Origin of the sequence: Pseudomonas sp. P135 (assembly GCF_020312125.1) — a bacterium.
Classification (GTDB): domain Bacteria; phylum Pseudomonadota; class Gammaproteobacteria; order Pseudomonadales; family Pseudomonadaceae; genus Aquipseudomonas; species Aquipseudomonas fragariae.
Genome location: NZ_JAGPYR010000014.1, coordinates 1 through 115,343, shown reverse-complemented (window position 1 = coordinate 115,343; position 115,343 = coordinate 1). Strand labels below are relative to the sequence as shown.

The following is a 115,343-nucleotide window of genomic DNA, read 5'->3' as shown; positions in this document are numbered from 1 at the left end:
GCCAACAAAACATGAACAGTGACTGCTCACCCGAAACAGGTTGCTCACCGTTAATTACTACGTTGTAAGCAATTATAAATCCGGTGTATGAAGGCAACATGGAGACGTACTCTCTCCAGCGCTCCGATAACCTTTTTAGAAGCAACACCCCCAGCAGAGTGCTTGGTACGCATGTTCCGACCATCTGCAAAATTGCTGATGCCAGCTCCTTCGGATTTATGATCACTATCCATAGTGAAAAACTACTGAATGTGAAACTTCCCAAGATCAAGCACAGGATCAGGTGGTGCCGGCGGGTAGTATGGATATCGCTCTGATAACGTAGTTCCAACTGCTCAGAGAAACGTGCAGCGCTGGTTTTTTTCTCGAGTTCTCGGTCAATCAGGCTAGCGTCTAACATAGAAATTCCACAGCATGCACTAGTAAGGCCTTGTTATGGCTATAAGCCACCATTCTACCTTGCTGCAGATGTCGAGCCACTGAAATCTGCCCAGTGGTGGTTTCCGAGGTCATTTTTTGTAAAAGCGGACCTGTTTGATGATCAGCTGCTGCAGGTGAGCGACACTCAGGAACGCTGCGGAATCCAGCGCCTGAAGGTTCACGGCAAGGGCGGCAAGGTGCGTTACCTGCCCTTGCACCGGTGATCTTGCCGATCCTATGCAACCTGTTACCTCAATGCCATGCATCTACACGTGCCAGGTGGCGGTTAAGTGACTACAGAGTATTTTGGCGGTTGTTTCTACAGATCAGCCCTGTTTTTTGGATGGCACTGGTGTAGCCTGAGTTTGGAAAGCTTTCAGGAACATATCTAATGTGGAAGACCGATTCTCCGGGTGCCACGCTAAGGCAAGTTCAATTGATGGCGACTCTTCGACGAGCGATCGTGCTACTACTCCTTGAGGGAATAATTGGACTGAATACTCTGGTAGTAGACAGATGCCACCGACTGAGTTGATCAGAGAGAGGGCCATCATAAGATTTTCTGAATGATAAACGTTGTGTAGCTCGACGCCGTGCAGGCTGGTGAACGCTTCAATGACATCATGAAGTACCGGGGAGAGCTCACGCGAAACTCTTATAAATGGTTCACCTAGTAGTTGATTGAGCTGAATGCTGCTCTCCGTCGCCAGAGGGTGACCCTTAGGCATTGCGACGATGAGTTTTTCACGCCTTAGTATCTGGATTTTGAGCCCAGCCGCCTGGGGTGAAGGACGGATAAACGCGGCATCGATCTGCCTTTCCTTAAGTTTTGCGATAAGGGCCGGAGAAGATAGGCTCTGCATACCTAGCTCGACATTTTCTATTTTTTCGTGAACAGCATTAAGTACATGGTTTAACAGTTCTACCTCGACTCCTAGCACGAACCCCAGTGTCAAGCGAGAAGCTTGGCTATTCGACACCTCCCGTGCGCGCTCTACAGCACGATCAGCCTGTGCCAAAGTCAAGCGAGCCTCGTCCAAGAAAACTCGGCCCGCAGCAGTCAGTTTGACGTGTCGGCTATTGCGCTCAAACAGCTCCGTATTAACGTAAGCCTCAAGGTCACGGATCTGTCGACTTAGGGAAGGTTGGACCGTGTGCAGGCGTTTGGCAGCGGCAGTGAAGCCCCCTGTCTCTGCAACAGCCACAAAATAGCGGAGATGACGCAGTTCCATGCCACACACCCATACCTGAAAAGTATCAGTCTAGAGAAACAAAGTACTGGTGAATAGCGTGGATGATTTTTAATATGGCTTTCGTCAAACGCCAAGCCAGCTTTAACCATGGAGCTATCCAATGGCCGATTTATTTGAGTCCACCAAGCCCGAGCAGCTCACTCGTTTTCTGGGGAAGCATTTCATCTATACCTACGAAAACGGTTGGCAGTATGAAATGTACCTGAAGAATGCTCGCACCATCGATTACCGTATCCACAGCGGCATGGTCGGTGGGCGATGGGTTCGTGATCAGCTAGCTCATATCGTTCGGCTCAGCGACGATGTGTGCAAAATTTCCTGGGATGAGCCTACTGGAACAACGGTAAGCGTCGCGATCAATTTCGCGGAGAAGCATTTGCACGGCATCATCTTTTTCCCGCGTTGGATAGGCTTGGATCCAGTTAAAACCGTCTGTTATCAGAACGCAAACCTTGATTTGATGCATCAATATCGCGATGCGGGACCCACCTATCCCAAACTGGTAATCGACGAATTCGCTCCAGTTACGTTTATCGAGGACCGCGGTCAGGATAATGAAAGCGTGATCGCCTGCGCGCCGTCAGATTTGCCAGATGGTTACGCTCAGCGGCGGAACTGAGAAGGAGTGAGTATGTTAATGGATCCTCAGCTGGAGAAGGTGTTGGCCGCTATGGCGAAGTCTGGTGGCCCTTCGCTTGATAATATGAGCCCTCAGCAGATGCGGCCCTTTTATGACGCGATTGGCGAAAAATTGGGGGGTAAGGGCCGCCCGATGGCGGAAGTGAATGATCTATCTGTTCCGGGTCCAGCCGGAGAAATACCTATTCGTGTATACAGGCCGTTAGGAGTGGATAGCGATCCTCAAAGCGGATTGATCTACCTTCATGGCGGCGGTTGGGTCATCGGCAGCCTTGACACCCATGACAAGGTTTGTCGCCGGCTTGCCGACACGTGTGGCTGTATTGTGGTAGCCGTAGATTATCGGCTTGCGCCGGAGCATCCTTTCCCGGCTGGCCCTCAAGACGCAATTGCTGCCAGTCGTTGGATACTTGATAACGCCGAAAAATTGGGACTTGACAGTAGTAGTATCGGTATTATCGGAGACAGCGCCGGGGGTGGCCTGTCTGCAGTGGCGTGCCTCGCCCATCGAGAAGTACCAGGCCCCCAATTACGTTGCCAAGTGCTCATCTATCCTGGCGTCGACAATAGTTTGGAAGGCGAGCAACGCTTATCTCGAATCGAACAAGCTGAAACTCCACCTCTGGGGGGACGGGCAATGAGGACAATGGTCTCCAGCTACCTACCTGACCCAAGCGCTTGCCTTGATTGGCGAGCTTCCCCGCTTCTTGCCTCAGATCATTCCAATCTACCACCTGCGCTAATAATCACCGGAGGTTTTGACCCCCTACGAGACGAAGACTTTGCCTATGCAAATCGTTTGGCCACGTCCGGTGTGGAGGTGCTGCACCGCCATTACCCAGGGCAAGTGCACGGCTTCATCGAAATGGGGGGTGTCCTCGATGTGGTTGAAGACGCCATGCAGACTATCGCATTCTGGTTTTCACGATGCTTGGGTCCACATATGAATCCTCGAGTTTGATATCTCTAATTGAGTTAGGGATGCTCAGATCTACTTCCCGTGCGTCAGCGGCAAGTACATAGGGCATATATGTTCCTACTCGTCGTCTGACTCAATTCCTCGTCAGTTCTGTAGCGTAGTGGATTATCACTGTTCTGGATGAAATTTCTCAAGCTGAGCAACGCTCAAGCAGAATTCTCTGCCTTCGATTTTTGCAGCAAAGTTCCCAGGGGCCCATGTAGGAGCAGTGTGTCCAACCCCTCCACGTCATTCAATGCTTTGATGATGTGGAGGTACTCGTAGTGGAAACCAAATTGCTCCGATTAAATCTGGTCTTTACCACTGCTTGTGTGGGTAGCTCATGGCTCCTTTCCGAGCTCAGTCTCGCACGAGCTTCAGCAAGCCGCCGTCATACCAGGAAAGAGCTAACGACCCGTTTTTGGCTAGAAAAAATACCGGAGTTTCTTTATCGAAAGGACCCCAGCTTCCAGATTTGCATTCAACGCTATAGCGTACGGCTTTTTCGATGCCAAGCTTACGAAGTTGCGGCTCCGGTTCTGTTCCACTCATCGCCGGAAGCTTATGAAAAATCGGCGCCTTGCACACATCTTCCGTCAAGTCTGTTGACGCCTTCCATGCAAGCTGGTCGTGATTGAAACTGAGATGTCGCCCCATAAAGCTGGGATCATCATCTGCCAGTGCCTGCACGCCAGAGCCTGATATCGCTACGCCTGTAACATGCCAACTGCCGTAAAGTGCGCTTTCCCCAGACTGATCGTGCTTTGGAGCATCCATATTCGCTGCGCATCCTGTCAGCGACAACATAATCAGAAAGGATGAACTGAAAGAAAGTCGGGATTTCATGAACGGGTTCCTTGGTTTTGGCGGATGCGGATATCGAATCCTTTTGCTGGGCTACTCCGACATAGACGTCAGAGCTTGGGGTGCCTTTGAGCGGATTCTACGTGACGATTTTCCTAAATTCCGGCATGAGCGGCTGCTTGGTTAGGACAGACCCAGACCAACCCAGTAACCAAACTTCGGGCACTGGTGGACTGAGATCTGGAGATGGCCGCCGAGCTGGAGCGCGCCGGTAAATTCGAGCGGGCCCGCATTCATTTAATGCGCGCCAAGCTGCTAGAGCCCGCCGCAGTCTCGGCTGCTTGATAAACGGCCACCACGCATGCAGCATCCAGGCCGTTTCTACCACGCGACGGTAAAACATTGACCTCTGGAAGTCGGAGATTATGGTCCACCTGACGTCTCTGGACTTCCCCGCTCACTACGACGGATCGAGCACTTGTCGCTTATTACCAGTATAAGAAATACGTTATCGTTAGTCTCCCTCGCAGAGGCGGCTTGTAGCTATGTTTGATCCGATCCGGTATTTCCTTCAACGTAGAGCGGCTGATCGCTTGACAAAACGTCTGTCGACAATCTCGGTGCGCACTCACCACAGCGCCGCGTCGCAACGCGGTGAGTTTCCCTTTCCAGGGACTCAGACCTACCTGGTGGCCGAGCGAGACAATCAACGACTTGGCCATGTCGATTACTCAGTCAATGCGTTGCGCGATCGGATGTATATCAACAAGGTCGAGGTCGTGCATCAGCGCCAAGGTGTAGGCTTGGGGCTGCTCTGGCACCTTTGGCAGATCCATCGACTCCCGATCGTGCCGCTGACCGAATACGAGCTGTCCTACGGCTTTTGGGATAAGGCGCGTTCGCGGTTCGGCGCTGCGGGTGCGCAACTGCTCGATCAGCTCGCCAGCCTTCAAGATCTGAATGAAGAGGCGTTGCGCTGGCAGCATCTAGTGCGGGAATCAGAGGTTGAAACCTCAATCCGCAAGTATTGGGAATGGGTGGCCAGCGAGTACGCAGCAGGTCGACCTGCAGGGCCGGGTATTCCATGAGGGACCTTACGCACACTGCCGGCGCCGGTGGCTCCGATGCGCTCGTCGTCTCCATACCTTGCAACCCCCCACTAAATCCCCTGACGCTCAGACAACAGCCGCTCATAAGTCAGACGGCTGAAGACGCCTCAAAGGGCCAGAAACAGGTGCAGCAGGCCGTGACGGCCATCAACACTGTAACCGTTGAAATTACAGACTCCACCCAGCGCGTGGAGGCCTTCGCTGGACAGATTCATGACATCACCAAGGCTCTGGAGGTCATTCGTGGCATTGCCGAGCAGACCAACCTGCTAGCCCTGAACGCTGCGATCGCGGCCGCTAGGACAGGTGAGCAAGGCCGAGATTTTGCAGTTGTGGCCGATGAAGTTCGCGCGTTGGCTCATCGTACCCAATCTTCAACAGGTGAAATTGAAGCCATGATCGATCGGATTCGTAACGGAGTCGACGAAGCGGTGCATGCCATGTAGGACTATCGTGCAAAGCACCCAGGCGTTAGCGACGGAAGCAGGGCTAGCTCTTGAACGGATCAGCGAAGGCGTTAACCAGATCAACGAGCGCAACTTGGTGATTGTCAGCGCTGCTGAGGAACAGGCTCAGGTAGCCTGTGAAGTAGACCGCAACCTAGTGAACATCCAAGATCTGTCATGCGCGACGTAAGTTCTTTGAACTGCACTCTACGAATAAAAGCACGCTTGCGGAGCAAGCCCTGCGTTATATCCAGTTGCTGTACGAAATCGAAAGCGAAGTTCGCGATCTGGAGCCGGATTTACGGCGCCGAATACGGCAAGAAAAAGCTGTACCGGTGATGAACATGCTGCACGCTTGGATGATCGCCCAGAGTGACCTGGTGCCCGAAGGCTCGGCCATCAGCAGAGCGCTCGATTACAGCCTCAAACGCTGGGCAGCGCTGTCGCGCTACCTCGATGACGGGGCTGTACCCATAGACAACAACTGGGCAGAGAACCAGATCCGACCATGGGCTCTTGGACGCAAGAACTGGCTCTTTGCGGGGTCGTTACGCAGCGGCAAACGGGCGGCAGCGATCATGAGTTTGATCCAGTCTGCGCGCCTGAATGGTCATGATCCGTATGCATATCTGAAGGATGTTCTCACACGCCTGCCGACGCAGCGGGCGAGTGAAATCGATCAGTTGCTGCCGCATAAGTGGCAACCGATTTAATCACGCAAGGCGTGATGGCCAGACGCATACGTTTGCGACGGAGTTAAGACTCAGGCACCTCGTACAAAGAAATTACGCAACTTGCATCGGTTCGCGAAAGATTGAGCACTTCATCACTTTGGTGCTGAAGGACCCGGTTTAGGAGGGGGGCACAACCCCACAGTAGATGAACCTATACGAAAATTGATGGGCGAGACATGATAAAAGCCTGTGCCAGCGGTGTACTTAAATAAGTACTTAAAGCCGTTGCTGGAGATAGATTCAGTAAAACTCAGAAAACGAAAAAAGCGGCACAAGGCCGCTTTTTCCGTGGCTTCCAGGCGTTCAGTAGGCCTTAGTGGAAGCAAATATGGCGCAGCGGACGAGATCATAATTTGTTCTCCAGCTGTCTGAAAAGCTTAGATTTCAAAGCGTAGTCTTTTGCTGATGTACTTAACTATGTACTCATTTCTTGCCGCTGTGAAGCGGCCTAGTACGTCAGTGCGAAAAGCCCAGGAAGGCCAACGTCTCCGGTTTGCGTAGCCCCCGCTTCCTACGATTTCCCGCAGCGAAACGACCAAACTCGATCAGCCGAATCTTCGAGGCATTGAGGTATAGACCGAGCTTGGCCAAGCGCTCCTGCAGTCGCACCGGAAACTGCTAAGCCTGCCATTGCGTCCTGAAACCCACCAGCCTGTCATCCGCGTAGCCCTCCTCACCTGGCAGTCCACGCAGCAGGCGTGGTCAATAGAATAAGTCAGGGTTGATTGATAGTTGTTTCTACCCAAAGCACATCCAAGGGCTAAAAGCGCCCCATTGAATATTTGCACCAAGAGCGCATTCCTCAATCCCTTGGTGTTGATCCTATGGCTTCAAGGATTGGTTTCAGGCTTGGTGAATGCGGTCTGTTTCAAGCTCGACGCAAAAGCGTATGGGGAGCACAACCGAATGCCTTGCGAAACGCATGGCTGAAATGGGAAAAATCAGAGAAACCGAAATCTAGTGCCGCCTGGGAAATACTACGCACCTGACCTCGCTCCAGGGCATCCCGACTGGCAAGCAGCCTTTCCTTCCAGATCTCCGCGACCGGAGATTTCTGATACCTGGCGAAAGCGCGCGTGACGGTCCGAGTAGAGACATGATGGGCTTGAGCAATGCGCTCAAGCGATAGGTCCGGCTCGGTCAGATACTGATGGATATAATTCATGATCCGCCCATACAGATCCAGCTCTTCGTGCGTGTTCTTCAAGTCCTGGAGTTCCAGGCTAATCACTAGCAGCTCGAGCAGCATGTTGGAGTAACGGCTGGATATTCCCGTATCTTGGAGGCTAGAAGTGGGACTCGCTGCTTGACGTAACATCTCCCGTAACGGGGTAACCCCTGGGCGACGATCATCGAGGACCACCGCGGTGCACTCTGCTATATTGGGCAATTGCTGGCTAAGCAACTGCCGGGGAATGCGCACCAGGTGGTTTTCGGCCCCCCCCAGACTGAAACGGAATGCCTGAGATGCGTCATAAAGAAACAAACTGTCCCCCACCAGCTTTGCCTTACGCTCTCCCTGTTCCAGTTCACCATAACCACGCCGAGTGAAACCCAGCCACAGATCATCGTTGGGATCATTGCGCAGGTGCTGGGCGGACCTCTCCCAATAGTGCAGGGGGGCGGACAACGTGCAGATGTCCAACGCCCCCATGCTGTGAACCTCCAGTGCACCATCAAAATCACTTTGCGCCAACGATTTGCTGTCTGCCTCCAGACAGTGATGACAGACCACTTCTTTCCAGTACTCAAAACGACGTGGCGCGGTGACCGCTAGGGTCGAGTACTGACTGGTCTGGCTCATCGCTTTCACCTCGCTGCGGTTAAACAAAACGGCGGTAGTACCGGTTGCCAGCAAGCTCAGCAATAAGCAGGCCATCCTTCTCCTCACTTGCGAATGTGGGTGTACAGACCACTGGCCAACACCTTACACGCCCGAGCTAGAGGGCTGTTTAGGGAGATCCTCCTAATACGCCAAAGCGATCCCGGTGCCATATCTTGAGACAAACAGGCTCCTCGTCGCAGCATCCCGCACCATAACTGCACATCAGAGTTCCCAGCCCTTTTTGTGGCTGTCCTTCCTAACCAAACGGTTGTCCATTCGAGCCAAGCGCATCTCATCGCCCCTAGATAACTTTTACTCCACACCGTGTTCCTCCAAACGCAAATGATGAGGTGGCCCATGCATCCACAAGAACAGCAACGACTGTCCGACTCATTCTGGTATTTGCAGCGGTGGGACATAGCACCTGAAGAGTTTGCCACTTACCTACTGGAGCTCGGGGCGCTGGTGCTGCAACGCCAAAAGATTTGTTCCAGCAAAAAACGACAACACCCACTGGGATGTTGAACCACTAACCGTCCGCCTGAGACGGCAATAACGGAGCCCCCATGGAATCTGCAATCGATAAACACCTCAAATGTCCCCGGACACTGTCCCGCCGGGTTCACGACGACTACCAGCCCCCCTTCCCGATGTTTGTCGGCCGCGCTGACGAAAGCGTTCAGCAAGTCGTGATGGCCTACCTCGGCGTGCAATTTCGCGAAGAACAGCGCACCGCCGCTCTAGAGACCATGCGCCACATTGTGTCCAGCTTCGCCCTCGCCAATGGCCCGGGGAACCACGACATGACCTACCACCTCGACAATCAGGGCTACGGAAATTTCATCGTCGTTGGCTACTGGCGTGATCCAGTTGCCTATTGCCAGTGGCTACGCTCGCCGCCGGTGGCCGACTGGTGGAGTGATGACGCGCGCCTGAACGAGGGACTGGGGTATTTCCGCGAGGTCATCGCACCGCGCGCCGAGCAGTTCGAGACGCTGTATGCCTTCAAGGAAGATTTGCCTGGCATCGGCGCCGTCATGGACGGCATCAGCGGCGAAATCGAGGAGCACGGCTACTGGGGCTCTGCACGCGACCGCTTTGCGGTCTCACAGACCGACTGGATGCAGCCGACCAGCGAATTACAAGTGCTTTCCGGCGACCCCGCCAAGGGCGGCAGGGTCGTGGTGCGTGGTCACGACAATCTGACGCTGATCCGCTCCGGACAAGACTGGGTCGAAGCTGGCGAGGAAGAACGCGCGCTGTATTTCAACGAGATGCTGCCGCCACTGCAGGACGGCATGGACTTCCTGCGCGACGAGGGGCAAGCACTGGGTTGCTACAGCAACCGCTTCGTCCGCAACATCGACCTAGACGGCAATTTGCTCGACATCGCCTATGACATCGGTCACTGGCGTTCACTCGACAAACTGGAGCGGTGGGCCGAATCCCACCCCACTCACCTACGTATTTTCACCACGTTCTTCCGCGTGATCGGAGGCCTTTCGAAGCTGCGATTGTACCACGAGGTATCGGTATCGGATGGCAGCCAGCAGTTGTTCGAGTACCTCAACTGCCATCCGCAGACTGGAATGCTGCGCGACGCGGTGCCTTAGTAACTGACACCCGACACGACCAGGAATACCGGGTCGGCCTTGATGCAGATTCCGCCCTGACACCGAGCTCTTCCCGAACAGTTTTGGTCCCTCTCCTCCAGCGCATGGGGTTGGGGACCCTTTTTGCCAGGAATTCGATCATGAAGCTGAACCACTCATTACTCGTACTGGGCATGTTGCCCTTTTTCAAAACCCAGGCCATCGAAGTGGCTCCGGGCGATTTCGAGCCGTTGCCGGCCGGCGCCAATGCCCTGCTGCTCTACTATCAACATGCCGATCGCTCGGACCAATACCAGAATGGCCACAAGGTTTCCGACAATGCCAAGCTCAGTTCGGACATAGGCATCCTGCGTTACGTCCGCGCTATTGGTCTTTCGGAGAACCTCTCCTGGGAACCCCAGTTTCTGGTGCCCTTCGGTCAGATGAACGCCTCGGGCGATATTGGCGCCCTTGGAGACACTCGCGGCATTGGCGACCCGATCATCTCTGCACCGCTAAAGTGGACATTACCCACCGCCAACAAAGATGTTTTTGCACTGGCCCCTTACTTGTATATTCCAGTGGGCAGCTACGACAAAAACGACGCCCTGAATCTCGGAGAGAACCGCTGGCGTGCCACGTTACAGGCTGCCTACATCCACCATTTCTCCCAGAAATGGGCGCTGGACACCGTGGCTGAGGCGTCTTGGGTATCAGCCAATAATGACTACGGATCGACCAGCGTAAAACTCGAAGAAGACACTCGCTACGAGTACCAGTCTGCGGTGCGCTACGCCTGGACACCGAGCACCACCTTCGCAGTCGGCGCTGGATACATCAGCGGTTCCGCGACCACCGTGGACGGCATTGATCAGCACAACGGCGTTTCCACTTCTTATGCTCGTTTCACCGTGACGCACTTTATTGGGCCAACACTGCAAATCCAAGCCCAGATCGGCAAGGACATAGAGGTCGAGCAAGGGTTCAAGGAAGATGCGCGCCTCAACCTGCGGCTCCTGAAAGTGTTCTGAGCGTAATAGGCATAACGGGCGTCCTGTTCAGCCAAGCGGGAGAGCGCAGGCGGATCTACCTTGGATCCGTCAGCAAGAGGATCTACTTGTATCCCGACGCGCCGAACACAGTATTGAACTAAAACATCCGATATCGGGCTGTCCTGCTCAACCAAGCACCTGTCCTGCCCAACCAAGCAGCAGTCAAGGCTCCAGCTTACTTTAGTTGCTCGACCCCAATTACCGCGTTGCCGTCGCCGAACCATTAATTTGCGCGGCAACCACCAAAAAAATCTTACAACCCATTTCCAAAGCGCCTTGTATAGGGGCTGTTTGGACTAATGACAGGATCCCACTATGGCAATTGTTCGCCCCACCCTTGATCAACTTCTGGACATCGCCGGTCGGCTGAATATAGAGTTGACTCCAGAACAAGCCGGTGAATATCTGGCACTCATGCAGTCAAGTTTTGAGGCGTACGACCTGGTCGACGAGTTACCCGATTTTACCCCTCCAGTGCGCTACGAGCGCGGTCCTGTTCATCGCCCTTCAAGCACGGAAAACCCGCTAAACGCCTGGTACTACAAGACCGAGGTGATGGGGGCCAGTTCAGGCAAGTTGGTCGGCAAGACCGTCGCGCTCAAAGACAATATCTCTCTAGCCGGTGTCCCCATGATGAACGGCGCCGCGCCACTGGAGGGTTTCGTACCCTCGTTTGACGCCACCGTGGTGACGCGCTTGCTGGACGCCGGAGCAACTATCCTTGGTAAAGCCACCTGTGAACACTACTGCCTCTCCGGTGGTAGCCATACCTCAGACCCAGCTCCCGTGCACCACCCTTTGCGCCATGGTTTCGCAACGGGCGGTTCGTCCTCCGGCAGCGCGGCGCTGGTGGCCACAGGCGAGGTTGATCTGGCCATTGGCGGTGACCAGGGTGGCTCTGCCCGTATTCCTGCAGCGTGGTGCGGCATTTATGGCATGAAGCCCACCTGGGGTTTAGTGCCTTACACCGGTGTCATGGCGATTGAAGCCACTTTCGATCACGTCGGCCCCATGACAAGCAACGTACGCGATAACGCACTCATGCTCGAAGTCATGGCCGGAGCGGATGGACTCGATCCACGCCAGGCTGCGCCTAAAGTCGACGGCTATAGTGACTATCTGGAGCGAGGCGTAAGCGGACTCAAGATCGGGATCCTGCTGGAAGGCTTTCAACTCGCCAACCAGGACCCACGCGTCGCAGAGAAAGTACGCGGCGCCATCGCAAAATTCAAGGCATTGGGCGCCGTCGTGGAGGAAGTATCCGTTCCCGAACACAACCTGGCGGGATCGCTGTGGAGCCCTATCGGTTGCGAAGGCCTGACAATGCAGATGATGCACGGCAATGGCGCAGGCTTTAACTGGAAGGGGCTGTACGACGTTAGGCTACTGGACAAACAGGCCGGCTGGCGCAATCAGGCGAATGCATTGTCCCCGTCGCTCAAGCTCTGCATGTTCGTCGGCCAGTTTGGTCTGGAGCGTTACAACGGCCGTTACTACGCCAAGGCGCAGAACATCGCACGCGTTGCCCGAGCCGGTTATGACAAGGCGCTGGACACCTACGACCTGCTGGTCATGCCGACGGTACCGATCATCGCCCAGCCGCTGCCTGAACCGGGTTGCTCGATCACCGAGAACGTCTCCCGGGCGCTGGAGATGCTCGGCAACACTGCCGCTCAAGACATTACGGGTCACCCGGCCATGTCGATCCCTTGTGGCCTGGTGAACGGGCTGCCAGTGGGTCTGATGTTGGTCGGCAAGCATTATGCCGAAGGCACCCTCTATCAAGCGGCAGCCGCATTCGAGGCTTCTGTCGATTGGCAGACGCTGTAAGCCTGCTCCACCGCAGACTCACAAAACGTCGCGCGTCGAAAGTTTGCTGTTTATCCGTATAGGCAGATGAGGAAACAACCGATGAGTACACCTTTATCCCAAGTATCCATTTCGACGCGTGGCGAACGGATCTTCACCAGTGAGTAATGCTGGTGGCGATTTCATCAACTTCTCAGGGGGCAAAGACATGAGCCACACACACGAACATCATCACGATCACACTGAGCCTCCGGAGGCCATCGAGCTGCGCGTCAAGGCGCTCGAATCCCTGCTGACGGAAAAGGGGTTGGTCGACTCCATGGCCATGGACGCGCTGGTGGACACCTACCAACACAAGGTCGGCCCGCGCAACGGCGCCCAAGTGATAGCGAAGGCCTGGTTCGATCCCGTGTACAAACATCGGCTGCTGGAAGGTGGCACCGCAGCCATCGCCGAGTTGGGCTTTTCCGGTGTTCAGGGCGAAGACATGGTGGTAGTGGAAAACAGCCAGGCCGTGCACAACGTGACGGTGTGCACATTGTGCTCCTGCTACCCCTGGCCGACCCTGGGTCTGCCACCAGCCTGGTACAAGTCTGCGCCTTATCGCTCACGAATAGTCATCGACCCGCGCAGCGTGCTGGCCGAGTTCGGTCTGACGATTCCCGATGACAAGGAAGTTCGCGTCTGGGACAGCAGCGCTGAGCTGCGCTATCTGGTACTACCGGAACGTCCGGCGGGCACTGACGGCTGGAGCGAGGAGCAACTGATCGAACTCGTGACTCGCGACTCCATGATCGGTACCGGCCTGCCTAAGAAGCCGGATGACGTGGTCTGAATCTGAGAAGGAGAAACCCTATGAACGGTATACACGACCTGGGCGGTATGCATGGCTTCGGCCCAGTGCTCACGGAAGAGCACGAACCCATCTTCCATCATGACTGGGAGCGTAGAGTTTTTCCGCTCTTCGCCTCACTCTTCGTCGGCGGGTACTTCAACGTCGACGAATTCCGCCACGCCATCGAACGCATGGAACCGGCCGAATACCTGCAGGCGAGCTACTACGAGCACTGGCTGCACGCCTTTGAGACCCTGCTGACGGAAAAAGGCGTCATTAGCGCCGCCGAACTGCAGGGCACGGCCAAACCGAGCCCACCGACACAGCCTGTCACGGTGTTAACACCGGACATCGTCGAGGCCGTAGTGCTCGGCGGCGCCTCCTCGCGGGCAAAAGAAGATATCCCCGGTCAGTTCCGAGTCGGTGACCGGGTGCGGACGAAGAACCTAAATCCTACCAACCACACCCGACTGCCACGCTACGCGCGCGGTAAGGTTGGCACAATCGTGATTGCACATGGAGCGTTCGCCACCCCGGACACGATGGCCCACGGGTTGGGCGAGCAGCCGCAGCAGGTCTATGCAGTGAGCTTCAGCGCTGAAGAACTGTGGGGAGTCGCGCGGCCGGACAGTGTGTGCATTGACCTCTGGGACACCTACCTGGAGGCCGTATGAACACGAGCATGCACCACGACTACAAAACCGTCGGTCTCCCTCTCGACGATAAAGGCCCGGCATTCGACAAGCCTTGGCAGGCCCAGGCTTTTTCCCTGCTGGTGCACTTGCACCAAGCCGGCCTGTTCCCCTGGAAGGACTGGGTGCAGGTGTTCAGCGAAGAGATCAAGGCTGCACCGGCGCAACCCGGAGAAAGCGTCAATGACGCCTACTACCGGCAATGGATCACGGCGATGGAAAGAATGGTCACCACACTCGGCCTGGCCGGTATGGAAGACATCGCACAGCGGGTCGAGGAATGGCGGCAGGCTTACCTAAATACCCCCCATGGACAACCGGTGGCACTGGTCAATGCAAGCTGCCCGCCGGCCCACGGGCACACCCACGAGCATCTGCCGCATCGCGAGCCCGTAGCGATCAGTCGAGCCGCCTGCTGAGGTCGAAGCAATTTCTTTGTTGTCTCTATTTTTCCCCTAACAAGCCGCCGAGGCGGCCAAGGAGTCATCGTCATGCATATCGAACCTGGTCTGGTGGAAGCCGGAAAACTCTGGCTGAGCTATGTTACCGCCGCAAGCGTCGGCACCTACACCATCAAACTCGCCGCGGACGCCATTGGCGAACGAGGTGCCGTCTCGCTGGTAGCTCGCACCACCGCCGCCACGTCGCTGGTGTTTGGCTTCTTTCAGCTACTACCGCACCAACCGGTCGGCGTTTCCGAGGTGCATCTCATAATCGGCTCGACGCTGTTCCTGTTGTTCGGCGGCGCGCCCGCGGCGGCAGGTCTCGCTCTGGGCCTGCTGATCCAGGGTTTGTTCTTCGCTCAATTCGACCTTCCGCAGTACGGCATGAACGTCACCACCCTTTTGGTACCGCTGTTGGCAGTTGCTGCCCTAGCGCGGCGTATCATTGCGCCAGATACGCCCTATGTGGACCTGAGCTATCGCCAGGCACTAGGCCTGTCCACTGTTTTCCAGTCAGGCATCGTCGCTTGGGTTGCCTTCTGGGCCTTCTACGGGAAGGGCTTCACGGCAGAGAACGCACTTTCAGTCCTTACCTTCGGCAGCGCCTACATGACCGTTGTCATCCTCGAACCGCTGCTGGATCTGGCCGTGCTCGCTGGCGCGAAAGCAGCACGCCGCCTGCGTGGCAGCGCGCTGGTCGAACGCCGTCTGTACCAGGTCGCCTGAGACGGCACGAGCCGGTCTAGGTTCAGGTGTCCCCGGGGCAAGCGAAGGTCGTAATGCCTCGGGCGACACATTGCAAGAATCGACCGAAACCTCGCAAGCAGAACTGGAGGTAGTTGATGATGGTCATCAGAAATGGCACCCGTACCGGCGGTGGTGTGTTTGGCGGACGCTTACCTTTCGGCGCTTAGCGCCGACGGCTATTAGCTGAGTAATTGCTCGCAACAAGTCCTGCGAATCATCACTAGGGCCTAGGAGCCCCAGCGTCGCTTTTACCGTGCAGGGTGGCCAAAATAAAGACATCTTCAGGCCGACAGCGCCTTCATTAAACCGCTGATACCGAGAATTTTCATGACCCGCTTCAGGTTGTAGGCGAGGACGTTCAAGCTCATCTCGGCACTTACTCCGTTCAGCTTTCGTGTCAGGAAATGCGTGGCGACCATCCATTGTTTGAGTGTCCCGAAGGGATGCTCAACCTTTCGTTTTCGGATCCGCATCATTTCCGGCGCGTTGCTCAGCCTATTCTGCATTTCCTCCAGTACGGCTTCATGCTCCCAGCGCCGAACCCGCCGTTCCGTGCTCGGTGTGCACTGCGGTTTCATTACGCAGCCCCGGCTTTTCGAACTCCAGTAACGGTGCAACGTCAGGCCTTTTTCAACGTTGGTATAGCGCCAGATCAGTGTTTCTCCAGCCGGGCAAATGTATTCGTTTTTTGCCGCGTCATAGATGAAGGCATCGTTATTAAAGCGCCCGTCTGCCTTGGCTCCAGAGGTCATCGGCTTGGGCACCTAGGCAGTGATTCCTGCATCGTGACAAGCCAAGATTTCTTCGCTTTTGAAGTAACCTCGGTCAGCCACTACCGACAGCGTCTCTGACGCCATCGCCTCGCGGGCCTGCTTGGCCATCGAGCTGAGTTGATCGCGGTCGTAACCGACGTTGGTCACCTCATGCGCAACGATCAAATGGTGCTGGGTATCGACCGCTGTCTGCACGTTGTAACCGACGATGCCCGTGCCGCGAGTCATCATGGAGCGGGCGTCTGGATCGGTCAGTGAAACCTGTTTATCCGACGATTCGTTGAGCTGAGTTTCAATGACCCGTAACTCTTTCATCTGAGCTTTGAGCTTGTCGATTTTCTCTTGCAGACGAGCAGCCTTGGGCTGAGCAATCGAGGGTTCTTGCCGATCGGCTTCGTCGAGCGCAGTCAGGTACCGATTGATACTCGATTCAATTTCTTCCATCCGCCGCTTCAGCTTGGCGCTGGTGAAATTGCGGTCGCGGTTGTTGACGGCCTTGAATTTACTGCCGTCAATGGCAACCAGATTTTCTCCGAACAGTCCCAACTGCTGGCACAGCACCACGAATTGGCGGCAGACGCCTCGGATGGCCTTGCTGTTGTCTTTTCGGAAGTTGGCGATGGTCTTGAAATCGGGCATCAAACGCCCTGTCAGCCACATCAACTCGACGTTGCGTTGGGCTTCTCGTTCAAGACGCCGGCTCGATTGAATGCGGTTGAGATAGCCGTATATGTAGATATTCGGCAAGATTGCGGGGTGGTAAGCAGGTCGGCCGGTATCGGCTGGAATGACGCCTTCAAAACGTAGATTGACCAGGTCGAGTTCGTCGACGAAAACGTCCACTACTCCCACCGGATTTGTGTCACTGACGTAGTCGTCAAGGATTTCGGGAAGCAAATTGCTTTGTCCGCGATGCTCACCCTGAATGAAACGTTTCATGGGCAATCCTGCGTTAACACTTTGGGCAATCATAGCAACGTTAGCCGGGTCTTCACGTACTCTGACGTAAGCACGATATGCTACTGAATTTGAAGTTGAAGGGCTTACCCATGGATGTAATTTCAGCGCACCGATTTTGTAAAAATCACCGAGCCCAAATTGAAGCAAGTGATCGTTGTGGCTGTTTTTACTGCTTAAGTGTGTTTTCGTCCGCAGAAATCACAGAGTGGGTCGATCTGGATACCACCGTTTTGTGTCCGAAGTGTGGGATTGACTCGGTCATCGGCTCAGCATCCAGCGCGCCGGTTAACCCAGAGTTTCTTTCGAAAATGAACGAGCACTGGTTTTAGACGATCCCATCATTCGATGGTTTTCGGTCTGTCGGGAATCTACACAGAACGTGGTTTGACCCAGCGCCTTACGATGCTGCTGATCGAATACGTTTTTACACACTCTGGACCGAAAGCTGTCGGTCGCCAACGACAGCAATCGGTCAAAACTGACAGTCGTGTCCGCAGTGTGACGAGCTAGCCCCAGTTGAGGCGGTGGGCACTCGATGCTTGGGGTCCACACGACATCTCCTATCGGGACCGACAAAGACAATAAGAGACTTGGCAAGCGCGTCTGCATTACAAACGGGAGACCTTGTTAAAGCACTGGCCTAAAGATTTATCTCCGCAGTAAACATAGGGTGATAACCGCTGATGGCTAATTCCCGCCTGGGATCTCCAGGCTCTGCACTTTGAATAATGTCATCCATCTTGCCGGCGAATAGGACAAACGACGACTCAGGGTAATGTCGCAGAAGGCGCTTCGCTTCATTACGGTACTCCTCAGGAATGAGCGGGCTCTTTGACAACTCTCGCAAAAACGCTTCTGTTTGGATCACACTTCGGGTGCGTTCACTCGGCATACTCATTTCAGCCACCCCTCTAATGCGTTTTGGTAGTCAACCGATAAATGGCCTAGGCCACTATTATGACTGAAAGGCTGACGAGGTCCTAGCCGGATAGCCGCCCGCATCCTCTGCGCGCAGCGCAATAACTCTGCAAACAAATTCTGAAGCTCAACCGGCAACTCAAAGGTCTTTTGGAGGCAGCTATGGGTCGGTTGCGGCCCTTCACCAAAGGCGGCAATCGGCCAAAAACGGATGTCGAACTTCTGGTGCCAATACTGACCGGAGCTTAGCGCTCCGTCTTCGCAAGACGGTATTTCGCCCTAAAGTCCTCTGCAGCCCTGGAAGCCAATTACTGAAGAGTCTTCACTTTTGCTCGATTCCTAACAGGAGCTGGCCGCGGGGGGTTGACCAATGAAGCGTCAACGGCACCGTTTTCGCCCTCCGTCGCAGGAGTGAGAGTTACACCCGACACTGCGACGGCAAGACCAGGCAAATTTTCTCCGGGCTTACCGGCTATCGGTACAGCCGCCCCTTCTGCTTCAAACTGCACCGTCAGCCCCCAGAAGCCGTCGTGAATATTCTGGTCGCGTAGTAACGCGACCAGAAGGTCGTGTACAGAAAACCTTCGCTCTCTACCTACCATGCTTACTCCTTATAGTACAGATGCCGTGAGGCGGCTCGACGCCTACTGCTTAACGAGGCTGGCGCATCAGCTGTCGTCGGGGAGGCACGCGGTGAGTTGAGCATCTTGAATGAATGGGCCGCTGAGTTCATGAATCGGCCATCGCCCATTAATGATTTTGGCTACGAGCAGAGACTTATCGATAACTCGTTCCGGGCCCTGCCGTAGCATCAAAGGCGACATCTCCAAAAATCTCGCCACATCGAGCTTGTCTTGAGCTGCCAAAGCATAAGGGTCGTAACCGAGTCAAAAGGCCGCCTCGACAACCGCGACCAGACTGCTGCAATAGATACCTTCGGTACTTGTCTGCATGACTGCTTCCCTGTGTTAATGCCCGAGCCCCCTCCCCTTGGCGGCTCAGCTGATTGAATCAGTCCCTCGATTCAAGACGGATCACAGGTGGTTTTCAAGGTAGGCGCAGACAATCGCTAACTGTCCCGACCGGTGACCAGATATCTCATCTTCATGTTCTATTGAGCGCTGTCAGAAGCAAGTTTTTGGGATAAGCGTCGCCGTTCTCAGGACGGGGGGCTGTACGGTGCGCGACACTATCGCTGGTAGATACAACAATACGCGTAACGCCTAGATTCCTATGCACTGCACGTTATGTCGATCGATTACGGCTAGGAGAGTACGGAGTACTCCAACCAGGATCTGCGGCCCTTGGGGCATGTTCGGTCAATGTCAAAGGGACGAAAATACCGATGCATGAAGGCCTCGGTGTTTGGCTCGCTTGGTGTGCTCTGCTTGTTCTCAAGATGGGAAATAGCAACGTCGACCATAGGCATTTTGAGTAGAAGGGGCCGACTTAGGCATACGCAGCTGTGCGCATGTCTATGCTATTTCCCTAAAAGTGCGCGTGTGCTGCCCTGCACGTACGCCCCGAAGTGTGCACTATAGTGTTCATGGCGGGAAGAGCACACAGCACCGGCGAGTCCTGACTGACTCGGTATTAGCGCGTCGGAGGCCGTCCAGATGACGGAGTTCTGTGCTGAGGGCTTCAAAGATCTCTATGTGCCACCGCCAGACTTCCACCCGGCCAGTATGATTAGACCTCCGTTTGTTGGATGACTGTCTTCAGCAGAGACGCAAGGTCCGCATCAGGGTCCAGCACTAGGAATGTCTCTGCCAATAGGGTTAAAGGGTGGATGTTGAGCCGTTCGGCTAGCGCCGCAGCCTTGTCAATAGTAGGGTTTCTCATGCCTCGCTCCAGCGTGCTCATGTAGGTCCGACTACAGATGCCGTGAAAATCTTCCTGTGTCAGCCGCCTGCGCAAGCGCGCGTTGCGGAGTGCGACGCCAAAGGCTTGTTTGATTTCCATGACCGCTCCTCGCAAAAGGAACGATGAAGCCTTTTTGAACACTATAGAGCTACAATCTATAGTGTTCATTTCGTTAGAATTGCGCTCGGCTGGGGAAACCTAGCGAAACGCCCGATCGTACCTGCTCGCTACGGTATGGGCAGCCTCTGCTGCTCGTCGGAGCGGCCCTCGTCTACTTACCACGGTGCTCTGAGTGATTTTTGTTTACGACCCCGACTACCGGGAGGTGCGTTCTTGGACCCATGGGGAAATAGAAGGCCTATGCTTCATCGTCACAATCACCTGCATGCGCACCGGCCAGCGCAACCGCGCTGCGGTGATCGAATGTGCCTACGAGCTCCGCCATTATCTATTGGTCGTGAAGGACGTGGTAATTGAACAGGTACAGATGATGTGTCCGCCCACCATCAGCGGCCGACACGAATGGGTGCTTGAGAAGCTGGAGAGTATTGTGATGTTTGAGGGCGTGGCCACGGAGGACAGCGCAGTTGTCTATCGAACTGCAGTGGCTAGCTACAAGGTAGGAGATCTGGATTTGCGGTTCAGGAAGCGATCGAGGGTGCTTTATTCGTCCAAGTCCCTGTACAGCCACATTCCTTCGTACGGACCGAATGACATTAATAAGAGAGCGGCGAACCTGTATGGCCCACTATGGCAGAAGTAGGCGCCGTACCGAAATGCTGTCCACTCTCTGCGGCGCATAGGCCCCGCTGCAGATGTTCTGGGGCAGTCCACGGCAGCAGAGGATAGAGGAACTATGACAGACATGGCACTGGCTGCCGCAGCACTACGTGCCGCGCGGCGAGTTGTGGTCTTTACCGGCGCTGGGATCTCTGCCGAAAGCGGCATTCCCACTTTTCGCGACAAGCAGTCCGGACTATGGTCCGTATACGATTCCAGGCAGTTGGAAACGGCGGATGCGTTCCGTGAGAACCCGGGGTTGGTATGGGGCTTCTATTTGTGGCGAAGACAGCAAGCCAAGAGCGCGGAGCCCAATGCCGCGCACCTGGCTCTTTCTCGCCTGGCAGCTACCGAGCGCCACCTGGCCGTGGTGACTCAGAATATTGATGACCTACACGAGCGCGCAGGTACGAAAGAGGTCATCCACCTACACGGCAGTCTCGAAGTGCCAAAATGCTTTGCATGTGCCCGGCCAGCAAAGCTGACAATGACTCAAACAACCGATCCCGCTGAGGTCCTGGAGATCGAACCACCGCGCTGCCTGCGCTGCAATGGACGGCTCAGACCAGGCATCGTTTGGTTTAAGGAGGACCTGCCACTTGGGGCGTGGAAGGCGAGCATGGCGATGGTTCGTCAATGCGACGTGCTGATCTCTGTGGGGACATCAGGGGTCGTGACCCCTGCCGCCGACATCCCAGAGATCGCGCACACAGCCGGGGCCACCGTCATACATGTAAACCTGGTGGACGTATCGCTCGGAGGTAGCCGGGAACTCATGCTGATCGGAAAAGCGTCTGAGGTATTGCCGACCTTGGTAACTTCGGCGCAATGAAAGCGCCTCGCGTAAGGCGAGGCTTTTCCTGCATTTTGGTTGCATCACGCCCCCCATCAGACCTTCTGACGCCTGGCTTAGCTACCGCCGCGTCCCAAAAAGCAAAAAAGAGGCGGCTCGGCTCTGTCATCCATGCAAAATGTCGACTGCCTCAAGCTTGACAGCATTCATGACTACACTGGATTTTGCTTTGGGACGTCTTTTGGCCCCCTGCCGGCTAGATAAGAGTTAGAGGAGCCAAACCAAAAGCCCTCTCCCCCCCCCCCGTTCAGCCAGAACTTGGATAATGCTCTCCAAAACTGGAACAGGCCGATACTCGCGGTCCGCGTCGAACGCATACAGCGGAAAGTATTCAGCGCCAGACTTCTCCCGGGAACAGCCATTGCTCCCCAGCCCCTGCAATGACGTCCCAGTTGCTCATCTGCTGTATAGCGTTGAGCCCGCGCACCCCACGGGATTGATTGTGGCGACCGGTACCCCAAAGCAGCAACAGCGCGGTGCAGCCTTAATCCTGGTGTACGGACTGAACCGTCTTAAGCTGCTGCAAGACCGCTATCGCGTGCTGCGTAGCATGGAGTTCCTTGGCGACCTCATCATTGACCTGGCCAAGTCGATCGACGCATTGGAGGCGCCGGACGCCGCGCTTCAGCTAGAGGAACGCCCGCAGCCGGTGTTGCCACACGGCTGCGGCTGCTAGGTGACCGCATGCGGCAAGAACTCAAGGCCGCAGCTGCGCCCTATTCGGCAGTGGCCAAGACCGGGCTGGAGGGTTTCAAGCGCCGCTTAGCCATCTGAGTCTCCCCGAAGGCGTGCTGTGGCGGACTGACTAACTGCCCCGGCATGGCTGTGTCTCCAATTGCAGCGACACTTGCGCACTGACTCAGCGTGCTAACAGCAAGATCAATAGCATAAGCCCGGCGAACAACAGGCAAGCGCTCGCCAGTCCCGCCCGTTTGATCAATCGGTCCAGTTTGCGATCCAGCCCATGCACGTGACGTTCGAGTGTGCCGAGTTGACCGAAAGCCGCCTCACCATTGGACTGATTGTATTGGAGTCCAGGTCGGTTGAACTGCGATAACTACGTGTGGCGATCAAGCTCCCGCCTGCCCTGGTAGAACCGATAGTGATCATCAGCAGCATCCTGACGTTATCTGCCCAATGCGAGCCTTCCAATGCTTGTTTGAATACCAAGTCGCAGGAAAATTGGATCATCACGCCATACGCAATCAGAAAGAAACCTTTGAGAAAGCGGTCGTCGCGGTAGTCGACTAAAAAGATGAAGACGGCAACAGCGCCATTAGATATGGCCATCGCGGATGCATCAATCTCGAAGAAACGGTATGTAATCCAGCTCTGAATGACATTGACCAAGAGGGCCAGGAGCGAGCCCGTTTTGGTAGATCGCCAGTGCCACAGGTTCTTTTTTGCAGACGACACCACTCTACTCCAACTTGGCCCCGCTTTGTCTAGATGCTATCGGTAAGGCACAATGTAGGCTGCAGAAGGGTTTAACTCACGTATTGAATCGCTCCGCCGAAAAACTGTCCTTAAGCTTTTACCAAAGGGTATATTATAGAATTACTGAAAACGCAGAGTCTGTTGGCACCCGGTGATGGATTAAATGGTGCATAGAGAGGATTACAGGGCTTCACCTGTTATACTTTCTCCCGCAGCGGATGTACGCGGGCGCTTACTATTTTGTTATAAGCGATGTCTAAACCAGTGCTTCAACATCGCCACATAGAATTGGCATCTGCACATAAATGCTAAAATCTGCTAAGACAAAATAACTGTCGGAGTTTTTTATGAACAGAAAGATCACACAGCTTGATGTTGAAAACGCTCTAGAGCGCCTGAAATCTCTTGGCAAAACGCCGACGCTGGAGGCTATTCGCACTGCAATGGGCAACAAGGGCTCGAAGGCAACAATCATAAAACTTTTGAAGATCATTAAGTCAAAGCCAGAATCCCCCCTGGTTGGTGACAAATTTCTTACCCCCATGCCCTCCTATCTTTCGAAAGCCGATTTTTATGAGAAACTTGATGATAAATCCAGCATGGAAGACGCTATCAATTATCTTGTTTCAGAAAAAGACGATCCGACAAGAATTATGAGCGATTTATGTGTAGTCATTCAGCGTTTAAGGCTCGAAGTCAAACAGTGCGAGACGGAGATGAATCAGATCCGCAGTTTACTCAAAAATGTCTCGGAGACGATGCAAACCGCAATCAGAGGACAGGTGTAGTTGCTCGTGCTTTGTTAAGGGCTCGGTACATACGAGCGCGTACCTTTCTATAGACGCGCCGATCAAACTCGTCAATCTGAGACTGCAGCGGCATATTTCGATGCTTGATGAAGTCTCCCAAGCGAAACTGATCTTCCCAGTTTAAAGTGTACACGGCCTCACGCCATGCGGGCCATGCGCGTACACTTGCGATGCTTTCATTCCTGAAAAAATCGTCTTTGACCAAGCCCCAAAACCTGAACGCTATGGGCACTTCCACATCGGTCACGCCAAATAACGTACCCACTGCCTTTTCCAGTTTCATTTTGATGAGCCGCAACAGGTCCGCAGAATGGTCCTTCCAAAGCCGAGCGCTAGTGAGGTCGACATATTCGACGCATAAGCGGCGTCCAATTTCCCGATGATGATAGGGAGCTCTCTCACAGCTGAGCATGGCCAGCAGACAGGCGAGTCGATCCAGGGCAGATAGTTCCGAGGGCCCTTCAAACCAGAACCTATCATTCTGCCGGCGTATCCAGCCAAAGGATTTCAGTATCCGGACGCTATCAGCTTGAGTGCAGGTCAGGCTGAGGGCAGCCCAAAATGGGTGATCGAAAAAAGATTTGACCGCTGGCGCTGCGGCGAAGATTTTTTCCAGGCGAGAATGATGAGGCTTGTGACCGTCGAGGAACCGGCGCCAACTTTTTTCATCAACCGAATGCCTGGGCAGGTGTTGGTCGGCTTCAAACCACCGTGCCAGACCCCATCCAGTGCGAGAGACGTTTATCTCGTCAGCTAGGCTTGCTGCGGTCACCATCACTCGAAAATATTCCGCCAGCGGCTTTGTGCGTCTCGCCATCTATCCTCCTGGTGCAGTTGCCTATCAAACCAGAGGATCACTCGCATTTACAATGCGCAATTTTTTGAATAAGTGTAAAGCTTTATAACTTATTGTTTTACAACATTTATACAAATTAATCCAGTTTACATTTTTGCCCGTTTGTATGCCTGTTTTTGCCCTGTAGCCTCTGTTCCACACGAAAGAGACCGGACCAATCACTGATCCGAAGCTTCGTGAAACCAGATCTAGAGGAAAAAAAATGAGGGTGTCCGTGGCACCAGGTACCGCCGTAATCGCGCTCGGAAAGCTGGCGATGATCACGGCGATAGAAGGTGAAGACTCAGTAAAAGTCAGGATTTCGGAAACAGGCCAAACTCACGTGGTGACGGTTGCGGAATTGGAAATGGTACCCGACGATCATTCGGTGATGGAGAAGGTGTCTACATACGACCCAACCGACCCTAGAGAGGCTGCACGGTTGATCCTGGCCGGGGAGCGCGCAGGCATCATCAAGGGGTATCTAGACGGAAGCCTTCAGTTGCTGGAAGCAGCTGGCAAGCTCTCGCTAAAAAAATCGGCTTTTTACAAACTCGTATCGCAGTTCAACCACAAGCTTGGAGCGCTCAGCATTGTCAAATCCTCCGCTGGGCCTAAAAAGGGTAGCCAGCGCATTTCTCCGCAAATCATCAAGATTATCGAGGAGTGCTTTAGGAACCATTTCCACGGGGCCTCCGCATCTTATTCCCATGTCTGGAAGCAAGCGCAAGCGCAGTGCCATGTGAAAGGCCTGAAGCCGCCAGGGTTGTCTACGGTGCAACGCTTCATAAAGGGACTCGATCCCAAAGTCGTGTTCCGCATGAAATATGGGGCTGATGCAACCAACCAAGTGTTTGAGTCCCGTCCGGGCTATGTCCATACTGATTACCCCCTGCATCATGCTCAGATGGATCATACCCGCGTCGACATCATCCTTTGTGACGAGCAGGATCGAACCAAGATCATTGGCAGGCCGTGGGTCTCGCTGCTGGTGGATGTCCATACCCGGGTGATTCTCGGGTTTTACCTCAGCATGTTTTCGCCAAGCCTCGTTTCGGTCCAACAAACCGTTTGCATGGCTGCCCTTCCCAAAAACAGGGATTCCCCTAATTCGCCTACCTATGGGATCAATTACCCCTACTACGGCATGCCGGAGTTCATCGGCATGGACAATGCGGCGGAGTTTCGTTCACCTATCCTGGAGGCCGCTTTGGACCTTCACGGATGTACAGCTCATTGGCGTAGGGTTTACAAGAAACACATGGGGGGAGTCATTGAAAGCCTCATCGGCACGCTGATGACCACCGAAGTGCATTTTCTACCCGGCACGACCTACTCAAACGTCAAGCAGCGCGGTGAATACAACAGCGAAGCACGCGCGGCCATGACTTTCAAGGATTTCAGATCTTGGTTTGCAGGGCAGATCCTGATTTATCACGGGACCGTCCATTCGACGCTCCGTTGCTCGCCCAAAGATGCCTGGACAAACTACTTCTCACGCGAAAGTGGGAAACTGCCGCCCGTGGCAATCAATAAACGTAATTTGTATCTTGACTTCTTGCCTGAAAAGCACAAGCCCATACGCAATAACGGAATAACTATCAATGCGGGCATCTATTATTGCCGCGACTTGATGGCACACCAGGGTCGAGGCAAGGTTGTGGTCAAGTTTGACCCTTACGACATGACCAAAATCTGGGTGAAGTTAAAAGCGGAGTACGTTCTAGCGCCCCTTGCCCGGGCCTCCCATGATTACGTCAATTTTGAATATTATCGAACCAATCGAGCATACAACAAAAAACTCCCACCGGGAACGGTCACAGATCCAGAAGCCTTACTTCAACTGATTCACAACAACAAGCTTGTGATGCAAGCCAAACGTAACACTCAGAAAAGCAAGCGTGATGCGAAAAAACAGTCAGCAGCTAAATCCCACCACCGCGAACATTTATCCAACGGCGTGCCGAAGCATATGCCAAAAGAAATTTCCTCTGTGCCCGTCGCGGCCCCAGTAATCGAGCGCGTTGATTACAGTCGACCACCTACGCTTTTTGACACCAAGGACTGATTCATGACAACACCAACCCATCTTTATCCTCACCTGCGTCAATCGTTGCAGCATTACCCCACATTGCCTGACCAAGAACGCGTCTTGTTTTGCCTGGAAGATGTATTTATTGATTACCCGGCAGCACAATCAATTATCGAGACCTCCAGTTACATGCTGAAGGTAAAGCGAAAAGTTCAAGCACCTTGCATGTTGGTGTGGGGAAGTGGTGGATTCGGAAAAACCAGCATCATCAGGCAACTGAAGGCTCACAATGCCAGTCAAGAAGAGAAGCTGGTATTCATGAGCTTGCGCCAAAATCCGAATAACTATAATTTCCGCGAATTACTGTTTGAGGCGTTTGGATTACCCATCAAAAGGAAGTTCAGCTCATATGACGCCTCCAAAGAATTCACCCTAACGGTAGAACGACAGAATATCCGCGGAATCGTAATCGATGAAATCCATGACGCGTTGACACTTACCGCTTTTCAGCAAAAGGTCAATCTGTCATTGCTCAAAAACCTTTCGGGCGATCCTTATAACCTGAGCGTGTTTGCCTTTGGGATCGACAAGGCCAGCGAGGCGCTACGTCTGGACCCCCAACTCGAACGTCGCTACATGCAGTGGCCGTTGCCCATGTGGTCCCTCAATGGTGATTTTCGCGCTTTTTTGGCTGGGTATGAACGCGTGCTTCCGTTGAAGATAGCCTCGAATCTGTGGTCAGAAGAACTGGCAACGCGGCTCTTTGCCTTGTCCGCCGGCTTGATGGACGCCGTAGCAAAGATCATCCAGGTCTGCGCGGCCGAGGCAATTCTTTCGGGTGTCGAGAAAATCACCGCCGAGATTATCGATCGCGCCCCCTTGCTCGCCGCCAAGTTCGGCGTCTCTATCCTGCTCCACTCCCCCTCTGACCGATGATGAAAAATATCAGTTTGATCAGGCGAGCGTTTGATGTAGACCAGCACCTGGTGCTGCGTACGCCTCAGGTGGAGGCTGCCATTCAACAAATGATGGCGGCGTTGCAGACCGAAGCCGACCCCGTGATCTATCTTTCCGGCTTGTCGGGTTCGGGCGTTTCTACCGTTTTGGCTGAGACATCACAACGCCTGGGCCACGCAAATGGCACAGCGTGCTTCACGTTGGCCAGACCGGAGATCAACGACCAGTATCTGCCAAGCGAGTATCTGCTGCACCATTTTGGGTTTCGGTTCGCGACTCGGCACTACCATAAGGTATTGCCCCGAGAAGTCTTTGCGCTTGGAGGCATACTGGCCCATTCGATAATGCTCATAGAAGATTATCTGGCAGGCGTAGCCAGCCTAGAGCAAAAACGCAAGCATATGCACCAATGGAGTCAGCTTACTGCGCCACCCATTTCACTACGCATCGTGCTCGCCGGCCCTTCTGATCACATCAAAGGGTCGTGGGCATCACATCGGCCAAACGGTCGAACGATTTGTATCGAAGAATGGCGCTTTAATGACTTGTTCCGGAATTACTTGAAGGACATTTCTTCGCTCGTCTACAGGACGTACGAACTCGATGTCGATTTGCCACTCTACGCGAAATCACTTTTCAAGCTCAGCCGGGGTAACACTGCGCGCCTGCTCGAATACCTCCGAGAATGCGTCAGGCGCACCATTTTGTCAGCAGAAACTGGTGTCTGCGCCAAGCTGTTCAAACTGTCCTATCGAGAAATTGTATATGCCAATGCCAAATCACTCCGTGACCTTACCGATAGCTGAAGAGTCGTTCTCATCGTGGTGCCATCGGCTGCAACCTCGCACAGCAGCGCAATGGCGTGCGATTGACGAGATTCTGAACCTGAAACCCCACCCCCTTGCGGAACTTCGGTTGCGTGATCCGGATTTCGAGTCACCGCCCGTCTTCGAATCACGCATTAAGGATGCGTTTGGCCTGAAGAAAGTGGCGTTTTTTGAGCGCTTTCGTGCTGATTGCCTTTGGCTGGTGCCGCACACTGTCGGAGATTACGCCTGTGCCGACTGCATCGCTAACGCACTCCGCCAACATGGTCGAATCGTCCTAATGAAATCGTGGCGGTACCTGTTAGCACCCATCTGTCCAAAGCATTCAAAGATCCTGACAGATTACGGCAGACGAAAATCCAGCTATCTACAGTTCTTGACCGGTCCACCAGTCCCGCTACGGTTAACCATAACTGGTTCCGCGCTCGACGCTGTGATCAAGGCAGGATTGAAGGTACAGGTGCTGATGCTAAAACTCGAGAAGCAGCTAGTCTCCAATCCTCACAGCGCAGGAACTCGAGAATTCTCAATCTTTCATGCGCGAAAGTACATCATGGAGTTTTTGCTGCACGCCGCCCACTACGGCGCGGGCCTCGCGACTCAATTCGTCACGACTCCCAGGGCCGGAGACGTCGCACTGACAGATATGCGTTTCAAGCTTCTCATGAAAGTTGGTGCACTTCAGGCCAACGCTGCAGAACGCACCTGCGCTTTGATAATGATGGGCATCATAACTGGGTATGTCACCCGCCAGGAGATTGAGGAGCTCAACAACCAGACCGAATATGTCCGAAGCTGGTGGGCGTGCAGATGGGATCCAGAATTTCTCGGAACGTCCTGCAGCCAAATTTACAAAAGTCACGACCAGACGTACTCGCGGCAGATCCGAAATGCGCTGGGCACCTTCAACCACAAACACACCAAGGCATTCGTCAGGGGGATGGCGCTTGAGCCGCTATAACAAAATTTCAAAAATCGACTTCCGTTATGTGAGATTAGGCATTGGGACGCCACCGAGTACCAGCGGCATCCTGCCCCACTATCTTAGCTTTGCCATGGACAGACAGTCAGGAAAGGTCTTCGGATTTATCCTCACACGCAACATTCCAGTTCAACGACATAGGTTAATCCTATCTTGCCGTATGCGGGAGAATGTAGCATCTCATTCACCCTGGCGCCTCTCCTTCGACGGGTGCGCGCCATGGTTTCCGGGCGTAGCAAGAATTCACACCAGCGCTACTCATACGCAGTGTTTTCACCGCTGGAATTTAAACGAAGCAGATGAAGCATTCGTTGACTTCATCATTGATCTACCATTGAAGTACTTGAGAAAAATCATCGAATGGGGTTACTTCCAACCGAGCATTGCTGATACATATTTTCAGGAAAAATTTAGCGAACACAACTTGCTCGCCCAATACCTCAAATAGCGTATTAGAAAAATCTAACAGGTTCAGACGAGGCCACTTACATCCGGTAGTCGTCGCCTTCGTTGCGATCTGCCCTTCCTGGAAACCTGGTCATTAATCACCGGAAAACCATGCCATCTCAAGGTGTTTTTTCCGTTGATTAGTGGCTAATCAGTGGAAAGCCTTTGAAATCAACAGGTTAAGAATTCCACTAATTAACGAATGCTGACAGACACATCCCAACCAACCTCGAGTCTCGCCTGAGCTAAACCGCCACTTACAAACACTTCATGTGCTGACGAACCCAGTTCTGCATCCAGTTCCTTTACCAAATTGAGAGCATGGATCTGCAGCGCTGTCGCGATACCTCGATGACCAGGTCGTACGCATTAGCATCAAGTGGGTCGAGAACCAGATCCAACCATGCGCACCTGGTGGACACTATCCTGCGATGTATTTAGGGTTACTTTTCCCACGTAACCCGACCTACGAGAGCTTTATGCCCAATACACTGAGTTTTCACCAGGTTGATGTATTCGCCAGTAAGCCCTTGGAAGGCAATGCACTCGCAGTCGTAAGCGACGCTGATGATCTGACCGCCGAACAAATGGCCGCATTCGCACGTTGGACAAACCTTAGCGAGACTACATTTCTCATGCGTCCTACCCATCCTGATAACGTAGGAGCCTTTGCCCATTGGATCGGACTAGATGCACAAGCTGATATCGAAGTTCGAGCCTTCATTAGCAACAGGTCTGCCGAAGACCCTGTTACTGGCAGCCTTAATGCCAGCCTTGCCCAATGGCTAATACCAGCCGGGCTAATGCCGAAAAGATATACCGTCAGCCAAGGTACGGCGTTGGGGCGTCACGGACGAATTCAGGTGGAACACATTGGCGAGCGCATCTGGATTGGTGGGGAAGTACAAAAATGCATTACCGGTCGAGTCTCTTTTTAACCGGTGCAGATGACTAAAAATCAGGTTGAGCCGAGGCCCCTGTGCGCCAGCAGAACAACCGCCCTCGCCCAGCCTTAAACCCCCTGAGATTGATAACTCAACTAAACAGTCATTTAGTTGAGTTATCAACCAACACCAAAAAGCACCTCCGCCCACACTTGCCTCAGGCAGAAAACACTCACCGACTGACGATCAACTCTGCTTCAACTTTTCTCAGCATAAAGGTCTCGCGCTGTATGGACTGCCCCATCGAAGACTCCTGGCGCTGCATAACAGCCTCATTATGGGCGATGGCTTCAGTTACGCCGATCCAGACGGGCCGCATGCCATTGGCTATTTCATGGCTTTCCATCCTCACGGGCTCTAACTGGTGCGCGACATCGCACAGATAGAAATGCGAGGTCATGTGCATCAGATCATACTGGGGCTTCCAATAGGGCCGGTACTCCTCGATGTAACCATAATGCTCGAGCACCTGGATTTCGCGAGCGCCCGTCTCTTCTTCAAGCTCACGCTTCAGACCAGTAACAATGTCCTCGTTTGCATCAAGGCCGCCACCGGGAAAACTGAAGTCGTTATAGCGTTCAGTAAAGAGTAAAAGGATTTTCTCATCCCTCAATACGATGCCGCGTGCCGCATGGCGTCGGAATATTCTGCCCTGTGTGGACTTCAGGTCGGGATGAATGATTTCGGTAATGAGTTGCATCGGGTCTTCATTTCAAGTGAACAGGGGAATTCGAATCATCGTACCAATAGCAAATCAACGGCTGTGATTGCCGAGGGTGCGCAGATCCTCCAGCAATTGAACGAATTCGACAACGGCTGGAGCCATTGTTTGCTCCGAACGGGTAATAAGCCCGATCTGCCGAACGACACCCGGATGATCAACTGGCACTTTGCTCAGGTCTCCCCGCCCATCGTCCGCCGACTCCGGAAGAAGCGTAATGCCCTGCCCCTGCCTGACCAACGCCAGTACCGTAGACATGTAATTGGCTTCCAGACCCGCAGATAAAGGCAGTTGCTCGTCAGCAAACACTCGCTCGACCAGATCGCGAACGCTGCTTTCCCTGCCAGTAAGAACGATCGGGAAAACAGCTATCTCGTTCAGTCTCACTGCGCAACGCTTCGCCAGTGGATGGTCTTCGGGAGCGAACAGGCACAAACGGTCTTCCAGGATGGCGTTGAACTCCAACCCATGGGTGGGCCGAGCCTGTACGCCTAATCCGAAATCCACCTCGCGCTCTAGTACAAGCGCGTCGATTCGCTGCGCGACGACATCTCGCAGCCTGACCTCAACTCCCGGAAATCGCTCGCGAAACGTCTTCAACACTGCAGGCAGTACGCCGGAACACAGCGACGGCAAGGCGGCGATGGTGATCAGGCCGCGTCGTGAGGCTGCGATATCCCGCGCGGCGCTAACAATGTTGTCCAGATCCAGCAGCAGTTTCTCCATGGGCAACAGTGCATTTTGCCCGGCGCCGGTCAGGCAGACATGGCGTGGGCTTCGTTCCAGCAAGGCAACGCCGAGCCAATCCTCCAGTTGCTGGATTTGCACGGTCAGTGCAGACGGCGACAAGTTGAGAGTGGCTGCAGCCTTGGAAAAACTGCCGGTCTGAACCACTGACAGGAAGGCGCGGATGTGCTGGATCGAATTCTTCATTTTGTTTTTCCGAACAAGATCCAGTGAATATTTCAATTCACAGAGCATAGCGTCGTTGCTATTACTCTTGCAAAACAACAATAGGGTGTCTCGTCGCTGTCGCGCACAGGGATGCCGAAGAGGATCAGCCAATGCTCGCCACACTCGGTGTGATAACCATTCTTGCCATGCTCGTCAGCATCATGAGCAAACGCATCTCTCCCCTGGTTGCATTGATCGCCCTGCCGATCATCGCCGCCCTCCTCGCTGGTTTCGGTCTGCAAACCAGTGGCTTCATCATCACCGGCATCAAGAACGTTGCGCCCGTCGTCGGGATGTTTGTATTCGCCATTCTGTTCTTCGGCATCATGACGGATGCCGGCATGCTCGATCCGATCATCGATCGCATCCTCAAACGGGTCGGCACACGGCCAACCCGCATCGTCATGGGCACCGCACTGCTGGCGCTGCTGGTGCATCTGGACGGCTCCGGCGCGGTAACCTTTCTTGTGACCATTCCCGCAATGCTGCCGCTGTACACGCGCCTTGGCATGGATAAACGCATACTGGCGTGTGTGACGGCGATGGCTGCGGGGGTCAACTTCCTGCCCTGGACGGGACCGGTGCTGCGCTCTTCCGCCGCCCTTCACGTGCCGATTTCGGATCTGTTTCAGCCGCTCATTCCGGTGCAGATCGTCGGACTGATCTTCGTCTTCACCTGCGCATTTTTCCTGGGACGGCGCGAAGAGCGACGCCTGGGCCTGGGCCCTGACAATCTTGATGTAAAACCCCACCAACGCGTGCTCAGCGACGCTGAGCGTGAACTGCGCAAACCTCGGTTGTTCTGGATCAACCTGCTGCTGACGCTGGTGGTGATGGGCGTGATGATCGCGGGGGTTGTAGACCCGGTGGTGATGTTCATGCTCGGCACCGTGATTGCCTTGTGCATCAACTACCCTGCCGTGGACACACAGCGGGCACGCATCGATGCACACGCCAAGACAGCCCTGACCATGGCCAGCATCCTGCTGGCTGCCGGGGTGTTTACAGGAATCATGCAGGGCACCGGGATGCTGAAGGCCATGGCTGAAGTGGCCGTGGGCCAGATCCCGGCCGGGCACGGCAAGCTGATTCCGGTCGTCGTAGGCTTTCTATCCATGCCCCTGAGCCTGCTTTTCGATCCGGACTCCTTCTACTTCGGCATCATGCCCGTGGTCGCCGAGGTCGGCAAAGCCCTCGGTGTCGACCCGATGCAGGTCGCACAGGCGTCGTTGCTTGGCGTGCATACCACCGGCTTCCCGGTCAGCCCGTTGACGCCAGCGACCTTTCTGCTGGTCGGCCTGTGCAAGATCGAGCTGGCCGATCACCAGCGCTTCACTATCCCTTTCCTGTTTGCGGCCTCGGTCATCATGACCCTGACCGCTATGGTCATAGGAGTTTTCTGAATGAAAACAATACGGATTGGTTCAGGGGCTGGTTATTCCGGCGACCGCATCGAGCCGGCGATCGAGCTGGCCGAGCATGGAGAACTGGATTACCTGGTATTTGAATGCCTCGCGGAACGTACCATTGCGCTGGCACAGCAGTCGCGTCTGGTGGACCCATCAGCAGGCTACGATCCATTGCTGAGCGAACGTATGCGCCGAGTCTTGCCTTTTGTGGGCAAAGGTACTGATGGCGCGCGCCGCCGCTTGCGAATCATCACCAACATGGGAGCCGCAAATCCGCTTGGCGCCGCAAGCGAAATACGCCGGATAGCGGCAGAGCTTGGCCTGAGCGGCTTGAAAGTCGCAGCGCTGACAGGCGATGACGTGCTCGCAGCCCTGCTGCAACAGCCCGATCAAACCCTCGACAATGGCCGGTCACTACGATCCCTCGGTGACAGACTCATTTCGGCCAATGCCTACCTGGGCGCGGAAGGCATCATCCAGGCCTTGCGCGCCGATGCTGACGTGATCGTTACCGGAAGGGTCGCTGATCCTTCACTGTTTCTCGCAGCGCAAATGTTCGAGTTCGGCTGGGCCGAGGACGACTGGGCTTTGCTGGGCCGCGGAACCCTGGTTGGGCATTTGCTCGAATGCGCCGGCCAGGTTAGCGGCGGCTATTTCGCGGATCCCGGTTTTAAAGACGTCCCGGACCTCGACCGCCTGGGCTTCCCGCTGGCCGAGATAGATGCGGCAGGCAACGCCGTCATCAGCAAAGTGGCGGGTTCCGGTGGCCGCATTGATACTGCCACCTGCACCGAGCAAATGTTGTACGAAGTGCATGACCCTGCCGCCTACCTGACGCCCGACGTCAGCGCGGATTTCACCCATGCTGCCTTCGAATCCATCGCAAGAAACCAAGTGCGCGTTCAGGGGGCCGACGGACACGCACGCCCCGAGACGCTGAAGGTGTCAGTGGGTTTTCTCGATGGCTGGATCGGCGAAGGACAAATGTCCTACGGCGGCCCCGGCGCACTGGCTCGCGGACAGTTGGCGAAGGACATCGTGCTCAAACGTCTGGCCCTGACAGGCGTGGCATGTGAGGACATTCGAGCCGAACTGATCGGCGTTAACGCCTTGCATGGAAGTCACCTGGGAGCGCGCGCCGAGGGCGAGCCCTGGGAGGTACGCCTTCGGGTGGCCGCGCGTTGCGTGGACAAAAACGATGCGGTACGCGTCGGAAATGAAGTGGAAACCCTCTATACCAACGGCCCGTATGGAGGCGGCGGCGCGAGCAAGTCAGTCCGCCAGGTAGTAGCCGTGGCGTCACTGTTCCTGCCAAGGGACGCAGTCAAACTGCAGGTGCATATAGAGGACATGACATGAACACCACCCAACTGCGGGACATCGCTCACACACGTACCGGTGACAAGGGTGACGTGTCCAATATCTCCGTCGTTGCCTTTCACATCGACGATTATCCACGTCTTGCTGAGCTGCTGACGGTGGAGTTGGTCACTGAACACTTTGCTGAACTGCTGGACCCAACCGGACCACCCGTACGCCGCTACGAACTGCCGCGTGTGGGTGCGCTCAACTTCGTTCTACCCGGCATCCTGCGTGGCGGAGTCACACGATCGCTGGCTCTTGATGCCCATGGCAAGGCGCTGGGGGCCGCATTGCTCGATCTGGGCCTGGAATGGCGAGCCGCGCCACCCAATGCAGCATTCCGGTCGACCACCTAGCGGCGCACTTTGGCGCACCCTGCCCGCATTGATGCAATAAATCCGTACCCGCTGAAAATTGGTTCACCCACCGGCGAACCAATCCCCTCACCCTGACGTGGACCAGGCCGGCGGACCTTTGAACATTGGCCCGCCAGGCTTGACCCATAGCCGCCGCTGGCCATCTTGCCGGGCAAAATTGACCGAACCAATTTTCATTGGCATCGCTCTTGCACCAGCCCTGTTGCCTGGAAACCCTGCCTGCGGGCAGCTCAGGGCCTCTTTTTCCGGTCTGGCGCGAGTACCACGATGCAAAGGTTCGACCCTGACATTCCCATCGACAACTCTTCGAAACTGGCGCTGGATGCGTTGCGCCAGATCGTTGCCCAACATGCAGCCTTCCCCCAGCGGGCATTGCCTACCGAGCGGGATCTGGCGGCCGATTTCGGGGTCAGCCGACGGGCAGTTCGTCGCGCCCTGTCGGTGCTGGAAGCCGAAGGCCAGGTCTGGCGCCGGCAAGGTAAAGGGACCTTTGTCGGACCTACGCCACCCAGCGCCGCCATGAGCTTCGCGCGGCTTTCCGGGCGGACCAATTTCACCGAGGTCATGGAAGCGCGCCTGCATCTGGAGCCGGCACTTGCCTCATTGGCCGCGGTACGGGCCAATGGTGAGCAGATGGCGATTCTGCGCCGCCTTGCCGAGCGCACTACTCGCCAGCAGGTCGCCGAGCAGACCGATGCCGAAGGCATCGAGCTGTGGGACAGCGCCCTGCACCGCGCCATTGCCGAAGCGGCGGGTAATCGACTGATGCTGGACATCTTCGAAATGCTCGATGCGATCCGTCTGGACCCCGCCTGGCGCGACTTGCGTCACCGGGCGCGCAATGCCGACCGCCTCGACACCTACAGCCACGATCACGACGACATCGTCAGCGCCATTGAAAGCCGCGATCCGATCAAGGCCGCCACTGCCATGCGCGGCCATCTACGTGCGCTGCAACAGGCCCTGAACACCGTTATCAACCAAGACCTGGAGGCCAGCCTATGAGCGCCACTGCCCACCTCACAGAAAACGGCGACGGCACGGTGCTCAGCATCAGCGACCTGACCGTACGCTTTGCCGGTGCGCCCGCCAATGTTGTCGACGGCGTGTCGTTTTCCGTCAAGCGTGGCAAGACCCTGGCTATCGTCGGCGAGTCCGGCTGCGGCAAGAGCGTGACCTCCATGGGCCTGATGGGCCTGTTGCCGACCACGGCCAAGGTAGGCGCCAGCGACTCGCTGCTGATCGATGAAGCCTTGCTGGGCATGTCCGAAGAGCGCTTGCTGGACGTGCGCGGTAACCGCATGGCGATGATCTTCCAGGAGCCGATGACCTCCCTCAATCCGGTCTTCACCATCGGCGAGCAGATCGCTGAAAGTGTGATGCGTCATCAGGGCCTCTCAGACAAGGCAGCCCGCCAGCGCGCTCTGGAGATGCTGGAAAAGGTCCGCGTGCCGGACGCTCGCCAGCGGCTGGACGCCTACCCGCATGAACTTTCGGGTGGCATGCGGCAACGGGCCATGATTGCCATGGCGCTGGCCAATGACCCGGCGCTGATCATCGCGGACGAACCGACGACTGCGCTGGACGTGACCATTCAGGCGCAGATTCTTTCGCTGATCGCCAACCTGCAGACCGAGACCGGCACGGCGATGATTCTGATCACCCACGATTTGGGTGTAGTCGCCGAAGTCGCCGATGAGGTCATGGTCATGTACGCCGGACGCGTCGTGGAAAGCGGCCCGGTGAAAACCCTGTTCGACGATCCGCAACATCCCTACACCATCGGCCTGATGGGCTCGATGCCCTCGATCGGCCCTCGTGAAGGCCGCCTGGCAACGATTAACGGCCGGGTGCCGACACCGGCAGAAATGCCCAGCGGTTGCCGCTTCGCCGGGCGCTGCCCGTTCGTGATCCAGCAATGCCGAGACGAACGCCCGCCGCTGCTTGAGTTGTCTCCCGGACACTTCGCCGCGTGCATCCGGGCGCCTTTGGAACAGCATGTGGGAGTCAGTGCGTGAACCTTTCCGAACGAGATATCGCCGGGCGCCCAAGCCCCGACAGCAACGTGCAGAAGCCCATTCTCGAAGGCATCGGCCTGAGCAAGCACTTTGCCGTGGAAAGCGGCCTTTTGCAGCGGAAGAAGCCGCCGGTACAGGCCGTCAATGAGGTCAACCTGTCAGTCCGCAAGGGCGAGACGCTGGCGTTGGTAGGCGAGTCCGGCTCGGGCAAATCCACCCTTGGCCGCCTGCTGCTCAACCTGCTGCAACCGACTGCGGGTGACGTGATCTACGAGGGCCGCAACCTGGCCAACCTGACACCGGAAAAGCTGCGTCAGGTACGCCGTGACCTGCAGATCATCTTCCAGGACCCGTTCGCCTCGCTGAATCCACGCATGACCGTGGAATCCATCGTTGGCGAACCAATCTGGCTACACAGTCAGGCCAGCCGTAGCGACCGTCAGGAAAGAGTCGCCGAGTTACTGCGCACCGTAGGCCTTGCTCCTGAACACGGTGGTCGGCATCCCCATGAATTCTCCGGTGGCCAACGCCAGCGCATCGGCATTGCCCGCGCACTGGCTTCCGAGCCGCGCCTGATCCTCGGTGACGAGCCGGTCTCGGCGCTGGACGTTTCGGTGCAGGCGCAAGTGGTCAACCTGCTCGAAGACCTCAAGCATCAATTCGGCCTGACCCTGGTGATTGTTGCCCATGGCCTGGCCGTGATTCGCCACATGAGCGACCGCGTGGCGGTGATGTACCTGGGTGAAATCGTCGAACTGGCGCCGGTCGACGCGCTGTTCGAAAACCCCTTGCACCCTTATACCCAGGCGTTGATGGCCGCCGTGCCGGTCAGCCACCCTGACCTGCGCCAGCCGCGTCCGTTACTCGGCGGCGATATGCCCAGCCCCAGCCGCCCGCCTTCGGGCTGCCGCTTTCATACCCGTTGCCCGCACGCCCGTGCGCTGTGCAAGGAGGCTGCGCCGGTCATGGAAACCGTCGAGGCCGAACGCCAGGTCGCCTGCCACTTCTGGCGTGAAATCGCCAACGCAGGCAGCGCCACGCTGATCCTTCCGACACCCAGCGCTGCCTACACCCAGCGCCTGAATCTGTTCAAGCACCATCAATCCCTTGCAGTGGAGAGCCAGCCATGAAAATCGCACGCGTCGTGACAGGAACATTGTTATTGCTGGCCGCCAACGTTGCCTTTGCCGAATCGACGTTGCGCATCGGCATTCAGGACGATCCCGATGTGCTGGATCCGCACCGTTCGCGCACCTACTCCGGCCGCCTGGTCTACACCGCGCTGTGCGACAAACTGGTGGACGTCAACCCGGACCTGACCTACTCGCCACAACTGGCCACCGCCTGGAACTGGAGCGAAGACGGTAAAACCCTGACCATGACGTTGCGCGAAGGCGTGACGTACCACGATGGCGAACCTTTTGATGCCGCCTCGGTGAAGTTCAACCTTGATCGCGCCCGCACCCTCCCCGACTCCCTGCGCAAAAGCGAGCTGGCCTCGGTGGACAGCGTCGAGGTGATTGACGCAAAAACTGTGGCCATCAAGCTCAAGCAAGCCGACGCCACGCTGGTTTCGCAACTGTCGGACCGTGCCGGGATGATGCTCGCGCCGAAAGCCGCGCAAGGTGAGTTCGCTTCCAACCCGGTCTGCTCCGGCCCTTACAAATTCGTGCAGCGCGTGCAGCAGGATCGAATCGTACTTGAGCGTTTTGACAACTACTGGAATAAACAGGCTTATCATTTCGACAAAGTGGTGTTCCTGCCGATTCCGGACACCTCGGTGCGCCTGGCCAACCTGCGCTCCGGCGATCTGGACATCATCGAGCGTGTTGCGCCAACCGATGTGAAAACCGTCAAGGCCGACAGCAAACTGGCGATCTACAACACACCGGGCCTTGGCTACATGCAGCTGATGTTCAACATCGGCAATGGTGAAAAAGCCAACTCGCCGATGGGCAAGGACAAGCGCGTACGCAAGGCGTTTGAGCTGTCCATCGACCGCGATGCTATTAATCAGGTGGTGTTCGAGGGTCTGTACGCACCAAGCGCTCAGCCGTTCCCGAAAAACAGCCCGTATTACGACAAGGAACTGCCGATCCCTACTCGCGATATCGAGAAAAGCAAGGCGCTGCTGGCGCAGGCCGGCGTGAAACTGCCGTTGGCGGTGGACCTGAAAGTGGCCAACAACCCCATCGCGCAACAGGTCGGGCAGATCATTCAGGCCATGGCTGAAGAAGCGGGCTTCAAGGTCAACCTGATTGCCACGGAATACGCGACGATGCTCAGCGAACAGGCGAGTGGCAACTTCCAGATCGGCATGAGCGCCTGGTCGGGTCGTCCTGATCCGGATGGCGACATCCATCAGTTCGTGACCTGCAAAGGCGGCCAGAACGACGGCAAGTACTGCAACGCCAGGCTCGACGAACTGCTCAACAAGGCGCGCACCGTGAACGACGTTGCACAACGCCAGGCGCTGTACAACGACGCGCTGCGCTTGCTGGCCGATGAAGTACCCACCGCCTACCTGTATTTCGACCCGCGAATCATTGCCATGCGTAACAACGTGACCGGTTTTGTCCCTAACCCGGACGGTCTGATTCGTCTGAACAATGTCGCGTTCAAGCCATGACTGACGGGCGCACCTGCGAGGTTCCGGTATGCTGATGTTCATCCTGCGACGCCTGCTCAGCTCGATACCGACGCTGATTCTGGTTTCGCTGTTCGTCTTCACCCTGCAGAAGCTGCTGCCGGGTGACCCGGTGCTGGCCATGGCCGGGGAAGAGCGCGATCCGGCGGTCATGGAATACCTGCGCGACAAATACCGGCTCGATGACCCGATCCCCTTGCAGTACCTGAACTGGGTCGGCAACGTGCTGACCGGCGACCTCGGCACATCGCTGCGCACCGAACAAGCGGTAACCACGCTGCTGGCGTCGAAACTGCCGGTGACTATCGAACTGGCGGTGCTGGCCCTGCTGATTGCGCTGTTGATCGGCATTCCCACCGGGATCATTTCGGCGGTGCGCAAAGGCACCGCCGTGGATTACGGGGCCAACGTGGTGGCGCTGTCGGGGATTTCCATTCCGCACTTCTGGCTGGGCATTCTGCTGATCATGGTGTTTGCGGTGAAACTGCAGTGGCTGCCCGCCTCCGGCTTTGTGCCGATGGGTGAGGACTTCGGACAAAACCTGAAGACCCTGATCCTGCCAGCGTTTGTCTTGGGTGCCGGGCTTTCGGGGATTCTCATGCGCCACACCCGCAGCGCCATGCTGGAAGTACTGCGCACTGACTACGTCCGCACCGCCCGGGCCAAGGGGTTATTCCCCCGTACAGTCATTCTCAAGCATGCGTTGCGCAACGCGCTGATGCCTATCGTCACACTCACGACGCTGCTGTTCGGCGAGTTGCTCGGCGGTGCGGTGCTGACCGAACAGGTATTCAGCATCCCGGGGTTCGGCAAAATGATCGTCGACGCCGTGTTCAACCGCGACTACGCCGTGGTGCAAGGCGTGGTGTTGTGTGTCGCGATTGGCTTCCTGATGTTGAACCTGCTGGCCGACGTGCTTTATCGCCTGATCAACCCACGTCTGAGGACTGCCTGATGACCGCTATTGCCAGCCTCCCGCACAGCGCGATCCTGCCCCGCAGTCGCTCGCCTTTTCTGAAGAAATTCCTTGCCAACAAAGGCGCGGTACTTGGCGCGGCGGTGTTGCTGCTGTTTGTCCTGGCGGCGGTTCTGGCGCCCTGGATTGCGCCGCATGATCCGCTCAAAGCCAACTTCCTCGCCGTACGCAAGGCCCCCTCATTGATCTACTGGATGGGCACCGACGAACTGGGACGCGATCTGTTCTCACGCTTGCTGTATGGCGCCCGCAGTTCACTGCTGGCCGGTGGTGTTTCGGTGGCCATCGCCATGTTCATCGGCGTGCCTCTGGGTCTGTTGGCCGGGTACTTTGGCGGCAAGCTGGACATGATCATTTCGCAGGTCATGGAAGCGCTGCTGTCCTGCCCGTTTCTGGTGCTGGCCATCGCTTTGGGCGCCTTTCTCGGCCCCAGCCTGACCAACGCGATGATCGCCATCGGCCTGTCCGCGATGCCGATCTTTGCCCGGCTGACCCGCGGCCAGGTGCTGTCGATCAAGCACGAGGATTACCTCGAAGGTGCCCGCGCCATTGGTCTGCCGGATCGCTGGATCATCCTGCGTTATGTGCTGCCCAACGTGATGTCGCCATTGGTCGTGCAGGCAACGCTGGCCATCGCCTCGGCGATTCTGGCTGAAGCCAGCCTGTCGTTCCTCGGCCTGGGCCAGCAACCGCCGTCGCCGTCCTGGGGCTCGATGCTCAATACTGCGAAGAATTTCATGGAGCAGGCTCCGTGGATGTCGATTGCGCCTGGCGTGGCGATCTACATCACGGTCCTGTGTTTCAACCTGCTGGGTGACGGCCTGCGCGATGCGCTGGACCCCAAGGGCTAAACCTTTCGTCTTCTGCCAAAGAGAAACGCTTATGTTCGATGATCTGGATTACAACCAACCGTACGCGTCGGCCCGCTCGCCGGTGATGGGCAACAACATGGTCGCCTGCTCTCAGCCATTGGCCGCTCAGGCCGGGCTGGACATGCTGCGCCGTGGCGGTAACGCGGTCGACGCCGCCATCGCCGCGGCCATGGTGCTGACTGTGGTCGAGCCCACCGGCTGCGGAATCGGCAGCGATGCCTTCGCCATCGTCTGGGACGGCAGCAAGCTGCAAGGCTTGAACGCGTCCGGCCGCGCGCCACAAGCCTGGACACCGGAATACTTCGAAGGCCAGAGCCAGATGGCGCAACGCGGCTGGCCTGCGGTCAGCGTGCCAGGTGCGGTATCGGCCTGGGTGGAACTGTCAGCGCGCTACGGCAAACTGCCCTTCGCGACCCTGGCCGAACCGGCGATTGGCTACGCCCGCGACGGCTATCAGGTCACGCCGATCATCGCCGAGTTGTGGAAACGCGGCGCGCATCTGCTCAAAGACCAACCGGGCTTTGCCGAGTGCTTCATGCCGGGTGGCAAGGCCCCTATGGCCGGAGAAAAAATCCGGCTCAAGGATCACGCCCGCACGCTGGAACTGATCGCGCAGACCAAAGGCGAAGCGTTCTATCGCGGCGAACTGGCGCAAACCATCATCGCCCATGCCAACGCCAATGGCAGCGTAATGAGCCTCGACGACCTGGCGACGCATACCGTGGACTGGATCGACACCCTGTCGGTGCCCTACGCAGGCGCTGTGGTGCATGAACTCCCGCCGAATGGCCAGGGCATTGCCACCTTGGCCGGCCTGACCATGCTCGAAGCACTGGGCGTCGGCGAACACCCGGTGGACAGCCTTGAAACGGTTCACCCGGTGCTGGAAGCAATGAAACTGGCCTTGGCCGACCTCGACGAACATGTCGCCGACAGCGAGCACATGCGCGTGCCCTCAGCCGATTTGCTGGGCAAGGCGTACCTGACAGAACGCGCGGGCCTGATCACCGATCAGGCCGCCAATCCCGGGCACGGCTCGCCAAAACCGGGCGGCACGGTGTACCTCTCGGCAGCGGACGAAAGCGGCATGATGATCTCGTTCATCCAGTCCAACTACATGGGCTTCGGTTCGGGTGTGGTGGTACCCGGTACGGGCATCAGCATGCAGAACCGTGGCGCGGGCTTCTCGCTGGATCCGCAACACGTCAATTACGTTGCGCCGCGCAAACGCCCGTTCCATACCATCATCCCCGGTTTTGTCATGAATGCCGACGGCACGCCGCTGATGTCCTTCGGTTTGATGGGCGGCCCGATGCAGGCGCAGGGTCATTTGCAGATGATGATGCGCATCCTGCGCTACAAACAGAACCCGCAAGCCGCTGCCGACGCACCGCGCTGGAGGATCGAATCCGGCCTGAAAGTCGCCGTGGAGCGTGCGTTTGACCCCGAAGTGGTGAAAGCACTGCGCGCCAAAGGTCACGACATCGATGTCGAAGAACCGAGCGGCGTGTTTGCCTTCGGCGGTGCGCAGATTATTCAGCGCACCGCGCATGGCTACGTGGGCGGGACCGATCCGAGGAAGGACGGAACGGTCGCAGCTTATTAAGCGACCGCGATATCCGCTACTGACAAGCCATCGAGCAGACGGACCTGGTCGGGAAACAGTTGCTCGATGCGCTTGGTAATCCGCGCAACTAAGGGTTACACCTTGCCTTCGACCAAGGGTCTTGCGGCGCGCCGATAGCCCAGTAGCGCGTCCAGGACGATAAAGCCCAGAAGACTCACACCCAGTACGGGCAGCGCAAAGCCAGTCAACAGTGCAACCAGGATCAACGCCCATTGCGCGCCCGGATTCAATGAGCGCCAGAGACTCAAGAGCGTTGCCTGCTGATTGCGTGCCTGAGAAAGCGATGGACGACGTCGCCACCACATCACATACCCCATGACGACCATGGCCGCCAGGCCACTGGCGAAAACCACCAGCACCAATTGATTGGCCAGACCAAACAACACGCCCATGTGCGCATCGATGCCCCAGCGGGTGAGCTTGGCGGGCAACGAGTAGTCTGAAAACCTGACGTAATCGACCACTTCCAGGGTTTGCGGGTTGATCGACACGGCATCCACTTGCGTCGGCCAACTGCGATCTATCTCGCTGACTACCCAGGCCTTGTCATTGCTCGCGGAGGGCCTGATTTCGACCTTGGCGGCATCGATATGTTCGGCACGCGCTCTGGCCAAAACACTGTCGAACAAGGCAGGATCCAGCGCGGTCGCCTGTGTCGTCGGCGCCATGTGCATATGATGCTCGGCGTGCTCGTCCATAGACATTGGCATCGCCGCCGACTTGCCCAGTGAGGTGGCCACACTGGGCGTTGACCAGCCGTAGTAGGCACGCAATACGCCAATGTTGTCGCCAGCGTACTGTGACCACGTCAAACCGGTGGCCGAGAAGAACAGCAGTCCCAGCAGCAGCCATACGCCGGTGGTTGCATGCCAGCGGCGCACGTTGCCGTGTTCACGAATCTGCCGACGACGGCGAACCGCCCACAGCACCAGACCACCAAGCGCAGCCACCCACAGCCATGACGCTGCCAGTTCGCTGTAGATCCTGCCGACATCGCCCAGCAGAAGGCCTCGATGAAACTGATCGATCCAGGTGCGCAGCGGTAATACGCCACTGGTACCGTAGACCTTCATGTCCCCGCGAATGTCGCCACTCACCGGGTCCACGAACAGCGCTCGATGCTCTGACGGGCCAAAACCCGGATCGCTGAACATGACCCGGGTGGTGTCCCCTTCCCGGGCTGCCGGGCGCACCGCTGCAATGCTCAGGCCTGGACCTGACGATGCCTGCGCGCGCTGGATCTGAGCCTGCAAGCTCATGGCGGGGCCACGGCTGTCTGTGTGCAGCGCACGTGCGTAGAGCGAATCCTCGATCTGCGGGGTCAGTGCATAGACGACGCCACTCAAGGCCGCGACCAGCATGAACGGACCGACGAATACGCCGATGTAAAAATGGAGCCTTTTCAGAAAGGCGACAAACGCCCCGGACGGCCGTGGCTCCGGGCTTGAAAATGATGCAGACATAGGGACTCACCAACATATGAACGCGCCCCGCCGGAATCGCCTTCCGGCAGGCTGTAAAGACAATATCGGTTATTCGTGCGAGCGATACTCACACGTCCACGATGGGCACTAAGGGGCCTGTGGATTGAGTCCCGGGAGGGTATACCTTGGCAGGTTGCCGAGCCAGAGGTCGGGCAACGCAAAACGAGTACGGCGGACACGGATCAGCCAGCCCAGCGCCACGAAGAAAATCATCGCCAGCGTCAGTGTTCCGGCAAACGAGCACTCTCCCGACTGCGCCTTCATGCTGCCTGACATGTCCATCTTCCTGGACGAGTCGTGCCTGGACATGTGCATCGTGTGGTGCCCGGCATGCATATCCGACATCCCATGGTCTGCATGGGAGACCGAAGCCACTGCAGTGCCGGCAAAAGCGGCCATCATCTGGCCGTGACCGATGCTGCACGCAAGACCATTGAACAGGACAACTGTGTACAGTATCCAGGCAATGGGCGAGCAATGGGTTCGGAAGACGTTCATGGCGACCAATTTAACATCTCTGGCCGGAACTAGACAGAACGGGGCGTGCAGGTCAGCGGCATTCGCAGGGCCGATAATCGAGGAGACATGGGTTATCCGAGCCCACCCTGTGTTCCCACATGCCAAGGCGCTCTGCGCGGCGCTTTACTTTGATACACCCACTAAATCTGGCAGTTGCAGTCGAGCAGGTATCGATTTTTAAACCCGTGGTTAAATACCTCTCCTGTACCCGACCCGCACAGGGGGGTGCGAACGGAAGCAAGGTATACAACGTAAATCTTTAACACCCCACAACAACCGGCACGCTTGCGCCGAACTGTCTTGACCCTATAACACGCCCACTCACACCTTGATGTTTGCCTGCGCCAAACTGGCCATTATCAGTAACGTTGCTCTCCTCCACACAGCCCTGTCATACCGCTTGGTTATATATATATCACTTGATAGCACTCGCGCAGTCGTTCCTCTGAGCTGGGATTTACGCGAACGCGCAGCCCCTCGTCAAAGAACCGGAAAAAATGCCGATATTCCCCAATGAAAATGGCCTGCGAACAACCTGACCGGGGTCAGGTTCGACCCTGCCCGGCAGCACGAAACCCGTTTTCGGTCATGAAAACTTCATTAAAAAACCCTGTAACTGCAACACGCATCATCCGCTTTAACTTTTCATGATTATCATGAGCAAGCTGAACTAATGCTGTCTATTCATGACGCGCTCGACGAAACCTGAACGCCAGATTAATAATTCTACATGGACGCTTAACGGCATTGTCGTGCGTTTGAATTTCACCCTACTCTATGATTCGACAGCCTGCCAGGCGATACAAAAAAGCAACAGCGCATGGACATTATTTTCATAGTTGAACGCCTAAGTTCACCGCACTCACGTGCACCTATGTTTGCGCACTCGTCGTGTGATTTTTTTATATTCGGCCCTGCTGCTTCACTCGGAGAGTCTCTGTAGATGAGTCAAACTTTTCTTGCCTTTTCACGGCCGTCCATTGGCGATGAAGAAATTGCTGCAGTGACGCGCGTGCTGCGTTCCGGTTGGATCACCACCGGACCGGAATGTCAGAAGCTGGAGGAAGAGTTCGCCGCGCGGGTCGGCGCGCAGCATGCAGTGGCATTGTCTTCGGCCACCGGGGCAATGCACGTTGCGCTGCTGGCGCTGGGCGTAGGGCCTGGCGATGAAGTGATTACGCCTTCGCAAACCTGGGTGTCGACAGCCAACATGATCTGCCTGCTGGGAGCCACTCCGGTGTTTGTCGATGTCGACCGTGACACCCTGATGACCAGTGCCGCGCTGATAGAGCAAGCCATCACTCCGCGGACCAAGGCGATCCTGCCAGTGCATTATGCAGGCGCGGCATTCGATCTTGACCCGCTGTATGCGCTGGCCGACCGGCACGGCATCACCGTGATCGAAGACGCTGCGCATGCTGCCGGCACTGCTTACCAAGGACGCCCGGTCGGCCAGCAGGGCACTGCGATCTTTTCGTTTCACGCGATCAAGAACATGACCTGTGCCGAAGGCGCGATGCTGGTCACCGACAATGCACGGCTGGCTGATCGGGTGCGTCAGCTTAAATTCCATGGCCTGGGTGTCGATGCCTACGATCGCCTGACCCTGGGTCGCAAACCGCAGGCCGAGGTCATGGAGCCTGGCTTCAAATACAACCTGGCCGACATCAATGCGAGCATTGCGCGGGTGCAGTTGCAGCGCCTCGACGCCATCAATGCACAGCGCCAGGCGCTCGCCAGCCATTACCTCGAACGACTGGCCAATAGCCCCGTTCTGCCTCTCGCCCTGCCCCGGTATGCCCAGCAACACGCTTGGCACCTGTTCATTCTGCGCATTGATCCCGAGCGCTGCGGGCTGGATCGCGATGCCTTCATGAAGGCCTTGCAAGCGCGAAATATCGGCACCGGCATCCACTTCATTGCGACCCACCTGCACAGCTATTACCGCAAGCGTTTCCCGGATGTACGCCTGCCCGACACTGAATGGAATTCATCAAGGCTGTGCTCCATACCCCTGTTTCCCGACATGAGCCTCGATGATGTCGAGCGGGTTGTCGGTGCCATTGAATCGACCCTGGAATCCAGCCATTGAAACCGTATCCGATCAAGTTCGTGTCGATCGTCATCCCTGTCTACAACGAACGACAAAGCCTGCCAGAGTTGTTGAGCCGTACTGAAGCGGCCTGCGAACAGCTCGACCACCGCTTCGAAATCGTGCTGGTCGACGATGGCAGCCGCGACGACTCGGCAGACATTCTCCAGCGGGCTGCCGAGCGCGCCGACAGCCCCTTTGTCGCAGTGATCCTGAATCGAAATTACGGTCAGCACGCCGCCATCATGGCCGGATTCGAGCAGTGCCAGGGCGACGTGGTCATCACCCTCGATGCCGACCTGCAGAATCCTCCCGAGGAAATCCCTCGTCTGGTAAAGCTCGCTGAACAGGGGTACGACGTGGTCGGCACGGTGCGCAGCAATCGTCAGGACTCCGCCTGGCGACGCTGGCCCTCGAAACTCATCAACCTGGCCGTGCAGCGCTCCACCGGCGTGGCCATGAACGATTACGGCTGCATGCTGCGCGCATACCGACGCACGATTGTCGACGCCATGCTCGCCTGCCGGGAGCGCAGCACGTTCATTCCGATTCTGGCGAACAGTTTTGCGCGACACACCACCGAGGTGCTGGTCGATCACGCCGAACGCGAGCACGGCGACTCCAAATACAGCCCGATGCGTCTGATCAACCTCATGTTCGACCTGATCACCTGCATGACCACCACGCCCCTGCGCCTGCTCAGCATCATCGGCTTCAGCATGGCGTTGCTCGGTGTCTCGTTCGCGGCGCTGCTGATCGTTCTGCGCCTGATCTTCGGCGCGTCATGGGCCGGGGACGGCATGTTCGTGCTGTTTGCCGTGCTGTTCGTATTCACCGGCGGGCAGTTCATCGGCATGGGACTGCTGGGTGAATACCTGGGCCGGATGTACAGCGATGTGCATGCGCGTCCGCGGTTCTTCATCGAAAAAATCGTGCGCAGCTCGTCACCGGTTGCCACCGACAGCATTGATTCCTCTGTAACTCCCTATATGAACAAGGTCGCGCCATGAGCACTAAAGCTGTCGTTTTCGCTTATCACGATATTGGCTGTGTCGGCCTGCAAGCGTTGCTGGATGCAGGCTATGAGATTGCGGCGGTGTTCACCCATGCCGACGACCCCAAAGAAAAAACCTTTTTTGGCTCCGTGGCGCAGCTGTGCGCCCGGCACGGCATTGCGGTGCATGCCCCCGAGGACCCGAATCACCCGCTATGGGTAGAGCGCATCGGCAAACTGGCGCCGGACTTCATTTTCTCCTTCTACTATCGCCAGTTACTCGGCGATTCGTTGCTGGCCTGCGCGAAAAAAGCTGCACTGAACCTGCATGGCTCGCTGCTTCCGCGTTATCGCGGACGCGCGCCGGCCAACTGGGTGCTGGTCAACGGCGAAAGCGAAACCGGCGTTACCCTGCATCAGATGGTCAAACGCGCCGATGCCGGGCCGATAGTCGCCCAGCAGCGGGTCTCGATCAGAGCCACCGATACCGCCTTGACGCTGCATGGCAAATTGCGTGACGCCGCCGCTGACCTGCTCTGCGAGACACTGCCCCTGCTGGCGGCGCAAGGGCAACTGCCAGCGACGCCCCAGGATGAATCCCGTGCGACGTATTTCGGTCGGCGCACCCCGGCCGACGGCTTGATCGACTGGTCGCTGCCAGCCACTCAGCTCTATAACCTGATCCGCGCGGTAACACAGCCCTACCCTGGCGCGTTTTGCCCGGTCGGCGACAACAAGCTGATCGTCTGGACTGCCAGCGTGGACACAAGCAGCAATGGCGAGGCGCCGGGCACGGTCATCAGTCACGAGCCGTTGCGTATCGCCTGTGGCGAGGGTTCGCTGGTCATCACCGCAGGGCAACGCGGTGACAACGGCTTGTACCTCAGTGGTGAGCAACTGGCACGCGAATTCGGGCTGGTAGCAGGCTCGCAACTGCTCGATAAGGCAAAGCGCCGGTCGGTTCGTCGTACCCGCGTGTTGATCCTCGGCGTCAACGGTTTCATCGGCAACCACCTGTCAGAGCGTCTGCTGCAGGATGACCGGTACGAAATCTACGGCATGGATATCGGCTCGGACGCTATCGAGCGCTTGCGTGCCAAGCCGAACTTTCACTTCATCGAAGGTGACATCAGCATCCACACCGAGTGGATCGAATACCACATCAAAAAGTGCGATGTTGTGCTGCCGCTGGTGGCTATCGCCACGCCGATTGAATACACGCGCAATCCACTGCGGGTCTTCGAGCTGGATTTCGAAGAGAACCTGAAGATCGTCCGCTACTGCGTCAAGTACAACAAGCGTGTGATTTTCCCGTCCACGTCCGAAGTCTATGGCATGTGCCAGGACGCAAACTTCAACGAGGACACCTCCAACCTGATCGTTGGCCCGATCAACAAGCAGCGCTGGATCTACTCGGTGTCCAAGCAACTGCTGGACCGGGTGATCTGGGCCTATGGCCAGAAAAGCCTGCAATTCACCCTGTTTCGCCCGTTCAACTGGATGGGACCGCGTCTGGACCGCCTGGATTCGGCGCGCATTGGCAGTTCGCGGGCCATCACCCAACTGATCCTGCACCTGGTCGAAGGCACGCCCATTCGCCTGGTGGACGGCGGCGCCCAGAAGCGCTGTTTCACCGATGTCGTCGACGGCATCGAAGCGCTGGCGCGGATCATCGAAAACCGCGATGGGCGCTGTAACGGACAGATCATCAACATCGGCAACCCCGACAACGAAGCCAGCATCCGTCAATTGGGTGAAGAGCTGCTTCGCCAGTTCGAAGCCCATCCGTTGCGCGGCCATTTCCCGCCTTTCGCGGGCTTTCGTGAAGTCGAAAGCCAGTCCTTCTATGGCAAGGGCTATCAGGATGTCAGCCATCGCACGCCGAGCATCGACAACGCCAAAAAGCTGATTGGCTGGACGCCGGGTATCGAGCTGAGCGAAACCATCGGCAAAACCCTGGATTTCTTCCTGCGCGAAGCCATGGCTGAAAAAGCGGATCAGTGCTGATGCAGGCAGGCCTGAGAATCGATGTCGACACTTACCGGGGCACCCGTGAGGGCGTGCCCCGGCTGCTGGACATACTCGACGAAGCGCAGGTCAAGGCGACCTTCTTTTTCAGTGTCGGCCCCGACAACATGGGGCGCCATCTGTGGCGCCTGGTAAGGCCCACGTTCTTCTGGAAGATGCTTCGCTCCAACGCGGCGAGCCTGTATGGCTGGGATATTCTGCTGGCCGGCACCGCATGGCCGGGCAAACCGATCGGCCGGGACCTCGGCCCGCTGATGCGTCGCGCGCTGGATGCCGGTCACGAAATCGGCCTGCATGCCTGGGATCATCATGGCTGGCAAGCCAATGCCGGACACTGGAGCGACAGACAGTTGACCGCCCAGATACACCGCGGCGTCGATTGCCTGAGCGACATCCTCGGCCACCCGGTGGTCTGCTCTGCGGCGGCAGGCTGGCGCGCCGACCAGCGCGTCGTGCAGGCCAAAGAGGCGTTTGGCTTTCGTTACAACAGTGACTGCCGCGGCGCCAGCCTGTTTCGCCCATTGCTGGCCGACGGCAGCCTCGGTACCGCTCAGATTCCGGTGGACTTGCCGACCTTCGATGAAGTAATCGGCCCGCACCTCAAGCCGGATGCGTTCAACGACTACATTCTCGGCCGCTTCGCTGCACGACAGCTCAATGTCTACACCCTTCATGCCGAAGTGGAAGGGATCATCATGGCCGACGGTTTCAGGCAACTGTTAAAGCGGGCCAATACCCAGGGCATCCACTTCGCGCCGTTGGGCCATCTGCTGCCCGATGCTATCGAACGGTTGCCTTCCGGGCATATCGTTCGCGGCCACCTGCCCGGCCGCGAAGGCTGGCTGGGGGTGCAGCAGTGATACACGTCAGGCATCGTCATCTTGCGCTGCTGTTATTGGCGTTCGTGCTGGCTTATCTGCTGCCGCTGGGCTTTCACGGCCTGTGGATTCCCGATGAAACCCGCTATGCGCAGATCAGCCAGGAAATGCTCTACAGCGGCAACTGGATTGCGCCGCACTTCATGGGGCTGCGTTACTTCGAAAAACCGGCGGCCGGTTACTGGCTGATTGCACTCGGGCAGCAGGTCTTTGGCGAGAACCTGTTCGGCGTGCGCATTGCCTCGGCACTGGCCAGCGGCTTGAGCGTGCTGCTGGCCTATCTGCTGGCCGGCAAGATCTGGAACGACCCGCGCAAGCAGTTCGCCAGCGCCTTGCTGTTCATGAGCTTCGGCTTTGTCGCCGGCCAGGCGGGTTACGCCAATCTTGATCCGCAATTCACCTTCTGGACCAACGTGACACTGCTGGCATTCTGGTACGCCGTGCACAGCGTCGGTCGGGCGCGTCTGGCGGCATGGGCGTTAGTCGGCGTGGCCTGCGGGATAGGGTTCATGACCAAGGGCTTTCTCGCCTGGGCACTGCCCGTCATCATCGCCCTGCCCTACATGCTGTGCCAGCGACGCCTGGCCGAGTTGCTCAGATTCGGCCCGCTCGCGGTATTGATTGCCATCGCCGTCTGCCTGCCGTGGGCACTGGCGATCCACCAGCAAGAGCCCGACTACTGGCGTTACTTCTTCTGGCACGAGCATATTCGCCGCTTTGCCGGGGACAATGCCCAGCATGCCCAGCCCTGGTGGTTCTATATGCCATTGCTGGTGGCGGCCTGTGTGCCGTGGGCACTGCTGCTGCCGCTAACACTGAAACAGGCATGGCAGGAAAAAAGCCGCCCTGACATTGCCTTTTTGCTGCTGTGGCTGCTGCTGCCACTGGCGTTTCTGAGCCTGAGCAAAGGCAAATTGCCGACCTACATACTGCCGTGCCTGCTGCCGTTGGCGCTGCTGATGGCCAACACTCTGGTCGAGCGCCTCGATCGAGGCCACAGCACAGCGTTGCGCGCGAACGGAATATTCAACGCGACCGTCACTTTTCTTGGGCTTGTGGCGTTGATCTACCTGCAACTCAAGCAGCCCGTCTACGAAAACGAACCGATGCATCTGTCACTGGCGGTCATCGTGCTTCTCGGATGGACACTCGCCAACGCCCTGCAAGGCTTGCGCCCGCTGACATTCTGGGCCACACCGGCACTGGGCAGCTGGTTGCTGATCGCATTGCTGCCCGCAGCACTGCCAAACGATGTGATCAACAACAAGACTCCCGACCCTTTCGTGGTCACGCACCAGGCCGAACTGGCGGGCTGCACGCAGTTGCTGAGCAACGATCTGGGCGCTGCCTCGGCATTGGCGTGGCGCCTGAAACGACCTGATGTCGCACTGTTCAACACCTGGGGCGAGCTGGAGTACGGCCTGGGCTACCCGGATGTGCAGGGCCGTGAGGTCCGCCTGCAGAACATCGATGCCTGGATGAAGAACGCCCGCAGCCAAGGCCGGGTCGGCGTCATCATGCGAGGCAAGAGCGATGAGGAACTGAAAGAGCTCGAAAGTCTTCCCAAGGATGGTCAGCGCTATGACGAAGGCAACCTGGCCATCCTCGTTTACGAGAAGTCCGCATCGTGACCTGGCTGATGCTGGCAAGCGCATGCCTGCTGACCTGCCTGGGCCAGATCGCGCAGAAGTACGCGGTACAAGACTGGCGTGGCGCATTTCCCGGCGTGTTTGCAGCGCTGCGCTCGCTATGGCTGGCGCTGGCCTGCCTTGGGTCGGGCCTGCTGGTCTGGCTGCTGGTGTTGCAACGCCTGGACGTTGGCATCGCGTATCCGATGCTGGGTGTTAACTTCGTGCTGATCACGCTGGCAGGTCGCTATGTGTTCAACGAGCCGGTTGACGTACAGCACTGGCTGGGTATTGCGCTGATTCTTGTCGGGGTATTTCAGCTGGGACGCCAGGCGTGACCCACCGCCGGGCAACCCTGTGCGCCATGGCCAGTGTGGCGCTGGTCAGCGCGGCGCAACTGGGCATGCGCTGGAGCATGAGCCGCCTGCCCTCGCCCGTTCAATGGCTCGAAATGCAGGAACATGCGCAGCTTGATCTCAGCGCCCTGAGGGTCGTCTGCGCCTCGATCACCGCTTACGCGCTCTCCATGCTTTTCTGGCTACTGGCCCTTCGGGTCTTGCCCCTGAGCCGTGCCTATTCGCTGCTCAGTATCAGCTACGCGCTGGTTTATACGCTCGCCGCAGCGCTGCCATTTTTCCACGAGACGTTCACGGTATCGAAAACTGTGGGTGTCAGCCTGATCGTGGCAGGTGTCTTGACCATCAACCTCCGGCGCATTCCCCGGCCATCACCTCAGGATCTTTCCCATGAAAATCAGCGTTTTCGGTAGCGGATATGTCGGCCTGGTACAAGCGACCGTGCTCGCCGAAGTCGGCCACGATGTGGTCTGCATGGACATCGATCAGGCCAAAATCGACCAGTTGCGTCAGGGCCAGGTGCATATCTACGAGCCTGGCCTGGCCAATCTGGTACGTGAAAACCTCGACCAGCAGCGTCTGTGCTTCACCACCGACGAGCAGCTGGCAGTGGAACATGCCGAGGTCCTGTTCATTGCGGTAGGCACGCCGTCCCGAGCCAATGGCTCCGCCGACCTGAGCGGCTTTTTCGCGGTGGGCGAAGCCGTCGCCCGGCATCGACGCGAACCGCTGATCATCGTCGAGAAGTCCACCGTGCCGGTCGGCAGTGGCGACGCCTTGCGCGGCCATATCGACAAGGCGCTGCGTCAGGCCGGCCGGCTGCTGCAGTTCGATATCGTCTCCAACCCGGAGTTTCTCAAGGAGGGCTCGGCGGTCAACGATTGCCGGCGCCCGGACCGTATCGTCATCGGCTGCGAAAATGAAGCGGTGCGCAACGTCATGCGCGAACTGTATGCGCCGTTCAACCGCAATCATGAGCGGATCATGTTCATGGACCTGCGCAGCGCCGAACTGACCAAGTACGCCGCCAACTGCATGCTGGCAACCAAGATCAGCTTCATCAACCAGATCGCCGAACTGGCCGAGCATCTGGGCGCGGACGTCGAGTCGGTGCGGTTGGGCATTGGCGCCGACTCACGCATCGGTTACGACTTCATCTACCCCGGTTGCGGTTACGGCGGTTCGTGTTTTGGCAAAGACATCCGTGCGTTGATTCACAGCGCCCGGGAGGCCCATTGCTCCAACGATCTGTTGTCGGTGGTCGAGGCGATCAACGAACGGCAGAAGAACAAACTGTTCGAGCGCGTCAACGCGTTCTATCAGGGCGATCTGCGCGGCAAGACCTTTGCCCTGTGGGGCCTGGCGTTCAAACCCAACACCGACGACATGCGCGATGCCCCCAGCCGCGTACTCATGGAAGCGTTGTGGGAGGCTGGTGCCAGCGTGCGGGCGTTCGACCCCGAGGCCATGCAGGAAACCCAGCGCATTTATGGCCATCGCAAGGACCTGATGCTCATGGGCACGCCAGAGTCGGCGCTCAATGAAGCCGATGCATTGATCGTCTGCACCGAATGGCAACAGTTCAAAGCTCCGGATTTCGAGTTGATCCAGCAGCGGCTGAGCGCACCAGTCATCTTCGACGGGCGCAATCTGTACGACACCGAACGACTGGCAAAACGCGGCTTCCACTACTTCCCCATCGGGCGTGGCGAGTCATGCGATCTGCCAATCCCGCAAAAACAGTGGACGGCCTGTAATCCGCTTGTCAGCAGCCAGGTTGTGTAACGGCCCTGCTCCGGTGGCCGTCAGTTGCCGACGGTCGCTGGACCCTGAGTAACGAAATAGTAGATACGCTCGCCGACCTTGACGCTGTCGACCATTCGCAAGGGTGGCTCGGGAAGCTGCAGGCTTTCCATTAGCGCCACATTGCCGTCGGCACGGGTCAGAAAGGTGCTCAATTCAGCACTGGACGTGAACGTGTCCAGCAAGCTCTGGCTGTAGAACACGCTGGCCCCTGCCAGCCGTTCGCTGGGCTGAAACAAAACAACATGCCGTCCCTGGACCTGCAGAGCATGAACCTTGTCGGTCAGCGGCAGGAACGACAACTGCCGGTCCGCTCGCGGTTCCAGCCATAGGGCTGCGCCGAGATACCCCGTCACGATCAATACAACCCCGGCAACCGTCATCGCCCGTCGGTTTCGTACCACAAACGCTGCAGATGCAGAGCCTTGCGAGCGTGCCTTGATGCGCTCGCCCAACACAAAGGCATATTCCGCCGCGATGACTGCCGCCGCCGGGGCCAGTGACATCAGATAAACCATGCGTTTACTCGAGGCCAGCGACAACAGCAGGAACTGCGCGATCAGCCACAGGCTGAAAAACAGCAGGTAACGATTGGCCAGCAGCTGTTTGCGGAAATGCCACAGCCCCAGATAGACAAACACATTCCACGGCAAAAACGCTTCAGGCAGTTTGCTCAGGTAATAATGCACGGGCTCGTAATGCCCTGCCTCTTCGAACGAACCACTGAAGCGTCCGACACTGTTGGTCCAGAGCACGTCCTTCAACGACTGCGTACCGCCCTGCCCGTATAAAAAGCACAGCCATACCAGCAAAGGCACCAAAGCCAGGGCGGTAAACATCGCCGGGCGTAGCCAGTGGACGGAAACAATGCGTTTGCTCTGCACCGACTCGCACACCAGCCAGGCGAAAATGACCACACCCGGCATCGCGAGGCCCAGCACACCCTTGCTCAGGGTTGCCAGCGCGATCCCCACTACGAAGAGCAGCCAGGCCCCTGCGGGAAATCCGTCGCTGCGCAAACGCTGACTGGCGTGAAAGAACCCCAGCAACGCCATGCTCACACCCAGCGCCAGCAACGCGTCCTCGCCCACCTGACGCGAATTGCTCCAGAAACTGGCCTGGGTCGCGAGCATGAATGCAGCCACCCACGCCACGGAGGCAGGTCGCCCGAAGCGACGCAGCATGCTGTACAGCGGCAACACGCTGAACAGCCCCGCACAGGCGGACGCGAGCCTGACCGCCCAGAGAGTCGCACCGAACGCCCCGATGGACGCAGCGTCGAGCCAGACGCTCATCGGCGGCTTTTCCAGGAACGGTTGATCGTTCAGTTTCGGGGTAACCCAGTTGCCGCTCAGGTGCATTTCCATGGCAATTCCCGCCACGCGGGGTTCTGTCGAGTTTTGTAATTGGTGATTGCCCAACGCGAGGAAAAACAGCATTGCACCCAGCAACAACAGCAACGGTGAAAGCACACGAGAAGTCATCAAGGTAGGTACCGGGTTGACGGGGGGGCAAGCAAAGAAGCGAATCGGTCTGGCGAAGTATAAGTCGCCAATTGTTGAAGAATTGTTAACCGGCGGCACACCAGACAGCCACTCAACGCTTGTTTAAAAGCTCGGCAAAAAGTCGGCCGTGAACGCCTGACCTGGCGCAGACTCCCCGTGGCCCAGAACGCATCCGACATGCAGGATGCGACCGGTGATCGGGCCCAATAAATCTCTTCGCAGGTCTACTAATCTTACAGATAAGCCAGCCTGATGCAGGTCATGCCTAAGCGTGACCTGGCCGTGTTGGTCAACCCTGTGTTAACCGCGAACTTTTAGTTCAGAAACAGTTATAGGGCAAACAAAATACTGACGGCGCAAGGGATGCGCCGACACAAGCAACAGGGAGAGTTATGAAAACAATGCCGGCTTTCACGTACGTGTTTTTCCTGGGTTTTTTCCATTCAAACGCCTTTTCTACGGAGATGAATCCTTATGAGCAGATCATCAGCATTGCGCAAGGTGAGCAGGTCTGTTTAACCCTCGACAGTGATTTAAGTTCTGTCTCACTGCAAAAGTGTGTCAACACCGATTATCAACAATGGATCTTTGTGTCATCAGGGTCCATGCTGTACCTAAAAAACAAGGCGTTAGGCGGATCAACGCAGGCCATGTGTTTGTCAGCGTCGAATCCACGTCACGTCAGCATGAAAACCTGTGCCAGCGCCGACAGCAACGACTATCAATCCTTGCGACTCTGGAGCAGAGACGGTGACCATACCAGCGTGTTATCAAATAAATACATCAAGGATTTAGGCTTTGATAACTACCTGCTCAGTGATGGAAGCGGGCAGTTGGTATTTGGCCCTGCAGAGGGAGCTTCATCACACTGGACAATCACCCAACCTCTTTACGAAGAAATCATCAGTACAGTGAATGGCCCGGACGCCTGTTTAACACTGGCGGGTGACATGACCAGTGTGGTACTGCAAAAGTGCCTGGGGAGGGACAGTCAGCAATGGACTTTTACGCCCAAGGAAAAAAGGCTTTATGTAAAAAACAAACTGCTGTCCACATCAGCGCAAGAAATGTGTTTGTTTGCGGCGAATGCCAACAGCGTAAAAATGGCCGCGTGTGCCAGCGCGGGCAGTCATGATTATCAGTCCAGGCGACTGTGGAATCGGGACGGCAACAACCCCAGTCAGCTGTCAAACAAATATATCAGTGATCTGGGAATGGCTAACTACCTACAAATCAATGCCAGCGAACAGTTGATATTGGGTGGCAAAGAACAAGGCTCGGCGAACTGGAGTATCGCCAAGCGTTATGGTTACATCAGGAACGTTGAAAAAGGGCAGGAAACGTGCCTCGCTTTGTCTGCAGATGAAGTCAGCGTCGAGTTTTCTCCCTGTAAAAGTGTGCCCGGCCAAGACTGGCGAATGTCCGTCATCGTACCGGGGTATGACAAATTGACCAATCGCGCGCTGCTGGACAGGGATACAGAAAAGTGCTTAGGGTCAACTAGTAAAATGATCAACTGCCAAGGTACCGGGTATACCTCGGAGCGTTCCTGGAGTTACAACAGGAACTTCATTCCCCTCATAGAAGGGTTTGTACTGGCCAATAAATATCGCAACGACCTTGTCGGTGATAACGAAGTTCTGGGCTTTGCAGGTAACACCATCCAGATGGTGCCGGAGTCACGGTCGAAGGCAGTGACATGGAACTTTGAATTGGCAGTACCCAAGATCCCCAGACGCCCCATCGTAGGCGATAGAAAAGTTCTCCTGCTGCACACCCGATACAGTGACAAGCCAGAAACCGACTTCGAGGCCACCAGGGAGGCCTTCTTCGGAGCGCCTGGTGATAACACATCATTTGTCAACGCGGTCTCTTTTTCCTCCGGCGATCATCTGAAGTTCATCGGGGATGCGGTGACCGGTCTAGACCTGGGCCCCAGACCTTCAGGTTGCCCGTCCACTGAACTGAGGAACAAAGCGATAGAACTCGCACGCGACAAGGGAACTGACAGGGATAATTACGATTATGTCGCCGTTGAGATTCCTTCTACTTCGTGCTCCTGGGGTGGGCTTGCTGCGATGCCGGGCTGGTGGGCCATGGGAAATAATTCGGGCCACAAGCCATGGATGTGGCAACACGAATTCGGTCATAGCCTCGGCGGACCTCATGCGACCTCGCTGGAGCGCTGCCCTTACAATAGTCGGGAAGTTGTGCAAATCGGCGCCAGTGGGTGCGCAGTCACTAATAGCGCTGACCCTTCGGATACCCTGAATGGTGGGGGGTCACGTCTTTACCCCATTCCTTATTTGTACTACGCGGGCTGGCTCACTGATGACCAATTTCCTGAAGTGATGAAAAATGGCACCTATAACATTGCACCCTTGTTCAGAGCGGCGGATCCCGAAGTGGTCAAAGGCTTACGCCTGTTTCGTAGCGATGGCAGTTATCTCACGCTGGAATTCCGCAAGCCTTCACCCGGCTTTGAAAACTGGCCAACTGACGATCCATTTGTCAATGGTGTGATTGTGAGAATCGCTCGTTTTAATGGCAACTCCGTCTCCAACACGCTCGTGGACACAACGCCATCAGGCATACATGGCATGAATGACGCTCCGTTGCGGCAAGGTGGGTCGGCAGACGACGTTTTATCCGGGAAGCGAATCAGAGTGACCCATGCCGATGACACGGGGGCTACCGTTGAAATCAACGATATTCCTGGTAGCTCTTTGGCAGAACGCTTGCTCTTTGAACGCTCTTTTAATAAGCAGATTGCAGAACAGGATGATGAGGTGGTGGAAGATTGAGGATTTGCCGAAAGGTAATCTCAATCAAAAAATGTCGACTGCATCAGTATCAACTGCACGCCATCAATCACCTGCATCATGAATAAAAACGGGGAGCGATCAACGCTCCCCGTCTGGTGCTTCAGTTCAAGTCTTATTACAGTGAATCAGACCGCAGCAACAACCTTGGCTGGCGGCTGAGTGCGACGACCCAGTACGCCTGCACCCGCAGCTACCAGACCCGAGATCACCAGCGTGATCAGCAGAATCCAGGCACCTTGCGAAACACGCTTGGCGGTCACTTCAGCCGCTTCGCGGGCTTTCTGTTCGGCCTGAGCTTTCAGTTCCTGATACTTGGCATACGCCTGACGGTAGCTGGCCTGAGCCTGATCGACGATCTGGTTGGCTTCGGCGTCAGTCTTGTTGCCACGCGCCTTGATCAGATTGACCAGCGCCTGACGGTCAGCGGCGTCCCACGCCTGGTCGCCTTTAGCTTTGATGCGATCCATCAGGCCGCTCAATTGCTCGTCAGCTTGCTGAGGGTTCTGCGCGCTCTGCTTGGCAGTATTCTGCGCATCTTGCTGAGTCGCTTGCGCTTCCTGCTTGACGTTGTCAGGGTTCAGCTCGGGCTTGCCGGTCTGACGCATGGCTGTTTCGATTTCGCCCTGGATATCGTCCAGATTGAAATCGATGCCTTGGGCGCGCAATTGATCCTGAATCTTGCTGCCAACGGCCGGAGCCACCTGTGCGATACCGCTGCCCAGTGCCGACATGCCGCTGCCTGCCAGGTTAAGGCCGCCGCGCACGACGCCGGTCACTGCGCTGGAGACCAGATAAACAGTGATCAGCGAGACGCTCGCCCACACCAGCAGGCCATGAAACGCACCTTCGCGCTGCGCCAGACGTCCAGCGGCCCAGCCGCCGACGAACAGCGAGATCACCGAGCTGACCACGACCCAGATACCTGCGCCCGTACCAATGCCGGACAATGGATTGGCTTCCTGCATGGGATCGATACTGGCACTTCCGATTGCCGTACCCAACAGGTTCAGCAACAGCGAAACAACCATGGCCAGAACAACACCGGCCAGAATCGCACTCCAGGAGATTCGTTTAAGCAGCGGAGCCGCTGCATGAGTTTCGTGGTACACAGGGGCACCTGGGGCGATACGGTCGTCGCGAATCATAGTCATAGTCCTTTGAGTCATTGGCAGTAAACGCACACATGTGTGGCGTACACATCAATGACCCAGAAGACGTTCAAGAAGTTTAAAAATTTTATAGACTTTTTTTCAGGCTGGGCCCAACACAATAGAACTGTATTGATACTGACGCACATCAAGGGAACGTAACCTTTGCCCTATGCTCCAAGCGATTTACACACTTTTTGTTTTATTAGGCTGTTTGCTCTAACTATTGGGAGTTGTGTGATGTCCGTTAATAACAGACGGGAATTAACCGACTGCCCGCCTTTTTGAATGCCGACACTCACTGGCTATACGCAACACTCACAAGTGTTTGCGCAGGTATCGTAATAAAGACCGCGCCAAACAGCATGAAGGCCCGACTGAGAACAGGCAGGCCTTCATGTGTTCATTGTCAGTATCGTCAGGCGATACCGTTCGGCCCGTCGAGGACCTGCCTGACCTTCCTGGCGAGGTCCTGCGGCATGCAGGGCTTGGACACCACCTCAAACTCGGAGCCGCCAATGTCGGTTCGCTCGATCGAGCTCTCAGCGTAGCCGGTGGTCAACAGCACCTTGACCTTCGGAAACCGGCGCCTGACTTCCCGCGCGAGCATCACACCGTTCATCCCGCCCGGCATGATCAGGTCGGTGAACAGCAAGTCATACGTACTGCCGGCCTCGAAGCGCTTCAGTGCCTCACGGGCATTGAGGACAATTTCCGAGACATAGCCATAATCATCCAGCACCATCTTCGCCAGTTCGGCCACATCAGGACGATCTTCCACGATCAGGATCCGCTCGGAACTGCCAATGCGCCGTTCCGAAGCTTTCGGCGGATCGTTTTTGCTCAGAACGGCTTCGTCTACCGGGAAATACAGGCGCAGCGTGGTGCCGACACCTTCTTCGGTATAAATACGCGCCGCACCACCCGACTGTTTGGCAAAGCCGTAGACCATCGACAGGCCGAGCCCGGAGCCCTTGCCTTCTTCCTTGGTGGTAAAAAACGGGTCCATTACCCGATCACGGATACTCGCAGGCATGCCAATGCCATTGTCCGTGACCGCAATAGAGACATAACGGCCAGGTAACAGGCCGTCATAGGACATATTGGCCAGCTCATCGACGACCAGGTTACGGGTTTCGATGAATATCTTGGGGTTGAGCCTGCCAATCAGCGCGTCCCGGGCGTTGATGAAAATGTTCAGCAAGGCAACTTCTGCCTGGGTCGGATCAATACGGCAGTTCTTCAGCGCCGGATCCAGATCGGTTTCGATAATCACTTCCGGGCCAAAAGTACGCTCGATCAGCGGTTCTGTCGTGGAGACCAGACCATTAAGATTGAGGACTCGCCCCTGCAGTTTCTGTTTACGGGCAAACGCCAGCAATTGCTTGGTCAACGTACTGGCGCGTTCGACGGCAGACTTGGCGTGATGAACACTGCGCTGGACACGCTGCACATCAATGACGGGTTTCTCTGCCGCACTGCCGATCAGATCAATATAACCGCCCATCACTTGCAGCAGGTTATTGAAGTCGTGCGCGATGCCACCGGTAAGCTGCCCCAGCGCTTCCATCTTCTGTGCCTGACGCAATGCTTCTTCGGCATCTCGACGGCGACTGATGTCCAGTTGCGATGCAAAAAAATAAATAAGCTCGCCTGCGTCGTTATAGACCGGAGAAATAAACAGGGCATTCCAGAACGAGGAGCCGTCTTTACGGTAGTTGAGAATTTCAGTGGAGATATCGACGCGCTGGTCAATTGCATCGCGAATCGACTGCACCGCCGTCCGATCAGTGTCCGGCCCTTGAAGAAATCGGCAGTTGCTACCGATGATTTCCTCTGACGCATAGCCGGTCATTTCCAGAAATGCCCGGTTGGCAAAGATGATGGGATTGTCCGGGCGATTGGGGTCCGTCACGATCATCGGCATCCGTGTCGTTTCTACCGCCGCGAAAAAGATATCTTTCCCCTGATGCTTGATATCTCCCGTCGCCGCATTGTCGACCCGGGTTTTATTTTCCGACACTCCAGAAACTCCAAGACTGTTTATTGGGCTATTGCGCCTGCTCTCTCATGGCTAGGACTGGCGCAGCCTCAAAAGGGTTCTCAGGTATCTGACAAAAATCGAATTATATTCATTTGAGGGGTCACGCACTCCCGAAACGCTTACTCAAACGGCCGGCTTTCCATTCTTTTCTCGAATGAGAGCCGCCAATTCAAGCGTGTTGTCGCGCAACGCCACCTGCAAAGGGCCAAAGATCGCCCGCGTACCCTGCCCGTCTGCATAACCCAGCAGCCCCGCCGGACAGTATCGGCCGTCATCCCAGCCCGGATAATCGAGAACGGGATACCAGCAGATACCTTGCACAGGTACGCCGGCCCTCAACGCCTTGCCGACCTCGGCACAAACGTAATTGAACCAGGGCAGACGCTGAACGTCTTCCGCACCGGTTTCAGAAATCAATATCGGTCTGCCGTATCGCCCGTGCAACTCGCTCAACATGCCCTGAAAAGGCCTGTACTGCGGATCGTCGTGCGTAAGTTTATGGCCATTGAACTGCCATTGATTATGCGGATAAAAGTTGACGCCCAGGATATCCAGATACTCGGGGCGGCCGCCCAGCCCAGGCCATTGCCGTCCGGATAAAAGATCCCAGGCTTCGAACTGCGCCAGCCGATAGCGCTCTGCTGCCGCAGCATCTCCGCTGCCACGTGTCGCCGGTACTACATGAATCAATGGCTCGGCCTGAATAAAACGCGCGTTGGGCTCTATCATGCGTATCGCGTCTATTGCCGCAATACTGGCCCGGACCAGTTGATGCTTGAGTTCCATGCCGCGCTGCTCACTACCGGGGTTGAAATAAGCCATGTCGCCCCCGGCCCAACTCCAGAACGAAATCTCATTGATCGGCGAATAGAAAGGTGCGGTCTCCCCTTCGTCCTTGACGCGCTGAGCCACCGCAGCGGCAAAACGCGCAAAGTGCTCGACAAACTGCGGCCGCCAGACATCCAGATGATCAGGGTAACCGTAATGGCACAAGTCCCAGATGACTTGGGTGCCCTGATGCCGCGCGGCTCGCAACATGGGCAGAAAACTGCTCCAGTCGTAACAACCTGGGCGGGCTTCAATCAGATGCCAGCGCAGACCGTCACGTACAGTACGCATTCCGCACTCGGCCACTGCGGCAAAATCTTCCTGCGTCCAGCGGTCGTGCCCGGTGGAGTGAAGCAGGTCGAGTCGCACACCGTCACCTCGTCGATGGCTGGCGCACTCGAATCCGCCGATGAAAAAACTGTCGAACAGACCGCCCATGCTCAACCTCGCGCAGGCTGTTCAATCGGTTCGGGAGGTTGCTCAGGGAAGTCATGGGCCAGCCGCTGGTACAACGTCAACGCCTGGCCCACGACCTGGTCCATGTTGTAATACTTGTAGGTGCCCAGTCGCCCAAGGAAAGTGACTTCATCCGACTGATCGGCCAATGCTTTGTAACGCTTGTACAACTCGGCATTTTCGGGTCGGGGAATGGGGTAATAAGGGTCGCCCTCGGCACTTGGAAACTCGTAGCTGAGACTGGTTCTGGCGTGCTGTTGACCGGTAAGGTGCTTGTATTCGGTGATGCGCGTATGAGGGACTGCCTCATCCGGGTAGTTGATCACCGCCACCGATTGAAACTGCGCCTGATCAACGGTCTTGTGCTCGAAACGCAACGATCGATACGGAAGACGGCCGTAGCAATAACCGAAGTATTCATCGATCGGCCCGCAATAGATCAAATGCGAATACTTCACCGCCTTGCGCACATCGGCAAAATCGACCCCCAGTACGGTATCGATAAGCGGGTGGTTGAGTATCTGTTCAAACATGTGCGTGTAGCCATGCAGCGGCATTTTCTGAAAAGTGTCCGTGAAGTAACGACTGTCCGAGTTGGTACGGGTAGGTACTCGGGCGGTGACCGACCGGTCCAGTTGCGAGGGGTCCAGCCCCCATTGTTTGCGGGTATAGCCACGGAAAAACTTCTTGTACAGCTCCCGACCAATCTGACTGATCACAACATCTTCGGAGGTTCTTATCGTCTCGACAGGCTCGGCGCGGCTGGCAAGAAACGCTTCGGCTTCTTGTTCATTCATCTGCAAGCCGTACAGGCTGTTGAGCGTATCGAGGTTGATCGGAACAGGCAGCAGTTGTTTGTCTACGCTGGCGAGCACACGGTGTTCGTAATCGCGCCATTCGGTAAATCGTGAAAGGTATTCCACAATCCGCTCAGCGTTGGTGTGGAATATATGTGGCCCATATTGATGAACCAACACCCCGGCACTGTCCAGGTGATCGTAAGCGTTACCCGCGATATGTGGACGTCGGTCGATCAACAAAACGCGCTTGCTCGATCCCGCCGCCAGCCTTTCCGCCAACACACTGCCTGCAAAACCTGCACCGACGATCAGAAAGTCATAGGGCGTCTTTTCACGCGCGGCTGATTCAAGATTTATCCGAGGCATTCGATGTGCTCCCCGATGGCCACCAGGGCGATTTGCGCCTTCATGGCCGCGCACGTGTTGTCCCAGGACTCGCCAACCAGCAATGCGTCAACTTTGCGAAGAAAATCGATAGTACCTTTGTGCGCCAGGGCCTCTTGAATCGCGCGCACAAACCCGTCGGCGTCATCGGCAATGGCCACAACACCCGACTCACCATACGCTCTGACAACATCGGCAATCCGGGTTGATACCACCGGGCAGCCGCCAGCCAGGTATTCCGGCGTCTTGGTCGGGCTGATAAAGCGTGTGGAGTCGTTCAGCGCAAATGGCATCAACGCAACGTCCCAGCCCGACAGATAGGCTGGCAAGTCGTCATAGGACTTGCTGCCTAGATAATGGACGTTGGCCAAATGCGGCAGGCTTGCCGGGTCGATTTTCACCACGGGGCCGATCAAGACGATTTGCCAGTGCGGCTGCAACTCGGCCAGTTGCTGAATCAGCCCGATATCAAAACGTTCGTCAATGACGCCGAAAAAGCCAAGTCTTGGATAGGGAATGTACTGTTGATCCTCAGGGTCAGACTGCCCGCTGCGAGCGGCTGCAAAATGCCCGACATCGACGCTGCTGGGCATGGCGTGCACATTTGCATGCTGCAGACGCTTGGTCTCCCATAGGCTGAAGCCGCCAGTAAACACAACATCTGCGCGCTTCATCAAGGCTTTTTCCTGTTCGACAAGCTCTGGCGGCGCACCTTTGAACGCAGACAATTCGTCCATGCAATCGAAGATCGTCACGTGCGCGCTGAGGTGGTCGGTAAACGCCAGGCTCATCGGGGTGAAATACCACAACAGCAACTCACCGAAGTGTTGTGCATCGATAAAACGATTCAGTAATGCGCGCTGTGCAGTGATCACCTCATCAGGCTGCATTTTCCGGGGCAGGTGCGGCACCAGTACCGTGACACCGCACGCTTGCGGAAGCTGTTCAAGCCGGATATCAGGGGAGTCCGACAGAACAGGCTCCTCAAGAAACACCACCTGATAATCCTGCGCCATTCGCGACATGATGTGCTGAGGACGCTGATAGACAAACCCCCATCGCAGATGGGACAGGCACAGCAGTAAAGGCCTGATGGCAGCCTCGACTCTGGTTAAGGCCGACGTCTCGGATTGAATCGTTTGAACACCGTTCATAGAGTTTTCCCTTCTGTTAAAAAGTCCTGGATGAAACTGAAGGGCTCTGAAAAGGGCTGAACTTCGACGGCATTCATGATGAGGATAGGCAGTGGCGGCTGTTGCGTACATGGAACAATCACATGCATGGAGCAACCATAGACCGGCTCGTGGGTTTCGAACACGCGCCCAGGCCGCTGTTCGTTGATTCCGATAAAGGGTAGGCGCCGTTGAGAATGAACCGTTGAACTCGGCGGAACAAATACGCCCCTAGTCTTGAGCGAATGTTTTTCTGGCACCTGCAGTACGTTTTCCCCACGCGGTGGTCTGGTCCTGATTTTCGCAAGCGAGGCTCCTCTGTCGTCCTGTTGAGAAAGGTCACGACGACGAGCCGTCAGCTCGCTTCTTGCCGAGGCGGCGAAAATCCAGGGAGGACAATCATGATTCTGGTTACCGGTGGTGCGGGATACATTGGCGCTCACATCGCGCTCGAGTTGCTTGAAGATGGCCGCGATGTCGTCGTGCTTGATAACTTGTGCAACAGTTCGCGAGAGCCGTTAAGACGGATAGAGGAACTCTGCGGGCGACAGGTTGCGTTCATCCACGGCGACGTGCGCAGCAAAGCGACGTTGCACCGGCTGTTCGCTCAGTACCCTGTCAAGGCAGTGGTGCATTGCGCCGGACTCAAGGCGGTGGGCGAAAGCGTTCGAGAGCCGCTGCGCTATTTCGAGACCAACGTGAGCGGCAGCGTCAACTTGTGTCAGGCAATGGCAGAAGCAGGCGTGTTCGACCTGTTATTCAGCTCATCCGCGACGGTTTACGGCGGGTGTGAGCAAATGCCGCTGGATGAGAACTGCCCACTGGGTTTACCGACCAATCCTTACGGGCACTCCAAACTGATGGCCGAGCATGTGATGCAAAGCGTCGCCCGCTCGGATCCACGCTGGTCCATCGGTCTGCTGCGCTACTTCAACCCCATTGGTGCGCATCCGTCCGGCCTGCTGGGCGAGTCGCCCTGCAACACGCCGAACAACCTGTTGCCCTTCCTGCTGCAGGTTGCCAATCGACTACGTCCTGCCCTGCACATATTCGGCAGTGACTACCCCACGCTGGACGGAACAGGTGTGCGTGATTACCTTCATGTGATGGATCTGGCCGAGGGACACCTGAAGGCGCTGGACAAAATTCATGACGAACGTGGCGTATCCGTCTGGAATCTGGGCACAGGACAGGGTTATTCGGTGCTTGAGGTGGTGCACGCCTTCGAACGTATCTCCGGCAAAGCTGTGCCGTTGATCTTTGAACCACGCCGGCCCGGAGACATTGCAGCATGCTGGTCCGATCCGGGAAAAGCAGCGCGCGAGCTGGATTGGCGAGCCAGGTTCAACCTTGATTCGATGCTCACCGACGCCTGGCGCTGGCAGTGCATGAACCCGCAGGGTTACAGGCCGACAGCGCTGGTCAGTTGAATTTTATCCAGACGTGTTGCCAGACGTGCTGAACGATCATCACGTTATCGTGACGCCTGCCAGCAAGCGCATGCTAGAAGTTGGCCGGTGTGTTGGCGCTGATGATCTCGGCTTCGTCCTGGCCAATATTGCGGAAGCGATGCGGCAAGGTGGTCGGGAAGTAATAGCCGTCCCCCGGACCGAGAATGTTGACTTGCCCATCGATGGTCAGCTCCACGGTGCCGCGCGTCACCAGACCGCACTCCTCGCCTTCGCTGTGAACGATCGGCTCATCGCCCGAGTCGGCACCCGGCGCGTATTGCTCACGCAGAAAACGCATCTGCCGGCTTGGCAGGGTCGCGCCCACCAGCAGCAAACGGGCACCGTTGCGCCCCAGATCGGGTTGATCACCGGCTCGAAACACGTACTGATCCTGTCCCGGAGGCTGATCGAATGTGAAAAAATCCGCCAGCGTCATGGGAATCCCCTCAAGCAGCTTTTTCAGCGAGCTGATGGAAGGACTGACACGATTTTGTTCGATAAGGGAAATCGTGGCATTGGTCACACCACTGCGTCGGGCGAGCTCACGCTGTGACAGCTTGTAGCTTTCACGCACCAGTTTGAGTCGTGCTCCCGTATCCATAGTGGCCTTATGTGAAAGATATCCGGTGAATGAGGCAGCGCCCCGGCGCAATGGATCGTCCATTACCCGAAGCCGTCAAGCCGGATATTAAATCACGTTTGCCCGCAACACTCAGCAGCTCATCGCTCTAGCGGTGGTTGCGCGCATAGCTCTGGCAGGCCTCGCGGAAGGCCTTGAACAGGTTGAGCGACACGGGGTTGTCCATGAACTCCCATTCCGGATGCCACTGCACACCCAGCACAAAGCCTGGCGCGCCGGGCATGGACACCGCTTCGACCAGACCGTCGGGGGCCAATGCTTCTGCGCGCAGGTCCGACGCCAGACGATCGACACCCTGACTGTGCAGGCTGTTGACCTCGAAGCCCGGGCCCAGCCCGAGCGAGTCGAGCAAACCGCCAGGCTGCACCTGCACGGCATGCTTTGGCGTGTACTGCACCGCCAGCACCTCGCTTTGCGGCTCACGATGATCCAGATAGCCGGGCAACTCCTGAACCCGCTGATGCAGGCTGCCGCCCAAAGCGACATTCAGCTCCTGAAAACCGCGGCAAATGCACAACACCGGCACGCCCTGAGCGATGGCAGCCCTGAGCAGCGGCAGTGTGGTGCGGTCCCGGAATACATCATGAGCGGTGCCCTCCACGCTCGCCGGTCCATTGTAGTGACGCGGCTCGACGTTGGACGGCGAGCCGGTAAACAGCAGGCCATCCAGCGACGCGAGCAGTTGCGCAGGCTCGGTGGGCACCTCGAGTGCAGGCAGAATCACCGGCATGCCGGCGAAGGCTGCAGCCTCGACGTACTTGTCGCCTGCGGTGTGAGAAGAATACTTGCCCAACTGCTGACGGCAGGCGGTGACACCGATCAAGGGAGGTCGCGACATAGCTTGAATCCTGTGTGAAATCTGAATGGTCAGCGCCATTTGGACGCTATCCAGCGGGAATGAAACCAGTCTAGGATAGTCATCTGCGCAACAAACATAGGCATTCCGGCAAAGGAACAATGCACCGATGCAATATGAAATCACCCACGCCGACCTTTCATTGGTGCTCGCCCTGGTTCGCGGCCGCACGCTGGCACGCGCCGCCGATCTGTTGCAGGTTGATGTATCGACCGTATTCCGCTCGATCCGTCGCCTGGAAGCAGCCCTCGGTGCAGCGCTGTTTGAAAAGAATCGGCGCGGGTACATACCGACCGATACCGCGCAGGCCATGGCCGAGCAGGCCGAGCGCGCCGAACAGGCGCTTGCTGCTGCGCGCATCGCCCTGCAACAGGGCGAACAGGTCGTCAGCGGCACGGTACGCCTGACCTGTACCGATGCAGTACTGCATAGCCTTCTATTACCGGCGCTGGCGGACTTCATGTCGCAGTACCCTGCCCTTACGCTGGAGCTGGCCACCTCCAATGCCTTTGCCAACCTCAGCCGTCGCGATGCCGACATCGCCCTGCGCCTGACCAATACGCCACCCGAGCACCTGATCGGACGCTGCCTGGGCAGTGCCGACTACTTTGTCTGTGGCCGCGCCGAATACCGCGAGGCCTTGACGCAGAACCCTGCCTCGATCCCGTGGATCAGCCCGGACGACTCGATGCCCGACCACACCTCGGTAATCTGGCGTAAACAGGCCTTTCCGGGGGTATTACCGAGCTACCGCTGCAGCAACATGTCGGCTGTCTCGCAGTTGGTCGCTGCCGGCCTGGGCGTCGCGGCGCTGACCGGTTTCACGGTCGAGGGCCTTGGAGCGGTCGAACGCCTGAGTGGCCCGCTGGAAGGATGCCGCACCGACCTGTGGCTGCTGACCCGCCCCGACTGTCGCGCATTGCGTTCCGTGCAGACCCTGCTGGAAGCCCTCGCGCCGCGCCTGCGCGCAGCGTTGCAGGTATCCAGCCCCGGCTGATCGGCCTCTGTGGATCCATTAAATAATAGTTAACTAAATTAATCATTGGATTAATCGCGATCCTGTGGCATTAATAATCGCGAGGAAACAACTTGATTCATTCTGTGGATCCATAAGACCAATAATCGAACCGTGGAGAACCATCATGCACCCGAAAAATGCGTGGTACGTCGCTTGCACAGCGGATGAAGTCGCCGACAAGCCTCTGGGCCGGCAGATCTGCAACGAAAAGATGGTGTTCTATCGCGACCAGAACCAGCAGGTCGTGGCCGTCGAAGACTTCTGCCCGCATCGCGGCGCCCCGCTCTCGCTGGGCTATGTCGAGAACGGCCAGCTGGTGTGTGGTTACCACGGGCTGGTCATGGGCGGCGACGGCAAGACTGTTTCAATGCCCGGCCAGCGTGTTCGCGGCTTCCCTTGTAACAAGACCTTCGCCGCGGTCGAGCGCTACGGCTTCATCTGGGTCTGGCCCGGTGACCGGGAAAAAGCCGACCCGGCGCTCATTCATCATCTGGAGTGGGCAGTCAGCGACGAATGGGCCTACGGCGGCGGGCTGTTTCATATCCAGTGCGACTACCGCCTGATGATCGACAACCTGATGGACCTCACTCACGAAACCTACGTGCATGCGTCAAGCATCGGCCAGAAGGAAATCGACGAGGCAGCGCCCGTCACAACGGTCGAAGGCGAGGAAGTGGTCACCGCCCGGCACATGGAAAACATCATGCCGCCGCCGTTCTGGCAGATGGCATTGCGTGGCAACAATCTGGCCGATGACGTGCCGGTCGATCGCTGGCAGATCTGCCGCTTCACGCCGCCCAGTCATGTGCTGATCGAAGTCGGCGTCGCCCATGCGGGCAAAGGCGGCTATGACGCGCCTAAGGAGTTCAAGGCGTCGAGCATCGTCGTCGACTTCATCACCCCCGAGACCGACACGTCCATCTGGTACTTCTGGGGCATGGCGCGCAACTTCAATCCGGCCGACGAAGCGCTGACTGCCAGCATCCGTGAAGGCCAGGGCAAGATCTTCACCGAAGACCTGGAAATGCTTGAGCGCCAGCAACAGAACCTGCTTCAGCATCCGCATCGCAACCTGCTCAAGCTCAATATCGACGCCGGTGGCGTGCAGTCACGCAAGATCCTGGAGCGATTGATCGCTGCCGAGCAGGCCGGTCCCGGCGAGCAGATTCCCGTGATGGCGACGAAATGACCGGCCATTGCCCGTCGAAATACGAAGAAAACAATCAGAAGTGACCCTTGCCGCGGTCACCCGAGGACCTGACATGATCGACGTGACAGTGTTATCACGTAACGATGAAGCGCTGGATATCTGCAGCTTTGAACTGGTGCGGGCAGACGGAGCGCTGTTGCCGCCGTTCAGCGCAGGCGCGCACATTGACGTGCTCCTGCCTGACGGGCTGATCCGCCAGTACTCGCTGTGCAATGCCCCGAGCGAGCGTCACCGCTATCTGATCGGCGTCCTCAACGACCCGGCCTCGCGTGGTGGCTCACGCAGCCTGCATCAGCAGATTCAGCCTGGCGCGCAGTTGCGTATCAGCGAACCGCGCAACCTGTTCCCGCTGGCTGAAAACAGCCGACGCACGCTGCTGTTCGCCGGCGGTATCGGCATCACCCCGATCCTGTGCATGGCCGAACAGCTTGCGCTGGAGGCTGCCGATTTCGAGCTGCACTATTGCGTGCGTTCCGCCGAGCGCGGCGCCTTTATCGAGCGCCTGAAGCATTCGGCATTTGCCGAGCGCATCACGCTGCACTTCGATGAACAGCCGGACACCGCACTGGAGGCTGGTAAAGTGCTCGCCAACCCCCAGCCCGATACCCATCTGTACGTGTGCGGGCCAGGCGGTTTCATGCAATACATCCTCGACAGCGCGCGTGCCGCTGGCTGGTCCGAGGACACTCTGCACCGCGAGTACTTCTCCGCAGAGCCGGTAGACACCAGCAACGACGGCAGTTTTTCGATAGAGATCGCCAGTACTGGCCAGGTCATTGCCATTCCGGCCAACAAGACGGTCGCTCAGGTGCTCGAAAGCCACGGCATCGATATTCCACTGTCGTGTGAGCAAGGTGTCTGTGGCACCTGCCTGACGCGGGTGTTGAAAGGCATTCCGGATCATCGCGATCTGTTTCTGACCGAAGATGAGCAGGCGCTCAACGATCAGTTCACGCCGTGCTGTTCACGTTCGAAGACGCCCGTGCTGGTGCTCGACCTCTGATCAGTCCGGGCGCTGAATGACCTTCATGCGCTCGTTCTGCCCGGCGCCGAAGATTTCCGCGTAACGCAAGGTGGCATTGGCATGCTCGCGCATGATGGCCTCGGCGCGAGCGCCCTGCCCGTTGACCAGCGCATCCACCACGGCGTGATGCTGCATGTGGGCGAAATTGAACCGCCGGTATTCGCGAATCAGGTTGTCGCGATCCACGGCCAGCGCGGTCACCGAGGCAAAAGGCAGATGGTCGTTGCGCGACAGTGCATCGGCAATGGCGCGATTACCGCTGCCCTCGACGATCACGCGATGCAGACGCATGTTCATGTCGTGATAGACCTCAAGGTCATCTTCAGTGACATGGCCTTTCTCGAACAGCGCGTCACCCTGCACCAGACAGGCTTCCAGTTCGTCGCGCGCCTCCTGGGTCACGCCGCGCTCGGCCATTTGCCGCGCGGCAAGCCCCTCCAGGACACCGCGGACATCCACCGCACCGGCGATTTCCATCGGGCTGATCGAACGCACCTGAAACCCACGCCCGCCAAAGGGCACCAGCAGCCCTTCCTGCTCCAGCGTGCGGAACGCCATGCGCACCGGCATGCGCGACACGCCAAACAGCTCGGCGGTCGGCACCTCCATCAGGCGCTCGCCGGCAGCCAGCTCGCCTGATGCGATCATCTTGCGCAACGCAACGAGGACGGTCTGCCCGGGTTTGCTCATCAAAAGGCTTCCGTGGGGATCAAAAAAGGCATCTTACCCCACGCGCGCCCGAGTGAATCGCCCACATGCAATCGATCAGAGGGGGCACGAAGCGGCGTAACCGAAGGTGCGCTCTTCATCGGGTATTTCAATCCATGCCAGCGTCTCTGCAAAACTGATCGGCGGGCTGTAGAAGTAACCCTGCACCATCGTACAACCCAGGGTGGTCAATGCATTCAACTCATCCTGTGTTTCGACGCCTTCGATCACGCAACCCAGCGACATGTCCAGACTCAAGGCAACCAGCGATTTGACGATCTTGTAACTGGCCGGGTTGTTATGCACCCCGGTGACAAAGCTGCGGTCGATCTTCAGCTTGGTCAGCGCCAGCGCGTGCAACTGACTGAGGCTGGAGAAGCCGGTGCCGAAGTCGTCCAGCGAGATGCCGCAACCCAGCTTGCGGAACTGGGTAATGGCCTGCTGCACCTGGGCGATATCCTGCATGACCGCCGTTTCGGTGATTTCCAGATCGAGCCGCGACGCATCGAAGCCGCTGTGTTCGATGATCTCGACAATTCTGTTGACACTTTCCCAGGTCGCACAGTCGTGCGCGGACAGATTGAACGACAGCCTGACAGGCGCAGGCCACGATAGGGCCATGCTTAGCGCCTGGGTCAACAAGGGCACAGTGAGCTTGTTGATCATGCCGATGCGCTCGGCGATCGGAATGAAATGCGCCGGCGAAACAGCCCCCAGTTCCGGGCTGTTCCAGCGCGCCAGCGCCTCGAACGCCACCGTTTCGCGCGTGCAGCTTTCAATGATCGGCTGAAACAATACGTGGAACTCGGTTTCCAGATTGGCGCGCCGCAAGGCCTGTTCGGTAACGCCGTCGGCATGCAACTGCTCACGGTGGCTGGCGGAGAACAGGCAGGTGGTTCCGGGGTTATGGTTCTTGCCCTGATACAACGCGTAGTCGGCAAACTCGAACAGTTGGGTCGCGTTATCCGCCGTGGCCGGGTACGTCGCCAGGCCCAGTGTTGCGCCAATCTGGATCGGCATGTCCGACAGTTCGAAGCTTTCGTGCATGAGGTCACACAGGTGTTTGCCAAACGCCTGCAATGCCTCGCTGTCGATGTCTCCCTTGATCACCAGCGCGAACTCGTCACCGCCCAGTCGCGATACATGCACCTTGTCGCTTGAGGCGCTGGTCAGGCGTTCAGCCACCAGCATCAGCAGACGGTCGCCGATTCGATGACCATAAAGGTCATTGACCGGCTTGAACCCGTCCAGGTCCAACACGCCCACTGCCAGCCCGCTGCGCTGCGCCATTGCCTCGGTCATCGCGGCATCCAAAGTCTGAAAGAACTGCCGACGATTGGGCAGGCCCGTCAGGCTGTCCTGATTGGCCAGCAGCAGGTTCTCGTTGCTCAGTTGCTCGGTCTTTACCTGCACATTCACCAGACTGGTGAAATCGCGGTACTGGTAATGAAGAATAATCAGCATGCCGATCGACACAAGCACGATATTCACCGCCGTGGCGATAAAGGTAATGTTGTAAGTCGAGGCGAAGAAAATCACGAAGGCGGTGTTGACGACCAGCGCGGTGGTCAGCGCTGCGGGCCGCAAGTGCATCATGCAGAAGATGCAGACAATCACCGTAATGCCCATGAAAAACGCGACATGCGCCTGGGAATAGGCATCGCCATAGGGGTAAAGCGACAGGGACCAGGCGGCAAACCCGGCCGCTATCGCGCCCGCCAGACCATGCGTACCGCGCAGCGTGGCCAGAATGATCGCCGGAGCGGGTGGCGGCCGGTTTACCGTGCGCAACCATTTGCTTGCACGGACGCCACAGATAACCGTGAGCAGCGCAGGGACCAGCAGCGTCAGCCACACCGGAGCGGTTCGCCAATGAGTGAACGCCAACGCCCAGGTATTGACCAGCAGCACGAAGTACATCAACGGCAATTGTCGGGACAACGCAACGTACTGGGCCTGCAACAACCTGGGGTTATCAGCAGGCACAGACATCAGGGCACGCAAGGCACCCGGTAGTTTTTTCAGCATCGCAAGGCTTCTCTGTTACCACAGTCAAAGCACACGTGGCTTGCTGCTCATCATGCGAACCGGACAGCTAATTGTCGGCTCGCTTGTCAGGCTCTCGGCAGAAGTGATTAATTCTTTACGGTAAAACCGAGCCGTGCATCGGTTTAATTGAAATAACCCGCCGGTCACTTTCCCCTGCGCGCGCCTGGATTAATGACGCTTGTACACCTTTCAAGCGTCCCCTACGGGGCAAGGAGCATTAACGTGCCGATCTTCGATTTGCAGGCGACCATGCTGATGGCAGGCGGTATTGAAGCAGCGAAAGTCGATGAGCAGTTTCTATCGGTCAACAGCCTCACAGGCCTGACGCAGTCACTACAATCAGTTCGCCGCCACTTGCGCCCGGTCGGCCTGCATGACCAGGGCTTTGAGCGAGGCGTCGAACTGCTTCAAGGCATTCACTTGCAGATCACGCTGCTGATCGATCTGTGCGGCGATCTCCGGAGCGGCCTTGCCTTGCACCCAGACCGAGGTCATTTCCCGAACCACCTCACCTTCAGCCTTGCCGATGTATTGCAGGTCGTTGTCATAGAAGCGTGCCATGAACCGCGCTTCGACCTGACTGTTGCGCTTGCTCACCAGACGATTGTAAGTGTCGAGCATGACCACCACATCCGGCCGCGCCTGCATCAGCGCATCGAGCGTGTCGTAGACGGTCACCGAGGCGAACTCTTTCTTTAATGAGCCCACCAGCCAGTCGGTCGCCAGTGCCGGGTCCGAACTGTTGACGAATGCATTGCGGATACGCGAATCGAGCGCGCCACTGCGGCCACTCCTCAGCGCCACCGAGTGATAGTTGTTCAAATACTGAAGGTTGCTGAGGGTGTTTTCGCTGTACAGCACGCCCACCGACTGAGTGTGTTGCAGGCCCGCAGCGCTGTCGACGACGGGCATGAAATGGCAGGACTGTTCGAAGACCGGGGAGACGGCAGCATTGACGGGGGCAGTGAACACAATGCTGGTGCTGAACACGGCAGCAAACGTCAACAGATTGAACATTCTCATCGCGTCGTCTCCCTTTGGAGCAGGTGGCTATGGCGCCATCCTCCTCCTTTGCCGGAAAAACAGAACTTGCCTTGCTTGATGATGACTATCGACTGAATGAATGATAGTTGATGCCACTACGTTGCAAGGTTTTTCGCTTCAATTTTCATCTGCCCTGACGGCCGCCCGAATGGCTTGCAGCAGCATCCGGCACGCCGGATTGTCATTGTCGGTACGCCAGACCAGGTGCAACTCGCTCTGCACGCCTTCGCCCAGGTCAATGTCACGAAACACGACATCCTTGAACACCACATTGGTTGCACAACGCGGCACCAAAGCCAGGCCCATTCCGGCGTTGACCAACGCCAGAATAGTCAGTGACGATCCAAGCCATTGGACATACTCCGGTGCAACTCGTGCGGAGCGAAACATACCGGTCAGCAGTTCGTTGAACGGTGGATACGCCGAATGCGAATACATCAGGAACGGTGCGCCATCCAGATCGGCCACCGCCACCGAATCGGCATGCGCCAGGCGATGATTGCTCGGCACGGCCAGCACGAACGGCTCGCGTACCAGGCATTCGCTCTCGTAACCCGGCTGAAACAACGGTGCCCGCACGATGCCCAGGTCAATGCGCCGCGCCCTGAGTGCTTCGTGCTGCTGATAGGTATTCATTTCCGTCAGGGAAATCTTCACCTGCGGCTGTTTGAGGCGCGCCTCGGCGATCACCCTGGGCAGAAACTCGTACACCGCGCTGCCGACAAAACTGATAGTCACCGAGCCGATGTCACCTTCGGCAAAGCGCCGCGCGGAAATGGCCGCCTGCTGCGCGCGCTCCAGCAAGGTCTGCGCCTCGATGAAAAAGGCCCTGCCCGCGGCAGTCAGGGCCACACTGCGGGTGCTGCGCGTGAACAGTTCTACGCCTAGGTTGTGCTCCAGTATCTGAATCTGCCGACTCAACGGCGGCTGCGTCATGTTAAGCCGTTCGGCGGCACGGCGAAAATTCAGCTCCGTGGCCACCGTGGTGAAGCAGCGCAGTTGAGAAAGCTCGAACATTGATCCACTCCCGGTATCAATCAAGTCACTGACACAGAGTACAGTAACTGCTCGAGCAACCCAGTGCGCCGTTTGACAAAGCAAAGGGAAAGACGCCCATAGCTGACACGTCTTTGAACCTTTGATTATTCAAACGTATTATTCAAACGTACAGCGTGTTGGGTCAGCGGCTTTACATTCTTTGTCTTTCCAACTGCTCCCGACAGTCTTGGGCTCCGACGGAGTTTTAAGTATTAATCTAAACCCCGCATCCTTCGATCCTTTATCACTCGCTCCCTCATAATCACACGCGACAAAAAAACCCTTATCGTTATTGCGGATGCCGGCCAGTGTAAAGTGAACACTTTCAAGGTCTGCTTCCGTAGCCAAAGGGTTTTCGCCACTCCAGTGCTGCCCAGAAGGGTCAGCAGCTTTATAGGAGTAGCCCCAATCCTCGGAGGTTTGAGTTATGTTTTTGACTGCCGGGCATGCGCTGGCCGCTGCGTAGGTATTGCCCATCAAAGCAGTCATCATCACAAGGCATGCTGACGCGTTCTTGAATTTCATATTCATGTCTAACGCTCCGTTTTCAACGAAATAAGCTGGATAACTAATTATCAGCAAAGCGCACGACGCCGACAGAGATGACCGGAGGCCATTATTGCAAGACTAGCTTAAGTACATACCTGGGCAAGACGGCCGCTTACAGGGGTCGTTATATCCGACAGGTGGAGTGACTAACGGAAGATACAGGGACTTGACAATGAAACTTACACTCGGCTCCAAACTGTAAGCGCCGATTGACAGGCAGCGATTCAATCAAGCACTCCGGCACTGGATTCTGTGCTCTGAAAATGCACCCACTCTGCACGGGTTCCATAAATCATACCGAAGGTGCCCAGCACCGCACAGAAGCACAGCGATCAATACAATATGGGTATCAATCAAGTCAAAAGCTGGATTGGACAGGAATAATACACGCCTCCATGATCGACTCATCCCCAAAAAAACAATGAATGGGAGTCGCCTCTTGAATACCGTCCCTGGTACTACGGACGCCACGGTGCTTGCCCGTGCGGCCGCCAAGGTGAAACGCCACGTGCTGCCGCTGTTCGTGGTGATGTTCATCGTCAATTACATCGACCGGGTCAATATCGGTTTTGTACGCAGCCATCTGGAAACCGATCTGGGTATCGGCGCAGCAGCTTACGGGCTGGGTGCCGGATTGTTCTTCGTCGGTTACGCACTTTTCGAAGTCCCCTCCAACATGCTGTTGCAGCGCTACGGCGCCCGCGCCTGGCTGACCCGCATCATGTTTACCTGGGGCGCGGCCGCGATGGCCATGGCGTTCGTCCAGGGGGAAACCAGTTTCTACGTGCTGCGCTTCATTCTGGGCGCTGCCGAAGCCGGTTTCTTCCCCGGCATCATCTATTACTTCACCCAGTGGCTACCCTCCAGTGATCGCGGCAAGGCCATGGCGCTGTTTCTCAGCGGCTCGGCGATAGCCTCGGTTATTTCCGGACCGGTGTCCGGCGCCCTGCTCGGCATCGAGGGCCTGAACCTGCATGGCTGGCAATGGATGTTCCTGATCGAAGGCTTCGCGTCGATCGTGCTCTGCGGTTTCGTCTGGTTCTGGCTGCAATCACATCCTCATGAAGCCCGCTGGCTCAGTGACGAAGAAAAAACCGCGCTCAGCACCGCCATCGCCGAAGAGCAAAGGCTGCGCGAAGCAGCACAAACCGTCAGACCCTCGGTATTCCGACTGTTGGCGGACCGGCAGATCCTGCTGTTCTGCTTCATCTATTTTTCCGTGGCCCTGACCATCTACGGCGCCACCTTCTGGCTGCCGAGCATGATCCGCAAGATGGGCAGTTTCAGCGATTTCGAGGTCGGGCTGTTCAATTCGATCCCGTGGATCATCTCTATCGTGGCCATGTACGGCTTCGCAGCTCTGGCCGCACGCTTCAAGCACCAGCAGGCCTGGGTAGCGGTGACCCTGGTCATCGCCGCCGCCGGCATGTTCATGTCCACCGTGGGCGGTCCGGTGTTCTCCTTTGTCGCCATCTGCTTCGCGGCAATCGGTTTCAAGGCCGCGTCTGCGCTGTTCTGGCCAATCCCTCAAGGCTATCTGGATGCACGCATTGCTGCTGCGGTCATTGCGCTGATCAACTCCATCGGCAACCTGGGCGGTTTCGTCGCACCGACCACGTTCGGCTTTCTGGAACAGACCACCGGTTCGATTCAGGGCGGTCTGTATGGCCTGGCAGCGACATCGCTGCTCGCTGCCGTGGTGATCTTCTTCGCCCGCACTACGCCACGAGGTGACCGCGGCCGCCCGTCCAGGGCTGAGCGGCCCGCAGCGCTCAGCCCTGCCGTCAATGGCACCCCTTCCAGCCTCAAACCCTGACCTCCGGGAGACCGCCCTTTGAAAATCATCCGTGTAACCGTGACCCCTATCGCCTTTCGCGACCCGCCACTGCTCAACGCCAGTGGTATTCACGAACCTTTCGCCCTGCGCTCGATCATCGAGATAGAAAGCGACAACGGCTACATCGGCCTCGGTGAAAGCTACGGTGATGCCCCGGCACTGGCGATTCAGCAACAGGTGCAGACCCAGCTGATCGGGCTCGACCCGTTCAACCTCAATCAGCTGCGCAGCATCGTGCAGGCGACCGTGGCGGCGCATAAGCCTGCCAGCCTGGCCGGTGCCGAACTGGCGCCGGGCTCACACGCCAGCAAGGCGGTCAGCAATGCTTATTCTGCGTTCGAAGTAGCGTTTCTGGACCTGCAGGCACGTTCCATGAACCTGCCACTGGTGGACCTGCTTGGCGGTGCCATTCGTGACCAGATACCCTTCAGCGCCTATCTGTTCTTCAAATATGCGCAGCATGCCGATGCGCCTTACGCGCCCGACAGCTGGGGTGAAGCGCTCAGCGAAGAGCAGATCGTCGCCCAGGCCCGGCGCATGATCGACGCCTACGGTTTCAAAAGCATCAAGCTCAAGGCCGGTGCACTGCAGCCGGAACACGAGGTGTCGTGCATCAAGGCGCTGAAAAAAGCGTTTCCCGGTTACCCGCTGCGCATCGACCCCAACGGCAACTGGTCACTGGAGACCTCGATTCGGATGGCCGAACTGCTGGGCGATGATCTGCAATATTACGAAGACCCGACGCCCGGCCTCGACGGCATGTCCGAATTGCACAAACGCACCGGACTGCCGCTGGCGACCAACATGGTGGTGACCGATTTCGACGAGTTCCGCCGCAGCGTGGCACTGGACAGCGTGCAGATCGTGCTCGCCGACCACCATTACTGGGGCGGCCTGCGCGACACTCAGGCGCTGGCGAAGATGTGCGAAACCTTTGGCCTGGGCGTGTCGATGCACTCCAACTCGCATCTGGGCATCAGCCTCATGGCCATGGCCCACGTCGCAGCGTCGGTGCCCAATCTGGACTACGCCTGCGACACGCACTACCCGTGGCAGGAACCGGACGAGGAAGTCATCAAGGGCGGCAAACTGCCGATTGTCGACGGCTGTGTCAGCATCACCCGCGCACCCGGTCTGGGGCTGGAACTGGACTACGACCAGCTCGGCAAACTCAATGATCAGTACCACAGCTGTGGCATCCGGCAGCGCGATGATGTGAAGCAGATGCAGAAGTACAATCCGGACTGGAAGGCGGTCAAACCGAGGTATTGAAGCCGCCCGGCTCGGCTTAATCGGCCTGCTGAACAGGCGCGGGCCTCTGGTAGACACCCGGTGGATCCTGCCGGGTGCGGCCACGGATCAAGGCTTCGGGGTTGCGGCTCAGGTAATCGGTGAGGACCCGTACCGAGCGGGCCATGCGCTGAACCTCATCCATTGTCCGGTCGATCTGTTGACGCACAGGCGAGTCCTCGTCGAGCGCTGCGCCGGCGACGTCCATCGTGCTTCGGGATTGCTCCAGAACGCCGTGCAGCTCAGGCATCACCTGCGCGTTGAAAAGCCTGAACGTTTTCTGCACCTCGTCAAGGCTGCCATTCAGGTTGCCGGCGATCTCCTGCACCGGCACTTTGCCGACCTTGTCGATGATCTGCTGTACCTGCTCCTGCATCTTTTCAAGCTCCCCCGGCACGGTCGGGATTATCAGCGGCTGCGCACTGACATCGAACGGTACCGGCGCAGCGTCAGCGATAAAACCCAGGGAAATATACAGCTGTCCGGTCAGCAGACTCTCGCTGCGAGGCTGCGCACGCAGGCCTCGCTTGACGAAGTCGGCTATCAACTGTGCCGTACGTGCATCGTCGGTAACGCCCAATGTCTTTACGATTTTTTCATTGGCCATACCCAGGCGATCCGGGTAAATCACCGCCCCGACAATACTGGTGAACGACTGGCTGGCCGCGTCGTAGTCCAGGTCTACCGAGACGACTCGCCCCAGTGTTATACCCATGAACTCGACCGGTGAATTGACCTCAAGACCACGCAGCGACTGACTGAAGATCATGCGGATGTAACCCGGCTCGCCGTCGGGCGGCGACAGCGCCTTCTGCTGATCGTCGAACAGCGTAAAGCGTGCATGCTCTGCAGCCCTGGGTGCCTTCGTGCTGTAATCCGGCTCGACGAAGGCCACCCCTCCCGCCAGTATCGTCGAAACTGATTCAGTCTTTATCTTCAGACCATCGGCGTCCACCGTCATGTCGATGCCGCTGGCATTCCAGAAGCGTGTATCAGTAGTCACAAACCTGTCGTTGGGCGCATTGATGAAAATTTCCGCATCCACCCCCTTGCCGTCATCGGATAAATGAAAGGCCGCTATCTGTCCGACTTGAATACGTCGGTAGTACACAGGAGACCCCACCTCCAGTGAGCCCAGGTCCCCGGCGTGCAGGGTAAAACGTGTGCCTTTTATGCCGTAGGTAATGGGTGGCGGAGTTTCCTGACCGACAAAGTGTTTTTTCGTACGCCCGGACGTGCCGCTGTCCGCCGCGATAAATGGCCCGGAAAGCAAGGTATCCACGCCCGACACACCGGTGGCGCCTATACGCGGGCGCACCACCCAGAACAGGGAATCCTCGGCAGTGAACGCACGGGCGTCGGCATCGAGATCCACCGTCGCCACCACGCCTGTGCGGTCTTTGTTCAAGACCACAGCCGATACCTCGCCGATCACGACATTCCTGACCTTGACCCTCGTCTTTTGAGCTTCAAGCCCCTCGGCGCTCTGGAAGGTGATGAAGATTCTCGGGCCTTTGGAGAGTGTGCTGCCGATCAGCAGCGACAGGCCTATCAAGGCAGCAAGCAGCGGAACCAGCCAAACCGGGGCTACGCCGAAACGTCTGTTTCGGGAGAGTGAAGCGCCGACTGCCGATGCAGAAACCGAACCTGAGCGATCAGACATTTTGTCCTCTGAGACGCCCACAAGGGGTCATGCCGACGATTGATACTGTCGGTCGAACTCTGAACCTCGGCTATTAATAAACCATCAAGGAAATATCAAGATCTGATCAAGATGCGATGGTGCCGTTGCGGCGGGAATCCATCGTGTGGTCTTGCATGAAGCCGACCTTTTGGTCGTAAGCGGATGGCGAACACATCTTTACTTCGTCCTCACATCGATCTGCTTCCAACTGCTATATAAACTCCGTCTCGCTAAGAGGTGTGAGTTGGTAGTGGGAGCGATGCGATCATTTGATCAAAGGCCGCCACCGCATATCTTCCATCAAGGCTTTTCAAGGTTGGCATTGCTGAAGGAAACCCGAATCTCACTCTGCCGGGAAGCACTTGATCCATAGCTGAGTACCAGGTCAGCAGAGCTTGTTGGAGGCGCACGTGTAGCTCGAATCCACTCCGTCGGCGGGTGGTGTCTGCTTTGGCTCGTTCTCGCGCGAGCTGAGGATCTATGCGGCCAACAATGTAACAGTCAGCAAAGCCAATACGTCCTTGTGCGATCGTTTCTCTTGTGGCGTCCAACTCTATTCGCCAGTCGTGCTCGCTCGCCTCGCCGATCTGCCAAAGGCTCCAAATGTAGTGGAGCTTGAGGGGGTCACTGTCACACAAAGCCCACGAAGAAATGTCTTCGATGGCCAACGCTTTTTGCCAGCGATCCACGTTCCGCTCTGCCCAAAAAGTTGCTGCTCCGACTGGATCTTTTATCCGATCCGGTTCGTTTTCAAAACGGCCGTTTTCAGGAATGACATGTTGCCCTCCATGCTTAGCGCACCAAGTCGTTTTCCCGCTGGCGCTGATTCCTTCAACAACCAAAATCATCGTTATGACTACTCCGTTAATTGCGCCATCCTTGCAAGTCCCAAATCATCAGGGGTTACGTGGTTTCTGCCGCCACCCACTGATGCGGCAGCAGTTGCTCGATCTCGCTCGCCCGCTGCGTCGGCAGGCGTGTAAGAACGTCCTTCAAATAAGCATACGGATGATGCCCGTTGAGCCGCGCAGATTGGATCAAACTCATGATCGCCGGCGCCCTTTTTCCGCTGCGTAGCGACCATGCAAAGAGCCAGTTCTTACGTCCAAGAACCCATGGACGAATTTGATTCTCGGCCCAATTGTTGTCAATGGGTACGGCTCGGTCGTCGAGGTAGCGCGACAGCGCTGCCCAGCGTTTCAGGCTGTAATCGAGTGCTCTACTGATGGCCGAACCTTCGAGCACGAGATCGCGCTGGGCGATCATCCAAGCATGTCCATCACCGGTACGGCTTTTTCTTGCCGTATTCGGCGCCGTTAAATGCAGGTTGCGGCGCCGTGTTTTTCTGCGCTTGTACCCGTATCCATTTATGGAAGAGGTTTGCGTTGAGGCTATGGCTGAGCGCGATGCTGGCAATAGAAGCGCCGGGCTGGGCACACTCTTGAATGACTTGGGCCTTGAAGGACTTGGAGTAGGAACGGCGTTGTGGCTGCATGAAATACCCGCTTAAAAGGCTAGAACTGGTGTCCACCTAAATTTAAGTGCACACCATGTCCTGGCCTCGCGGGGCTGGGTAGATGACTTGGCCGGACGCATACTTTTGGTCGGCGTCATGCCGTTGATCAAGGCAACGGATCAAACTTCAATTCGCTGAGGCTTTGCACCTTGTCTTCGCGAACCATTTTGTATTCGGTATTCGGGCCGATCCAGCGCGCCCAGATTGCGTCGATCTCGCCTGCGGCTTCCATTGCGCGCAGTGATTCGTTGACCTTCGCCAGAAAGGCCGGTTCGCCCTGGCGCATGCCGGCACCAATGGGCTCAAGCGCCATCGGTTCCTTGGCGATTGCCAATTCCACGCCGCCGGCCTTGGCCTGCCCTACCAGCTTGATCGCAGTCATGGTGTTGGTCACCAGGCCCACCACCTTGTTCTGTTGCAGCGCCATGTAGGCAGAGCCGGTGTCCTGAAAGGTCACTGGCGTTGCGTCAGCCAGGCGGATCGACTGCTCGGACGTAGAGCCTTTAGTCGAACTGATGCGTTTGCCCTTGAAGAACGATTTCGGTTGATCGGCATTCGCGGCACGGACTACCAGTGTTTCCTTGGCGATGTAGTAAGGGTCGCTGAACTGAATCTGCTCGGCACGGCTCTTGGTGTAGGCAAGGTTGGCGAAAATCACGTCCACGCGGCCCATTTTGACTTCCGGGATACGTGCTTCGACCGACAGCGGCTTGAGTTCCAGCTCCACGCCCATGTGTTTGGCCAGGGCTTTGCACAGGTCGACGTCCATGCCCACCAGTTCGCGGGTTTCAGGGTCTGGTGCCGAGAACGGCGGAACGTCGGCATACACGCCACAGCTCAGGCTTTTCTTGCTCATCACATCGCTGAGCTGATCGGCATGGACCACCGAAACAGCCAACGGCGACAACGCCAGTGCAGCCAGTACAGACTTGATACGCATGGTGAGACTCCTGGAAATGAATTGGGTGATTCGCTGAAATCAGTGCCTGCGCTCAATGGCTGCGCAGGTCGGCAATGAAGCGCTGGGCACGCGGATGGCTCGGTTGCTGAAAGAACACCTCAGGGCTGGATTTTTCGAGGATCTGCCCCGCGTCCATGAACCAGATGGTGTCGGCCACTTCCCGGGCAAAATTCATCTCGTGGGTGACGCACATCATGGTCATGCCCTCCTTGGCCAGGCCTTTCATGACACTGAGCACCTCGCCGACCATTTCCGGGTCGAGTGCGCTGGTGGGCTCGTCAAACAGCATGACGGGCGGCTCCATGGCCAGCGCGCGGGCAATCGCCACACGCTGCTGCTGGCCACCGGACAACTGTGCAGGGTAGGCACCGGCCTTGTGTGCCAGCCCTACCCGATCCAGCAACTCCATGGCGCGGGCGCGCGCTTCGCTGCTCTTCATGCCGCGGACCTTGGTCGGGGTCAGGATGATGTTGTCGAGCACCGACAGATGCGGAAACAGATTGAAGCTCTGGAACACGAACCCCACGCGGCTGCGCAGCCGGTTGACGTTGGCGTCGGTGCCATTGACGTCACGGCCATCAAACAGGATCTGGCCTTGCTGCACGTCCTCAAGACGATTGACGGTGCGGATCAGCGTCGACTTGCCCGAGCCTGAAGGCCCGCACAGCACCACCACTTCGCCACGCTGCACTTCGGCGGTGATATCGGTCAGGGCCTGGTACTCGCCATACCATTTGTTGATCCTGGAAAACATGATCATCGGATGCATTGGGCAACCCTCAGTTATCGGTAGTCAAAGGCCGGGCAACGGGCACAGGCGACACATCACCTTCGCGTTTGCGGGCAATGCGCTGCTCCACCACGGCGGCGAAACGGGTCAGGCCGTAGCACAGCACGTAGTAAGTGATCGCCAGGATGAAGAACACCTGAAACGGCTTGGTCAGCAGCTGGTTATTGATCTGATTGGCGGCGAAGGTTACTTCCTGGACGTTGATCACGTAGCCCAGCGACGTTTCCTTGATGATCGAAATGAACTGGCTGATCAGGCTCGGCAACGCGTTGTACAGCGCCTGCGGCAGGATCACCCAGACCGTGGTGCGCATGTAGCCCATGCCCAGTGCGCGGGAAGCTTCGTACTGACCGGTGGGCAGCGCCTGGATGGCGCCGCGGATGATTTCGCACAGATAGGCGCTCTGATAGACCACCAGCGTGCAGAGCATGGTGGTGAAGCCGGTGATGTTATGGCCGATCAGCAAGGGGACCAGAAAGTAGGTCCAGAAAATCACCATCAGCAGCGGAATTCCGCGCATCACATAGACCCAGACCGTCGCCGGGTAGCGCAGCCAGCGCCACGGCGACACGCGCGCCAGCGACAGCAGCAGGCCCAGCGGAAAGGCCAGCAAGAGGGCCAGCGCGGCCAGCATCAGCGTCGAAATCAGGCCGCCCATCGGGCCATGGGGGTATTGACCGACCAGCAGCAAGGTCCAGTTATCGCGAACAATCGTGAATACATCGAACATCGCCGCCTACCTCGCCATGGCTTTGCTGAACTGCCGGGCCAGCAACGCGCCCAGGCCCATCAGCATCAAGGAAATGGCCAGGTAGACCACGGTTGCGACCAGATACGCTTCGAAGGTGCGGAAGGTGTAGTTCTCGACCTCGCGGGTGGCATAAGTCAGTTCCACCACGCCGATGGCCATCACCAGACTGGTGTTCTTGAACAGCAGGACCGTGTGATTGATCAACGACGGCAGGCAGTTGCGAACCCCTTGCGGCAGGATCACGTAGCGCATCGAACGCACATAGCCCAGGCCCAGGGCGCGCGACGCTTCGACTTGCCCGGCTGGAATCGCGCGTAACCCGCTGCGGATGTCTTCACTGAAATAAGCCGCCTGGCAAAGCCCCAGCGCGATGACCGAGAACAGGTACTCGGTGCTGTAGTTGGCCAGCCAGATCTGCGTGCTTTCGGACAGCAAGGTGGGGATACCGAAATACCAGAGCATCAGTTGCACCAGCGTCGGCACATTGCGGTGGTAGGACACATAGGCCGCCACCAGGCGTTCGGCGTACTTGTTGCCAGTCAGGCGAATCGACACCAGCAGCAGGGCAATCGCCATGGCCAGGCACCAGGCAACCAAGGCCAGTTGCAGGGTCGTTTCTATGCCCTTGACGATCAGCTCGGCGTACTCGCCCTGCAGGATCGCTGAAAGATCGAATTTACTCGTCATGGTTGTTCCCATAGACATTCAGCCAGGGCAGAAGCAAGGCGCCAGTGGGTCTGGCGCGGGTATCGCATGGCGGCTGGTGCCGCTCTCGTGATGGGTACAGCGCTTGAAGACGCGGTCTCAGCCTTCGTAGTCCTGCGGGCGTGCGGTCGACAGTCCGCCGGGCACCTGCAACGTCGGGGTGATCTCCATGTGGCCGATGTTGACTGCGATGGGCGCGGCAATCACATAGGCGATCGCATCAGCAATGTCCTTGGCCACCGGCAGCTCATAGCCCTCGATGAAACGCTTGCGCACTTCCTCGGAGTCGCCATGCACGTGGGCGAAGATATCCGTCGCCACGCGCCCCGGGCAGATTTCGGTAACCCGCACGCGCTTGCCGAAGGCATCGATACGCAACTGCCGGGACAGCATGCTCACCGCAGCCTTGGTCGCGTGGTACGTCGAGTTGCCACCGAAGTTGTAGGCCGCAGCGATCGAGCTGATGTTGATTATGTGCCCGCGATCACGCTCGACCATCCCCGGCAACGAAAGCCTGGCGATCTGCAACACAGCGCGCAGGTTCACATCGACCAGCAGATCAATCCCTTCGGCGTCCGCCTTGAGCAGCGAGCCAGGACGGTCGACGCCGGCATTGTTGACCACGACATCGAAATGATGGGCCTGGAACAGGGCCGTCAGGCCGGCCAGATCCGTCACGTCGATAGCGTGCGCGATACATCCGGTGCGCTGCGCCAGTGCTGCCAGCTTGTCGGCACTGCGCGCCAGCGCATGGACCTGCAGACCTTCGGCACACAGCCGCTCGACGACGGCTTCTCCAATGCCTGAAGAAGCGCCGGTGACCAGCGCGGTTTTGTAATCGGAAAATGGCATGTCGGGGTTTCCTTGAATAAGCGTCGATCAGCCGCTTGGTTATTAATGCTGATCGCCTTGTACTGGACTTTAACCAGCGTCATGGGCAGCGACCAAGACACAATGGTTGTGTGGCGATAAGCTGCGCTTATGACCCGAGCAGCTGTGAAACCGGGGTGATGACACCGCCCTGCTCTTCGATGCTCTGGCGAATGCTGCGCGCCAGCTGCACCGCTCCCGGCGTGTCGCCATGCAACAGAATCGACTGGGCGTTGACCGCCACACGCTTGCCACCCAGGGTCGTGACCGTGCCGTCCTGCAGCAGTTGCGCAACCCTGGCCCGGACCTGCTCCGGGTCCTTGATCACCGCACCGGCAATGCCACGCGGCACCAGCAGACAATTTTCGTCATAAGCGCGGTCAGCCAGAAAGGTCGTCGCCACCCTCAGGTTGCACGCCTCGGCGGCCTGCTCGATGGCGGCGCTGCTGGATGAGCTGATGATCAACTGCGGATCAAAAGCTGCGACCGCCCTGACCAAAGGCCCGGCCAGTTCGGCATCGGCTGCGGCCATATTGCCCAGCGCACCGTGAAAACTCATGTGCGTGACGCGGTATCCGGCAGCGGCTGCAAGGCCCGCCAGCGCGCCGAGTTGATACACCACAATGGCGCACAACTCCTTGAGTTCGATGTTCATCCTGCGGCGGCCGAACCCCTGCAGATCAGGAAAACCGACATGCGCACCGAGATCGATGCCCAGCGCCTTGGCGCGGCGCACCGTGCTGTCCATGATCAGCGGATCCCCGGCATGAAAGCCGCAGGCGACGTTGGCCGAGGAGATCAATGGCATCAACGCCTCGTCCTCGCCCATGGTCCAAGGGCCGAAGCCCTCGCCAAGATCAGCATTCAGATCAATGCGCATGGTCATGTTCCTCCAGTTCAATCAGCGGCTGGCCGTAACCGACGCGTTCGTTCTCGGCGGCCAGGAAGCGCAGTACGCGCCCTGCCTGGTTACTGCGCACCGGCAGATACAGCAGACCGATACGCAACAGCCCAAGCAACTGCCCTGCAGCCACTGCATCGCCGGGTTTCACGTAGCTGTCGCGTTCATCGGGATGACTCGAGACAAATACGCCGGGGTTATCGGCACTCACCACATGGGCAGTCAGCGCCGACTGTTCAGCGGCAACCTGTGGCGCAGAAGGCGCAGCACAGGCCTGCACAGGCTCGCCACGGCGGATCAACAGCTCGAACCCCGGGCGTTTCAGTTCCAGTACAGTAAGCCCGGCGTCCCGAATCCATGCTGCCAGCTGGCGAATCTCTTTGATGTTCATCAGCGATGTCCTTGCAGGCTGCGCAGCGCGAGCATGCGCCGGGCGTCTTCGATGAAAGCGTGATTGGTGTCCAGCGCCTCGACCGCCTCGTCGTAACTGCACTGCACAAAACGCACCTTGCTGCCGATCGGTGCCTGACCAAGGCGCCACAGATCGGCTTCAATGACCGTGGCAAACTTGGGATAACCGCCACTGGGCTGGGCATCACGCATCTGCACGATCGGCTGCCCGCCGTGGGGCACCTGAATCACACCGGGCACGATGCCGTGAGAGCGGATTTCCAGCGCCTCGCGCGCAAGCAAGGGCGTGCCCTCCATGCGGTAACCATAACGGTTGCTCTGCGTGGTGATTTTCCATTCGCCGGCAAAAAAAGTTGCTTGCGCCTCGGCACTGAAACAGTCGAACTCGGCAGCCGGCAGCACCCGGATGGCGGGCAACCCGTCGAGCAGCAACGGCAAGGCCGCCACGGACGATTGCACACCGAAATCACTGGCGCGCGGTTCGTTGGCAGCACCCGCAGGAATCACATCGCCCTGCTGTAACGCACGGCCTTGCCAGCCACCAAAAGCACCGCGCAATTGCGTGCTGCGCGAGCCCAGTACCAACGGCACATCGACGCCACCGGCCAGGCACAGGTACACGCGGCTGCCCATTGTCGGGTAATTGAGCCGCAACACCTGATTCTTGCGTGCCTGAGCGACCCAGTTACCCGGCAGCCGCTGACCATCGAGCGACGCACCGCAGGCGGCCCCGGTGATCGCGAAGGTGCAGTCATCGACAAAGCGCACTTCAAACGGAAACAGCGGAATTTCAATGCCTGCCGCGTCTTCATCGTTGCCCAGCAACAGGTTGCCAAGCCGCAGTGACAGCGTGTCCATTGCGCCGGACGTGCCGACGCCGTAACCCAGGCTGCCGTGTCGCCCAAGATCCTGAACGGTCGCCAGTGCGGTAGCGCTGATAACTTCGATCATCGGATGATCCTCTCGATGCGCAAGCGCAGTTGATCGCCGGGTTGCAGCAGCGCCGGAGGCTGCTGACCCGCATCGAAAAACACCATCTCCGTGCGTCCTATGGTGTTCCAGCCACTGGGGCCGGCCGAGGCGGAAATACCTGTCTGAACGCCACCGATAGAGACCGACCCGGCACCGATATCGAGTACCGGCACCTTGCGCCGCGGCGTCGCCAGGCGCTGGTCCATGCCGCCCAGGTAGCAATAACCCGGATGGCTGCCCAAGGCGTACACCGGGTACAGCGGCTCGCAGTGCAGATTGGCGATGGTTTCGATATCCAGCCCGGTATGGGCGACGACATCAGCCATGTGCGGGCCGCCATCGCCGCCGTACACCACCGGCAATTCAATGATCCGGCCCTGCAACGGCAGCGGCTGGCACTGTTCCCAAGTCTCCAGCAAGCGGGTTTTCAGACCGGCCAGATCCCGCGGTGGCGCAGCGAAGGTCAGCATCAGATTGTTCATCCCCGGCACTGCTTCGCGTACCTGGGGCCAGTCCTTGCTCAGACGGGCCAGCGCCCATATCCGTTGCTGCGTTGCCAGGTCGAGCTCGCCGGGTGCTTCGAACAGCAACGCGGTGGTGCCCAGCAAGGTAATTCTTGGCGCATTCGGCGTTTGCAGGATGGTCATGGGTGGCTCCTTGTCTGCAACCAGCGCTCCAGGTGATGAATGTCCATGCCCCCCTTGCAGAACACCGGGTCCTGCAGAATGTCGCGATGCAGCGGGATGTTGGTGGAGATCCCCTCGACGTGCATTTCGCTCAGTGCCAGGCGCATGCGTGCCAACGCCTCGTCGCGACTGGCGCCGTGGGTGATGACCTTGGCCACCATCGAATCGTAATAAGGCGGGACGCGGTAGCCGTGGCTGACATGCGAATCGACCCGCACACCGAAACCACCGGGGATCTGCCAGCGGGTGACCAGACCCGGCGTCGGCATGAAGCTGCGCGGATCCTCGGCGTTGATCCGGCACTCCAGCGAATGGCCCGAAACGCTTACGTCGGCCTGACTGAAACTCAGGCGCTCGCCCATCGCCATGCGAATCTGCTGCTGGACAATGTCGATACCGGAAGTCATTTCCGTTACCGGATGCTCGACCTGCAGGCGGGTGTTCATCTCGATGAAATAGAACTCATCCTTTTCGAACAGGAATTCGAACGTGCCGACACCCTGATAGCCGATCTGGCGGCAAGCCTGTGCGCAACGCTCGCCCACTCTGGCCATCAATGCCGCGTCGATGCCGGGCGCAGGCGCCTCCTCAAGGACCTTCTGGTGGCGGCGCTGCATCGAGCAGTCCCGCGAGCCGAGCCAGACAGCATTGCCGTAGGCGTCGCATAACACCTGAATCTCGACATGGCGCGGCTGGCCCAGAAACTTCTCGATATACAACTCGGGATTGCCGAAGGCGTGTCGGGCTTCTTCGCGGGTCAGCGCAATTGCATCGAGCAACTGAGACTCTTCCTGAACCACACGCATGCCCCGCCCTCCGCCGCCGCCTGCGGCCTTGACGATGACCGGGTAACCGATGTCGCGAGCGATTTGCACAATGCTTTGCGGATCGTCGGGCATGCTGGTGTCCGGACCGGGTACGCACGGCACGCCAGCCTCGCGCATCGCCCGCTTGGCTGCGACCTTGTCGCCCATGACCCGAATGCACGCAGCGCTGGGGCCGATGAAGGTCAGGCCAGCGTGCTCGATGCGTTCGGCGAACGCGGCATTTTCAGACAGAAACCCATAGCCGGGATGGATCGCCTGAGCACCGGTCAGTTGCGCGGCATAGAGCACGGCCGCCTGATTCAGATAACTCTGCCCTGCGGCAGCAGGGCCAATGCACAGTGCTTCGTCGGCCTGCTGTACGTAATCGGCATCGCGATCCGCTTCGGAATACACCGCGACCGTGCGCAGGCCCAGGCCCTTGCAGGCTCGCTGGATGCGCAGGGCGATTTCGCCGCGATTGGCAATCAACACTTTATCGAACATCAAAAACCCCTGATCGGTGAACCCGCAAGACGCTCTGCAAGGCAACGCAAGACCATCACGCAATGCTGAACAGCGCCTGACCGGCCTGAACTTCTTCGCCATTGGCAACCAGAATGGCAGTCACCACCCCTGCCGCTTCAGCCTGCACCGGATGAAACATCTTCATGGCCTCGACCACGGCCAGGGTCTGCCCCACCTCGACGGACGTGCCGATCTCGACGAAAGGTGGCTGGTCGGGTGCCGGTGTCAGGTGCAACACCCCGTATAGCGAAGCGCAGGCCTGTGTCTGTTGCACGGCGGCTGTCGTACTTGCCTGAGCCGCAGAAACAGGGCGCGCGGCGGGCGTCGTCTGCGCTGTCGCAACAGCCGGGTTGACGCGGTTGGCGACCTGAACGGGCTCGCGCAGTAAACGCAGCTGCGCGTCGCCTTCACACAGGCTCAGTTCGCTCAGGTCCGATTCGGCCATCAGGTCGATAAGTGCTTTGATACGTTCCGGTTTCATGCAACAGCCCTTGCCTGGCAAATGAAATGTGGCTGAGGGCAATGTAGCGAGACAGGTTTTTGACCGCCAAGACGGTTTGACTGTGGGGTGATAAGCGCCCCTTATGACGTCGCGATCATTGCGTACGGCGGTTGCCGCGCATTTCCGCGACCAGTTCCAGAAGGATCGCCTTGACCGCCTGGGCCGGAACCGACAGCGGCAAGTGCCCGGAAAGGCACAGCGCGAGAGGTGCTTCGATTTCGGGTTCGACAATGCGGCTCAGGTTGACCGCATGCGTGTCTGCCAGCACCCGTGCAGCAGACTCGGGAAGAATGGTCGAGCCGAATCGATCGGCCACTGCTGCGGCCAGCGTCGTCGAAGATTCGACTTCTGCCACCACCCGGACACTGCGCTCGATACGCACAAATGCCTCATCCACCAGACGCCGGACAGTGTTGTAGGTGCGCGGCAACAGCAGGTCGATATCGGCCAGCTCGCTGAGCGGAATTTCCTCGCGCCCCTGGAGCGCCTCTTCGGCACTCACCAGGTACAGCTGCTCGCGTATCAACGGCACGAAACTCAGGCCATGCACCTCGCGCCCGCCATAGAGAACGGCCATGTCCATGCGCCCGTTCATGATCAACTCGCTGAGGGTGGTGCCAAAGTTCTCATTGAGGTACAGCAGAATGCCCGGATGACGCTCGCGTACGCGTTTGAGCAACGGCAGCGACAGCGTCGAAGCGGCAGTGCCGGGTGCCAGCCCTACCGACACCGGCCCCGATAAAGCCAGACCGCTGGCGTTGACGTCACTCTGCGCCTGCTCGCACTGGCGCAGGATCACCTGAGCATGCCCGTACAGCACCTTGCCCGCCTCGGTCGGGGTGACGCCGCGCTTGGTGCGGATCAATAACTGTTGCTGCAACTCGGCCTCCAGCGTCACCAACTGCTGGCTCAGCGCAGGTTGTGCGATGTGCAGCACATCGGCGGCCTGGGTCAGGCTGCCAATGTCGACAATTTTCACGAAATACTTCAAACGGCGAAGGTTCAAGGTGCTGCACTCCAGAGTCGCGATCAGGAGGCTTCAGCAAGACCCAGGCCAGCTCCAGAAAACCAGACATAAGCAATTGCTATGTCAGTCTCCGCTGATCGGGTTTGCCAGGCGCTGATCCCCCTGCAACCATTGCCCGCCCGTTTTTGGTGCAACGCTGGTTCATCTGCGGTCATAAGCGCTGCCTATCAACCCAGAACGAACTCGTCTTATGGCGAGCGCTTCGCTGGCTCGTAACGTATTCCTCATCAAGGCCATCAACGAGGAATGCCAACGTGACCGCATCTCGCATCGCTGCCCGCGTGCTCCGCATCAAACCGTCGCCAAGCAGCGCCGCTGCCGATCGGGCCAATGAACTGCGGCGCGCAGGCAAATCGATCATCAATCTGGTGGTTGGCGAGCCGGACTTCGACACGCCGGCGCACATTCGTCAGGCCGCCTGTGCCGCCATCGAGAACGGTGAAACGCGCTACACGCTGAACGCTGGCACCACAGCGCTGCGCGAGGCCATCGCCGCAAAACTGCAGCGTGAAAACGGCCTTGCTTATGCGCCAGGCCAGATCGTGGTCACCAGTGGTGCCAAGGCGGCCATCTTCAATGCATTCGCGGCGACATTGGGTGTCGACGATGAGGTGCTGATCCCCGCGCCTTACTGGGTGTCATACCCGGACATGGTCCTGGCCTGCGATGGTCGCCCTGTGACCCTGGCATGCTCGGAAGAAAACCGGTTCAAGCTGACTGCCGCGCAACTGCGCAATGCGATCACGCCGCGCACCCGCTGGCTGCTGCTCAACTCGCCGAGCAACCCGACCGGTGCCACCTACAGCGCATCCGAATGGCGCGCGCTGGCCGACGTACTGCTTGATTACCCGCACGTGCTGGTCATGACCGATGACATCTACGAGCACATACGCTACGACGACGCCCCACTCAGCCACCTGCTCACTGTCGAGCCGGCGCTGCGTGAACGCGTGCTGATCATCAACGGCGTGTCGAAAACCTACGCCATGACCGGCTGGCGCATCGGCTACGCCGCAGGCCCCGACGATATCATCAAGGCGATGGCGACCCTGCAATCGCAGTCCACCAGCAACGCCTGCTCGGTGAGCCAGGCCGCCGCAGTAGCCGCGCTGAACGGCGACCAGTCTTTTGTCAGCGACAGCGTCAAGGTCTACAGACAGCGCCGTGATCGTTGCCTTGAGCTGATCAACGCCATTGAAGGCCTGAGCTGCATCAAGCCGCAAGGCGCGTTCTATCTCTACGTCAATTGCGGGGCACTGATCGGCAAAACCACGCCGTCAGGTTCGCTTCTGGAAGCCGATACCGACGTGGTGCTCTACCTGCTGGAAAGTCAGGGCGTGGCCGTTGTCGCAGGCACCGCCTATGGCCTGGCACCGTTTTTCCGGATGTCTACGGCTACAGCACTGGAAACCCTTGAAGACGGCTGCGCGCGCATGGCGACTGCTGTCGCTGCGTTGCGCTGAGCACCTCGACATGACAACGCCGAGCCATCCAGCCCTGACCTTCAAACAGGCGTTGTTGGCGATGCTTGGCATATCACTGGTGCTGGGCCTTTCCGCGCTGGATCAGACGGTCATCGGCAACGCACTGCCCAGCATTGTCGCCGAGCTCAACGGTTTCGAGCTGTACGCCTGGGTCGCCACCGGCTATCTGCTGGCCTCTATCGTGACCATCCCGATCTTTGGCCGGCTGGGCGATTTTTACGGGCGCAAACCGTTCGTGCTGGCCGCCACAGTCATCTTCACGCTGGCCTCGCTGCTCTGCGCACTGGCAGACAGCATGTTGGTGCTGGTGATCGGGCGAGCCTTGCAAGGTGTGGGCGGCGGCATGTTGATCGGTACCGCCTTTGCCTGTGTGCCGGAGCTGTTTCCCGACACCCGCCAGCGGTTGCGCTGGCAGGTGTTGCTGAGCGCCATGTTCAGCGTGGTCAATGCCATCGGTCCGGGGCTGGGGGGTTATCTTTCCGGCGAGTTTGGCTGGCGTTCGGTGTTTTGGTTGAACCTGCCCCTGGGCGTGGTTGCCTTGTTTTTTGCCTGGCGCTTTCTGCCGTGGTATCGCCCGCAAGGGCATCGAGCCCATTCTGCCGGTGCGATCCGGCTCGACTGGCTCGGGGCTTTATTGATCGTACTGACGCTGGGCAGCCTGCAACTGTTCGTCGAATGGCTGGGCCAGCGCTCCCTGTCGATCAGTCTGACCTGTGGCGCTGTAACCCTCGTCGCCATGACCGGGCTCTGGTTTCAGGAGCGCCGTTGTGCCTTTGCCTTGCTCCCCGCCGGACTATTCTCCAACCGCAGCATCCGCCTGCTGTTCATCATGTCGCTGCTGGCCGGCGCCATCATGTTCACCCTTCTTTTTTACCTGCCGCTGCTCTTGCAGGGCAGCTACGGCTACTCGCCAAAAGACGCCGGGTTACTGCTTACCCCGCTGGCGCTGAGCATCACCCTGGGCGCCATCGTCAACAACCGGATCGTCACACGCATGGCCAACCCCAACCGGCTGCCGGTCGCCGGGTTCGCGGCCTTGTCAGTCGCCTGCATTGCCCTGGCACTGGTCGGGCTGCATGCCGGGTTCAGCACCTTGCTGGGGCTCATTCTGCTGGCGGGGCTGGGGCTGGGTTTCATTCTGCTCAACCTGACCGTGTTCACCCAGACGCTCGCCGAACGGCAATTTCTCGGTATCGCCACGGCACTGACCCAGTCCTTGCGACTGGTCGGCGGTTTGCTGGGTACGGCGGCCATGGGCGTGCTGGTCAAGGTGCTGTATGTCGCCAACCTGCAAAGTGCGCTGAACGCAGCAGGTCAGGCGTCGGCCCTACCGCGCCTGGCCGACCCTCAGGTTCTGCTGCAGCACACGCCCGCCGATGTCGATGCGGCGCTATTGATAGCCCGCACCGCCCTCGCCCAAGCGGTGGGCACGGGGCTGCTGACATGCGCCGGGCTGGGCGTGCTCGCGCTGCTGGTGCTGCATCGTCTGCCTCGCGTCACCCTTCATCGGGTACCCGGTGCAACAACGCCTGCAACGGATTCATGCGCAACACCTGCGCCTGAAAAATAACAAGAAACCTGACTGCCGCCTGACTCTGCCTCTCAAAAAACACTTAATTACAGCATGAGGATGAACCCGATGGAGCGTATCAATCGCGCCACCCCTTTCGTTGCGGGCTTTTGTGGTCTGCTGATCGCTCAGCAGAGCTACGCCGAAGGTTTTCTCGAGGACAGCAAGGCCAGCATTCTCGCGCGCAACTTTTTCAGTAACGCAGACAATCGCAGCGGCGCTGCCGACCCGAACTACACGCAGGAGTGGGGCCAGGGCTTCATGCTCAACTACCAGTCAGGCTACACGCCGGGCACAGTGGGCTTCGGTGTCGACGCACTCGGCCAGTTGGGCATTCGTCTGGACTCGGGCAAAGGCCGTCACTACAACCCACAAAGCACGGCGTTCAACGGCAATATCTTCCCCACGGACAGCGACGGTCGTGCGGTCGACGAGTTCAGCAGCCTGGGCGCGACGCTCAAGGCACGCGTCTCCAAAACCGAACTGAAATACGGCACGCTGGTGCCGATGCTGCCGGTGGTAATGTCCACCGACCGCATGTTGCAACAGACTTTTCGTGGCGGGCAGATTCAGTCTGGCGACCTGAAGGACTTCACCTTCACGGCAGGCCAGCTGGAACATGTCATGGGCCGTGGTTCGACCAATCAGATGGGCATGTCCATCCCGGGTGCAAACAACCCGCTGACCGGCGAGTTCGTCAACAAGTTCTACTATGCAGGCGTCGATTACAAACCGACCAAAGACCTGACCTTGCAGTACTACTACGGCAACCTGGAAAACTTTTACAAGCAGAACTTTCTGGGCCTGAAATACGACATGCAACTGGGTCCGGGCACCCTGCGCACCGACCTGCGCCATTTCGACAACCGCTCGGACGGCGCCAACGGTCACGACCCGGCGTTCTACACAGTGGGTTATTACGGCAACGGCGTCACCAAGGGTGAAGTCGACAGCCGCCTGTCCAGCGCCCAGTTCACTTACCTGATCAATGGCCATACGTTCGCTGCGGGTTACCAGGCCGTGACCGGCGACAGTGACGCGGTCTGGCTGAATCAGGGTGACGGCTCGACTGCCTATTTCATGACCGAGTCAATGATCGGTAAATTCCAGCGTGCCGGAGAACGTACCTGGCAGGTTCGCTACGGCTACGACTTCGCCAGACTGGGCGTCCCCGGCCTGAACTTCCTGGCGATGTATGAAAGCGGCTCGAACATCCAGACGTCCGACGGCGACAAGAAGGAATGGGAACGCAACGTGACCCTGAGTTATGTGGTGCAGTCCGGCCCGGCAAAAAACCTCAGCATCGCGCTACGCCACGCGCAACTGCGCACCGAATTCGCCAGCCAGCGTGATTCCGATGAGCACCGGGTGATCGTGAGTTACCCGATCAATATTTTCTGAGATATCGGCGGTGCTCAATGCTGTGTGCTGGTTCATTAGCCCACTCCTTTTGCAAAACTGATCAACTCACTGTGAACAGGCCCGGACTGACCGGGCCCTTTCGGACACTCAGCTCGATACCTGATCCAGGAATATCAGCTGCGGCGGCTCTGCCAGCAACTCGCCGCTGACCGCCGCGAACTGCTGGTAGTGCGGCGTGGCGACATGGGCGTCCAGTGCTGCCTGATCCTTGAAGCATTCACGCATGTAGAACGTGCCGCGCTCATCACGCGCTTCGAACAGTGTGTACTCGATATTGCCCGGCTCCGCTCGGGTCGGTTCCACGAGTGCCGATAATGCGTGTTTCAGGGCCGACTCTTTGCCGGCACTGGCTTTCAGGACTGCCATCAAGGCCAATGGCTTTGCAGGTGCGTTCATTATCGATGCTCCGGTATTCGATTCGATCAATGGGTAGGTGCGGGCGCAGCGTCTATTTTCAAACGCAGCAGGCTGTAGGGTTTTTCCCGCTTGTCGTGGCCGGCGTTGAAGTTGGCCTGGCGGTGCAGCTGGTTGACGATGAAGTACAGGTAGCCATCCGGGCCGATCGACAAGGTGTCAGGCCACAGCATGCGCGGATCGTGTGCCACCGTTTGCCAGGTGCCATCCGGCAGGCGTTTGCGAATCGAATTATGCTCGTAGTCGCCTGCGTATACCGCGCCTTTGGCATCAGCCTCCAGGCCATCCGAAGCGCCTTTTTCCCCGAGGTCCTGCACCGCCGCTGCCAACTGCTGCTCGCTGACCTTGCTGTCGTTCAACAGCTCGGTGGCCACGGCATACAGATGGCGGCTGGACAACGGCGAGAAATACAGTGTCTTGCCGTCTGCCGACAACGCAATGCCGTCCGAGGCGACGCCGACCGGTTTGCGCGTTCCGTTCGGGCCATCGCCCAGCACAGCAACACCTTCGACGACGGGTACGAAAGCCGGATCGACAGACGTAGCCTGCGCCCCGTTCAAGCGCCGCACGGCGTGGCCGCTGGCAATGTCCATGACAATGATCGCGCCCGGCCCGCTCAAGGATGAGTCCGTTACATAGACCGTCCCCTCCGCTCCCTTGCGCAAGTCAAAGCGCATGTCGTTGACATAAGTGCCGGGCAAGATGACGTTATCCGGAAACACCAGGCGCTTGACGATCCGGTTGGTGGCCAGGTCCACCGCAACCAGTTTGGCGCCGCCTCGACGCGGAGACGCAAAGCCCGGTGCGGCCGTGTCCAGAAGCCAGACACGACCCTTGCCGTCGGCGACCACACTCTGCACGCTGATCAGCCCGTCGCCAGGGTCTTTGGGGTTCTCCTTGTTGACCGCCAGATCGGGGTAGGCAACCACTTTGCCGTCACGAATCTCGCCCACAGTAAACGGCACCTTGTCACCCCAACGCGGGAAATTGACGAAGATCCGTCCGGTTTCAGTCACCGTCACGCCGGTAGGCATCGCGTCATAAAAGGCATGCACCTGTTCGAGCTTGCCGATCGGTTTGTCGGCAGGCGCACTGGCAGGCAATGGAATGGCGGTCGCGCCGTAGGCCAGCGAAGTAGCGAGTGTGGCGGCGGAAATCATGGCCAGTGCTGCGGAAATTTTCGTTCGATGCATAGTGCTCTCTCCTGAGGGGCCAACTGCCCATCAGCATTGGGGGCTTTGTGTGCCATAAACAGGTTGACGACTAGTCTGAGCTTTCTTGTTACAAAGAAAAACGCGGGGAATACGCTAACACTTTCAACGCGAGGGCGAAGATCCGTGTTGCTTGCCAGCCATCTCCTGCAGCCAGCATCCTGACGATCAGCGGTTTTGATGACGGTCAGCATCAATGCTATATTCACGCTCTTCCAGGCCCAGACAGCCACCACCAGACAGGCAAAGAGGCAACCTGCATGAGAGTTACCAAGGCGCAGGCCCAGGCCAACCGGGCACACATCGTCGAGACGGCGTCCGTCCAGTTTCGCGAGCATGGCTATGACGGTGTCGGGGTGGCCGATCTGATGGCTGCGGCAGGCTTTACCCACGGCGGGTTCTACAAGCATTTCGCTTCCAAATCCGACCTGATGGCCGAGTCGGCAGCCTGCGCCATCGCGCAGACCGTGGCGAAATCGACCGGCATCGATCCAGCGCAGTTCATTGATCACTACCTGTCCCGGGAGCATCGTGACAACCTTGGCACGGGGTGCCCCATGGCCGCGCTGAGCGGCGATGCAGCGCGCCAGTCGGACGAGGTCAAAGCAACCTTCGCCGAAGGCATCGAAAGCCTGCTGGCAGCGCTTGCTCCCGCGCAGGCAGCGCCCGACGACGAAGAATGGAAGCAGGCACGGGCAAACACCATCGACCGCTTTGCCCATGCGCTGGGGGCACTGCTGCTGTCACGCAGCTGCCCGAATGACTCGCCGCTGGCGGACGAAATACTCGAGGTGTGCCGCGCGAAGATGCGGGCACAACTGGAGTCCGGGCAGGCCGACTGACAGCCTCAGGAAGGAAACAGTTTGCTCAGGCACGCCAGCTTCTTCTTGTATGACTTGCGCGCCTCCAGCGCCTCCTCCAGCGTTACGGCCACGAATCGGGCGGTCTGATTGGGTTGCATCTGACCGATCAGATCCAGGTCCGCGCTGATCACCGTGCCGATCATCGCGTAGCCCCCGCCCGACACCGCATCACGGTGCAACACAATCGGTTCCAGCCCGGCAGGCACCTGAATCGAACCGATCGGGTAGCAGCTGTCGACGATATTGGACGGATCGGAGCCGGCGCCGAAGGGCTGCTCCCTGGGCTGGAAGGTCAGCGCCCTGCCCCCCTTGAAGCGATAACCGATGCGGTCGGCTTCCGACCCTACGCTCCAGGGCTCGGAGAAAAAACTGGTGGCAGCAAATTCGGTCAGGCGCTCGTAATACAGGCCCGGCACGACCCGCAGATACACCTCACCACCCAGAGACTGGCGCAAGGCCATTGGCAGACTGGCGCCGGCACGTCCCTTGCCGCTGGGTGTGCCTATCGGCAGCTGGTCATCAGCGGCCAGTCTACGACCCTGAAAACCGCCAAGCGCACCCAACGTGTAAGTCGAACGGCTGCCCAGCACCAGCGGCACATCAATGCCGCCGGCGACGGCCAGATAGGTGCGCGCACCGTCCTTGGGAAAGTCGAAACGCAGCACTTGCCCGGCCTTCACCGCAAAGGCGGTGTCGTGGTGCATTTCCACACCGTCGAGGCGCGCCGCCATGTGTGCGCCGCAGACCGCAGCCAGCGTATCGCACTGAAACTCCAGTTCCGGTCCCAGCAGCGTGCATTCAAGCCCGGCCGCGCCGGGTGGATTGCCGACCAGCTGATTGGCGGCGCTGAGGGCGTACTGGTCGAGCGCACCGGAGGGCGGAATGCCCAGGTGATAATAGCCCTCGCGGCCGAGGTCCTGAACCGAGGTGGCCAGACCGGGTTTGAGCACCTTGATCATGCCAGCACCTCCTGCAACGACTTGGGATAGCCCACTGGATCGGCCAGAAAGGCATCCAGTGAAAACTCGACCGGGCGGATGAGCAGGTCGAAGCGCCCGGCTTCCACCTCTGCGACAGCCTCGTCGTAGGCTTGCCGGTCAAGCGGTTTGAACTGGACGATATCGCCCGGCCGGAAGAACACCATGTGCTCTTTCAGGTAGGCCAGCTTCTGCTGCGGGTCATAGATCGGCGCCGGAGTGACGCCAAACATCTGATAACCGCCCGCTCCGCGTACCGAATAGATGCAGCCGAAGCAGCCGCCGTGGCCGAGTGTGTGCTTGGGAGTATCGGTGCGCGGACGCAGGTATTTGGGCACCTGCAGCTGACGCTCGCGTTCCACCATCTGGAACATGAACGGCAGACCGGCGACAAAACCGACCATCGAAACGAACCACGGTGCGCCGCTGTGTGCGGCGATGAAGGCATCGACATCCGCCAGGTTATTGATGCGCGCAGCGTATTCCAGGTCGGTGGAACCGGGGTCCTGATGGCGGTCACGAAAACGCATCAGGGTCTCGTGGGTCCATGGATCGTTGTACAGCACCGGGATCTCGATGATCCGGGTCTGCAGGGTACGTTCGGCGACCGCACCGGCCTCGGCCGCCCTCACCGCTTCAAGCAAGACGTGTGGTGCGATGCGGTCCGGGTCAAAACGAATCTGGAATGACGCGTTGGCCAGGCACACGTCCAGCACACCGTCCAGCGCCAGACGCTCGACCGCACGGGTCACCGCCAGCCCCTTGAAAAATGCTTCCAGCGACATACTGTCACTGACCTCGGCGAACAGATGTTCATCAGCGCCAAAGCTGTAGCGAATCGGATCAGCCATGTCTGTTCCTTTCTTGAAATCGTTGTAGAACGGCAGGCAAAAATCAGTAACACGGCTCGTGCGTCTGTGCACACGATGCCTTTGACTCAACGCGGTGCACGCACCTCGATGCCTGCAGCGTCTAGCGCCAGGCGTGTCGCTTCTGCAAGGTCCAGCGCGCCCGGCGTGTCGCTGTGCAGGCAGATCGAATCGAATTCGATGCTCAGGTCCTCACCCTCGACAGTACGCACCAGACCTTGCAGGCATGCGCGCACCACGCGGGCTGCGACTTCGGTCGGGTCCAGGGCGCGTACGTGACGAGTGAAGACGATGGAGCCGCTGAGGTCGTAAGCGCGATCAGCGTAGAACTCGCGGATCACCGGCTGGCCCAGCTCTTCGGCGATCTTGCAGATAACCGAACCGGGCATGCAGTAGAGCAGCAAATCAGGCTCCAGGCGCTGCAGGTTCTCCACCAGCAGTCGGGCTGCGGCTTCGTCCCTGGCCAGGTGCATGTACAAGGCGCCGTGTGGTTTGAAATGCTGCAAGGCCACGCCCTGCACCCGCGCCAGTTCGCGCAGGGCACCCAGTTGGTAGAGCATGTCGTCGACCAGTTCCTGGGGCGTCGAGTTGATATGTCGGCGGCCAAAGCCGACCAGATCGCGGAACCCTGGGTGTGCGCCGATAGCAACGCCCAGACGTTTCGCCTGCTCGATCGTGCGACGCATGGTGCCAGGGTCACCGGCGTGAAAACCGGTCGCAATATTGGCGGAGCTGATGAACGTCATCAATTCAGTATCGACGCCGTCACCAATGGTCCACGCGCCAAAGCTTTCACCCATGTCCGAGTTGAAATCCACCTGCATGGCTGTTGCTCCTGTGGGCTGGCCGGACAAGGGGCTATCCGGCTTCATGCAAAGCACGTTAAATTCAGTTGCACCCCTTGGGTAGATCTATTAACAGATACGCCATCTTCTGAAAAACAGATACCCCGCCCAGTGGAACGTCTGTCTGGAGTGCTTATGTCCCTGACCCTGCGCCAGGTCCGTTATTTCGTGGCAACTGCCGAGATCGGGCAGATATCGCAGGCGGCCATTCACCTGAACATTTCCCAATCGGCGGTCACCACGGCGATCAAGGAACTGGAGGGCATGCTCGGCACCCTGCTGTTTCAGCGCTCGGCGCAGGGCATGAGCCTGACTGAAGCAGGCCGTCATTTTCTCAACAGGGCTTACGTCATTCTGCGCAGCGTCGATGATGCGCTGAACAGTCCGCTGCCCGATATCCGTGCCAGCGGCGTATTGCGCCTGGCCGCCAGCTACACGGTCATCGGCTACTTTCTGCCGCATCATTTGCAGCGCCTGGAACACTGGCACCCGGACGTGGCCATCGAAGTGCATGAGCAGGAACGACACGCCATCGAACAAGGCCTGCTGCAAGGTCGCTTCGACATGGCGGTGGTGCTGACAGCAAACATCACTCACCCGGATATCATTTCGGAAACGTTGTTCAACTCCGAACGCCGCCTGTGGCTGTCCAGCCATCACCCACTGTGCCAACGCGCTTCTGTCAGCCTCGCCGACGTCGCGCAGGAGCCCTATATCCTGTTGACCGTCGACGAAGCCGAACAAAGCGCCATGCGCTATTGGGAGCTGGCCGGACAGCAGCCCAACGTCAGAATCCGCACCAGCTCGGTGGAAGCCGTGCGCAGCATGGTCGCCAACGGCAGCGGCGTGGCGATCCTTTCCGATCTGGTGCATCGCCCCTGGTCGCTGGAAGGCAAGCGTATCGAAACGATCACCGTCACCGACACGGTAACGCCCATGAGCGTCGGCCTGGCCTGGCACCGCGAACGAGAACTGAGCCCGGCGATGCAGGCATTCCGCAACTATTTCCATGATGCATTTCTGGCCCCGCAGCAACTGTCGGCACGGCGTTGAACCCGCGGCACGCTATTGCGGATGGCGTACCGGTGGCCGAGTGACCTGGCTGTATGGCTTTGATTTCGAGATCAAGGTCATCGCCAGGTTGCCGGAAGCCACCGGGCACTAACCCGGCGGCGTGAGTCCGCTCAGCGGCGAATCGGCACCACGCGGTCGCTGGCATCCGCCGCCAGGGGCTCTTCGAACTGCTGGAAGAACTGCCCGGACACCACATGATCGAGAAACTGCGCCTGCTCTTCGGTGGCCAGGCGTATCGGCGAGTAGCCGTCGGCATCGGGCACAGCGAAAAGGCGCGCCTTGCGTTCATGAGCCACCGCGATGAACGCCCTTTTCTCTTCGTCGGACATCGACGAAAAGCAATCGCAAAGATTTTCCAGCGAGCGCACCGCCAGATCCTGGTCGAGCTGCTTGTCATCCGTGAACATCAAATGCCAGACGAAATCGAAAGAAAGCTCAGCGAGGGCACGCATAGACGGGGTTCCGTGGGATCGAGAGATGCGAGATTCACCGTTCGCCACGATTCGGTCAAGCGCTAAAGGATGACGTGCGTGGGGCGTAGCGTTTAACGCAGGAAAATGTCGCATTTGCGGGCATTTTCCTGGTCAGACAGCGCTGCAGGCATAGCGGGGATTCTCGATCAGCAGCGCCATGCCTTGCCCGCCGCCGACGCAGGCTGCAGCGATACCGTAGCGCAAGCCTGCGTCGCGCAGTTGCCGGGCCAGGGTCATGACCAGACGCAGCCCGGTGGCTGCCAACGGGTGGCCCAGGCCCAGTGATCCACCCAGGCAGTTGAGCCGCTCGTGATCCAGTTCCAGCGTTTGTGCCACCGCCAGGACCTGAGCAGCCTGCGCTTCATTGATTTCCAGTCGACCAATATCGCCCAGCGTCAGCCCGCTGCGCTGCAACAGCAAGCGAATCGCAGGTGCGGGGCCGATGCCCATGAACTCTGGGGCGACCCCCGTCACCGCGCTGGCCAGCAGGTGCGCCAACACCGGTCTCGTCGATTGTGAAGCACGCCCCACCAAGACCGCCGCCGCGCCATCGACCACCGCACAGCTATTGCCTGCGGTCTGCACCCCGTTCGCGTGAATGGCGCGCAGACGCGACAGCGCTGCCAGATGGGTCGCACGCGGATGGCTGTCCTGCGCGACCACTTCAACCCCTCGCGGCAACTCGATGCCACGCGGCTGATAGCCTTCCAGCGCAAAGCGCTCATTGCGGACCGGCACAATTTCCTCAGCCCACTTACCGGAAATCTGCGACTGCAGCGCCCGTTCATGGCTGAGCAAGGCATAGCTGTCCACCGCCTCACGGCTCAACCCATGACGCCTTGCGAGGTTGTCTGCCGTGGCGATCATGTCCATCGCCGGTGCCGGGTCATACAGCGCTTCCCAGAGAAAATCCTTGAACTGCACAGCGGCACCGAGCGAGAAGCCATTGCGGTGGGTATAGGCCGCGATCGGGTTGCGCGACATGGACTCGGCGGCGACGCACAGCGCCATCTGCCCGCCTTCGCCCACGTGCAAGGCGGCCTGGCGCAACAATTCGAAACCGGTGGCACAGATACGCTGCACACCCAATGCCGGAACGCTGTGCGCGACGCCGCTGTACAGGCCGATGTGCCGGGGCAGCAGGTAGGCATCGAAACTGGCCTGCGCCATCGAACCGGCCAGTACGCTGTCGACCTGATCCGCCTGAATGGAGGCACGCGCCAGAACCTCGCGGCCGACCTTGATACCCAGATCGATGGGCGAGACAGGTGCCAGAGCACCGCCCAGATCCACCCAGGGCGTGCGCACCGCATCGACGATGGCCACGTCACTGAATGCCGAATACTGCCCGCTGCCACTCATGCCTTGGGCTCGGCACGGAGCTTGTCCGGATCCTGATCACGGTACAGCGCTGCGACCTTGTCTGCGCGCCACTGCAGAACAGCGCGCTGGTTGATCGACCCCTTGTCGGTGATTTCGCCGCGATCAATGGACGCGGGCTGATCAAGCAGCACGATCCACTCCAGCCTGCTGGCGTTGCCGTTCGCGCCCTGATTCAGGCGCGCCAGCCAGCCGGCGAACCACTCACGTACCGGCGCACTGGCCAGTACCTGTGCATCCGTGGCCTGTGCATCCAGCCCGGCCAGTTGCCGACACTCGTGCACTCTGGGAAACACCAGCGCCCCGAGGCATTCGCGGTCAGGCGCGGTGATGACCACATCCTGCACATAAGGCGACCCTTCCAGCACCGCGCGGTTGCGCATCGGCCCGACACTGACGAACACGCCCGACGACAGCTTGAAATCCTCGGCCAGACGCCCGTCGAACATCAGGCCCAGCTCGGGTGCCGCAGGATCGGCAAGCTTGATCGCATCGCCGGAGCAATAGAAGCCGTTCTCGTCGAACACTTCGGCAGTCTGCTGCGGCGAGCGCCAATAGCCCGGCATGATGTGCGGACCACGAAAACGCCCTTCGAGCTTGCCATCCACTGGTACCAGACACACTTCGCATCCCGGTGCGGGCAAGCCGATGTAACCGGCCATCGACAAGGGCCCGGTGGTGAAGGTGCAGGACGGCGCAGCCTCGGTCATGCCCAGCCCGGCCATCATGCGAATCCGCTCGCCGCAATGCTGCTCGGCCACCCGGTCAAGGCGATCCCAGATGCTTTGCGACAGGCCGGCAGCGGCGAAGAAGAACAGCTTGATACGCGAGAAGAATCGCTCGCGCAGCTCGGCGTCCTGCTCCAGTGCGTTGACCAGCTCCTCCCAGCCCTTGGGCACAGTCAGGTAAGCGGTAGGCGAAATTTCCTTGAGGTTGCGCAGGGTCTCGGCGAAGCCTTGAGCGGTTGGCTTGCCGTTGTCCAGATAGAACGTGCCACCGTTGTACAGCACGATGCCGAGGTTATGACTGCCGCCGAAGGTGTGGTTCCAGGGCAGCCAGTCGACCAGCACGGGCGGCTCTTCACCGAACACCGGAAATGTTTGCAATAGCATCTGTTGATTGGCACACAGCATGCGCTGGGTGGTCACCACCGCCTTGGGCAGTTTGGTCGAGCCCGAGGTGAACAGAAACTTGGCGATGGTGTTGGGGCCGCTGGCCAGGAAAGCGGCATCCGCCTCGCTGCCACCCGGTTCTTCGAGCAGGCTGGCGAAGCTCAGCGCAGGCCTGCCATTGAGCTGTCCGCGTACAGTGATGACCGGCGTGTCGGCCGCAATGACCGCATCGATGGCTCTCTGAAACGGCGCGGCATCACTGACAAATACCAGTCCTGGCCGCAGCACGTCGCAGACGTGTCGTAACTTGGCGAAATCCTGAGACATGACCGAATACGCCGGTGAGATCGGGCAGTAGGGAATGCCGGCGTACATGGCACCCAGAGCGAGCTGCAAGTGCTCGATGTCATTACCTGACAGCAACGCCAGCGGCCGATCGGCGGAAAGTCCGTACGCCAGCAGGCTCTGTGCGATAGCGCGCACGTCAGTCAGCATCTCGGCATAACTGACCTTGCGCCAGCCGCCACGGCTGTCGCGGGCGGCAATGAAGGTCTGTTGCGGACGCAACTGCGCCCAATGCACCAGTCGGTCGAGCAGCCGGTCGGGTAACCGGGCCAGGGGTTCCAGGGCCCGCATGTGCAGAACGCCCTGCTCTTCCCGCACCTCGATGGGCGGGTGGCCGATGGAGACCTGACGATAGCGCGGTGGATTATCTTCACTCTGCAGCGTTGACGATCTGATATCGGAACTCACGTGCGTTCTCTCCATCAAGGTACGCAGGCGCCAAACGCCATGCAGCAGTTCGGGCCGAGCGTTGCAGCACCAGGCTGCAGCCTTGTTATTGTTGTGCCTGACTCACCGGAGGCTCAGTCTTGTGCAAAGACCGTTGCCGCCGGCCTGGAAGGGTTCAGATCGGAGGCCTCATATCGGATGCCTCATATCGGATAGTGCCGTGGCCCGTTCTGCAACGTCACCCAGCGCAACTGGGTAAATTGCTCGATCGAAGCCTTGCCGCCGAAACTGCCATAGCCACTGGATTTCACCCCGCCGAACGGCATTTGCGCCTCGTCGTGCACGGTGGGTCCGTTGATATGGCAGATCCCGGACTCGACCCGTTGCGCAAGCGCCAGGGCCCGGCTGGTGTCACGACTGAAAATCGCCGCCGAGAGACCGAAATCCGAATCGTTGGCCAGCCGCAACAGCGCCTCGTCACCGTCGCCGCGCAGCACCACGGCCACCGGGCCGAAGGACTCTTCGCGGTACAGGCGCATGGCGTCTGTCACGCCGTCGAGCAGCGTCGGTTGCAGAATGCTGCCCTGCAACTGCCCGCCAATCACCAGCGTTGCGCCACGCGCCACGGCGTCATCGATCAAGCCTTTGATGCGCGTCCCGGCACCCACGTCCACCAGCGACCCGAGGACCGATTCACTGTCATCCGGATTGCCAGCGCGCAACGTTTTGATCTTGGCCGTCAGCCTGGCAACGAAGGTATCGGCGACCTTGTGGTCGACGATCAGCCGTTCGGTGGACAGGCAGATCTGGCCCTGATTGAAGTAGGCGCCAAAGGCGGCAGCCTCTACTGCCGCGTCGAGATCGGCGTCGTCGAGCACCAGAAACGGTGCCTTGCCACCCAGTTCCAGGAGTGCCGGTTTCAGATACCGCGCCGACAGCTCACCGACGATGCGGCCTACATGAGTGGAACCGGTGAAATTGACCCGTCGCACTGCGGGGTTGGCAATCAGACGCTCGACAATCGCCGGCGCATCGGCAGGCGCATTGCTGATCACGTTCACCACCCCGTCACCCAACCCGGCATCCTGCAGCACCTGGCCGATCAGCCGATGCACGGCGGGGCTGAGCTCCGAAGCCTTGAGCACCACGGTATTGCCGCAGGCGAGTGGCATGGCAATGGCTCGCGTGGCAAGAATCACCGGCGCATTCCACGGCGCGATACCCAGGACCACACCACAGGGCTGGCGCAGCGCCATGGCAAAATTGCCGGGAACATTGGAGGGAATCACATCGCCGGTAATCTGCGTTGTCATGGATGCCGCTTCGCGCAGCATGTCGGCGGCCAGCCGTACGTTGAAGCCGTACCAGTTAGCCATTGCGCCGGTTTCGCCGGCAGCAGCGATGAACTCGCCGCTGCGGGCCTGCAACTGCGCAGCAGCTTCAAGCAGACGCGCCCGACGCTCGCCGGGCAGCATCGCTGCCCAGCCGGGGAACGCAGCCTGAGCGGCTGCGACCGCCGCATCGGCATCTTCCAGAGTCGCTGCGGCCACCCGTGAAACCACCTCGCCGGTCACCGGGTTGCAGCGTTCAAATGTACGTCCGTCACGCGCGGGGCACGACTGGCCGCCGATCAGCAGGGGCACGTCCAGCATGGTGATTCCTCTTTATTATCTTTATCAGGAACGACAGACTCGGCTTTAAAACTTCTGGTTACCCGACTAGCGTTTGTAAGCTTCCAGGCCAGGCTTGATGCTCTTGTCATCGAGGAACTGCTTCATGCCCTGCTCGCGCCCGCCTTCCTTGTCCAGCAGACGTGACTGGTCGAGCTTGGCGTACAGGTAGTCTTCGTTCTGCTCCCAGGTCAGTTCGCGGCAGCGTTTGAAGCCGTGCTTGGCGGCGCGCAGCACCACCGGATTTTTTTCCAGCAGATTATTGGCCAGATCGATGGTCACCTGACGCAGTTGCGCCAGCGGTACGCTTTCATTGACGAGGCCCATTTCAGCGGCCTTCTGACCATTGAAGGTTTTGCCGGTCATGATGTAGTACAGCGACTGGCGGTGGCCCACGGTGTCGGCCATGGCCTTGCTCACCAGGTTGCCGGGCGGAATGCCCCAGTTGATTTCCGACAGGCCGAAGGTCGCTTCATCGGCGCAGATCGCCAGATCACAGGCCACCAGCGGGCTGAAGCCACCACCAAAGCACCAGCCGTTGACCATTGCGATGGTTGGCTTGGCGTACATGCGTAACATCTTCCACTGCCACTGGGAGGCTTCGCGCCGGATTTTTTCCTGAAGAATTTCCGGTCCGGCATCCACCTCGCGGAAGTACTCCTTGAGGTCCATGCCAGCGGTCCACGCCTCACCCGCACCGGTCAGCACCAGAACCCCCGCATCGGGATCCTGCTCGAGGGTTTCCAGCACATCGATCATTTCGCGGTTCAGGGTCGGGCTCATGGCGTTGCGCTTTTCCGGCCGATTGAGGATGACCCACGCAATACCTTGCTCGATCTCGACCTTGATGGTTGACCAGCGACCTTCATATTTGCTCATGGCGATGCTCTCTTGTTCTTGGCTTGAAGATGACTCAAAGCTAAACCGCAAATATAGTTATGTCAATTAACTGTTATTCAAATTAATCAAAATCTCGGCACTCCGCCCGAACAGGCTGGTCACAGTCACGTATGCCCCATAGCTATCGTTCGCCAACCTCGGCAAACTGATCGGCTGATTGACCCATCAAACCATAAGGACCGCATTTTCAATGGCCAAGCCATCTGACATCGCCGACGCCTGCCAGGCTCCCGTACAGGCTGCCGAGGCACGTTTGCCAACGGATTCTGCGCTGGATGATCTGATCGGTTATGCCATGCGCCGCGCACAGCTCAAGCTGTTCCAGAACCTGATCGGACGTCTTTCCGCACACGACCTGCGCCCGGCGCAGTTCTCGGCACTGGCGATCATCGAGCAGAACCCGGGTCTCATGCAGGCAGACCTGGCCAAGGCGCTGGCGATCGAACCGCCTCAGGTCGTCCCGTTACTGAACAAGCTCGAAGAGCGCGCGCTGGCCGTCCGGGTGCGTTGCAAGCCGGACAAGCGCTCGTACGGCATCTTTCTCAGCAAAAGCGGCGAAACACTGCTGCGCGAGCTGAAACAGATCGCCGTGGACAGCGACCTCGAATCCACTGCCGCGCTGAATCAGAAGGAACGTCAGGACCTGCTCAGGTTGCTGAAAAAGGTGTATCAATCGTAAACGGCTTCCCTGCCGTCAAGGCGGGGTGATTACCAGAGCGGCAAGCTGTATTGCACGATGAAGCGTGTCTGGTTTTCGTCACGAAAGGCTGCACCTGCCGGGAAATCGTTGCGATAGATCGACTTGCGCGCCAGCAGCCCGACGTTCTTCAGTGGACCGCTTTGCACAACGTAGCCCAGCTCCATCTGAAACTCACGCTCCTTGCGATCATCGGCATTGAAAGCGGCCAGCTCGATGTTGTCGCCGCGCACATAACGCAGGCGACTGCGCAACCCGACCAGCCCGACCGCCGTGAAGTCATAGTCGTAGATAGCTTGCCAGGTGCGCTCCTTGGCGTTGAGGAAGTCAGAGCTCATGGTCATCTCGCTCAACCCCATCAGCTCGGTGCCCGAGACATAAGGCGTCGCCGTGTCGCCACTGGAATGCATGTAGCCAAGGCTGACGCTGTGCCCTCCCCACCTGTAGCCGAGCAACGCGGACAGGTTCTGGTTGTCGACTTCGCCGGCTTTCGCGCTGCCGGTATCGCGGCTGAAAAAGCTGCGCAGATCGGTGGTCAGTTCGCCGTCGCCAATCGCCAGCTTGTGCAACAAGGCCAGAGTGTTCTGGGTATAGAGATCGTCGACCTCGGCGTGATACGCACGCAGGCTCAGGTCCTTGTCGACCTGATAATCGCCTCCGGCATAAGCCATGTGCGACGACGTTGCCGCCCCGTTGAAACGGCGGTTCGGTGAAGCGATGCTGATGGGCTGGTAGTTGCTGGAGTCACGCTTGTTGACCCGGTCGATGTAGCCCGCATGGAGGGTCAGGTCATCTATATCCTTCGAGGTCAGCGTGGTGCCACGGAAGGTCTGCGGCAACAGTCGCGAGGGACTGGCGAAGGCGAATGGCAGGAAAATCGACACGTCACCGGTCTTGAGCGTGGTTTCGTGGAATTTCAGCTTGCCGGTCAGGGCCAGCCGCGAATACTCGTCAGCCGCTCGGCCATCACTGGCGGATACCGGCAACAGCTCGGTGCCGCTGCGGTCTGGCGAGGAATCCAGCTTCACGCCGACCAGCGCTCGCGCATCGAGGCCGAACCCCACCGGCCCTTGGGTAAAGCCGGACTCCGCATTCATGATGAAGCCCTGCGCCCACTCCCGAGTCGCAGTCCTGGTGCCATCATCCTTGTAATCGCGGTCCATATAATAGTTGCGCAGCGTCAGGGTGCCATGGCTGTCATCCAGAAAACCCTGCGCCTGTGCCGGGTCGGGAATGGCACTGATACCCAGCAGGCCCAGCGCAAGGCCACAACGTTTTCCACTAAAAAAGGGAGCTGACACAGTGCTTGCTGCATCATGAGCGAGCTTTGACATGTTCGGTGTCCACTTATTGTTGTTGTTTTTGGAGTCGGTCCGGCGCTTGATTGCAGGTCCGTGAGCAGAGAATTGAAATATTCAGCGGCGACGTCAATCCAAACCGACCGATAATCGAACATTAATATGATTAACTACTTTATCGGTCGCTCAACATTAATCCTCTAACTCAATGTTTTTAAAAGACTAAGCCCGGTTTTTTACGAGTCTTTCGACCAGATTCTCTTTTTAGTTATTTTTGTTACCTTGATGAATACCTGTGACAACGCCTCGATTGGCGCTGGGGAACAGGCTTTTCTCCACAACAAAAACAACAATGAGGCTTGCCATGAACAGTCCGTTACGTCGATCGACGCTGACCATTGTCTTGTGTTTTATCGTTGCGCTCATCGAAGGCTTCGACCTGCAGGCTGCGGGAACGGCCGCCGCCGGATTGCGCCAGACCTTCGCCCTCGATCCGAAAATGATGGGCTGGGTATTCAGCGCCGGGATCATCGGGCTGCTGCCTGGCGCGTTCTTTGGCGGATGGATCGCCGATCGCATCGGCCGCAAGAGGATTCTGGTCAGCGCAGTGCTGCTGTTCGGGGTCTTTTCACTGAGCACTGCTTATGTCGAGAGCTTTTCCGGCCTGTTGCTGGTGCGCTTCATGACCGGCCTGGGTCTGGGGGCCGCGCTGCCCAATCTGATCGCCTTGTGCGCAGAAGCCGTCAGCGAACGTCACCGCGGGCTGGCCATCAGCGTCATGTACGCCGGTGTTCCATTGGGTGGTGCCCTCGCGGCGGTTGTGGCCATGTTCACCAGCGAGCACTGGCAAACCACGTTCATCATCGGCGGTCTGGTGCCGCTGCTGGTAGCTCCGCTGATGATCCTGTTACTGCCCGAGTCCAGCGCTTTCAAACAGCAGACCACTGCTGACAGCGTTCGGTATTCAAGCGCCACTGCGTTGTTCGGCGAAGGCCGGGCGCGCACGACACTGGCTTTATGGCTTGGCTACTTCTTTACCCTGACCGTGATGTACATGCTGCTCAACTGGCTGCCTTCACTGCTGATCGGTCAGGGTTTCAGCAAACCGCAGGCAGGCATGGTGCAGATGCTGTTCAATATCGGCGGCGCGCTGGGCTCGTTGCTGGGCGGGTTGTTGCTCGATCGCTGCAATGGCATCAAGGTCGTGCTGTTCGTCTACGCCGGTTTGCTCGCGGCGCTGGCAGGCGTGGGTCTGTCGGTCGGTATCGTACCGATGGCCATTGCCGGGTTTGCAGCCGGGGTGTTTGTCATCGCCGCGCAGTTGGTGCTGTATGCACTGGCCCCGCCCGCCTACCCGACCTCGGTACGTGCCACCGGTGTGGGTGCAGCAGTGGCCATCGGCCGTCTCGGTTCGGTCGCCGGTCCCCTGGCAGCCGGACAACTGCTGGGCGCTGGCGCCGGAACCGCCGGCGTACTGCTGGCTACCTCGCCAGGCCTGGTGATTGCCGCACTGGCAGCGATCACAGTGCTGTCCAGGTCAGTCGCCGTCGAGCAGCGTGAGCTCAAGGCTGCAGAGTCGAGCTGATCAAGACCCTCTTCGCCAACAAGCGAAGCGTCGCCCGGTCCACTCCCACGGCCTCCGGCCAGAATCAAAAGCGGATTTATGTATAACAATGAGCAATCCGTGTCACATCGTTCTGGGGGTTAAGTGAGATTTGTTTTAGATCTCAGGCTGCTTTTTTGATCGCGATGGCACTGTCGACGCAGAGTGCGACGTTAGTGACGGCTGAGTCCTGGCGCTGATCCGGGGGTAGCCTGGCAGGACGCCAGGCTAGCCGCACCGGGCCCA

At 58.1% G+C, this 115,343-nt stretch carries 104 protein-coding genes and 5 pseudogenes (1 of these 109 running past the window's edge); 56 read left to right on the top strand and 53 right to left on the bottom strand.

The features are described from left to right. Together KBY08_RS19535 and KBY08_RS19530 are read right to left on the bottom strand one after the other, a co-directional pair. Positions 1–400, bottom strand: partial view of a putative bifunctional diguanylate cyclase/phosphodiesterase gene (locus KBY08_RS19535; RefSeq protein ID WP_024660464.1) — the 5' end (the start) only. 1,589 nt of this gene lie to the left of the window's left edge; 400 of the gene's 1,989 nt are visible here — the first part of the coding sequence; it begins with the start codon at positions 398–400; its stop codon lies beyond the left edge, outside the window. 346 nt (positions 401–746) lie between these two features. After that, positions 747–1,652: a LysR substrate-binding domain-containing protein gene (locus tag KBY08_RS19530; RefSeq protein ID WP_024642041.1), complete on the bottom strand. Its 906-nt coding sequence runs from the start codon at positions 1,650–1,652 to the stop codon at positions 747–749. A gap of 121 nt (positions 1,653–1,773) precedes the next feature. Between KBY08_RS19530 and KBY08_RS19525 the strand changes: the two genes are divergently transcribed. Continuing rightward, positions 1,774–2,292: a phenolic acid decarboxylase gene (locus KBY08_RS19525; RefSeq protein ID WP_046236265.1), complete on the top strand. Its 519-nt coding sequence runs from the start codon at positions 1,774–1,776 to the stop codon at positions 2,290–2,292. A gap of 12 nt (positions 2,293–2,304) precedes the next feature. Next, on the top strand, positions 2,305–3,273 hold the full coding sequence (locus KBY08_RS19520) for an alpha/beta hydrolase (protein ID WP_050594029.1): 969 nt from the start codon (positions 2,305–2,307) through the stop codon (positions 3,271–3,273). A 357-nt stretch (positions 3,274–3,630) separates the two neighbouring features. On the opposite strand, the gene KBY08_RS19515 is transcribed toward KBY08_RS19520, so the two are convergent. Beyond that, positions 3,631–4,116 carry a hypothetical protein gene (locus tag KBY08_RS19515; RefSeq protein WP_024642038.1) on the bottom strand — a complete coding sequence of 162 codons (486 nt, stop codon included), beginning with the start codon at positions 4,114–4,116 and terminating at the stop codon, positions 3,631–3,633. A gap of 503 nt (positions 4,117–4,619) precedes the next feature. Here KBY08_RS19515 and KBY08_RS19510 point away from each other — a divergent pair. The 3 genes and pseudogenes from KBY08_RS19510 to tnpC all read left to right on the top strand — a co-directional run. Beyond that, a complete protein-coding gene (locus KBY08_RS19510; protein ID WP_024642037.1) occupies positions 4,620–5,162 on the top strand; it encodes a hypothetical protein in 543 nt (180 codons plus the stop codon). Beyond that, a complete protein-coding gene (locus KBY08_RS26550; protein WP_371834315.1) occupies positions 5,108–5,629 on the top strand; it encodes a methyl-accepting chemotaxis protein in 522 nt (173 codons plus the stop codon). The genes KBY08_RS19510 and KBY08_RS26550 overlap by 55 nt, the downstream gene beginning before the upstream one ends. A gap of 170 nt (positions 5,630–5,799) precedes the next feature. Further along, positions 5,800–6,342: pseudogene (gene tnpC, locus KBY08_RS19500) on the top strand (IS66 family transposase); the annotation flags it as partial. Between the two features lie 889 nt (positions 6,343–7,231). On the opposite strand, the gene KBY08_RS19495 reads toward tnpC, so the two are convergent. Continuing rightward, complete coding sequence (locus KBY08_RS19495; protein WP_024642033.1) at positions 7,232–8,167, bottom strand: helix-turn-helix domain-containing protein; 936 nt, start codon at positions 8,165–8,167, stop codon at positions 7,232–7,234. A 587-nt stretch (positions 8,168–8,754) separates the two neighbouring features. Here KBY08_RS19495 and KBY08_RS19490 point away from each other — a divergent pair. The 7 genes from KBY08_RS19490 to KBY08_RS19460 all read left to right on the top strand — a co-directional run bounded on the left by KBY08_RS19490 (position 8,755) and on the right by KBY08_RS19460 (position 15,337). Beyond that, positions 8,755–9,801 carry a phenylacetaldoxime dehydratase family protein gene (locus KBY08_RS19490; protein WP_024642032.1) on the top strand — a complete coding sequence of 349 codons (1,047 nt, stop codon included), beginning with the start codon at positions 8,755–8,757 and terminating at the stop codon, positions 9,799–9,801. A gap of 140 nt (positions 9,802–9,941) precedes the next feature. After that, the gene (locus tag KBY08_RS19485) at positions 9,942–10,811 is read left to right on the top strand and encodes a transporter (protein ID WP_024642031.1); all 870 of its coding nucleotides are present in this window, start codon (positions 9,942–9,944) and stop codon (positions 10,809–10,811) included. A gap of 336 nt (positions 10,812–11,147) precedes the next feature. Then, entirely contained in the window at positions 11,148–12,662 is a 1,515-nt protein-coding gene (locus KBY08_RS19480) for an amidase (protein WP_024642030.1), read from the top strand. 187 nt (positions 12,663–12,849) lie between these two features. Beyond that, complete coding sequence (nthA, locus tag KBY08_RS19475; RefSeq protein ID WP_024642029.1) at positions 12,850–13,476, top strand: nitrile hydratase subunit alpha; 627 nt, start codon at positions 12,850–12,852, stop codon at positions 13,474–13,476. 20 nt (positions 13,477–13,496) lie between these two features. Beyond that, positions 13,497–14,150: a nitrile hydratase subunit beta gene (gene nthB / locus KBY08_RS19470; protein WP_060406555.1), complete on the top strand. Its 654-nt coding sequence runs from the start codon at positions 13,497–13,499 to the stop codon at positions 14,148–14,150. Further along, the gene (locus tag KBY08_RS19465; RefSeq protein WP_024642027.1) at positions 14,147–14,587 is read left to right on the top strand and encodes a nitrile hydratase accessory protein; all 441 of its coding nucleotides are present in this window, start codon (positions 14,147–14,149) and stop codon (positions 14,585–14,587) included. Before nthB ends, KBY08_RS19465 begins: the two co-directional genes overlap by 4 nt. Positions 14,588–14,659: 72 nt before the next feature. Further along, complete coding sequence (locus KBY08_RS19460) at positions 14,660–15,337, top strand: energy-coupling factor ABC transporter permease (protein ID WP_024642026.1); 678 nt, start codon at positions 14,660–14,662, stop codon at positions 15,335–15,337. Between the two features lie 302 nt (positions 15,338–15,639). Here KBY08_RS19460 and KBY08_RS19455 read toward each other — a convergent pair. The 3 genes and pseudogenes from KBY08_RS19455 to KBY08_RS19450 form a co-directional block, all read right to left on the bottom strand. Next, positions 15,640–17,070 (bottom strand): annotated as a pseudogene (locus tag KBY08_RS19455) (IS1182 family transposase). A gap of 661 nt (positions 17,071–17,731) precedes the next feature. Continuing rightward, positions 17,732–17,983 (bottom strand): BPSL0761 family protein, encoded by a 252-nt coding sequence (locus KBY08_RS26545; RefSeq protein ID WP_308507369.1) that lies wholly within the window; start codon positions 17,981–17,983, stop codon positions 17,732–17,734. 1,715 nt (positions 17,984–19,698) lie between these two features. Then, positions 19,699–19,971 (bottom strand): helix-turn-helix domain-containing protein, encoded by a 273-nt coding sequence (locus tag KBY08_RS19450; protein ID WP_104684220.1) that lies wholly within the window; start codon positions 19,969–19,971, stop codon positions 19,699–19,701. Positions 19,972–20,164: 193 nt separating this feature from the next. Between KBY08_RS19450 and KBY08_RS19445 the strand changes: the two genes are divergently transcribed. From KBY08_RS19445 to KBY08_RS19435, 3 genes are all read left to right on the top strand, one after another. Continuing rightward, complete coding sequence (locus KBY08_RS19445) at positions 20,165–20,635, top strand: hypothetical protein (protein ID WP_024642202.1); 471 nt, start codon at positions 20,165–20,167, stop codon at positions 20,633–20,635. A 93-nt stretch (positions 20,636–20,728) separates the two neighbouring features. Continuing rightward, positions 20,729–21,484, top strand: coding sequence for an SIR2 family NAD-dependent protein deacylase (locus tag KBY08_RS19440; protein ID WP_024642201.1), 756 nt, complete (start codon positions 20,729–20,731; stop codon positions 21,482–21,484). Positions 21,485–21,947: 463 nt separating this feature from the next. After that, the gene (locus KBY08_RS19435; RefSeq protein WP_024642200.1) at positions 21,948–22,181 is read left to right on the top strand and encodes a hypothetical protein; all 234 of its coding nucleotides are present in this window, start codon (positions 21,948–21,950) and stop codon (positions 22,179–22,181) included. 260 nt (positions 22,182–22,441) lie between these two features. Here the strand turns inward: KBY08_RS19435 and KBY08_RS19430 are convergent, their stop codons facing one another. Beyond that, positions 22,442–22,921 carry a hypothetical protein gene (locus tag KBY08_RS19430; protein WP_104684222.1) on the bottom strand — a complete coding sequence of 160 codons (480 nt, stop codon included), beginning with the start codon at positions 22,919–22,921 and terminating at the stop codon, positions 22,442–22,444. A 368-nt stretch (positions 22,922–23,289) separates the two neighbouring features. On the opposite strand from KBY08_RS19430, the gene KBY08_RS19425 reads away from it, so the two are divergent. After that, entirely contained in the window at positions 23,290–23,730 is a 441-nt protein-coding gene (locus KBY08_RS19425) for a DNA-binding protein (RefSeq protein ID WP_024642198.1), read from the top strand. Here KBY08_RS19425 and KBY08_RS19420 read toward each other — a convergent pair. After that, positions 23,714–24,568: a hypothetical protein gene (locus tag KBY08_RS19420; RefSeq protein ID WP_024642197.1), complete on the bottom strand. Its 855-nt coding sequence runs from the start codon at positions 24,566–24,568 to the stop codon at positions 23,714–23,716. The genes KBY08_RS19425 and KBY08_RS19420 overlap by 17 nt on opposite strands. A gap of 253 nt (positions 24,569–24,821) precedes the next feature. Between KBY08_RS19420 and KBY08_RS26540 the strand changes: the two genes are divergently transcribed. From KBY08_RS26540 to KBY08_RS19390, 6 genes are all read left to right on the top strand, one after another. Then, on the top strand, positions 24,822–26,654 hold the full coding sequence (locus tag KBY08_RS26540; protein ID WP_158527656.1) for a Mu transposase C-terminal domain-containing protein: 1,833 nt from the start codon (positions 24,822–24,824) through the stop codon (positions 26,652–26,654). Positions 26,655–26,657: 3 nt separating this feature from the next. After that, entirely contained in the window at positions 26,658–27,554 is an 897-nt protein-coding gene (locus KBY08_RS19410; RefSeq protein ID WP_024642195.1) for a TniB family NTP-binding protein, read from the top strand. Next, a complete protein-coding gene (locus KBY08_RS19405; protein ID WP_024659689.1) occupies positions 27,554–28,381 on the top strand; it encodes a hypothetical protein in 828 nt (275 codons plus the stop codon). Before KBY08_RS19410 ends, KBY08_RS19405 begins: the two co-directional genes overlap by 1 nt. Positions 28,382–28,490: 109 nt before the next feature. Continuing rightward, positions 28,491–29,363, top strand: coding sequence for a hypothetical protein (locus KBY08_RS19400; RefSeq protein WP_024642193.1), 873 nt, complete (start codon positions 28,491–28,493; stop codon positions 29,361–29,363). Continuing rightward, positions 29,350–29,832 (top strand): hypothetical protein, encoded by a 483-nt coding sequence (locus KBY08_RS19395; protein ID WP_129398314.1) that lies wholly within the window; start codon positions 29,350–29,352, stop codon positions 29,830–29,832. The genes KBY08_RS19400 and KBY08_RS19395 overlap by 14 nt, the downstream gene beginning before the upstream one ends. Before the next feature lie 478 nt (positions 29,833–30,310). Next, entirely contained in the window at positions 30,311–30,769 is a 459-nt protein-coding gene (locus KBY08_RS19390; RefSeq protein WP_024638169.1) for a PhzF family phenazine biosynthesis protein, read from the top strand. 178 nt (positions 30,770–30,947) lie between these two features. Here KBY08_RS19390 and KBY08_RS19385 read toward each other — a convergent pair whose 3' ends face one another. Further along, positions 30,948–31,475, bottom strand: coding sequence for an NUDIX hydrolase (locus KBY08_RS19385; RefSeq protein WP_057456988.1), 528 nt, complete (start codon positions 31,473–31,475; stop codon positions 30,948–30,950). Positions 31,476–31,529: 54 nt separating this feature from the next. After that, entirely contained in the window at positions 31,530–32,429 is a 900-nt protein-coding gene (locus KBY08_RS19380; protein ID WP_058398889.1) for a LysR family transcriptional regulator, read from the bottom strand. A gap of 131 nt (positions 32,430–32,560) precedes the next feature. Between KBY08_RS19380 and KBY08_RS19375 the strand changes: the two genes are divergently transcribed. From KBY08_RS19375 to KBY08_RS19330, 10 genes are all read left to right on the top strand, one after another. Continuing rightward, a complete protein-coding gene (locus KBY08_RS19375; RefSeq protein WP_225651240.1) occupies positions 32,561–33,853 on the top strand; it encodes a CitMHS family transporter in 1,293 nt (430 codons plus the stop codon). Continuing rightward, positions 33,854–35,218, top strand: coding sequence for an acyclic terpene utilization AtuA family protein (locus KBY08_RS19370; protein ID WP_103359072.1), 1,365 nt, complete (start codon positions 33,854–33,856; stop codon positions 35,216–35,218). Beyond that, a complete protein-coding gene (locus tag KBY08_RS19365) occupies positions 35,215–35,577 on the top strand; it encodes a hypothetical protein (protein ID WP_024660164.1) in 363 nt (120 codons plus the stop codon). The genes KBY08_RS19370 and KBY08_RS19365 overlap by 4 nt, the downstream gene beginning before the upstream one ends. 288 nt (positions 35,578–35,865) lie before the next feature. Beyond that, positions 35,866–36,603, top strand: a complete 738-nt coding sequence (locus tag KBY08_RS19360; protein WP_003401136.1) for a FadR/GntR family transcriptional regulator — start codon at positions 35,866–35,868, stop codon at positions 36,601–36,603. Then, entirely contained in the window at positions 36,600–37,616 is a 1,017-nt protein-coding gene (locus tag KBY08_RS19355) for an ABC transporter ATP-binding protein (protein WP_103753823.1), read from the top strand. Before KBY08_RS19360 ends, KBY08_RS19355 begins: the two co-directional genes overlap by 4 nt. After that, positions 37,613–38,746 carry an ABC transporter ATP-binding protein gene (locus tag KBY08_RS19350; RefSeq protein ID WP_024651963.1) on the top strand — a complete coding sequence of 378 codons (1,134 nt, stop codon included), beginning with the start codon at positions 37,613–37,615 and terminating at the stop codon, positions 38,744–38,746. The genes KBY08_RS19355 and KBY08_RS19350 overlap by 4 nt, the downstream gene beginning before the upstream one ends. After that, on the top strand, positions 38,743–40,245 hold the full coding sequence (locus KBY08_RS19345) for an ABC transporter substrate-binding protein (protein ID WP_103359069.1): 1,503 nt from the start codon (positions 38,743–38,745) through the stop codon (positions 40,243–40,245). The genes KBY08_RS19350 and KBY08_RS19345 overlap by 4 nt, the downstream gene beginning before the upstream one ends. A 28-nt stretch (positions 40,246–40,273) precedes the next feature. Continuing rightward, on the top strand, positions 40,274–41,218 hold the full coding sequence (locus KBY08_RS19340; RefSeq protein ID WP_011267881.1) for an ABC transporter permease: 945 nt from the start codon (positions 40,274–40,276) through the stop codon (positions 41,216–41,218). Further along, positions 41,218–42,090, top strand: a complete 873-nt coding sequence (locus KBY08_RS19335) for an ABC transporter permease (RefSeq protein WP_225651239.1) — start codon at positions 41,218–41,220, stop codon at positions 42,088–42,090. Before KBY08_RS19340 ends, KBY08_RS19335 begins: the two co-directional genes overlap by 1 nt. A gap of 31 nt (positions 42,091–42,121) precedes the next feature. Further along, complete coding sequence (locus KBY08_RS19330) at positions 42,122–43,717, top strand: gamma-glutamyltransferase family protein (RefSeq protein ID WP_177410953.1); 1,596 nt, start codon at positions 42,122–42,124, stop codon at positions 43,715–43,717. Positions 43,718–43,812: 95 nt separating this feature from the next. On the opposite strand, the gene KBY08_RS19325 is transcribed toward KBY08_RS19330, so the two are convergent. Both KBY08_RS19325 and KBY08_RS19320 read right to left on the bottom strand, forming a co-directional pair. Beyond that, the gene (locus KBY08_RS19325) at positions 43,813–45,201 is read right to left on the bottom strand and encodes a PepSY-associated TM helix domain-containing protein (protein ID WP_111522556.1); all 1,389 of its coding nucleotides are present in this window, start codon (positions 45,199–45,201) and stop codon (positions 43,813–43,815) included. 108 nt (positions 45,202–45,309) lie between these two features. Continuing rightward, complete coding sequence (locus tag KBY08_RS19320; RefSeq protein WP_225651238.1) at positions 45,310–45,498, bottom strand: hypothetical protein; 189 nt, start codon at positions 45,496–45,498, stop codon at positions 45,310–45,312. Positions 45,499–46,684: 1,186 nt separating this feature from the next. Between KBY08_RS19320 and arnB the strand changes: the two genes are divergently transcribed. From arnB to KBY08_RS19280, 8 genes are read left to right on the top strand one after another with little or no spacing between them, the layout of a single operon-like run. Further along, positions 46,685–47,833 (top strand): UDP-4-amino-4-deoxy-L-arabinose aminotransferase, encoded by a 1,149-nt coding sequence (gene arnB / locus KBY08_RS19315; RefSeq protein WP_111522557.1) that lies wholly within the window; start codon positions 46,685–46,687, stop codon positions 47,831–47,833. Continuing rightward, positions 47,830–48,843: an undecaprenyl-phosphate 4-deoxy-4-formamido-L-arabinose transferase gene (gene arnC / locus KBY08_RS19310; protein ID WP_225651237.1), complete on the top strand. Its 1,014-nt coding sequence runs from the start codon at positions 47,830–47,832 to the stop codon at positions 48,841–48,843. Before arnB ends, arnC begins: the two co-directional genes overlap by 4 nt. Beyond that, complete coding sequence (arnA, locus tag KBY08_RS19305) at positions 48,840–50,834, top strand: bifunctional UDP-4-amino-4-deoxy-L-arabinose formyltransferase/UDP-glucuronic acid oxidase ArnA (RefSeq protein WP_111522558.1); 1,995 nt, start codon at positions 48,840–48,842, stop codon at positions 50,832–50,834. Before arnC ends, arnA begins: the two co-directional genes overlap by 4 nt. After that, positions 50,834–51,715, top strand: coding sequence for a 4-deoxy-4-formamido-L-arabinose-phosphoundecaprenol deformylase (gene arnD, locus KBY08_RS19300; protein ID WP_011267893.1), 882 nt, complete (start codon positions 50,834–50,836; stop codon positions 51,713–51,715). Before arnA ends, arnD begins: the two co-directional genes overlap by 1 nt. Further along, the gene (arnT, locus tag KBY08_RS19295; protein WP_103359061.1) at positions 51,712–53,364 is read left to right on the top strand and encodes a lipid IV(A) 4-amino-4-deoxy-L-arabinosyltransferase; all 1,653 of its coding nucleotides are present in this window, start codon (positions 51,712–51,714) and stop codon (positions 53,362–53,364) included. Before arnD ends, arnT begins: the two co-directional genes overlap by 4 nt. Continuing rightward, on the top strand, positions 53,361–53,699 hold the full coding sequence (gene arnE, locus KBY08_RS19290; protein WP_024642178.1) for a 4-amino-4-deoxy-L-arabinose-phosphoundecaprenol flippase subunit ArnE: 339 nt from the start codon (positions 53,361–53,363) through the stop codon (positions 53,697–53,699). The genes arnT and arnE overlap by 4 nt, the downstream gene beginning before the upstream one ends. Before the next feature lie 26 nt (positions 53,700–53,725). Continuing rightward, entirely contained in the window at positions 53,726–54,130 is a 405-nt protein-coding gene (gene arnF / locus KBY08_RS19285) for a 4-amino-4-deoxy-L-arabinose-phosphoundecaprenol flippase subunit ArnF (RefSeq protein WP_024651951.1), read from the top strand. Further along, positions 54,108–55,502 (top strand): UDP-glucose dehydrogenase family protein, encoded by a 1,395-nt coding sequence (locus KBY08_RS19280; protein ID WP_003401114.1) that lies wholly within the window; start codon positions 54,108–54,110, stop codon positions 55,500–55,502. The genes arnF and KBY08_RS19280 overlap by 23 nt, the downstream gene beginning before the upstream one ends. Before the next feature lie 20 nt (positions 55,503–55,522). Here the strand turns inward: KBY08_RS19280 and KBY08_RS19275 are convergent, their stop codons facing one another. Further along, complete coding sequence (locus KBY08_RS19275; protein ID WP_111522559.1) at positions 55,523–57,004, bottom strand: ArnT family glycosyltransferase; 1,482 nt, start codon at positions 57,002–57,004, stop codon at positions 55,523–55,525. A 413-nt stretch (positions 57,005–57,417) separates the two neighbouring features. Here KBY08_RS19275 and KBY08_RS19270 point away from each other — a divergent pair, with 413 nt between their 5' ends. Next, positions 57,418–59,829 carry an RICIN domain-containing protein gene (locus KBY08_RS19270; protein WP_111522560.1) on the top strand — a complete coding sequence of 804 codons (2,412 nt, stop codon included), beginning with the start codon at positions 57,418–57,420 and terminating at the stop codon, positions 59,827–59,829. A gap of 146 nt (positions 59,830–59,975) precedes the next feature. On the opposite strand, the gene KBY08_RS19265 is transcribed toward KBY08_RS19270, so the two are convergent. The 5 genes from KBY08_RS19265 to KBY08_RS19245 form a co-directional block, all read right to left on the bottom strand. Beyond that, positions 59,976–60,995 (bottom strand): hypothetical protein, encoded by a 1,020-nt coding sequence (locus KBY08_RS19265; RefSeq protein ID WP_003401109.1) that lies wholly within the window; start codon positions 60,993–60,995, stop codon positions 59,976–59,978. 421 nt (positions 60,996–61,416) lie between these two features. Continuing rightward, positions 61,417–63,021, bottom strand: a complete 1,605-nt coding sequence (locus tag KBY08_RS19260) for a hybrid sensor histidine kinase/response regulator (protein WP_024638141.1) — start codon at positions 63,019–63,021, stop codon at positions 61,417–61,419. 144 nt (positions 63,022–63,165) lie between these two features. After that, complete coding sequence (locus tag KBY08_RS19255) at positions 63,166–64,308, bottom strand: family 1 glycosylhydrolase (protein WP_111522561.1); 1,143 nt, start codon at positions 64,306–64,308, stop codon at positions 63,166–63,168. 2 nt (positions 64,309–64,310) lie between these two features. Next, complete coding sequence (gene glf, locus KBY08_RS19250; protein WP_111522562.1) at positions 64,311–65,492, bottom strand: UDP-galactopyranose mutase; 1,182 nt, start codon at positions 65,490–65,492, stop codon at positions 64,311–64,313. Further along, the gene (locus tag KBY08_RS19245) at positions 65,480–66,664 is read right to left on the bottom strand and encodes a glycosyltransferase family 1 protein (protein WP_024638140.1); all 1,185 of its coding nucleotides are present in this window, start codon (positions 66,662–66,664) and stop codon (positions 65,480–65,482) included. The genes glf and KBY08_RS19245 overlap by 13 nt, the downstream gene beginning before the upstream one ends. Positions 66,665–67,083: 419 nt before the next feature. Here KBY08_RS19245 and galE point away from each other — a divergent pair, with 419 nt between their 5' ends. Further along, positions 67,084–68,112, top strand: coding sequence for a UDP-glucose 4-epimerase GalE (gene galE / locus KBY08_RS19240; protein WP_011267903.1), 1,029 nt, complete (start codon positions 67,084–67,086; stop codon positions 68,110–68,112). Positions 68,113–68,185: 73 nt separating this feature from the next. On the opposite strand, the gene KBY08_RS19235 is transcribed toward galE, so the two are convergent. Both KBY08_RS19235 and KBY08_RS19230 read right to left on the bottom strand, forming a co-directional pair. Further along, the gene (locus KBY08_RS19235) at positions 68,186–68,734 is read right to left on the bottom strand and encodes a cupin domain-containing protein (protein WP_003344936.1); all 549 of its coding nucleotides are present in this window, start codon (positions 68,732–68,734) and stop codon (positions 68,186–68,188) included. A gap of 127 nt (positions 68,735–68,861) precedes the next feature. Further along, the gene (locus tag KBY08_RS19230; RefSeq protein WP_024638139.1) at positions 68,862–69,611 is read right to left on the bottom strand and encodes a gamma-glutamyl-gamma-aminobutyrate hydrolase family protein; all 750 of its coding nucleotides are present in this window, start codon (positions 69,609–69,611) and stop codon (positions 68,862–68,864) included. A gap of 127 nt (positions 69,612–69,738) precedes the next feature. Here KBY08_RS19230 and KBY08_RS19225 point away from each other — a divergent pair, with 127 nt between their 5' ends. The 3 genes from KBY08_RS19225 to KBY08_RS19215 all read left to right on the top strand — a co-directional run bounded on the left by KBY08_RS19225 (position 69,739) and on the right by KBY08_RS19215 (position 72,860). Beyond that, a complete protein-coding gene (locus KBY08_RS19225) occupies positions 69,739–70,626 on the top strand; it encodes a LysR family transcriptional regulator (RefSeq protein WP_058399028.1) in 888 nt (295 codons plus the stop codon). Positions 70,627–70,771: 145 nt separating this feature from the next. Beyond that, positions 70,772–71,836 carry an aromatic ring-hydroxylating oxygenase subunit alpha gene (locus KBY08_RS19220; RefSeq protein WP_003401095.1) on the top strand — a complete coding sequence of 355 codons (1,065 nt, stop codon included), beginning with the start codon at positions 70,772–70,774 and terminating at the stop codon, positions 71,834–71,836. A gap of 73 nt (positions 71,837–71,909) precedes the next feature. Next, positions 71,910–72,860, top strand: a complete 951-nt coding sequence (locus KBY08_RS19215; protein ID WP_024660379.1) for a PDR/VanB family oxidoreductase — start codon at positions 71,910–71,912, stop codon at positions 72,858–72,860. On the opposite strand, the gene KBY08_RS19210 is transcribed toward KBY08_RS19215, so the two are convergent. Further along, the gene (locus KBY08_RS19210) at positions 72,861–73,571 is read right to left on the bottom strand and encodes a GntR family transcriptional regulator (protein ID WP_003416800.1); all 711 of its coding nucleotides are present in this window, start codon (positions 73,569–73,571) and stop codon (positions 72,861–72,863) included. Positions 73,572–73,646: 75 nt separating this feature from the next. Then, a complete protein-coding gene (locus tag KBY08_RS19205) occupies positions 73,647–75,617 on the bottom strand; it encodes a putative bifunctional diguanylate cyclase/phosphodiesterase (RefSeq protein ID WP_225651236.1) in 1,971 nt (656 codons plus the stop codon). A gap of 228 nt (positions 75,618–75,845) precedes the next feature. Here KBY08_RS19205 and KBY08_RS26880 point away from each other — a divergent pair. Next, a pseudogene (locus KBY08_RS26880) lies at positions 75,846–75,950 on the top strand (nucleoside hydrolase); the annotation flags it as partial. Between the two features lie 27 nt (positions 75,951–75,977). Here the strand turns inward: KBY08_RS26880 and KBY08_RS19200 are convergent. From KBY08_RS19200 to KBY08_RS19190, 3 genes are all read right to left on the bottom strand, one after another. Then, entirely contained in the window at positions 75,978–76,661 is a 684-nt protein-coding gene (locus tag KBY08_RS19200) for an ATPase (protein WP_111522563.1), read from the bottom strand. A gap of 138 nt (positions 76,662–76,799) precedes the next feature. Then, positions 76,800–77,699: a LysR substrate-binding domain-containing protein gene (locus KBY08_RS19195; protein ID WP_011267910.1), complete on the bottom strand. Its 900-nt coding sequence runs from the start codon at positions 77,697–77,699 to the stop codon at positions 76,800–76,802. Between the two features lie 138 nt (positions 77,700–77,837). Further along, positions 77,838–78,251 (bottom strand): DUF3757 domain-containing protein, encoded by a 414-nt coding sequence (locus tag KBY08_RS19190; protein ID WP_225651235.1) that lies wholly within the window; start codon positions 78,249–78,251, stop codon positions 77,838–77,840. Positions 78,252–78,741: 490 nt separating this feature from the next. Here KBY08_RS19190 and KBY08_RS19185 point away from each other — a divergent pair, with 490 nt between their 5' ends. Beyond that, positions 78,742–80,085 carry an MFS transporter gene (locus tag KBY08_RS19185; RefSeq protein WP_225651244.1) on the top strand — a complete coding sequence of 448 codons (1,344 nt, stop codon included), beginning with the start codon at positions 78,742–78,744 and terminating at the stop codon, positions 80,083–80,085. An 18-nt stretch (positions 80,086–80,103) separates the two neighbouring features. Beyond that, positions 80,104–81,378, top strand: coding sequence for a glucarate dehydratase family protein (locus KBY08_RS19180; RefSeq protein WP_024651940.1), 1,275 nt, complete (start codon positions 80,104–80,106; stop codon positions 81,376–81,378). Between the two features lie 16 nt (positions 81,379–81,394). Here the strand turns inward: KBY08_RS19180 and KBY08_RS19175 are convergent, their stop codons facing one another. From KBY08_RS19175 to nac, 16 genes and pseudogenes are all read right to left on the bottom strand, one after another. Next, positions 81,395–83,059 carry an intermembrane transport protein PqiB gene (locus tag KBY08_RS19175; RefSeq protein WP_024660381.1) on the bottom strand — a complete coding sequence of 555 codons (1,665 nt, stop codon included), beginning with the start codon at positions 83,057–83,059 and terminating at the stop codon, positions 81,395–81,397. 251 nt (positions 83,060–83,310) lie between these two features. Next, a complete protein-coding gene (locus KBY08_RS19170; RefSeq protein WP_024660382.1) occupies positions 83,311–83,928 on the bottom strand; it encodes a hypothetical protein in 618 nt (205 codons plus the stop codon). A 55-nt stretch (positions 83,929–83,983) separates the two neighbouring features. After that, positions 83,984–84,396, bottom strand: a pseudogene (locus KBY08_RS19165) (IS66 family transposase); the annotation flags it as partial. Next, positions 84,360–84,575 carry a transposase gene (locus tag KBY08_RS19160; protein ID WP_024683471.1) on the bottom strand — a complete coding sequence of 72 codons (216 nt, stop codon included), beginning with the start codon at positions 84,573–84,575 and terminating at the stop codon, positions 84,360–84,362. The pseudogene KBY08_RS19165 and the gene KBY08_RS19160, both read right to left, overlap by 37 nt. 127 nt (positions 84,576–84,702) lie before the next feature. Continuing rightward, positions 84,703–85,536 (bottom strand): ABC transporter substrate-binding protein, encoded by an 834-nt coding sequence (locus KBY08_RS19155; protein WP_024660383.1) that lies wholly within the window; start codon positions 85,534–85,536, stop codon positions 84,703–84,705. A 52-nt stretch (positions 85,537–85,588) separates the two neighbouring features. Next, entirely contained in the window at positions 85,589–86,317 is a 729-nt protein-coding gene (locus tag KBY08_RS19150; RefSeq protein WP_024643285.1) for an amino acid ABC transporter ATP-binding protein, read from the bottom strand. A 19-nt stretch (positions 86,318–86,336) separates the two neighbouring features. Next, positions 86,337–87,077 carry an amino acid ABC transporter permease gene (locus KBY08_RS19145; protein WP_024643284.1) on the bottom strand — a complete coding sequence of 247 codons (741 nt, stop codon included), beginning with the start codon at positions 87,075–87,077 and terminating at the stop codon, positions 86,337–86,339. A gap of 6 nt (positions 87,078–87,083) precedes the next feature. Further along, complete coding sequence (locus KBY08_RS19140; protein ID WP_024643283.1) at positions 87,084–87,785, bottom strand: amino acid ABC transporter permease; 702 nt, start codon at positions 87,783–87,785, stop codon at positions 87,084–87,086. Positions 87,786–87,902: 117 nt separating this feature from the next. Next, positions 87,903–88,655, bottom strand: coding sequence for an SDR family oxidoreductase (locus KBY08_RS19135; protein WP_024643282.1), 753 nt, complete (start codon positions 88,653–88,655; stop codon positions 87,903–87,905). Between the two features lie 127 nt (positions 88,656–88,782). Further along, entirely contained in the window at positions 88,783–89,553 is a 771-nt protein-coding gene (locus KBY08_RS19130; protein ID WP_024661186.1) for a LamB/YcsF family protein, read from the bottom strand. Beyond that, positions 89,543–89,965, bottom strand: a complete 423-nt coding sequence (locus KBY08_RS19125; RefSeq protein WP_024661185.1) for an acetyl-CoA carboxylase biotin carboxyl carrier protein — start codon at positions 89,963–89,965, stop codon at positions 89,543–89,545. Before KBY08_RS19125 ends, KBY08_RS19130 begins: the two co-directional genes overlap by 11 nt. Then, positions 89,965–90,936 (bottom strand): biotin-dependent carboxyltransferase family protein, encoded by a 972-nt coding sequence (locus tag KBY08_RS19120; protein ID WP_024661184.1) that lies wholly within the window; start codon positions 90,934–90,936, stop codon positions 89,965–89,967. Before KBY08_RS19120 ends, KBY08_RS19125 begins: the two co-directional genes overlap by 1 nt. Next, complete coding sequence (pxpB, locus tag KBY08_RS19115; protein WP_003401069.1) at positions 90,933–91,604, bottom strand: 5-oxoprolinase subunit PxpB; 672 nt, start codon at positions 91,602–91,604, stop codon at positions 90,933–90,935. Before pxpB ends, KBY08_RS19120 begins: the two co-directional genes overlap by 4 nt. Next, positions 91,601–92,953: an acetyl-CoA carboxylase biotin carboxylase subunit gene (gene accC, locus KBY08_RS19110; protein ID WP_024661183.1), complete on the bottom strand. Its 1,353-nt coding sequence runs from the start codon at positions 92,951–92,953 to the stop codon at positions 91,601–91,603. Before accC ends, pxpB begins: the two co-directional genes overlap by 4 nt. A 55-nt stretch (positions 92,954–93,008) precedes the next feature. After that, entirely contained in the window at positions 93,009–93,455 is a 447-nt protein-coding gene (locus KBY08_RS19105) for an acetyl-CoA carboxylase biotin carboxyl carrier protein (RefSeq protein WP_024638126.1), read from the bottom strand. Positions 93,456–93,570: 115 nt separating this feature from the next. Continuing rightward, entirely contained in the window at positions 93,571–94,482 is a 912-nt protein-coding gene (gene nac / locus KBY08_RS19100) for a nitrogen assimilation transcriptional regulator NAC (protein ID WP_103377792.1), read from the bottom strand. A 275-nt stretch (positions 94,483–94,757) separates the two neighbouring features. Here nac and KBY08_RS19095 point away from each other — a divergent pair, with 275 nt between their 5' ends. From KBY08_RS19095 to KBY08_RS19085, 3 genes are all read left to right on the top strand, one after another. Then, positions 94,758–95,966, top strand: coding sequence for an aspartate transaminase (locus KBY08_RS19095; protein WP_111522564.1), 1,209 nt, complete (start codon positions 94,758–94,760; stop codon positions 95,964–95,966). A gap of 10 nt (positions 95,967–95,976) precedes the next feature. After that, a complete protein-coding gene (locus KBY08_RS19090; RefSeq protein ID WP_111522568.1) occupies positions 95,977–97,557 on the top strand; it encodes an MFS transporter in 1,581 nt (526 codons plus the stop codon). Between the two features lie 69 nt (positions 97,558–97,626). Next, positions 97,627–98,958, top strand: coding sequence for an OprD family porin (locus KBY08_RS19085; protein ID WP_024638125.1), 1,332 nt, complete (start codon positions 97,627–97,629; stop codon positions 98,956–98,958). A 108-nt stretch (positions 98,959–99,066) separates the two neighbouring features. On the opposite strand, the gene KBY08_RS19080 is transcribed toward KBY08_RS19085, so the two are convergent. After that, positions 99,067–99,375, bottom strand: a complete 309-nt coding sequence (locus KBY08_RS19080; RefSeq protein ID WP_011267914.1) for a putative quinol monooxygenase — start codon at positions 99,373–99,375, stop codon at positions 99,067–99,069. 26 nt (positions 99,376–99,401) lie between these two features. Further along, positions 99,402–100,586, bottom strand: coding sequence for an L-dopachrome tautomerase-related protein (locus KBY08_RS19075; protein ID WP_011267915.1), 1,185 nt, complete (start codon positions 100,584–100,586; stop codon positions 99,402–99,404). Positions 100,587–100,864: 278 nt separating this feature from the next. Between KBY08_RS19075 and KBY08_RS19070 the strand changes: the two genes are divergently transcribed. Beyond that, positions 100,865–101,446, top strand: coding sequence for a TetR/AcrR family transcriptional regulator (locus KBY08_RS19070; RefSeq protein ID WP_024643273.1), 582 nt, complete (start codon positions 100,865–100,867; stop codon positions 101,444–101,446). A 5-nt stretch (positions 101,447–101,451) separates the two neighbouring features. Here KBY08_RS19070 and KBY08_RS19065 read toward each other — a convergent pair whose 3' ends face one another. The 3 genes from KBY08_RS19065 to KBY08_RS19055 form a co-directional block, all read right to left on the bottom strand. After that, entirely contained in the window at positions 101,452–102,426 is a 975-nt protein-coding gene (locus KBY08_RS19065; protein ID WP_011267917.1) for a biotin-dependent carboxyltransferase family protein, read from the bottom strand. Further along, the gene (locus KBY08_RS19060) at positions 102,423–103,295 is read right to left on the bottom strand and encodes a 5-oxoprolinase subunit B family protein (RefSeq protein WP_003344902.1); all 873 of its coding nucleotides are present in this window, start codon (positions 103,293–103,295) and stop codon (positions 102,423–102,425) included. The genes KBY08_RS19065 and KBY08_RS19060 overlap by 4 nt, the downstream gene beginning before the upstream one ends. 86 nt (positions 103,296–103,381) lie before the next feature. After that, positions 103,382–104,137, bottom strand: a complete 756-nt coding sequence (locus tag KBY08_RS19055; protein ID WP_058823097.1) for a 5-oxoprolinase subunit PxpA — start codon at positions 104,135–104,137, stop codon at positions 103,382–103,384. Between the two features lie 156 nt (positions 104,138–104,293). Here KBY08_RS19055 and KBY08_RS19050 point away from each other — a divergent pair, with 156 nt between their 5' ends. Both KBY08_RS19050 and KBY08_RS19045 read left to right on the top strand, forming a co-directional pair. Beyond that, the gene (locus tag KBY08_RS19050; protein WP_003401040.1) at positions 104,294–105,211 is read left to right on the top strand and encodes a LysR family transcriptional regulator; all 918 of its coding nucleotides are present in this window, start codon (positions 104,294–104,296) and stop codon (positions 105,209–105,211) included. A 28-nt stretch (positions 105,212–105,239) separates the two neighbouring features. After that, positions 105,240–105,323 (top strand): annotated as a pseudogene (locus KBY08_RS19045) (RidA family protein); the annotation flags it as partial. A gap of 19 nt (positions 105,324–105,342) precedes the next feature. Here KBY08_RS19045 and KBY08_RS19040 read toward each other — a convergent pair. From KBY08_RS19040 to KBY08_RS19020, 5 genes are all read right to left on the bottom strand, one after another. Further along, positions 105,343–105,684 (bottom strand): hypothetical protein, encoded by a 342-nt coding sequence (locus tag KBY08_RS19040; RefSeq protein ID WP_003401038.1) that lies wholly within the window; start codon positions 105,682–105,684, stop codon positions 105,343–105,345. A gap of 132 nt (positions 105,685–105,816) precedes the next feature. Continuing rightward, the gene (locus tag KBY08_RS19035; RefSeq protein WP_111522566.1) at positions 105,817–107,067 is read right to left on the bottom strand and encodes a thiolase family protein; all 1,251 of its coding nucleotides are present in this window, start codon (positions 107,065–107,067) and stop codon (positions 105,817–105,819) included. Next, positions 107,064–108,950: a feruloyl-CoA synthase gene (locus KBY08_RS19030; protein ID WP_177410954.1), complete on the bottom strand. Its 1,887-nt coding sequence runs from the start codon at positions 108,948–108,950 to the stop codon at positions 107,064–107,066. The genes KBY08_RS19035 and KBY08_RS19030 overlap by 4 nt, the downstream gene beginning before the upstream one ends. A gap of 182 nt (positions 108,951–109,132) precedes the next feature. Beyond that, positions 109,133–110,581 (bottom strand): aldehyde dehydrogenase, encoded by a 1,449-nt coding sequence (locus KBY08_RS19025; protein ID WP_024660133.1) that lies wholly within the window; start codon positions 110,579–110,581, stop codon positions 109,133–109,135. Positions 110,582–110,647: 66 nt separating this feature from the next. Then, complete coding sequence (locus tag KBY08_RS19020; RefSeq protein WP_003401024.1) at positions 110,648–111,478, bottom strand: p-hydroxycinnamoyl CoA hydratase/lyase; 831 nt, start codon at positions 111,476–111,478, stop codon at positions 110,648–110,650. 211 nt (positions 111,479–111,689) lie between these two features. On the opposite strand from KBY08_RS19020, the gene KBY08_RS19015 reads away from it, so the two are divergent. Then, entirely contained in the window at positions 111,690–112,178 is a 489-nt protein-coding gene (locus KBY08_RS19015) for a MarR family winged helix-turn-helix transcriptional regulator (RefSeq protein WP_024660132.1), read from the top strand. A gap of 29 nt (positions 112,179–112,207) precedes the next feature. Here KBY08_RS19015 and KBY08_RS19010 read toward each other — a convergent pair whose 3' ends face one another. Next, the gene (locus KBY08_RS19010; protein ID WP_060406277.1) at positions 112,208–113,530 is read right to left on the bottom strand and encodes an OprD family porin; all 1,323 of its coding nucleotides are present in this window, start codon (positions 113,528–113,530) and stop codon (positions 112,208–112,210) included. Positions 113,531–113,858: 328 nt separating this feature from the next. Here KBY08_RS19010 and mhpT point away from each other — a divergent pair, with 328 nt between their 5' ends. Continuing rightward, the gene (mhpT, locus tag KBY08_RS19005) at positions 113,859–115,079 is read left to right on the top strand and encodes a 3-(3-hydroxy-phenyl)propionate transporter MhpT (RefSeq protein WP_024638119.1); all 1,221 of its coding nucleotides are present in this window, start codon (positions 113,859–113,861) and stop codon (positions 115,077–115,079) included. Positions 115,080–115,343 lie beyond the last annotated feature (264 nt).

Excerpts from the sequence above, each read along its gene's own strand:
- KBY08_RS19530 (WP_024642041.1), bottom strand. The coding sequence starts at position 1,652 with ATGGAACTGCGTCATCTCCGCTATTTTGTGGCTGTTGCAGAGACAGGG.
- KBY08_RS19525 (WP_046236265.1), top strand. The coding sequence starts at position 1,774 with ATGGCCGATTTATTTGAGTCCACCAAGCCCGAGCAGCTCACTCGTTTT.
- KBY08_RS19520 (WP_050594029.1), top strand. The coding sequence starts at position 2,305 with ATGTTAATGGATCCTCAGCTGGAGAAGGTGTTGGCCGCTATGGCGAAG.
- KBY08_RS19515 (WP_024642038.1), bottom strand. The coding sequence starts at position 4,116 with ATGAAATCCCGACTTTCTTTCAGTTCATCCTTTCTGATTATGTTGTCG.
- KBY08_RS19510 (WP_024642037.1), top strand. The coding sequence starts at position 4,620 with ATGTTTGATCCGATCCGGTATTTCCTTCAACGTAGAGCGGCTGATCGC.
- KBY08_RS26550 (WP_371834315.1), top strand. The coding sequence starts at position 5,108 with ATGGGTGGCCAGCGAGTACGCAGCAGGTCGACCTGCAGGGCCGGGTAT.
- KBY08_RS19495 (WP_024642033.1), bottom strand. The coding sequence starts at position 8,167 with ATGAGCCAGACCAGTCAGTACTCGACCCTAGCGGTCACCGCGCCACGT.
- KBY08_RS19490 (WP_024642032.1), top strand. The coding sequence starts at position 8,755 with ATGGAATCTGCAATCGATAAACACCTCAAATGTCCCCGGACACTGTCC.
- KBY08_RS19485 (WP_024642031.1), top strand. The coding sequence starts at position 9,942 with ATGAAGCTGAACCACTCATTACTCGTACTGGGCATGTTGCCCTTTTTC.
- KBY08_RS19480 (WP_024642030.1), top strand. The coding sequence starts at position 11,148 with ATGGCAATTGTTCGCCCCACCCTTGATCAACTTCTGGACATCGCCGGT.
- nthA (WP_024642029.1), top strand. The coding sequence starts at position 12,850 with ATGAGCCACACACACGAACATCATCACGATCACACTGAGCCTCCGGAG.
- nthB (WP_060406555.1), top strand. The coding sequence starts at position 13,497 with ATGAACGGTATACACGACCTGGGCGGTATGCATGGCTTCGGCCCAGTG.
- KBY08_RS19465 (WP_024642027.1), top strand. The coding sequence starts at position 14,147 with ATGAACACGAGCATGCACCACGACTACAAAACCGTCGGTCTCCCTCTC.
- KBY08_RS19460 (WP_024642026.1), top strand. The coding sequence starts at position 14,660 with ATGCATATCGAACCTGGTCTGGTGGAAGCCGGAAAACTCTGGCTGAGC.
- KBY08_RS26545 (WP_308507369.1), bottom strand. The coding sequence starts at position 17,983 with ATGCCGAGTGAACGCACCCGAAGTGTGATCCAAACAGAAGCGTTTTTG.
- KBY08_RS19450 (WP_104684220.1), bottom strand. The coding sequence starts at position 19,971 with ATGGAAATCAAACAAGCCTTTGGCGTCGCACTCCGCAACGCGCGCTTG.
- KBY08_RS19440 (WP_024642201.1), top strand. The coding sequence starts at position 20,729 with ATGACAGACATGGCACTGGCTGCCGCAGCACTACGTGCCGCGCGGCGA.
- KBY08_RS19425 (WP_024642198.1), top strand. The coding sequence starts at position 23,290 with ATGAACAGAAAGATCACACAGCTTGATGTTGAAAACGCTCTAGAGCGC.
- KBY08_RS19420 (WP_024642197.1), bottom strand. The coding sequence starts at position 24,568 with ATGGCGAGACGCACAAAGCCGCTGGCGGAATATTTTCGAGTGATGGTG.
- KBY08_RS19410 (WP_024642195.1), top strand. The coding sequence starts at position 26,658 with ATGACAACACCAACCCATCTTTATCCTCACCTGCGTCAATCGTTGCAG.
- KBY08_RS19405 (WP_024659689.1), top strand. The coding sequence starts at position 27,554 with ATGAAAAATATCAGTTTGATCAGGCGAGCGTTTGATGTAGACCAGCAC.
- KBY08_RS19390 (WP_024638169.1), top strand. The coding sequence starts at position 30,311 with ATGCCCAATACACTGAGTTTTCACCAGGTTGATGTATTCGCCAGTAAG.
- KBY08_RS19385 (WP_057456988.1), bottom strand. The coding sequence starts at position 31,475 with ATGCAACTCATTACCGAAATCATTCATCCCGACCTGAAGTCCACACAG.
- KBY08_RS19380 (WP_058398889.1), bottom strand. The coding sequence starts at position 32,429 with ATGAAGAATTCGATCCAGCACATCCGCGCCTTCCTGTCAGTGGTTCAG.
- KBY08_RS19375 (WP_225651240.1), top strand. The coding sequence starts at position 32,561 with ATGCTCGCCACACTCGGTGTGATAACCATTCTTGCCATGCTCGTCAGC.
- KBY08_RS19370 (WP_103359072.1), top strand. The coding sequence starts at position 33,854 with ATGAAAACAATACGGATTGGTTCAGGGGCTGGTTATTCCGGCGACCGC.
- KBY08_RS19365 (WP_024660164.1), top strand. The coding sequence starts at position 35,215 with ATGAACACCACCCAACTGCGGGACATCGCTCACACACGTACCGGTGAC.
- KBY08_RS19360 (WP_003401136.1), top strand. The coding sequence starts at position 35,866 with ATGCAAAGGTTCGACCCTGACATTCCCATCGACAACTCTTCGAAACTG.
- KBY08_RS19355 (WP_103753823.1), top strand. The coding sequence starts at position 36,600 with ATGAGCGCCACTGCCCACCTCACAGAAAACGGCGACGGCACGGTGCTC.
- KBY08_RS19345 (WP_103359069.1), top strand. The coding sequence starts at position 38,743 with ATGAAAATCGCACGCGTCGTGACAGGAACATTGTTATTGCTGGCCGCC.
- KBY08_RS19340 (WP_011267881.1), top strand. The coding sequence starts at position 40,274 with ATGCTGATGTTCATCCTGCGACGCCTGCTCAGCTCGATACCGACGCTG.
- KBY08_RS19335 (WP_225651239.1), top strand. The coding sequence starts at position 41,218 with ATGACCGCTATTGCCAGCCTCCCGCACAGCGCGATCCTGCCCCGCAGT.
- KBY08_RS19330 (WP_177410953.1), top strand. The coding sequence starts at position 42,122 with ATGTTCGATGATCTGGATTACAACCAACCGTACGCGTCGGCCCGCTCG.
- KBY08_RS19325 (WP_111522556.1), bottom strand. The coding sequence starts at position 45,201 with ATGTCTGCATCATTTTCAAGCCCGGAGCCACGGCCGTCCGGGGCGTTT.
- KBY08_RS19320 (WP_225651238.1), bottom strand. The coding sequence starts at position 45,498 with ATGTCAGGCAGCATGAAGGCGCAGTCGGGAGAGTGCTCGTTTGCCGGA.
- arnB (WP_111522557.1), top strand. The coding sequence starts at position 46,685 with ATGAGTCAAACTTTTCTTGCCTTTTCACGGCCGTCCATTGGCGATGAA.
- arnA (WP_111522558.1), top strand. The coding sequence starts at position 48,840 with ATGAGCACTAAAGCTGTCGTTTTCGCTTATCACGATATTGGCTGTGTC.
- arnD (WP_011267893.1), top strand. The coding sequence starts at position 50,834 with ATGCAGGCAGGCCTGAGAATCGATGTCGACACTTACCGGGGCACCCGT.
- arnF (WP_024651951.1), top strand. The coding sequence starts at position 53,726 with ATGGCCAGTGTGGCGCTGGTCAGCGCGGCGCAACTGGGCATGCGCTGG.
- KBY08_RS19280 (WP_003401114.1), top strand. The coding sequence starts at position 54,108 with ATGAAAATCAGCGTTTTCGGTAGCGGATATGTCGGCCTGGTACAAGCG.
- KBY08_RS19275 (WP_111522559.1), bottom strand. The coding sequence starts at position 57,004 with ATGACTTCTCGTGTGCTTTCACCGTTGCTGTTGTTGCTGGGTGCAATG.
- KBY08_RS19270 (WP_111522560.1), top strand. The coding sequence starts at position 57,418 with ATGAAAACAATGCCGGCTTTCACGTACGTGTTTTTCCTGGGTTTTTTC.
- KBY08_RS19265 (WP_003401109.1), bottom strand. The coding sequence starts at position 60,995 with ATGATTCGCGACGACCGTATCGCCCCAGGTGCCCCTGTGTACCACGAA.
- KBY08_RS19255 (WP_111522561.1), bottom strand. The coding sequence starts at position 64,308 with ATGGGCGGTCTGTTCGACAGTTTTTTCATCGGCGGATTCGAGTGCGCC.
- glf (WP_111522562.1), bottom strand. The coding sequence starts at position 65,492 with ATGCCTCGGATAAATCTTGAATCAGCCGCGCGTGAAAAGACGCCCTAT.
- KBY08_RS19245 (WP_024638140.1), bottom strand. The coding sequence starts at position 66,664 with ATGAACGGTGTTCAAACGATTCAATCCGAGACGTCGGCCTTAACCAGA.
- galE (WP_011267903.1), top strand. The coding sequence starts at position 67,084 with ATGATTCTGGTTACCGGTGGTGCGGGATACATTGGCGCTCACATCGCG.
- KBY08_RS19235 (WP_003344936.1), bottom strand. The coding sequence starts at position 68,734 with ATGGATACGGGAGCACGACTCAAACTGGTGCGTGAAAGCTACAAGCTG.
- KBY08_RS19230 (WP_024638139.1), bottom strand. The coding sequence starts at position 69,611 with ATGTCGCGACCTCCCTTGATCGGTGTCACCGCCTGCCGTCAGCAGTTG.
- KBY08_RS19225 (WP_058399028.1), top strand. The coding sequence starts at position 69,739 with ATGCAATATGAAATCACCCACGCCGACCTTTCATTGGTGCTCGCCCTG.
- KBY08_RS19220 (WP_003401095.1), top strand. The coding sequence starts at position 70,772 with ATGCACCCGAAAAATGCGTGGTACGTCGCTTGCACAGCGGATGAAGTC.
- KBY08_RS19215 (WP_024660379.1), top strand. The coding sequence starts at position 71,910 with ATGATCGACGTGACAGTGTTATCACGTAACGATGAAGCGCTGGATATC.
- KBY08_RS19210 (WP_003416800.1), bottom strand. The coding sequence starts at position 73,571 with ATGAGCAAACCCGGGCAGACCGTCCTCGTTGCGTTGCGCAAGATGATC.
- KBY08_RS19205 (WP_225651236.1), bottom strand. The coding sequence starts at position 75,617 with ATGCTGAAAAAACTACCGGGTGCCTTGCGTGCCCTGATGTCTGTGCCT.
- KBY08_RS19200 (WP_111522563.1), bottom strand. The coding sequence starts at position 76,661 with ATGAGAATGTTCAATCTGTTGACGTTTGCTGCCGTGTTCAGCACCAGC.
- KBY08_RS19195 (WP_011267910.1), bottom strand. The coding sequence starts at position 77,699 with ATGTTCGAGCTTTCTCAACTGCGCTGCTTCACCACGGTGGCCACGGAG.
- KBY08_RS19190 (WP_225651235.1), bottom strand. The coding sequence starts at position 78,251 with ATGAATATGAAATTCAAGAACGCGTCAGCATGCCTTGTGATGATGACT.
- KBY08_RS19175 (WP_024660381.1), bottom strand. The coding sequence starts at position 83,059 with ATGTCTGATCGCTCAGGTTCGGTTTCTGCATCGGCAGTCGGCGCTTCA.
- KBY08_RS19170 (WP_024660382.1), bottom strand. The coding sequence starts at position 83,928 with ATGATTTTGGTTGTTGAAGGAATCAGCGCCAGCGGGAAAACGACTTGG.
- KBY08_RS19160 (WP_024683471.1), bottom strand. The coding sequence starts at position 84,575 with ATGCAGCCACAACGCCGTTCCTACTCCAAGTCCTTCAAGGCCCAAGTC.
- KBY08_RS19155 (WP_024660383.1), bottom strand. The coding sequence starts at position 85,536 with ATGCGTATCAAGTCTGTACTGGCTGCACTGGCGTTGTCGCCGTTGGCT.
- KBY08_RS19150 (WP_024643285.1), bottom strand. The coding sequence starts at position 86,317 with ATGATCATGTTTTCCAGGATCAACAAATGGTATGGCGAGTACCAGGCC.
- KBY08_RS19145 (WP_024643284.1), bottom strand. The coding sequence starts at position 87,077 with ATGTTCGATGTATTCACGATTGTTCGCGATAACTGGACCTTGCTGCTG.
- KBY08_RS19140 (WP_024643283.1), bottom strand. The coding sequence starts at position 87,785 with ATGACGAGTAAATTCGATCTTTCAGCGATCCTGCAGGGCGAGTACGCC.
- KBY08_RS19135 (WP_024643282.1), bottom strand. The coding sequence starts at position 88,655 with ATGCCATTTTCCGATTACAAAACCGCGCTGGTCACCGGCGCTTCTTCA.
- KBY08_RS19130 (WP_024661186.1), bottom strand. The coding sequence starts at position 89,553 with ATGCGCATTGATCTGAATGCTGATCTTGGCGAGGGCTTCGGCCCTTGG.
- KBY08_RS19125 (WP_024661185.1), bottom strand. The coding sequence starts at position 89,965 with ATGAACATCAAAGAGATTCGCCAGCTGGCAGCATGGATTCGGGACGCC.
- KBY08_RS19120 (WP_024661184.1), bottom strand. The coding sequence starts at position 90,936 with ATGATCGAAGTTATCAGCGCTACCGCACTGGCGACCGTTCAGGATCTT.
- pxpB (WP_003401069.1), bottom strand. The coding sequence starts at position 91,604 with ATGACCATCCTGCAAACGCCGAATGCGCCAAGAATTACCTTGCTGGGC.
- accC (WP_024661183.1), bottom strand. The coding sequence starts at position 92,953 with ATGTTCGATAAAGTGTTGATTGCCAATCGCGGCGAAATCGCCCTGCGC.
- KBY08_RS19105 (WP_024638126.1), bottom strand. The coding sequence starts at position 93,455 with ATGAAACCGGAACGTATCAAAGCACTTATCGACCTGATGGCCGAATCG.
- KBY08_RS19090 (WP_111522568.1), top strand. The coding sequence starts at position 95,977 with ATGACAACGCCGAGCCATCCAGCCCTGACCTTCAAACAGGCGTTGTTG.
- KBY08_RS19085 (WP_024638125.1), top strand. The coding sequence starts at position 97,627 with ATGGAGCGTATCAATCGCGCCACCCCTTTCGTTGCGGGCTTTTGTGGT.
- KBY08_RS19080 (WP_011267914.1), bottom strand. The coding sequence starts at position 99,375 with ATGAACGCACCTGCAAAGCCATTGGCCTTGATGGCAGTCCTGAAAGCC.
- KBY08_RS19075 (WP_011267915.1), bottom strand. The coding sequence starts at position 100,586 with ATGCATCGAACGAAAATTTCCGCAGCACTGGCCATGATTTCCGCCGCC.
- KBY08_RS19070 (WP_024643273.1), top strand. The coding sequence starts at position 100,865 with ATGAGAGTTACCAAGGCGCAGGCCCAGGCCAACCGGGCACACATCGTC.
- KBY08_RS19065 (WP_011267917.1), bottom strand. The coding sequence starts at position 102,426 with ATGATCAAGGTGCTCAAACCCGGTCTGGCCACCTCGGTTCAGGACCTC.
- KBY08_RS19060 (WP_003344902.1), bottom strand. The coding sequence starts at position 103,295 with ATGGCTGATCCGATTCGCTACAGCTTTGGCGCTGATGAACATCTGTTC.
- KBY08_RS19055 (WP_058823097.1), bottom strand. The coding sequence starts at position 104,137 with ATGCAGGTGGATTTCAACTCGGACATGGGTGAAAGCTTTGGCGCGTGG.
- KBY08_RS19050 (WP_003401040.1), top strand. The coding sequence starts at position 104,294 with ATGTCCCTGACCCTGCGCCAGGTCCGTTATTTCGTGGCAACTGCCGAG.
- KBY08_RS19040 (WP_003401038.1), bottom strand. The coding sequence starts at position 105,684 with ATGCGTGCCCTCGCTGAGCTTTCTTTCGATTTCGTCTGGCATTTGATG.
- KBY08_RS19035 (WP_111522566.1), bottom strand. The coding sequence starts at position 107,067 with ATGAGTGGCAGCGGGCAGTATTCGGCATTCAGTGACGTGGCCATCGTC.
- KBY08_RS19025 (WP_024660133.1), bottom strand. The coding sequence starts at position 110,581 with ATGCTGGACGTGCCCCTGCTGATCGGCGGCCAGTCGTGCCCCGCGCGT.
- KBY08_RS19020 (WP_003401024.1), bottom strand. The coding sequence starts at position 111,478 with ATGAGCAAATATGAAGGTCGCTGGTCAACCATCAAGGTCGAGATCGAG.
- KBY08_RS19015 (WP_024660132.1), top strand. The coding sequence starts at position 111,690 with ATGGCCAAGCCATCTGACATCGCCGACGCCTGCCAGGCTCCCGTACAG.
- KBY08_RS19010 (WP_060406277.1), bottom strand. The coding sequence starts at position 113,530 with ATGTCAAAGCTCGCTCATGATGCAGCAAGCACTGTGTCAGCTCCCTTT.
- mhpT (WP_024638119.1), top strand. The coding sequence starts at position 113,859 with ATGAACAGTCCGTTACGTCGATCGACGCTGACCATTGTCTTGTGTTTT.